The following is a 115,343-nucleotide window of genomic DNA, read 5'->3' on the forward strand; positions in this document are numbered from 1 at the left end:
GGGCACGGGCGCGGACGGCATTTGCCCGGTCGTCATCCAGCAAATCCAGCTTGTTCCACACCTCAAAGCTCCGGGTGTCCTTGGGCACACCCAGCGACGTCAGAATTTCCCGGACATTGCGGGCCTGCTCTTCGCTTTCCGCATGCGAGATATCACGCACGTGGCAAATGATATCGGCGGCCAGCACTTCTTCCAGCGTGGCACGAAATGCCGCAACCAGCTCGGTTGGCAGGTCCGATATGAACCCTACCGTGTCGCTCAGGATGATCTCGGGCCCATCGGGAAGCACCAGGCTGCGCATCGTCGGGTCGAGCGTGGCAAAGAGCATGTCTTTTGCCATGACGTCCGCGCCGGTCAACCGATTGAAAACCGTGGATTTCCCTGCGTTGGTATAGCCGACCAAAGCGACGATCGGATAAGGTACCTTGGCCCGTGCTGCCCGGTGCAAGGCGCGTGTTTTCACGACTTTGTCCAACTGTCGACGCAGGCGCACCAGTTGGTCATCGATGGCACGGCGATCAGATTCGATCTGGGTTTCGCCGGGACCACCGACAAACCCAAGCCCGCCGCGCTGACGTTCAAGGTGGGTCCATGCCCGGACCAATCGGGTCCGTTGATAATTCAGCGCCGCCATTTCAACCTGCAACACACCTTCACGCGTTGCGGCGCGGTCGCTGAAAATCTCGAGGATCAGCCCGGTACGGTCCAGTAGCTTTACGCCCCATTCCTTTTCAAGGTTGCGCTGTTGTACCGGCGTCACCTTGCCGTCGACCAGCACCAGCTCAATTTCAGCATCGTCAAATTCGCGTTTCAGCTCTTCTATCTTGCCAGAGCCGAACAGCATGCCTGCGCTTACGGTGCGCAGCGGGACAATCGTCGCCCCGTTGACTTCCAGATGTGGCAAAGCTTCGGCGAGCGCCACGGCCTCTGCCAGGGCAGGTCCGGGATTACGACGGTCATTGTCAGATTTGATCTCGGGATGCAGCACCCATGCCCGCGTCAGTTTCGGGCCATCGGTGTCGTCTATCTGGAATGATGGGCGGCTCAATTAGCGTCTTCACCCTCGTATAGCGAAATCGGCTGACTTGGCATGATTGTCGATATTGCATGCTTGTAGACAAGCTGCGACTGCCCGTCCCGGCGCAACAGAACACAGAAATTGTCAAACCAAGTAATCACACCCTGGAGTTTCACGCCATTGATCAGAAAAATCGTTACCGGAACCTTGGTTTTTCGCACGTGGTTCAGAAATGCATCCTGAAGGTTCTGTCTGTCAGACGCCATAGTTGGTCTCGCTCTTATTCTTGCTGTTATTCTTATTGATGGCCGCAGACCGGCACACCCTTCGCACAACTATGGAGACCCGTGCACGGAGTTTCCACCCCAAAACTATGTTCAACGTGCATCACAAGGGTGATTACGTGTCACCCACGCCACAAATTCGGGGTGAGCAGCGCAATAATCGCCAATGTTTCGAGCCTGCCAAGCACCATTGCACCGCAAAGGATCACTTTGGCCACATCGCTGAGCTCGATCAGGGTGATCGGGGCATCGGCTGCGAATTCAATCAACGGGCCTGTTGTCGCCAAGGTAGCGACCGACATCACCATCGCATCTTCGAAACTTGCCCCAACCAGGGTCAGCAACAGCGTGACCGCAGCGAGTGAGAGCGCGAAGAGCATGAAAAAGATCCATGCGATAAATGCACCGTTGCTTTGCAACCGCCGACCGACGGCACCGGCACCCGAGACCGAATGCGGGTGCACCAGCCGTTCCAATTCGCGCACCCCGTTGCGATACAGCGCAAACACGCGCAACAGCTTCACCCCGCCCGCGGTCGTGGCAACGCCCCCCCCCACAAGAGCCAGTCCCATCAGGATAAGACCGGGGGTTTCCAGCCCCGACCAGCTTTGCGCCTGGCCCCATGACGAACTGACAAAGCCCGTGGTGGTCAAGAAGGAGGTCACGGTGAACATCGCGCCCCATAACGCGCTGCCGCTCTCATTTGCCTCGGTGCCGGCCTCGACATCGAAGGCCCCCAGAAAATGCCTTGTAAACAGGATCAGCGGTACGCCGATGATCAATGCCAATCCCATGCGAAATTCAGGGTCTGTCCACAGACCGCCCTGCGTTGCGGTCACGGTGTCTTTGGAGAACGTCAAACGCGATAGGGAAAACAGCATGAACAGCATCATCACCGCTTCGCTGCCAAAGCCGACGCCGGTGTCATGGGTCCCACCCAGCGGCGAAATCCCCGAGGTAGCCATGACCGACATCGCATGGCTGACCGCAACCAGCGACCGGTCACCGTTGGCGATCAAAAGCAGCCATAGCAACAGGGTCAGGGCCAGATACGTCGGGGCCAACGCATAGGTGGACCTCAGCAGGCGCGTTCGCGGGTTCACCTGCCCCATGCTGCTGCGTTTTGAAATCGTGTTTCCCGGTTCGGCCTGCGATGTGACTTCGAAGCCGCCAAGGTGTAAGGGTGCCAGGATAGCCGAGGCCGCGATCCACATCATCAGCCCTCCCATCCATGCAACCTGTGCGCGCCACAGATGAAGGGTGTCGCTTAACCGGCCCGGATCGTCGAACAGTGCCGCACCGGTCGTGGTGATCGAACTGACCATATCGAAATAGGCATTGATGAAACGGGTTGTCGGCAACGCTTCGAGGAATGGAATGGCAAGTATGGCCGGCAGAAACACAAAGCTTGAAAATAGCGATAAGAGCGGGCCCAGGGTGCCGTGGCGCGGCGCGCGGCCTGCGTGGGCAACGGCGATCATCGCAAAGACGATCACCCCCAGCAGGCACGCGTAAAAAAACGACCGTGATGCCAGCAGATCGTCGGTCACGACGGCGAATATCGCGGGAATGATCATTGACGCACTGAACAGCCCGAAAATCAGCAAGAACAAGGGCAGCTGTGCGACGTGCTGGCTAATGGATTGCTTGCCTCTCATGCCATCACGCATAACACCATCATCGACCGGACCGCATTAGAAAAAGTCGATCGAGACCTGCATCAACTGTTCGACCTGCGGCACGTCTTTGGCCAGACAGAAAACAGCGATCACATCGCCTTCTTCGATACGGGTGTCGCCCAACGGGCGAATGACCTTGTCACCCTTTCGGACCATCCCCAGCAGCGCCCCTTCGGGAAAATCAATATCTGATACGCGCTTGCCTGCTATGGGGGACGTTGACAATACTTCGGCTTCGATCACCTCGGCTTCGGCATCGCCGATTGAATACACAGACCGTACCCGGCCATGACGGATATGACGCAATATGGAACTGACGGTCGTGGAACGGGGGTTGATGTAGGCATCGATACCCAAAGGTTCCATCAGCGGGACCAACGTCGGGTCGTTGATCAAAGCGATGACATAGGGACATCCTTCGGACTTGGCACGTACGCAGGCCAGCATGTTGGTCTTGTCGTCATCGGTTATCGCCATCATGGCGTCGGCACGGCTGATACCTGCCTCGGCCAGCAACGCGGCGTCAAGCCCGTCCCCGTTTAGAACGATCGTGCGCTCCAGGGCTTCGGCTGCACGTTCCGCAATGGCACGGTTCTTTTCAATCATCTTGGTACGAACACGCTTTTCGCGGCTCTCGAGGTTCTGGGCCACAGCAAGCCCGACATTGCCGCCCCCTACCAGCACGATCCGTTCCAGCTTGCTGGTCTTTTTGCCAAAAATCTCGAGTGTCCGGGGGATGTCATCGCGATGCGAAAACACATAGCAGGCGTCACCCACAAACAACTGATCGTTGGATTCGGGGGCGAATAAGGTGCCTTCGCGACGGACGCCGACCACCACCGCCCGCAAGGTCGAAAACAGGTCTGTCAGCTGCCGCAGGGGCGTGTTGACGACCGGGCACCCTTCGTCGATCTGGATGCCGATCAGGTGCGCCATTCCGTCCATGAAAGTTTCGGTATCAAAGGCCGCGGGTGCGGAAAGTCGTTGAAGCGCGGCTGCCGCTACTTCCTTTTCCGGGCTGATCACGACGTCGATTGGCATGTGGTCACGCCGGTACAGATCCGAATAGATCGCGGTCAAATAGGACTGGCTGCGCAGACGGGCAATCTTGCGATTGATGCCAAATACCGAATGGGCAACCTGACAGGTCACCATGTTCACCTCATCGGAATGGGTGGCGGCGATGATCATCTCGGCGTCACGGGCACCGGCGCGATCCAGTACGTCGGGATAGCTGGCGAAACCCGCGACCCCTTGGACATCCAGCGTATCGGTGGCGCGCCGTACCAGCTCTGCGTCACTGTCGACAATCGTGACGTCGTTGCGTTCTCCGGACAGGTGACGGGCAATTTGCCAACCGACCTGCCCTGCGCCGCAAATAATCACTTTCATGTAGGGTTCCTTTGGCGTTGCGCCCTATATCGTCATCTGGCGGAGCCAAGTCCGCCTGAGCAAGGATTTGAATGACAGATGGCTTTGCAAGGGTCAATTCAAATGTCTAACGTCGCCTTACGCTGAAGGATCGGTTTCATGACACATCGACTTAAGACAATGGTTTCATTTATGGCGGTTCTGGCAGGCTGTGCACCGCTGGATACCTATTACAAGCCCGGCGCGACGGTGGCGAACATGCAACGAACGACCACCGAATGCGCGGTGTCAGCATTGGAGAAGGTCCCGCCATCGACACAGTTGGTACGCGACCCGCCGCAGTTCGTGCCACCTCACCAACGGTGCAACAGTCAGGGCCAATGCCACGTCACGCCGGGGTACTTTGTGCCCGGTGCGGTTTACGAGATTGACCCTAACGCACAGTTGCGCAGACGGGTGGTTGGCCAATGCATGGCAGATGCGGGATTTGACCCTGTTTCGATACCGGCCTGCCCATCCAGTGTCGCCCGAGCGGCCCCTGTAATGTCCACCACCACCCTGCCCGCTCTCAATGCCAAATCCTGCGCGATCCGAAACCGCGACGGCAGTTTTCAGATCGTGACACGGGGCTAATCGATCACGGGTAAGGCGGCGAATCGCGCCGGGTCGATATGTCGGGGCTAGTCCATTGCCTCCGCATCTTCGTCGACATGGGCCACGCGCGTACCGGACTTGGCCGATGTTACAACGCCCAGACTTTTGAGCTTGCGATGCAGTGCCGAACGTTCCATCCCGACGAAATTGGCGGTTCGGCTGATATTGCCACCAAAACGATTGATCTGGGTCAGCAAATATTCGCGTTCAAACGCTTCGCGCGCTTCGCGAAGCGGCAGAGTCGCCAACGCCCCCGACAGAACCACGCGGCCATCTTCATCGGTGTTTTCATCATCTCCGGGCAACTCGCGCGCCTCGATTGGGCCGGATCCGTCGCCAAGGATCAACACCCGCTCTACCAGATTTTTCAGCTGCCGCACGTTGCCGGGCCAGATCATCGTCTGAAGCAACGCGACGGCCTCGTCCGAAAACGTCCGTAGCGGCAAGCCCTGAGTGGCGTTGAATTCGGAAATAAAATGGTCAGCCAGAACGGTGATATCTTCGCGACGATCCTCCAAAGACGGAACGGCGATCGGGACGACGTTCAACCGATGATACAGTTCCTGCCTGAATGTTTCCGCCTTGATCGCGGCGTCCAGATCCTTGTTCGTGCTGGAAATGACGCGCAGGTCGACACGCACCTTGTCGTGCCCGCCGACGCGGGTAAATTGTTGGTCTACCAGAACCCGCAAGATTTTTGACTGCGTTCCCAAAGGAAGATCGGCCACCTCGTCGAAAAATATGATGCCCCCGTGTGCCTGTTCAAGCAGCCCCGGTTCCACGCCGCGTTCGGCGCTTTCTCGACCGAACAGGACCTCCTCCATACGGTCGGGGGCAACACTGGCACAATTCACGGTCACGAACGGCCCCGAGGCCCGTGCCGAGTTGGCGTGAATATAACGGGCGGCGATTTCCTTGCCCGCCCCGGCAGGACCGCGCAGCATCACCCGCCCGTTGGATTTGGTAACCTTTTCGATCTGCCCCATCAGCGTCTTGAACGCGGGCGAGCGTCCGATCATCTCGGTGCTCACGGCTTCGCGTCGCCTCAGGTTCTGATTTTCGCGTCGCAACCGTGATGTTTCCATCGCGCGACGTATGACAACAAGAAGCTGGTCGATGTTGAAGGGCTTTTCGATGAAGTCGTAAGCACCTTGCTTGATCGCCGCGACCGCTATTTCGATATTGCCGTGCCCCGATATGATGACCACCGGCACGTCGGGGTTGTCGCGTTTTACGGCCTTGAGAATGTCGATGCCATCCATCCGGCTGTCTTTCAGCCAAATATCCAGGATCATCAACGCGGGTGGTTCGGAATTTATGGCGGCGATCGCATCATCCGAATTGCCGGCCAGCCGAGTGGCAAAGCCTTCGTCTTCTAGAATATCGGAAATCAGTTCGCGAATGTCGCGTTCGTCGTCAACGATCAGGATGTCACTCATCTTGGGTCTCCAATTCTGGTGTTTCGATGGGGGCGGCAAGGGGTAGTGTTATTACCGCCATTGCGCCGAAATAGGTTTGGCCTTCAAAGACCGGTGCGTTTTCCAGCGTCAGCGTGCCGCCGTGTTCTTCGATGATCTTCTTCACGATGGGAAGCCCGAGGCCGGTTCCTTCGCTGCGATTGGTCACATAGGGTTCAAAAAGCCGCGCTCGGTCTTCGGGCAACCCGATGCCGTTGTCGGCAATGGTGATCTGAACCGTCGTGCCGACACAACGCAGCGCTACTTTGATCATCGGGGTGATGTCGTCGCGTTCAGATTTTTCTTGCAGGGTTTCAATGGCTTCTCCTGCGTTCTTGATCAAGTTTGTCAGGGCTTGCGACAGCATGGATGCATCGACTTCGGCCATAACCGGGCCTTTCGGCAGGTCTACCGTAATCGCGACGCCGGGCTGGCCGGTCTGCTGCAACAATACGGCATCGCGCATCAACTGTGATATATCCTGAAGCTTGGTTTCGGGTTCCGGCATCCTTGCGAATTTCGAGAATTCGTCGACGATGCGACGCAGGTCGGCGGTTTGACGGATAATGACCCCTGTCATCTGTTCAAGGCTTGCCGCGTCGTCTGGCAGCTTTGGCCCGAATTTGCGTTGGATCCGCTCCGCGCTCAGCTGGATCGGGGTAAGCGGGTTTTTGATTTCATGCGCAATACGGCGTGCAACGTCGCCCCATGCCGCCATTCTCTGAGCGCTGACCAGGTCGGTGACATCGTCAAACGCTACAACATACCCCTCAAGTCGGCCGTCTTCGGTGCGCCGGGTCGAGACATGGACCAGAAGATTTTCCAGCTGGCCTTGGCGTGAAACCTTGACTTCTCCTTGTGCCACCTCGCCGTGGCCTGAAACGATGGTGTTGAACAGTGCGCCGAATTCCGGGATCGCCACCGCAATTGCCAGCGACTGCTGATCTTCTTCCCAGTCAAGCAAACGCATCGCCGACTTGTTCACAAATGCGACGCGACCTTCCGGGTCAAGCCCCACCACACCCGATGTTACTGAACTAAGCACTGAATCGAACAATCTACGGCGGCGTTCAATCTGCCGGGTGTTATCCAGCAAGGTTTCGCGCTGCCCTTTCAACCGCTTGGTCATCTGATTGAAGTAGCGCCCCAGCATCGCGATTTCGTCGTCACCGTCCTCTTCGCGCACCTGCACCTCAAGATCGCCGGCACCCACCTGCTGCGCCGCGCCGGTCAGGCGGCCAACCGGGCCAGAGAGACGTTCGGCAAACCACAATCCCAACCAGATGGCGGCCAGTATCAAAATCACCGCAAAGGCCACGTAAAGCAGACCGAATTCGAACAGAAGCCTGCCGCGGTCATTTTCAAGCTGTTGATAAAGATGGACGGTTTCCTTGGTATCGTCGAGCAACGCCAGTATTTTTCCGTCCACATCGCGGCTGATATAAAGATACCGATCAACATAGGATTGCATCAACACCAACGCCCGGTATTCGTTGTTGGCCCAGTCTTCGATAATGAAGGGCACGCCGTTATTCTGGCGGGCTTGCTCGATCTGTTCGGGGGTCGGCGCTTCGAAATCAAACAGGTACGATCTGTCGCCACGGGCACGGATCTGCGCGGTGCCGTCGATCATGTATGCTTCGCGCAGGCCGCGCTGAATCTGGCGCTGCCCTTCCGCCAGAAGCTGGGTGTCGGGGACAGGGACGCCTTGACCGCGTGCATTGTCTATCGCGCGTGCAAGCGATGCGGCATCTTCTTCAAGATCACCGCGTTGCTCGGCCTCGTAAGCTATGGCCGCCGACAATGAGTTTCCCACCACAGATCTTACCCGGTCGGAAAACCAGCCCTCCAGTCCGACGTTGATGGTCAGCCCGGCAAAGATCGCAACGCTGATGGTCGGGATCAGCGCCATCAATGCGAATACGCCGGTCAGACGCAGGTGCAGGCGCGACCCCGCGGATTTGGCGCGGCGTGCGGAAATCAGGGTGGCCACCTGGTTCAGCACCAAGGCAGCCACCAAAAGTATGTAGACCAGATCCGTCAGCAGAATCAGTCGCAGGCTCGCCGCATGTCCGCCCTGCTCCATCGGACCGAGAACAAGATAGGTGGCGAACGCAAGAACCGGCCCCAGGCCCACAAGACCCAAGGTTGCCAGATTACGCACCCGGCGCAAACGCCGCAGACGATCTAGACGCATAAGATAATAGCTGCGTGACCGGGAAAGCACCCGTTATCCTCACCGATGTCGTGATGCATGAATGCATCAACCGCCTATTTATGTGGTCCTGACCGGGGTTTGATACCCGATGGCCACGGTTATGTGGCTCTTTTACATCATTTTACGACCGCGTGTCACCTCAATATCGAGATCGGTGATTTTTTTTCGCAAGGTATTGCGGTTTATGCCCAGCAAATCGGCACATCTAGCCTGATTTCCTGCTGTTGCGGACAGGGCAATTTCGATCAACGGGGCCTCTATTTCGCGTAGAATACGGGCGTATAGGCCCGGCGGCGGCAACATGGAGCCGTGTTGATCGAAATACCGGCGCAAATGGCGCTCGACCGATGCCCCCAGCTTTTCGGTATTCGCATGCGCACGGAGCGGTTCGGGATCGGGTTGGTTTCCCAGGACCAGTTCAGCTTCGGACTGGCTGATCTCGGCCGCCCTGCTGGTCAATGCAAGCTGCCGCATGGCGTGTTCCAACTGACGCACATTTCCGGGCCACTGATAATTCGCGAAAACCTTGGACGCGCCATCCGAAAGGACACGCGGCATGGTGTTTCCCGTTTCGGCCCGTTCAAGAAAGTGGACCGAAAGCAGGTTGATGTCCTCGATACGGTCGCGCAGCGCGGGTACATGCAAGGTGGCCCCGGACAGGCGGTAATACAGATCGCGGCGCAGACCCCCTGATTTCATGGCTGCGGCCAGGTCAGTTTGGCTTGTGGCTAGAAAACGGGGGCCGTTGTCGCCGGGGGTGTCCATCATTCTGGCAATACGGGCCTGAATTTCCTGGGGAATGTCGCCGATTTCGTCAATCAGCAACGTGCCGCCCCGAACCCGCGCCAGTACCCGCGCAGGCCCTTCGATATCCTGGAGCTCCGACGCGGTGACTGTCACAAAGGGCAAGCTGCGCCGGTCGGAAAAGTCGTGAATGGCCTTGGCAATCAGCGATTTTCCCGTGCCGGATTCGCCCCATATCAAGACCGGAAGGTCAGTGTTCATCACCCGTGCAACGACTCGGTACAGTGCCTGCATAACCGGGGTGCGCCCTACCAACGGCAGATCATCGCGTTCGGCGTCGATCTCGGTGGTTTGAACAGGTCGGCGCGCCGTGCCGCTGCGTTCAAGCGCCCGCGCCGTGCGTTTCATGAGATCGGGTAGATCGAACGGTTTGGGCAGGTAATCATAGGCTTCGGCTTCGGCGGCTTTGATGGCGGTCATGATGGTGTTCTGCGCCGAAATCACGATGACCGGCAAACCGGGCCTGTCCTGAGCAATCTTCGGTAACATCTCAAGCCCGTTGCCATCGGGCATCACCACATCCGAGATCACAACGTCGCCCTTGCCTTCGCTTACCCATCTCATCAAGGTCGTCAGGCTTGATGTCGCATGAACCTTGCACCCGGCCCGCGTCAATGCCTGAGTCAGAACGGTGCGGATAGTGCGATCGTCATCAGCAACCAGTACTGTGCCATCCATAATTTAAGTCTCCTGTCCCAGTGCGAGAATATCGGCGTTGGTCTTGTCGGCCCGAGGCAACGACATGCGAAAGACGGTACGACCGGGGACCGAGTTCACCGAAATCCAGCCCCCGTGGTCCGATATGATCTTGCTTACCAGGGCCAGACCCAGCCCGGTGCCGTTGTCGCGGCCCGATACAAAGGGGTCAAATACATCCGCGCGGATCGCATCGGGAAGCCCGGGCCCATCGTCGATGACTTCGATCTGAAGCGGCAGCGACTGGCCGGTCCCGTCAGACCGGCGCATGCGGAATGAATGTTCGTAATAGCTGTGCAGGCGGATCGTACCGCCCTGATCTCCTGCTGCTTCAGCGGCATTTTTGAGCAAATTCAACACCACCTGCAATAGTTGGTCTTTGTCCCCCAAGGCCGGCGGCAGCGACGGATCGTAGTCTTCGATGATTTTCATCCGCGCGCCAAAACCCAAAAGAGCGGACCTGCGGGCACGGTCCAGAACGTCATGCAGGTTCAGCGCCCGGCGTTCCGGTGGCATCAGGTTGCCGAACTGCTCTACCTGTTCAAGAAGTTTTACGATGCGACGCGATTCCGCGACAATCAGATCGGTCAGCTCCAGGTCTTGGGCGTTCAGGTTCATGCTGAGCAGTTGCGCGGCACCGGTGATGCCGGCCAACGGGTTCTTGATTTCGTGCGCCAGCATCTCAGCCATGCCAATCGCCGATTTCGCGGCGGATTTGACCGTATGGTTTTGCGTCATCCGCCCGGCCAGTTCGCGCGGGGTGATCATCAGGATCATCTTTCCCGAACCATCGGAAAGCGGTGCAAGGTGCAGCGCACAGGGCACGGGTGCGCGTTGCCCACTTCCCACATCGGCATCATTCACGAATAACGGCGTACCGGTTTCTCGGGCGCGGGCAAAGGCGTCTTCCAGGGGCGCGTCAACGGCGATGATATCCCAGACCGGTGTGCCCCGTGCCGATTTGGCCGAAGCGTTCAAAAACCCCTCTGCTTCGGGATTGAGATCATTGATCGTTTCGTCGCTGCCGATCAAGACGGTGGGTACCGGCAATGAGGTAAAGAATACGTCAGCATCCATCATGCTGCCTCGGCCTGGTTGTCGGCCGTCATGGCAACAGCAATCAGGCGGTGAACGATCGCGGTGTCTTTGGCGGTAAGCACTCTTCGACGCAAATCGGCCGGGGTACCGCATACGTCCATGTACCAGCCAAGATGTTTGCGGGCGACACGCAGGCCCATCACCTTGCCGTAGAAACTGACAATGGCTTCGTAGTGGTCACCCACCATCTGGGCAAACTGTGCACCTGTCGGGATATCGGGTGCAGGTGTGCCGTAAATTTCGTGGGCAACCCGGGCCAACATCCACGGTCGGCCCTGCGCACCCCGCCCGATCATGACACCATCGGCCCCGGAAGCTTTCAGCGCAGCCCGAGCGGAGGCTGTACCCACGATGTCGCCGTTGGCGATAACGGGAATGGTAACAGCATTCTTGACCGCGGCGATGGCCTCCCAATTGGCGGTACCTTTATAGAACTGGCATCGCGTGCGCCCGTGGATCGTTATCATGGTGATTCCGGCGGCTTCGGCAGCCGTGGCGATCTGGGGGGCATTCAGCATGGCGTCATCCCACCCCAGCCGGGTTTTCAAGGTGACGGGCACGTTAACGGCGTTGACCACTGCCTCGATCAGACGAAGCGCATGATCGGGCGTCTTCATCAGCGCTGAACCGGAATAGCCTTGGGTCACCTTCTTGGCAGGGCATCCCATGTTGATGTCGATGACGCGTGCGCCCTGCGCTTCGACCATGCGGGCCGCTTCGGCCATCGGTGCCGCCTCGCGACCCGCCAATTGCACGGCTGTCCCTTCGATGCCAAGACCCAGCTCCGCCTTTTCCATCGCTCCTGGACGGGCGTTGATCATATCGACGCTTGCCACCATTTCAGAGACGACCAACCCCGCACCAAAGGACGCCACGAGGTTGCGGAACGGCAAATCAGTGATTCCAGCCATAGGTGCCAGCAAAACAGGCGGCTCGAGGGAAAATGGAAGATCAGACAGACCCAAACGCTTAATCCTTGTGCAGTTGCCTTTGGTGTACCCGGCTGCCACGCTGAACTCAATGAAACAGGCACCGAAAGGAGCGGATAAAGCGCACCGGTGCCTAATTTTTAATCATCGACCGCAGAGATTGCACCCGGTGCCTGGGTTGAATAGACCTGAAGCCAGAATTCAAGGGACCGCCGCATGTTATCTCAGCCTAAAATCGCCGCATTGATCGTCGCCGCAGGACGTGGCACGCGGGCGGGCGGATCCACACCCAAACAATGGCAACCGTTGTGCGGCAAGCGGGTGATCGACCATACGCTTGCTGCGTTTCAGGATCACCCCTCTGTCGACAGGCTTATCGTCGTTTTGAACGAAGCCGATATGGCCCACGCACAAGAGCTGACCGACAAGGGATGCATCATAGCCACCGGCGGTGTCGATCGTGCGGCGTCGGTTCGCAACGGTCTTGCGGCGCTCGGGGATGCGGACCAGGTGCTGATCCACGACGCTGCGCGGCCCTGCGTGTCAGCCGAGGTAATTGACCACGTGATCGCCGCGCTGCAATCAGGCCCGGCGGCGGCCCCGGGAATAGCGGTCACCGATGCGCTGTGGGTGGCCGAAAACGGGACCGTCGCAGGAATTCAGGACCGCACGGCGCTGTATGCCGCCCAGACCCCTCAGGGGTTCGATGTCGCGGCAATTCGCGCTGCCCACGCGCGTTACGATGGCGTCGCCGCCGATGATGTCGAAGTGGCACGCGCGGCAGGAATGACCGTTGCCATCACCCCCGGCAGCATTGATAACCTCAAGATCACTTTGCCCGGCGACCTGACCCGCGCCCAACGTATATTGGAACAGACAATGGATATCCGTACCGGCAACGGTTTTGACGTACACGCCTTTGGCCCCGGTGATCATGTGACGCTGTGCGGGGTGGCGATACCGCACTCGCACGGGCTGGTCGGGCATTCGGATGCAGACGTAGGCATGCACACCGTAACCGACGCGATTTACGGAGCGCTTGCCATGGGCGACATCGGCCAGCACTTCCCGCCCTCTGACCCGCAGTGGAAAGGGGCTCAAAGCCACATTTTTCTCAGCCACGCCGTGGGTCTTGCCCGTGCCCAGGGGTTCGAGCTTACACATGTGGATTGCACATTGATCTGCGAGTACCCGAAGGTGGGGCCTCATGCCGCAGAGATGCGGAAGGTGATGGCGTCTATCCTGGCGATCGACCTGGCGCGCGTATCGGTCAAGGCTACCACTTCCGAAAGGCTGGGCTTTACCGGCCGGGGTGAGGGCATTGCCTGCATGGCCACAGCAACATTGGTGAAATCATGAATATCTCGAAACTTGTCGCAACCGTTCTGGGCATTGGCTACATTCGTCCAGGTCCGGGTACCTGGGGTTCATTGGTCGCCCTGCCATGGGGATGGTTGCTGCATGTGATTGGCGGTCTGCCGCTGCTGATTGCGGGCATCGCCGTCGCCTTTGGCGCGGGGTGGTGGGCGACGGCGCGCATGACGGCCGGGCACAGTGACCACGACCCCTCCGAGATCGTCATTGACGAAGTCGTCGGTCAGTGGATCGCGCTGTTACCGTTGAGCTATGCGTCGTGGACGATGGATATGAACATCCTGGTCATGTGGCCGGGCTGGGTGTCGGCATTTCTGCTGTTTCGCCTGTTCGACATCTGGAAACCTCTGCTTGTCGGCTGGGCCGATCGTCGCGGAGACCCGTTGGGGGTGATGCTGGATGACGTGATCGCCGGTGTGTTCGCGCTGCTGGGAGTAATTTTGCTGGCGGTGATATATCATGTCTATCTTTTTGCCTGATGTGCCAGCCCTGCTTGATCGGGCCAGGTCGCGTGGCGTGATGATCGCCTGCGCGGAAAGTTGCACGGGCGGTATGGTGGCCGCAGCATTGACCGACCTCCCCGGTTCCTCGACCATGTTCGACCGCGGTTTCGTGACCTATACGAATGCGGCAAAAATCGACATGCTGGGGGTATCGGCGTCAACGTTGGCCGCATGTGGCGCTGTGTCCGAACCGGTAGCCCGGGAAATGGCGCTAGGCGCATTGTCACGGTCGCAAGCGCAAGTTGCGGTTTCGGTCACCGGTATCGCAGGCCCCGGCGGATCCGAGCACAAACCCGAAGGCCGGGTGTGCTTTGCCATTGCTCAAGGGTCCGAGGCGATCTCGGACACCCAGGAGTTCGGCGCACTGGGGCGCGACAAGGTGCGCAAGGCGGCACGCGATCACGCCATTGCCCTTCTGTTACGCGCAATTTCTTAATGCTTATAAATCCGGCATAGCCCGCGCGAAGCTGCCCAATAATGAGGCACATTCAAAAACGCCTTATAAATAGCCTCACCTGCCTGCATTTTAGCTTTTCCATATGCATTGATTAGGGCTCTACCCGTGTGAACATTTTTCTACCGGAGGAACCAACGATGAATGCTGCCGATACCGCCTGGATCATGACCGCCACAGCGCTGGTCCTGTTTATGACGTTACCCGGCCTGGCGCTGTTCTATGGCGGCCTGGTGCGAAGTCGGAACGTTCTGAGCGTCTTCATGCACTGTTACGCGATCGCTTGCCTGATGAGCGTGCTTTGGTTCCTGGTGGGGTATTCCATCGCCTTTGGGCCTGGCACATCGGGCGTGTGGGGCGGGTTGGACAAGGTCGGGTTGAACGGGGTGAGCATTGACAGTCTTGCCGGTACCCTGCCCGAGATCCTCTTTTTTGCATTCCAGATGACATTCGCGATCATCACGCCGGCCCTGATCGTCGGGGCCTATGTGGAACGCGTCGGTTTCGGTTTCGTGCTGCTGTTTTCGGGGCTGTGGATGCTGTTGTGCTACGCCCCGGTCGTCCATTGGATCTGGGGCGGCGGTTTTCTGTCGGACGGCGGAATTTTTGGCGAAATCGGTGTGCGTGATTTCGCAGGGGGAATCGTGGTTCACGAAACCGCGGGGCTGGCGGCCTTGATCATCGCAGTGTTCCTTGGACCACGCCTTAACCAAACCACGCCGCCGCACAATCCGGGCTATGTGATGATCGGTGCGGCCATGCTGTGGGTCGGCTGGTTCGGCTTTAATGGCGGATCTCAACTTGCCGCGGACGGGGGGGCCGCGATGGCGATAACCGTGACGCATATTTCCGCGGCCACTGCGTCGTTGACCTGGGCATTGTGGGAACGGGTGAAATTCGGCAAATCCTCGATGGTTGGGCTTGTGACCGGAACAATTGCCGGGCTGGCGTCGATCACCCCTGCATCGGGTTTTGTAGGGCCTTGGGCGGCATTGCTGATCGGCGCGGTGGCTGGTGTGCTTTGCCAGGAAGCAGTGATGTTGATCCGGAGCAAAGCCAAGATCGACGATACCCTTGATGTGTTCGCCGTACACGGCGTGGGCGGTATCTTTGGCACGATCATGATCGCAGCGGTCGGGGCCGGCACCTGGACGGCCCAGCTTGGTTCGCTTGCAATCGTTGGGGTCTACACGACCGTGGTCACCGTTGCGATCGTCATGGTCTGCAAGGCATTCACATCCTTGCGCGTGTCTCGAGAAATCGAAGTCGGCGGACTTGATCTGGCGGTCCACGGCGAACGCGCCTATGACCTGAGCAACTAGGCAGGCTTGCGGGGGGCCTCGCCGCAACCGGTGAGGCCCCCCGCCCCAACATCTTACATCTGCGGCCCGTACAATGCTTGGGCACGTTTTTCAAAGGCCTTCACGACACGCTGCATGGCTTCGTTGAACACCACGCCGATGATCTTTTGCAGGACGATATTCCTGAACTCGAAATCGACGAAGAAAAAGACCTTGCACCCGCCCTGCGGAACATCCTCGAAGTGCCAGTTGGACCGCATGTACTTGAACGGACCGTCCAGATATTCAGTGTCAATTTTATGGGTTGCTGGCCAAAGTTCCACGCGGCTGGTGAATCGCTCGCGAAAAACCTTGAAGCTGATGACCAGATCAGCCTCCATCACCTCATGGTCATCCACGACCTCCTGGCTCTTGATCCGCGCGGCGGCAGTCCAAGGCAGGAATTCGGGATAGGATGCCACATCGGCCACCAGATCGTACATCTGTTGGGCGGTATAAGGCAGTGCGCGGGTCTCTGAATGGGTAGGCATTGATTTCCATCTATCTAGAAGCTACGCCCTTATGAAATCTTAAGTGCCCCTGTTTCAAGGTTAAACCCATGACCACCCCGTCTTATGTTATCGACGAAATGATCTCGGCCAAGGCGATTGCCGCCCGGATTGAAACGCTGTGCCGCGAGATACAGTCCGAATTTGAGGGTACCGATAAGCTGATCGTGGTGGGTTTGCTGCGGGGGTCATTTGTGTTCATCGCCGATCTCGTGCGCGAACTTGACCTGCCGATCGAGGTCGATTTTCTGGAGGCTTCCAGCTATGGGGATGGCATGCAAAGCAGCCGTGAGGTCCGTATTCTCAAGGACTTGCGAGGCGTCATTGAAGGGCGTGATGTGCTGGTGGTCGAAGACATCGTCGATACCGGCCACACGTTGCACCATGTCAGAAACCTGTTGCTGTCGCGCGAACCGGCCCGGTTGAAAACCATTGCATTGCTTGACAAGCCAACGCGCCGCGAAGTTGAAATGAAGGCTGATTGGATCGGATTTGAAATACCCGATGAATTTGTTGTCGGCTATGGAATTGATTTTGCCCAACGCAACCGAAACCTGCCATTTATTGGAAAGGTCCGTTTCACATGATGAATATCGTCTGGTTCATGAGAATGAAGCGGTGGGTTCAGAACCCGCCTTCGGCGAAACGGGTAAAATTCGTATTCGCGATCATTCTGGCCGCAGCAGTGATCTTTGGTCTGGAATACGTGGGCTGGTGGCCCGACTGGGCAACCGGCGAACGTATCGGACGACGATTCTAAGCGACGTAATTCATCAACCGTCGCGAACCTGCGCCGTGATTGCCACCGAAATTGGTTCGCGACAACAGCGGCCGCACAGCTATGCAGCCGCCGGGTTGTGACGCGAAGCCTTAGCCAAGCTTGGCCTGGCGTGCGGCCCGCAGCCGCGCAAAGTCATCGCCGGCATGATAGCTGGAACGGGTCAACGGCGACGCCGAAACCATAAGGAACCCTTTGCCGTAGGCTGACTTTTCGTAGGCGGCGAATTCGTCAGGGTGCACAAAGCGATCGACGCGGTGGTGCTTTGGCGTGGGTTGCAGATATTGCCCAATCGTCAAAAAGTCGATGTCGGCGGCGCGCATGTCTTCCATAACCTGCATCACCGACTGACGGTCTTCGCCGAGGCCCACCATGATGCCTGATTTGGTAAACATCATGGGATCAAGCTCTTTCACCCGCTGAAGCAATCGCAACGAATGGAAGTACCGCGCACCCGGGCGTACCTGCGGATATAGACCGGGAACCGTTTCGAGATTGTGATTGAACACATCCGGACGTGCGGCCACGACGATTTCGAGCACTTTTGGATCGCAGCGGATAAAATCGGGGGTCAAGATCTCGATGGTTGTGGCTGGCGACCGTTTTCGGATGGCACGAATGGTCTGGGCAAAATGCTCGGCCCCGCCATCTTCGATGTCGTCGCGATCAACCGATGTTATCACAACGTGATTCAAACCCAGCTTGGCTACCGCATCGGCCACCCTGCCCGGTTCGAACACGTCAAGCGCCTCTGGCGGTTTGCCCGTGGCGATGTTGCAAAAGGTGCAGGCGCGGGTACAAACCTCGCCCATGATCATCATCGTCGCATGACCCTGAGACCAGCATTCACCGACGTTGGGACAGCCCGCTTCTTCGCAGACTGTCACCAATTTGTTATCCCGCATGATCTTGGCGGTATCAGCATAGCCTTTGCCACCCGGTGCCTTTACCCTGATCCAAGCCGGTTTTTTCGGCTGCGGATTGTCCGGCCGCTTGGCTTTTTCTGGATGGCGCTGTTCGGGGATTTTCAGGTCGCGCATGATCAGGCTCCGTTCTACCGTTTTGTCCTATGTAGACGGTTCATGCTTCGCTTAAAAGGGGTTGCAAGGCAAGCGCGGCCAAGTCGGTGGAAAACAGTGGCTAGCCGATCATGGCACCACCCGGGCCAAGGGTCTCGTCGTAATGCTTGCGCAGACGAATAAGCGCGATCCGCAACACGATCTTGGCCGAACGTGCCGACCACCCCAGCCGTTTTTCCGCTGTTTCAAGTCCCTCGAGATAGCAGCAGCACCGCAATACGATGTCCGACAGTCCGGGGCCCAGTTCTTCAAGTGCCGCCCCGACACGCGCGCGCGCCAGCGCCGGGGCACCGCCACCTTGGTTATGTACAGGCGTAGCCCCACCGGGTGTCAGGAAACGTTCCCAATTCATGGTGGTGTTCTCACCCATCTGAGCCAGCTCAAAGTCTTCGCGCAGGCGCTCTCCCGCCTGCACCTGCCGATTTGAAAGAAACCGGGTGCCGTCTTTTTCGCGGCGTCGCGCCAAGGCCGATAACGGGCTTTCCGCCAAGGTCCGCCGCGACTGTCGGCCGGTGTCCGCGAAACCGTCTCTTTGTGGTGATTTCTCTGCAAACGGGGTTTGAGCTTCTGCAAAGCCCGCGTCGTGATGGGGGGCTTCCCGCTGGAGTATTTGTTCCAGAGCGGTACGGCCCGCTGCGGTGATATGATACCGAATAATGCGGCCCGTCCCCTTCGTGGCGATCCAACCCTTAAGCGCCATCGCCTGGGCAATCGGGCGGTCAACGACCGCGGTACGGGTCGTGCAACTGCCCGCGCCGTCCCGCACGACCACCGCTTTTTCCATATCCGCGGCAATGGCCAGCACCGCCCCGGTTTCACACAAACGACGCAGTATTCGCCGTGCTTCGCGGGAAAACGTTACATCGTCAGGCATCATTGTTTCTGTGGTCAAATGCATCTGTTGTTGGTCCTTTGCTGGCGTTACCTTATTGCGGCTCACACGACCCAGTGTTTCCAAGGCGTCGTCGACCAGCGGGTCGTCGCGACGCGTTTCGATCCGACGGATCTGTCGCAAAATCGTCGAAGCGTGACATTCGGCTGACCGTGCAAGTGCCCGGATCGGCTTTCCCAGCTCGACATGAGACAAATAGTGATACGCATCCGGCGGCACCCATTCGGGTATGCCGACGGAGCCGTTTTGCGCCGGAGTGCAATCATTCAACAAAGTCATGGTCCCTCTGTCCTTCTTCTCAAATTTGATAATTTACCCACAGAGTTATCCACAATTACGTTCATGAAGGTTACCTGGGCGTTAACATTAATGCTCTGAGGCCATGATTGTTTCTAATTCGTAAACAGTCGTAACTGCGTCGAACGGCAGCCCTTGGGGGCGCGCAACATGTTGCACTGTCATGAAAGACTTGTCGGATCGTGCCGCGTTCGGGCACTCGAAATTGTCAAGGATATGAATACATGCAAGACATACTCACCCGTCTACACGCTCTCCAGCGCCCTCAAACGTTAATGAGGGCTGCGCGCATGGGGGCTGATAGCTACCGTCGCGGCACACATCTGCGCAGATTGATGGGCTGTTCGACCCTGCCGCGCAGTGGTCCCGCTCTGATCCGGCTGATCGATATGGAGGCAGAGCTGAACGTTCAGCGCAAAAGGGCGGATACAGGGTATAACCTGATCCGCCATATCGAAGTGTTGATCGCAATTGTGTCAGAGGCCCGGATGTTACGCACAGTCCAAGGCCGCCCGGATGCTACATGAAGCTGTCGGGCTCTGCGGCTTTGCGTTCGCGGACGAACGCGTCAAGCGCTTCACGTACCGAAATATCCATCGCTGGCTGCACGTAATCACCCAAAAGCTTTTCAACCCGCAAAGCTGCCAGGGCCTGAGTATCGCGGGCACCCTCGTCAGACCAAGTCTCGAACGGTTTGTAATCCAGTAGATCCGACTTCCAGAAGGCCTGTTTGAAGTTGGCTTGGGTATGGGCACATCCCAGATAATGCCCGCCAGGGCCGACTTCGCGAATTGCATCCATCGCCTGGGCATTCTCGTCGATCTCCACGCCGCGGGCCAAGTGGTGCAAGGTGCCAAGCTGATCGGCATCCATGACGAACTTCTCGAATGAACTTACCAGCCCCCCCTCAAGCCAACCGCAGGCGTGAAGCATGAAGTTCACACCCGATAACAGCCCCATGTTCAAGCTGTTCGAGGTCTCATAGGCAGCCTGGGCATCGGGTAGTTTGGACCCGCAGAAGGACCCCGCAGACCGGAAGGGCAGTTTCATGCGCCGCGCAAGCTGTCCCGCACCATAGGTGATATGTGCGGCTTCGGGCGTCCCAAAGGTCGGGGCTCCCGAATTCATGTCGATGGACGTCACAAAGGCGCCGAAAATCACCGGGGCTCCCTTGCGAACCAGTTGGCTATACGCAATTCCTGCCATCACCTCGGCCAAGACTTGCGTTAATGTGCCTGCAACAGACACAGGGGCCATGGCACCCCCGACAATAAAGGGCGATATGATCGACGCCTGATTGTTTTCAGCGAAAACTTTCAACGCACCCATCATCACGTCATCAAAAGTCATCGGCGAATTGATGTTGATCAGCGACGTCATCACGGTGTTTTGTTGAACAAAGTCGGCACCAAACAGAACCTTGCACATGTCTACCGAATCTTGAGCCCGGCTTGGCTCGGTCACCGACCCCATAAAGGGTTTGTCGCTAAGCGTCATATGAGCATGAAGCATGTCGAGATGGCGCTTGTTGACAGGGATGTCCGTCGGTTCACATACCGTTCCGCCGGAATGATGGAGCCATTTCGACATATAGCCCAACTTCACGAATTTATTGAAATCAGCAATGGTGGCATAGCGCCGCCCGCCAGCCACATCACGTACAAACGGCGGTCCATACACCGGCGCAAGCACCAGATTGCGCCCCCCGATCACGACGTTTCGGTCAGGGTTGCGGGCGTGCTGGGTAAACTCCGCAGGGGCGGCCTTGCACAGTTCACGGGCCAGCCCGCGCGGCATGCGCACGCGGTCCCCGGTGACGTCTGCCCCGGCTTCGCGCCAAAGCGCCAGTGCTTCGGGGTTATCGGGAAAGTTCACGCCGATTTCTTCCAAAACCGTGTCGGCGTTCCGCTCAATAATTTCCAGCGCTTCTTCGGTCAGAATCTCGAAGTTGGGAATATTGCGTTCGATATACTTTGCCGTCTCGAATGACACGGCCGACCGCTCCGCCCGCCGTGCAGCCCCACCGCCGCCGCGCCCACGTCTTGCTGATTCCGCCATGTGATCTTCCTTTTCGCCAAAACTGAGGCCTAGCTACCCCATTCGCCCAGGCCATTTCACGCGGATAACGGCCTTAGGCGTCAAAAACCGACATCGCGACGCGGTCTTGGCTTCATTTTGCCGAATAAACTCCGGGGGTCTGGGGGCTGGCCCCCACTCCACTCTTGCCTCGCAAGCCTTCCACACATAATCAGTCGGCATGACAGATATCTCCCATGACCGCCTTCTCATCATCGACTTCGGCAGCCAGGTCACTCAGCTGATCGCTCGCCGCTTGCGTGAACTCAATGTATTTTGCGAAATCAAACCGTTTAACACGGTCGATGACGCCTACCTCGAGGAGTTCGCCCCCAAGGCAGTCATCTTCTCCGGGGGCCCATCCTCGGTTTTTGCCGAAGGTGCGCCGATGCCACCCCAGTCGGTGTTCGAACTGGGCGTGCCGATACTGGGAATCTGTTACGGCCAGCAGGTGATGATGCATTGCTTGGGTGGTAAAGTAGTGCGCGGTCACGGCACCGCGGAATTCGGTCGTGCCTTCGTGACACCGTCCCAGGAAAAACTGCCCTTGCTCGAGGGCTGGTTCCTCACCGATCGCGAACAGGTTTGGATGAGCCATGGCGACCACGTGAGTGCGATCGCACCCGGGTTCGAGGTATTCGGCACGTCGCCCAATGCGCCTTTCGCCATCACGGGCGACACGAAACGCAACTTCTATGCGGTTCAGTTTCACCCCGAAGTCCACCATACTCCTAACGGTGCGCGCCTGTATGAAAACTTTATCCGACTAGCCGGATTCAAAGGCGACTGGACGATGAGCGCCTACCGCGAAGAAGCCATTGCCAATATTCGTGAACAGGTCGGGGACGCCAAGGTTATTTGCGGCCTTTCCGGCGGCGTGGATTCATCGGTGGCTGCGGTTCTGATACACGAGGCGATCGGTGACCAGCTGACCTGTGTTTTCGTAGACCATGGGCTGCTGCGTAAAGGCGAAGCGGAAGAAGTCGTTACGATGTTCCGCGATAACTATAACATGCCGTTGATCCACGCGGATGAGCGGGACCTGTTTCTGGGAGAGCTCGAAGGCGTCAGCGATCCCGAGACCAAGCGCAAGATCATCGGCAGGCTGTTCATTGATGTTTTCCAGAAACATGCCATCGAAGTAGGTGACGCGACTTTCCTCGCGCAGGGAACCCTTTACCCCGACGTGATCGAATCGGTTTCGTTTTCCGGTGGCCCTTCGGTGACAATCAAATCGCACCACAACGTGGGCGGTTTGCCTGAAAAGATGGGGTTGAAGTTGGTCGAACCATTGCGCGAACTCTTCAAGGACGAAGTGCGCGAGCTTGGCCGCGAGCTGGGTCTGCCGCCGTCGTTTATCGGGCGACACCCTTTCCCCGGCCCCGGCCTCGCCATCCGCTGCCCGGGCGAAATCACCCGCGAGAAGCTGGACATCCTGCGCGAGGCTGATGCGGTATATATCGACCAGATCCGCAAACACGGGCTGTATGATGATATATGGCAAGCTTTCGTGGCGATCCTGCCGGTTCGGACTGTTGGGGTTATGGGCGATGGACGGACCTATGATTTTGCCTGTGCATTGCGCGCGGTAACGTCGGTTGACGGCATGACGGCGGATTATTATCCGTTTACCCATGATTTTCTTGGTGAAACCGCGACGCGGATCATCAACGAAGTCCCGGGGATCAACCGTGTGACCTATGACATAACCTCCAAACCTCCCGGTACGATCGAATGGGAATGATGCGACCAAAAGATACAATGCCTTCGGCGAGGATTTTTTTCCATTTGGAAATAACGGCTTGAGCAAGACCGCCAAGGCTGCCCTTTGGATGATGGGGTCGATTGGGTCTTTCTCGGCTATGGCTGTGGCGGGGCGCGAATTAGGCACCGTCTATGATACGTTCGAGATCATGATGTACCGTTCGGCCGTGGGCGTATTGGTGGTGGTATCGGTAGCCTGTGCCACGGGAGCGTGGCGACAGATCAACACGCGCGATATAGGGCTGCACCTCGGGCGCAATCTGGCGCATTTCATCGGGCAGAATTTGTGGTTTTTTGCGGTGACCGTCATTCCATTGGCGCAGGTTTTTGCCCTGGAGTTCACGTCACCCTTATGGGTAATCGCGCTGTCTCCGCTTATCCTGGGGGAACGGCTGACCGGCGTCCGGGCGGCGGCTGCGCTAATGGGGTTCGTGGGGATACTGTTTGTAGCACGCCCCACCATTGCCGGGATCACGCCGGGGATGTTGGCCGCGGCATCCAGCGCTGTATTTTTTGCGCTGACGATCATGCTGACCAAGAAGTTGACAAGAAGCCAGCCGATTACCAGCATTTTGTTTTATCTCACATGTATGCAACTGTTTTTCGGCCTTGTCATGGTGACGTATGATGGTGATGTAGCGCTGCCGGATCTTTCCCATGGACCGCTGTTGTTATTGATCGGGGTTGCCGGGCTATTGGCGCATTTCTGCTTGACCAATGCGTTGGCGATCGCGCCGGCCACCGTCGTGGTTCCGATTGATTTCATCCGCCTGCCCGTTATCGCTGTTATCGGGATGTTGGTCTATGCCGAGGCCTTGGATATCTGGGTGTTTATCGGCGGAGCCATCATATTTTTGGGCAATTACCTGAGCCTTCGCGCAGAGAGCCGCCAGCCAACGTAGCCGGTTTGCAACATCCGAAAAGATCCGGAGTGGTTGCCGTTTGGTCAGGAATTGACGGGTGAACAAATACTTTGCCCCATACCACCCGGAACACCTGCGTTTTGCGGGTGTTCGGCTTCTGGGGAGGAGTTTTTGTATGACATATAGAGTGATGGCCGTTATCGCGCTTTTGGGAAGTGCTTCAACCGCGCAAGCAGGCGCGATCGACCGGACAGGGCAGCCGATCACGGCGTTGTTCGAAAGCGGTCGTTATGCCGAGTTCAGCTTGGGAACAGTGTCGCCGGATACATCAGGCGTCGGGGTGCAGGCGACACCCGGGGCGCGTAGCGGGGATATGACCGACAGTTTCTTATCGTTCGGGGCCGCCTATAAAGCGGATCTGACAGATCAAATATCGTATGCGATTATCTATGATCAGCCATTTGGTGCTGACGTGGCCTATCCCGTCGGGACCGGGTATTTTGCACAAGGGGCTACCGCGACATTCGACAGCAATGCGCTAACTGGCTTGATGCGGTTTGAAATGCCTAGTAATTTCAGCGTCCATGGCGGTATTCGTGTTCAGACTATCGAAGCCTCGGCGCTGATCCCGTTTGTCACATCCGGCCCCGGACCGGGCATCACCGCCCCCGGTGCGCCCTATTCGGTCAAGGGTGACCGCGATACCGGTGTCGGCTATGTTGCCGGGGTTGCCTTTGAGAAACCCGAAATAGCGCTGCGCGTATCGCTGACCTATAATTCAAAGATAAAATATGACGTGAATACCACTGAAAACTCGGTGATCGGGCAGAATGTACGTTCTTCCACCCATGTCGAGACACCGCAATCGCTTAACCTTGAATTTCAAACGGGCATTGCCGCCGATACACTGCTGTTTGGTGGCGTCCGCTGGACCGACTGGTCATCATTTGAAATTGCACCTGCGCAATACGCGGCGTTGACGGGCGGGTCAAAGCTGCTGAGCTATAACGACGATATCTATACCTACAGCCTGGGCGTCGGGCGCCGGATCACCGAAGCGTGGGCGGTTGCCGCATCTGTTGCGTATGAAAAGCAGGTCGGCGGTTATGCTTCCAACCTTGGGCCGACGGATGGGCAAAAGAGCATCGCCCTGGCGGCGACCTACACCCGCGACAACATGAAGATCACCACAGGTATCCGCTATGTCGATATCGGCGACGCACAGACCCGCGCGGGGGCTGCTGCACCGGCGGCACGGTTTGCCGGCAACGATGCAATCGCTTTTGGCGTGAAGGCTGGCTTTAACTTTTAACGGACCAAACAGGCATCTGGCTCGCGGTAATTGCGCCGCGGGCCTTTTTTGTGGGTGCTCTATGACTGGCCCTTTACCGGTGCCTGAGATATTGATCTGAAAAATTCACAATCCTGGATCCTGTTACATGCTTTATGCTTCTGCTGATGACTGGCGCGCCGCGCCGCGCAAGAAGGTTCTGGTCTTTGGTATGTCGGGATTGGGAAAGACCCATCTGGCCCACCTGCTGCGCAAATCCGGCGACTGGTTTCATTACTCTATCGATTACCGGATCGGCACGCGATATCTGGGCGAAACCATTGCAGACAATGCCAAGGCCGAGGCGATGAAAGTCCCGTTTCTGCGCGATTTGCTCTTGAGCGACAGCATCTACATCGGGTCGAACATTACCTTCGATAACCTGTCGCCGGTCGCTACCTGGCTTGGCAAGCCGGGGGATCCTTCGAAGGGCGGTCTGCCGATGTCGCAATACGCCGTGCGGCAGCAGGCCTTCAAGCGTGCAGAGATCGCGGCGCTGATGGACACGGCGCATTTTTCCGCCCGCGCCGAATCCCTTTACGGCTACCCTCATTTTATCTGCGATACCGGCGGTTCGATCTGTGAATGGATCGATCCCGCCGACGATCACGATCCCCTGATGAAGGCCTTGTCGGATGAATGCTTGCTTGTATGGATCAAGGGCGATGACGCCCATACAAACCAATTGATCAGACGTTTTGACAAAGCGCCGAAACCGATGGCATACCAACCGGAATTCCTGACCAGAAGTTGGCAGGAATATCTAAGTGAAAACAACTGCCAAGAAGGCGAAGTCGACCCAGATGCATTTATCCGGTGGACCTATGCGCGGGCTCTTGCCCACCGCCAGCCCAGATACGAAGCGATGGCGAAATGGGGGGTGACCGTCACCGCCGATCAGGTGGGAGGTTTGACCAGCGAGGATGATTTCGTCAATCTTATCTCCGAGGTAATCAGCGCATAACCCTTGGCACCCCAGCCGCTGAGGCCTATCTATTCCCTTCACCAGTTGTGGAACTACAATACTATGCCGATCAAACTTCCCTCCGACCTGCCCGCCTATCATGTATTGACGCGCGAAGGTGTGATGGTGCTGGACGAGGATCAGGCCGCCACGCAAGACATACGCCCATTGCGTATAGCCTTGCTTAATCTCATGCCAAAAAAGATCCAGACCGAGAATCAGTTCGCACGATTGATCGGAGCGACGCCATTGCAGATCGAGTTCAGTTTGCTGCGCATGTCTGACCACCAGTCGCGCAACACGGCCGCCGATCACCTGGAAAGCTTTTACCGCCCCTTTGAAGATGTCACCGAAGAGAAATTTGACGGGCTTATCATCACCGGAGCGCCCATCGAACATCTGGATTTCGATAATGTGACCTACTGGGATGAACTTACCCGTGTGTTTCAGTGGACCCAAACCAATGTGCATTCAACGTTTGGCGTGTGTTGGGGCGGCATGGCGATGATCAACTATTTCCACGGCATCAAAAAACATTTGTTGCAAGAAAAAGCCTTTGGATGCTTCCGTCACAGCAATCTGGAGCCGTCATCGCCGTATCTACGGGGTTTTTCCGATGATCTGGTCGTCCCGGTAAGCCGCTGGACCGAAATGCGTGCCGCCGAGGTGAATGCAGTACCCGGGTTGAAAACCTTGTTGGGCAGTACGGAGGTTGGTCCTTGTCTGGTTGAGGACCCGGCGCATCGCGCGTTGTATATCTTCAATCACCTCGAATATGACCGCGACACCCTGAAAGATGAATATGACCGCGATGTCGAGGCCGGGACACCGGTCAGGGTCCCTTGCAATTATTACCCCGATGACGACCCTGCGAAAACGCCGTTGAACCGCTGGCGCAGCCACGCCCATCTTTTGTATGGCAATTGGATCAATGAAATTTACCAATCTACCCCCTATGATTTAAATGCTATTGGGACGTAAAACGCTGTTTGTTCTTGGTCTGATACTCATCTTGGTAGGAGTGGTGCAGTGGCGCGCTCGTGCCCATGAAGCGGCGGCAAATGCCGTCTTTCCGCCTATTGGCGAATTGATCAATGTTGGCGGTGTAACCGTACATGCAAAAGTCGTGGGCAGCGGCCCCGACCTTGTGCTTATTCACGGCGCATCGGGTAATCTGCGCGATTTTACGTTCGATATGGCCGATAAGCTAAAGGACAAATACCGCGTCATTATGTTTGACCGGCCGGGAATGGGTTGGACCGACACTCTGCCCAAAGACGCTGGTGCATGGAATACCGCCGCTGCTTCGCCCGCAGAACAAGCGATTTTGTTGCAAAAGGCCGCGGACCGGCTGGGCGTGACCGATCCGATAGTATTGGGGCATTCTTACGGAGGTGCCGTCGCACTGGCATGGGGGCTGGAGCGGCCCAAAAAAACCAAGGCTCTGGTACTGGTATCTGCGGTATCAGAGGAATGGCAGGGTGACCTTGGCTGGCAATACCGCCTGACAGGGTCGCTGTTGGGGTCGACAGTGATTATTCCCGTGGTCACTGCGTTTATTCCGTTCGGGTTCGTGCAAAAGAGCATCGATTTGATTTTCGCGCCGCAACGTGCGCCCGAAGGGTACAACAGCTATATCGGCGCGGCCCTGGCCTTGCGCCGGCCTTCCATGCGCGCCAATGCCCAGCAGGTGAATACCTTGCTGCCGCATATCAAGCAGATGGTCGCGCAATACAGTCAACTGACCATGCCGGTCGAGGTCGTACACGGCACCGCTGATACGATCGTGCCCTTTGATGTTCATGCCAAGGTTTTGATGACCCAGTTGCCCAACGCCGTTCTGACGACACTGCCGGGGATAGGCCATATGCCGCAACATGTGGCCCAACCGCAGGTTTTGTCGGCGATCGACAGTGCGGCTGAACGTGCGGGTTTGCGCTAGGACCAAGAACGTTCCATAACATTGCGGAACACAATGATCAGGAGACCCCTATGGACCTGCCCTTTGATGGTGCGATCAGCGCATTCTTTCACAACGACGCACCGGATCAGATCAGACAGGCTATCAAAGGGGCCGACAAGGACGATATTCTCAATGACACCTATCCTTACCCCGAAAGAATGGGCCGCAAGCAATATGAGACCGAAATGGAGCAGCTTCAAATCGAGCTGGTCAAGCTCCAGTCTTGGGCGCGTGAATCCGATGAGCGCATCGTCATGGTCTTGGAGGGGCGCGATGGTGCCGGCAAAGGTGGGACCATCAAGCGCATGCAGCAGAACCTGAACCCCCGCGCTGCGCGGGTGGTGGCGCTGTCGAAACCCACCGACACCGAAAGCGGGCAATGGTATTTCCAGCGGTATATCTGCCATCTGCCCAGCTTGGGCGAGATGGTCTTTTATGACCGCAGCTGGTATAATCGTGGCGTTGTCGAACCTGTATTCGGATTTTGTACCGATGCGCAGCGCGAACATTTCTTCTCTCAGGTTGTCCCGTTTGAAAAGACGCTGGTTGATGACGGTATCCATCTGTTCAAGTTCTGGCTGAATGTTGGCCGGGCAGAGCAGCTGCGCCGCATGCTGGCGCGTGAAAGTGATCCTCTGAAGCAATGGAAGCTGAGTAAGATCGACGTAATGGGGCTTGGCAAATGGGATGCCTATAGCGCCGCGATCGCAGACACCCTGGGGCGGTCGCACACAAGCACGACGCCATGGACGGTGATCCGGTCTGACGACAAGCGTCGCGCCCGGTTGGCGGCCATCCGCACGGTGTTGCACGCATTCGAGTATCCAAACAAGGATACCGCGGCCATCGGCGCGATTGATGACAAAATATGCGGTGGTCCGGATATCTGGGATGTCTAAACGTGGATATCATCACGGCAATCTGCGTCAGGCCCTGATTGACGCGGCCCTGATGCTGATCAAAGAACGAGGGCCTACGGGGTTCACGTTGTCTGAAGCGGCCAAGCAGGCCGGTGTTACCCCGGCGGCAGTGTACCGCCATTTCGACGGACGAGAGGAGCTGATAGCCGAGGGGGCTTTGCAAGGCTACGAGATTTTTGCCGAGCTGATGGAGGCGGCCTATCAGTCCGGTCAACCCTCGGCCCTCAAGGCGTTCGAGGCAACGGGGCGCGCATATCTGGCGTTTGCCCGTGATTTTCCCGGCCACTACATTTCAATGTTTGAAAGTGGCATTTCGGTAAACCGGTCGCCGGATCTGGCTGCTGCGGCACAGCGGGCCAACGGGATTCTCGAACAAGCCGCCAGCGACCTTAGCCAACATATTCCCGCCGCCAAACGCCCCCCCGCTTCGATGTTTTCCGCACATATCTGGGCGATGAGCCACGGCGTCGTCGAACTGTTCGCGCGAAACTCTCCCGGTCGTGCATCCCCTTTTCCCGCCGATGAATTGCTGGAAAGCGGGATCGGTATCTATCTGCGTGGACTTGGCCTTGTCGCACCGGATGAATAATGACCGATGCGGATGACATGTTCTTTTCGTTGCATTATCACTCTTGATATCTTTGGGGTTATAAGGCGGATGCTTTGAAAATTTATGTGATCAACGTGCCCGTCGCGACCGAACGGCGGGCAATGCAAGAAGCCCAAGCCAGGCGTTTCGGGCTTGATATGCATTTCATCAACGCCATTGATGCCGCAGGATTGGACGACGCTTTTTGCCAACGGGCCGCGAATAACTGGACCCGTTCGGTAAGCAAGAAAGACATAGCATGCTTTTTGTCGCACCGGCATGTCTGGGCGCTGGCCGCCAAAGAAACATCGCCGGTCATGATCATCGAAGACGACGTGGTATTTTCCCCGGCGATCAAGGACGTTCTGTCGGTGCTGGCAGCCAGAACAGATTCTTGGGACGTGATCTACGATCTCGAGTATGCTCCGGGTCGCCATGGCATATCACACCGAGAATACTGGCATACGGAAAACCCCGAGATCAGCGCCCGCTTTATCTATAAGAACAAGATCGGACTGGGGGCATATGTTCTGTCACCCGGGGCGGCAAAACGGCTGCACGACGCCCAAGATCTCTATGCCATGGCCGACGCCTATGTCTGGACGCGCCCGTGGCTTGCCCCGTATCAGATTGAACCGGCCCCGGCGGTACAGATGATTTATCTCGAGAATGTCACGAACCTGGAAAGCAGCGCAGCTCATAACCGTGAAATCCGCTTTGAAAATCAAAGCTACCTCAAGCGCAAGCTGATAAGGCTTGGCATCACCCTGGACGAAGCTCGCCGGTTTATCGGGGGCATGCGTGACATCGACAAGCGGCTGTTGAAGTTTGACCGGCATGCCTTTGATCGAACCCAGGAAACCTCTGAAAGCTAAAGGCCCGTCATGCCCAAACCCAAATCCGGTATCGCCAGATATCTGTCTGAACTTCGCTACCGCCTGATCTGGGCAAAGGAGTCTCGCCACAGCTCTGCCGCCGCTAGATCCGCGCTCGCCCACCCAAACAATCCAACCCTGGAGGACGTAAAAACTTTCCTACGAACCCTCACACCGCGCCAGTGCGGAAAAGATCTTGGGCGCATCGGGCCCGACGAAGACGGTGGTTACCTTTTACCGGATGACCTGGACGGGATCGACGCGTTATTTTCGCCTGGCGTATCCGAAACGCTGGGGTTCGATCTGGAGATCGCGCAACGCCGCATCCAGTGTTTTCTGGCCGATGCGTCGGTGACGAAACCAGACGGGTTACTTTCGAACATGAACTTCATGCAAAAGTTCATCGGGCCGGAGAACCGGGGCGATTTCGTCACGATGCAAAAATGGATCGGGGAAAATACCGCAGACGATACCGACCTTCTGCTTCAGATGGATATCGAGGGGGCGGAATATGACGTTCTACCGGGGATCGCCGCTGAATCGCTGGCGCGGTTCCGGATAATGCTGATTGAATTTCACGACTTTGACCAGATATTCAACGCAGACACATTCAACCGGTTGCAAAGCCTGTTTGCGCGATTGTCAGAGACCCATGTGCTTTGTCATCTGCACGCCAACAACACGGTGGGCTATACCAGCGTGGGCGGTTTTACCATCCCGCCGGTATTCGAAGCAACCTATATCAGACGCGACCGGGTGAGGGGCGACTTGCCCCATGCGCAGATACCGCACCCCTTGGACCAACATAATTCAAACAAGCGTCCCAATGTGCAAACGCCACATTTCTGGGCGCATTAACTTTCAACTTTCGGCCCACACCCCGTATTCGGCCTGGATATATCTGACCAAATACAAATTCAACGCGTGCCGGTCCATGCCATCGATCGTCGCATCATAGAGCGCCTCAACCTCGGCTTCGCGAACGGCGCGCGGCAGATACCCGTTGTTTGCCCATATCTTTGTCCCCGCCTTCGCCGCCATTGCCGACATCCACAGATCGTCATGCATCCACACCTTGTCCGGCAAATCGTAAACAGCGCTATCCAGGAAGCCAGGCTTTATCAACACGCCGCCACACCCTTCGAAAACATCGACATACCCTTGGGGTTTAAAATTCTTCAGTCGGTGGGGTTTACGAAGTTTCTGGGAACGAAACAGGTTGAAAAATTCCTGACGTGCGCGCTGGATCTTGTACCCGACGTCATAAATAGATGGCAATGGCACGGCGCGTTGCTCGGTCTGGTTTCGCATAGGCCGGACACCCGCGATTGTATCCACATCGAAACCCGCATTGCAGATGCACATTTCAGGTCGCGCTGCGCTCGCCGCCAGAATATTGCTTGCCCAGTCGGGGTGCACCACGCGGTCGTCATCCCCGAAAATGATCGGCATCTGAGTACCTGCGTGATCCAGTAACGTGGGAAGCACCTTGGTCGCCGGCCCCAGATCCTCATCCACCACGGCAATTCGCACCCCATCAGGTACATTAGGCATGGAAAAGCTGTCCTGAGGAAACCTGCGATATGCCTTGGGAATGTTCAGGCGAATTTCAGTAAGCGGCGCGGATTGCGCAACCAAAGATCTAAGAACGACGCCCAAAGTGCCAAATCGCGGCGGGATCGAGGAAAGTGAGATTACCGTCATGGATTACAGGCTCCGGTGTGGTCTGGATTGGCTATTGAATTATTCGTTAATTGCAACGTCGGCAATCGGGCGTTGTGCTGGTGCGTATCGGATCTTCCCTAATCACGGCCGGCGCCGATTTCATTCATCACCTCGGCGGCGATCTCAAAAGACCGTACCCGCGCCGCATGATCGTGGATTTGCCCGGTCAAAATCACTTCATCAGGCCGATAGCGGTCGATCATCTTCGTTAATTGCGCCTTGACGGTATTTCGGCTTCCAAACGCGGTGACACGCAACGCCTGATCTACAGCCTGACGCATCTGAATGCCCACTTCAGCGTCGATATCGTCGACGGGACGCGGCAACTTACCCGGCTGGCCAGTCCGCAACCTGACAAAGGCCTGCTGCATCGACGTGCGCAGATATGCACCTTCGTCGTCGGTACCTGCGGCAAATACATTGGCGGCCAACATGAAATGAGGGTTCTCCCACATCGCTGACGGTCTGAAATCACGCCTGTATATCGCCACCGCGTCGTCCAGCGCATCGGGCGCAAAATGAGACGCAAAAGCATAGGGTAACCCGAAATGGGCTGCCAGTTGTGCACCATACAACGATGACCCCAGTATCCAGATCGGAACATGCGTGCCCTGTCCGGGGTGCGCCATGACCCTGGCCCCCGGTTGCGCATCCCCCAGATACCCCATCAGCTCGACAACATCGTCTGGAAACCGATCGCCGCTTTGCATGCCTCTGCGCAGCGCATGATAGACAGACTGATCACCCCCGGGCGCACGCCCCAAACCAAGGTCGATGCGGTCCCCATGGATCGTCGCCAGGGTCCCGAATTGTTCCGCAATGGCGAGCGGGGCGTGGTTTGGCAACATGATGCCCCCTGCCCCAATCCGCATGGTTTTTGTATGATCCGCCACATGACCGATCAACACCGAGGTCGCCGCCGATGCGATGCCGGGCATGTTGTGATGCTCGGCCATCCAATAGCGGTAATATCCGGCTGCTTCCGCGCGCTGCGCAAGATCGACTGAATTTGCGATCGCCTGGCGGGCATCCGACCCTTCCGGTACCGGTGACAAGTCAAGGATGGAATAGCGCATGAATCAGACCCTTTGTTATACTTGCCCTATTTAAGCATGCGCGCCACGAAACTGAACCACACCTTCGGTTTCATTTTGCCTGATAAACTCTCCCCGAAGGGCCGGTTCAAAATGAAAAAGGCCGCTCCCATTGGAACGGCCTCTTCCGGACAACTTGTGAATAAAGCTTAGCGCTTGGAGAACTGGAAGCTCTTACGCGCTTTGGCTTTACCGTATTTCTTGCGTTCCACCACGCGGCTGTCGCGGGTCAGGAAGCCTGCCGCTTTCAACGCCCCACGCAAGGAGGGATCATAAAGCTGGAGCGCTTTGGACACACCGTGTTTGACGGCACCGGCCTGGCCGGACAAGCCGCCGCCCTTTACGGTCGCGACAACGTCAAACTGACCGTCCGTGCCGGTAATGCCGAAAGGTTGTGCCAGGATCATCTGCAAAACCGGACGAGCGAAATACTCGTTTTGCGGCTTGCCGTTGACGATAACCTTACCAGAACCAGGCTTGATCCAAACGCGCGCGACGGCGTCCTTACGCTTGCCAGTGGCATAGGCACGGCCAAGCGCGTCACGGACCGGTTCGCGTGGTGCCATGTCGATGTCGGCACCGCTATTGTTTTCAGTCACGGCCGCTTCCAGACCTTCGAGTGTTTTGATTTCATCAGCCATGCTTATACACTCCGCGTGTTTTTAGAGTTCATGGATTTCACATCCAGAACCTCTGGGCTTTGCGCCTCGTGGGGATGTTCGGAACCAGCATAAACGCGCAGGTTTGTCATGATCTGGCGGCTCAGGCGATTGCCGGGCAGCATGCGCTTGACGGCCATGGTGACCACGCGCTCGGGATGTGCGCCTTCAAGGATCTGTGCCTTGGTGCGCTCTTTGATCCCGCCGGGGTGGCCGGTGTGCCAATAGAATTTCTCCTCGCGCTTTTTGCCGGTCATCTGAATTTTGTCGGCATTGATAACGATGACATTGTCACCGCAATCCATGTGGGGCGTGAAGGATGGCTTGTGCTTGCCGCGCAGCCGCATGGCAATGATCGACGCAAGACGGCCAAGGACAACGCCTTCAGCGTCGACGATGATCCATTTCTTGTCGATATCTGCCGGTGTTGCAGAAAAGGTTTTCATGGAGGGAATTCCCGTTAATTTGGTGAAGGAGCCCGAAACCGAACTCCGCTATCTGATGACGGGGTTATAAACGCACTCCGTGCAGGGTCAAGCACCACTTTTCACATTTTATATAGCAATATCAGATGCTTATGATTTGGGTATAATAATACCCCAAAAAATTCACACGCTCAGCTGCTCCGGTGGGCTGTCCAGAAGCTGACGCAGTCGGGTGATCGCATGTTCGAAACTGGCAAGCGTCACACCGGCATTGATCGCCAGCCGGACCGCATGGGGCGCGCGCGCGTCGCGGCAGACGAAATCTTCGGCTGACCTGATTTGCACCCCTTCCACTTCGGCGGCCTGGCAGAACGCACCGGCCCGCCACCCCACCGGCAGGCGCAACCACAAAAACGGTACATCGGCCCGCCACGCGACGTCAAAACCACCCAGAATATTCACGGCGCTCTGGATATAGGTGTTGAAACCCAAACGGGTGTTTTCAGCCACCGTATCGATATCCGGATCGGTAAGAAGCTTTGCACACAGATCAAGCAAGGGAGTTGCGAGGCCGAAGCAGTTATATTCCGCCACCCGCCTGAGATCCGGGGTGCGCCCGTCCGGAGCGATCGCAAAGCCGATCCGCAACGCCGGGGTCAAGGTTTTGGCCAACGACGATACATACCACCCCCGCTCCGGCGCGAGCATGCGGTAGGTCGGCGCACGATCCACACGCATTCTGTAACAGTCATCCTCGACAATCTGCAGATCATGGCGGCGCGCCACTTGTACCAGCTCTTCGCGCCGCGCCGCCGGGGTAAAACCGGCTGTGGGGTTGTGGACCTCTGGTGACGTGCAGAAAATCTGGGCGTCATAAGCTTTTGCTGCCTCCTCCAACGCTTCTGGAATCACACCGTTCTGATCCATGGCAACGGGGATAACATCCGCTCGCAGCAGTTCGGCAGCCCGGCGGAATCCGGGATAGGAAAGTTCCTCGATCAGGATCGCCGGTCTTCGCCCTTGCAAGATTGATTGAAATACCAGCGATAAACCGTTCTGCCCCCCATGAGACAAGACAACATCGCTTTGCGAAAACGCCCCTAAAGGTGTACCGGTCAGCCAACGCACGACCGCTTCGCGCGCGCCCCGCGCCGCTGACCGGCTTGGATAATGCATCACACCCAGTTTCTGATCGTTCGACACCTCGACCAACAGCCTGCGGATCAATGCCTCCTGGCCTACAGATGGCAGGTGGGGCGAAAACATATTGACCTTGAACTTGTCGGTCTGGCCTTCGATGCCGCCGTGATGCGCTATTACGTCGATCTCGGCCGGTGTTTCAGGGGCGGGGCGTTGCGGTGCCGGCATCACAAAAGTACCGCGCCCCACTTCGGCTTGCAGCACCCCGGCGTCGGTCAAGACCGTGTAGGCCCGCGCGACCGTGCCGGGGGTCACCCCTAGTGTCCAGGCCAATTCGCGTACCGGAGGCAACTTCTGATTGGCGGCCAGGTCACCGTTGGAAATACCATTTCGTATCATTGTAACAACGGTCTTGTATTTAGGCCCCTGCCCGTCAATGAGAGTAGGTTGCCAAATTGTACCCATTACAATGTTTCTCTTTTCAAAATGTACCGAGGTTTGTACCTATGTTTTATGTTATCACGCAACATTGTGTCAATACAATTATGAATAGGAGATTTTCATGACACAGACCCTGACCATTTCACACGAAACGGTGGCGATCCTTAACCAGCGCAACACGCCAGCAGTCGCGGTATTTGCGGTTAAATTTGCGGTCTATGTCACGAAACTTGCATCACGTCGCCGCACACGCAAAGCTTTGGCACGTCTAGAGCCGTGGCAATTGAAAGACGTGGGACTCACATCTGAACAGGCTCATGATGAGTCTATTCGGGTGTTCTGGAAAGCGTAACATCCCTGTGGCGCTTGCCAGACCTCTTCACTCGGGCCGGTTTTGACCGGCCCTTTTTTATTGCGCCTCTGAATAATGGTACAATTATTTAGGTGGAATTGAATAGGTCAATGAGGCGCGCGCGACGGGATCCTCAAGGCCTTCGGAATATACCAGAACGTCGCAGACCGACAAAAGCCGCCCAAGCTTGAGCAATCGGGTCTTGGCAACCAAGTCAACATTGGCGGCAGGCTTGCGCATGAAATCAATCGAGCAATTGGTGGTCACCGCCAGCGCCTTGGGGCCAATACGTGCCAACGTCATCAAGTAGGCGCTGACGTCAGCGAGCGCGAAAATTGACGGACCCGATACTGTACCACCGGGACGCAGGTGCCGATCATGCGTGAGCAATCTTGTCGTCAGATCGGTTTCCCCAACGTGGTCGATCGCAAAATCCTTGGCGACCTGCTTGAACACATCGTTCATAAAAACCGCCAGCGCGTCGGCATCCATCAGAATTGGCATACTTGTCCTCCGTCATATGTCGGGGTTACGCTCTGGGAAAATCGCAAGGGGTGCAAGATGACAATGCTGGAAATAGATCGTGACGGTGCGGTAGTTCACCTGACCATGAATGCACCCGGGCGTCTGAACGCGCTGTCTGACGAAATGCTTGCGGCGTTGACCGATGCGCTGGATGATATCGCGCAGACACCCGAAGCAAGAGTCGTCACCCTTGCAGGGCGTGGCAAAGCCTTTTGCGCGGGGCATGACCTTAAACAAATGACGGCACTGCGCCAATCAGATGATGGCGGGGCGGCCGGTTTCAAGGACCTGTTCGACAGATGCAGCCGTCTGATGGCGCGCATCCAGGCTATGCCGCAGCCGGTAATCGCTTCTGTACATGGCATTGCCACCGCTGCAGGCTGCCAACTGGTGGCGACCTGCGACTTGGCCGTCGCTGCCGAAGGTACCAGGTTCGGGGTCAATGGCGTGAATATCGGCTTGTTCTGTTCAACGCCGATGGTCGCGTTAAGCCGCAACGTTCCTCGTAAGCAAGCTTTTGAAATGCTGACCACCGGGGATTTCATAGAGGCTGACCGAGCACGGGAAATCGGGTTGGTTAATCGTGTTGTACCCGAACATATGCTGGCCATGGAAACGCAAGCGTTAGCCCAGCAGATAGCCTCCAAGCTGGGAGTCGCTGTGAAAATCGGCAAGCAGGCTTTCTATGAACAGCTGCAAATGCCCGTTGATCAGGCTTATATCTATGCAGGGGATGTGATGGTCGAAAACATGCTGCACGAAGACACGCAGGAAGGCATTCAGGCGTTTTTGGAAAAACGAGATCCTGAGTGGCGTCAGTAGCGCGAAATAGATTGTTTCCAGTGTGATGTGGATTGTTCAGTTTTTAATGCTAGCAATCTGGACTTATTTGGGGCACGAATAAGTTAAGACAAACGTCTTAATGATTTTGGGTCGTCGCCCGCGGAAGGTCCCTCCGGGTCAGCTCTCACTGACCGGCCATTCCCGCAGCGACGACCTCAAAAACTTTCTCTTCCGAGAACGCGGTACCCCCAAAATCATCAAGTTGCACACGCGCAGAGCTATTGCGCCGCGTTGCGCCCTGCCCTACATCGCTGGCATGACACACACACTTCACATCATTGGCGGCGGTATGGCCGGGTCCGAAGCTGCTTGGCAGGCAGCGAACGCAGGTATCTCGGTCGTTATCCACGAGATGCGCCCCACTGTCGGAACATTTGCTCATCAAACCGGCTTGCTGGGAGAGATGGTATGCTCAAATTCTTTCCGATCGGACGATAGCGAGCAAAACGCCGTTGGATTGCTGCACTGGGAAATGCGCGCTGCCGACGGTCTGATCATGGCTTGCGCGACCAAACACCGTTTGCCCGCAGGCGGTGCCTTGGCGGTGGACCGTGAACCGTTCGCGCAATCGGTCACCGATGCTCTGAATGCTCACCCGAATATCACTGTTGAATACGGGGAAATAACGGAATTGCCGGGCGATGGTCACTGGATCATTGCGACCGGTCCTTTGACATCGGGCAATCTGGCCGATGCGATCGCCGCGGAAACTGGGGCGGAAGCGCTCGCGTTTTTTGATGCGATTGCTCCGATCATTTATTACGACAGCATCGATATGAGCAAGGCGTGGATGCAATCGCGCTATGATAAAGGCGAGACCGAGCAAGAGCGGACCGCCTATCTGAATTGCCCCATGAACAAGCAGCAGTATGAGGCGTTTATAGACGCCCTGCTGGCCGCGGATAAAACCGAATTTCACGAAGGTGAAACCGCTGGCTATTTCGACGGGTGTCTGCCGATCGAAGTCATGGCAGAGCGCGGCCGCGAAACCTTGCGTTTCGGCCCGATGAAGCCGGTGGGGCTGACCAATGCCAATGATCCTGACAACAAACCCTATGCTGTGGTGCAACTGCGGCGCGACAACAAGCTGGGCACGCTGTATAATATCGTCGGTTTTCAGACCAAGATGAAATACGGCGCACAAGGTACGGTGCTTCGGATGATTCCCGGTTTGGAGAATGCATCTTTCGCGCGGCTTGGCGGGATTCATCGCAATACGTTTCTGAATTCTCCCACGTTGCTGGACAGTCAAATGCGTTTGCGCAGTCGGCCCAACATCCGCTTTGCGGGACAAATCACCGGTGTCGAAGGTTATGTGGAAAGCGCGGCCATGGGGCTGCTTGCAGGCCGCTTGGCGGTGGCAGAGATCAAGGGCGAAGCCGCGGCACCCCCACCACCGACCACCGCAACCGGCGCGCTGATTACCCACATCACCGGCGGTGCCGACGCCAAGACATTTCAGCCCATGAATGTGAATTTCGGGTTATTTCCATCTGTTGAAGGGCTAAAATCCGGTCGGCGCGGACGTAAAGACCGATACAAGGCCTATACCGACCGCGCCAAGCAGGATTGGCAGGCGTGGCTGGATGGCACCTTGATGCCGCGTGATGTTTCGCACTAGGTTCGCGCCGTCGCCCACGGGCCCCTTGCACCTGGGGCATGCGTATTCTGCGATACATGCTCATGACATGGCGATGGCTGCCGGAGGGCAGTTTCTGGTACGCATTGAGGATATCGACACATCGCGCGCCCGCGAACACTGGGAAGCGCAAATTTATGACGATCTGTCCTGGTTAGGGTTGCGGTGGCCCGAACCGGTGATGCGCCAGTCAGATCGAACCGCGGCCTATGCAGAGGCATTGGAGCAGCTTTGGGATATGGGAGTGCTGTACGCCTGCACCTGTTCTCGCCGCGATATTCTTGAGGCGGCAAGCGCCCCGCAAGAAGGGGTGCCGGTTCACGGACCTGACGGGTTGATCTATCCCGGTACCTGTCGTCCGGCGCGAACTGCGGCTCAGCGGGATCGGCCCGTTGCGGCCACCTTGCGTCTTGACGTTCAAGCATCACTAATGCCTGACGATGGGTTTAGCTTTATTGAAACCGGGTCTGGCCCCGAGGGAGAGACCGGAGCCATCCGCTTTTCCGGTCGTCAGGTTATTTCCGACATTGGTGACGTGGTTCTTGCGCGACAATCCATGGCCGCAGCATATCACCTAGCCGTGGTCTTGGACGATGCCGCGCAAGGGATCAGCCACGTGGTGCGCGGGCAAGATCTATTTGAGGCCACAAAAATTCACGTGGTATTGCAGCGCCTGCTGGGTCTGCCGACTCCGATTTATCATCATCATCGGTTGATCCGCGACGAAAGCGGTAAACGGCTGGCCAAACGAGACGACGCTCGTGCGATTTCCGCGTTTCGGAAGGACGGGGTGTCAATGCAAGAATTGCGTGATAAATTAGCTCTTTAGACCGATGATTTAATCAATCACATTCATAGTTACCTTTTCTTCACCGTCTTCGATCAGCGTATAAAAACAGCTGCGCCGTCCAGTGTGGCAGGCAGCACCTGTTTGTTTCACCTGCATCAACAGGCAATCGCGGTCGCAATCAATACGCATCTCGACCAACTCTTGCACGTGGCCGCTTGTGTCGCCCTTGCGCCAAAATGCCTGGCGCGATCTGCTCCAGTATGTGACGCGGGCGGTCGACAGGGTTTGGCCGATTGCTTCCGCGTTCATCCAGGCCATCATCAACACCTCACCTGTCGCGGCATCCTGCGCAATGGCGGGAATTAACCCTGCTTCGTTAAAATTCAATGTGCTGGGATCAAAATCCATGACGTCGCCTTCACTTTATTTTTGCATCATCCGCGTGGAGGTTTATGTAGGTTCTAAGCGCGGAAAGGAACAGCCATGAGTGACGAGACAGACCTGATCAAGCTCTATTCGGCCCGCATTCTGGGGCTTGCGACCGATATCCCGCATCTTGGCAGACTGGATCACCCCGATGCCAGCGTCACGCGGCGATCACCTTTATGTGGTTCGACCGTAACCGTTGACGTCGTTGTGCAGGACGGAAAGCTTGCCGATATGGCGCAGGATGTCAAAGCTTGCGCTTTGGGTCAGGCATCGGCAGCGGTGACCGGATCCGCGGCGATAGGCGCGTCGCTAGAGCAGGTTCAAACCGCTCGGGACCAACTGAAGGCAATGTTGAAAGGGAAAGGCCCCGTCCCAGCGGCACCTTTCGACGGGTTCGAGGTCCTGATGCCCGCCGTGGCCTATAAAAACCGCCATGCGTCTATCCTGCTGGCGATCGAGGCGTTGACCGAAGCGATGCAGCAGACGCAAGCGTTGGCCGACAACCGTTAATTTCCATCTAACTGCTTACCAAAAAAAATGCGCCGCACACCCCAACGGGATGGCGGCGCAAGTATGCGATTATCGTGACGGCACGTGTTGATCACAGCCAGAGGGGACATTCCGGCTGACAGACGAAGGACAAGGAAATTTCGTCAGACGCATAAAGTTTGGGACAGATGCGCAGGTTAGATCAAAACAGCACGATTACGCAGGCAGATGTCACATGAACGCAGGAAGATGCAGCCCGACCACCAACATTACGACCAAGGCAGCCGCCCCTGCGGCATCCTGTAAAAGAGTGTCTTGCGACCGTTTTACAATGGCTTTGACGGTATTGAAGGTTGTCATGTTCTCTCTCCGTTCCTGTTGCTACTTTGTTCTCACTTATGACGGCGTCTGTAAAGAACTTTCTGAGAACATAAGCAAAGAAATTGTCAGGAAACGGTTAACCTACTGTTATTAAACGAATCGCCTCTTCTTGCCGCATCAGCCACAGCAGCACTCGTGCGGCTTTGCCTCGGGGGCTGCTCAAGTCAGGGTCCACTGCCAACAGCTTGCGGGCGTCGGATTGGGCGATTTGCATAAGCCCCGCCTGTTTTTCCAGATCTGCGACCCGAAAACGCGGAACGCCGGATTGCGCGGTCCCGATCAGGTCGCCGGTGCCGCGCATTTTCAGGTCTGTTTCAGCAATGACGAACCCATCTTCGGTGGCACGCAACACCTCGAGCCGCTGACGCCCCGAGGCGGACAACGGTGCCTGATAAAGCAACAGGCAGGTCGACGCTGCCTGCCCGCGCCCCACACGACCCCGCAGCTGGTGTAGCTGTGCCAGACCAAAACTTTCCGCGCGTTCGATGACGATGATGCTGGCATTAGGAACATCAACGCCGACTTCGATGACCGTGGTCGCCACCAAAACCTTTGTCTCGCCCCGTTGAAACGCCTGCATTGCCGCGTCTTTTTCATTCGGGGGCATCTGGCCATGGACCAAGCCGACTACCCCTTCGCCCAACGTCGCGCGCAGCCTTTGAAAGCGCTGTTCAGCGGCGATCAGATCACTGACTTCGCTTTCCTCGACCAACGGACATACCCAATAGGACTGACGCCCTTGCGCCATCGCGGCGCGCAGGCGTTCTATCACTTCGTCAATACGGTCAGTGCTGACAAGCGCGGTGCGGATCGCTTGACGGCCGGGCGGTTTTTCGTCCAACACAGATACGTCCATGTCGCCGTATTGCGCCAATGCAAGCGAGCGGGGAATAGGCGTCGCTGTCATTACCAAAACGTCGACATTTTGCCCTTTCTGCCCCAGTTCAAGACGTTGACGCACACCGAAGCGGTGCTGTTCGTCGACGATGGCCAAACGCAGATCACTGAACGCGACATCTGCTTGGAACACGGCGTGGGTCCCGACCAGTATCTTGATGCCCTGCGTCGCCAAGGCAGCAAGCTTGGCCCTGCGTTCCCCCCCTTTGTCACGCCCGGTGAGTATCTCGAGCATGACCCCCGCTTGGAGCGCCAGCGGGCGGAGCACCTCGAAATGTTGCCGCGCCAGTATCTCTGTTGGGGCCATCAATACCCCCTGCCCGCCGGCCTCGACCGCCGCCAGCAACGCCATGAACGCCACCAAGGTCTTGCCCGCGCCGACATCGCCCTGCAAAAGCCGGTTCATCCGATGCGGGCTGGCCATATCCTTTGTGATCTGGGCAATGGCACGGGTCTGTGCGCCGGTCGGCTGATACGGCAGACCATTCAGCACGCGTTGCCGAAGCCGAGCGTCGCCGATACTGCTTCGGCCCTTCTTGCGGCGTTCCTTGGCACGAGCCAATGCCAGGGTCAGTTGGTGCGCCATAAGTTCATCGTAAGCCAAACGTTCGCGTGCCGGGGCGGTCGCGGCCAAATCAGCGTCGGAATGGGGATGATGGGCTTGAATTACCGCGTCAGCAAAATCCGGCCACCCAGCCTGATCCTTTTGACTTGGATCAATCCATTCCCCCAACTGGGGTACACGGGTCAAGGTCGCGCGGGTGGCCTTGTACATCAATTTCTGGGTGATGCCGTTCGTCAGGGGATAAACCGGTTCATACACTGGGATATCGCTCGCATTTTCTTCGGGAACGATGAAATCCGGGTGAACCATTTGTGCCATATTATCAAAAAGCTCGACCCGGCCGGAAACGATCTTTCGAGACCCTTCGGGAAGCTGGCGCTTCCAGTAATCGCCGCGGGCGTGAAAAAACACCAACTGGAAGGACGTGGCGCTGTCTTCTACGTGAATGCGGTATGCGCCCCCTTTCGCCGCGGGGGGCCGGTGCGTGCCGATTGTGACTGCAACTGTCAAGGTTGCGGGCAGAACAGCAGTCTCGAGCGACGGCAAAAGCCGCCGATCAACACCCGAATAAGGCAATGTAAACAATAGGTCACGTGGGGCGACGACGCCTAGTGGCTCTAGATTTCGCGCAGTTTTCGGGCCGACCCCTTCAAGGGTTTCAAGACCCGCGAACAGCGGGAAAAGTATTTCAGGACGTCCCTTCATGCGTCTGAAATCAGATCAAGCCAACCGTCTTCGTCCAAGATCGTAATCCCCAGTGCGGTGGCCTTGGTAGCCTTTGACCCAGCACCGGGACCGGCGATCAAAATATCTGTCTTGGCACTCACCGATCCCGAAACCTTGGCCCCCAAGCTTTCGGCGCGGGCCTTGGCTTCAGCGCGGGTCATTTTCTCAAGCGTGCCGGTAAAAACCACGGTCTTTCCCGCCACCGGCGAATTGCCGACATCGGGGCGCACAGTCGCTTCAATGTCAAGTTCGGCCACCAACCTGTCAATCGACGCGCGTTCGGCATCTTGCGCGAAAGTGCTGACCAAAGATTGCGCCATCACCTTGCCGATGCCGTCGATGCTAATCAGATCATCCCAAGCCGCACCAACCCCGTCTCGCGCCGCCTCTATCGCCGCTTCGAACGCTGTCCACGTGCCATAGTGGCGGGCCAAAAGTTTGGATGCTGATTCACCTACGTGGCGAATACCCAAAGCGAACAATAGTCTTGATAACGGAATTGTTCTTTTATTCTCAATCGCTTGAAACAGTTTTCTTGCTGACTTGTCGCCCCAGCCTTCGCGATTTTTAAGTTGGTGCATTCCCTTACCGTATCGGGCTTCCAGGGTGAATATCTGTGCCGGTTCAGTAATCCAACCATCGGCATAGAATTGCTCGATTTGTTTTGCACCTAATCCGTCGATGTCAAAAGCGGCACGTGAAACAAAATGCTTCAGTTTTTCAACAGCTTGGGCGGGGCAGATCAAACCTCCTGTGCACCGCCGTACCGCGTCGCCTTCCTCTCGCAGTGCGTAACTGCCGCATTCCGGGCACGTGGTTGGAAAAACAAATGGTTTCGCATCGGAGGGGCGCTGTGACAGGTCTACATCAGCAATTTTGGGTATCACGTCGCCTGCGCGATACACTTGGACCCAATCTCCGATGCGGATGTCTTTTCCATCGCGAATAACGCCACCCTTACTGTCAACGCCCTTGATATAGTCTTCGTTGTGCAGGGTCGCATTCGATACAACCACGCCTCCTACCGTGACCGGTTTCAGTTTCGCAACCGGAGAAAGTGCCCCGGTTCGGCCGACCTGGATGATGATATCGTCAAGCCGCGTCCACGCGAGTTCCGCGGGGAATTTATGCGCGATTGCCCAGCGTGGAGTAGTGGAGCGGAACCCCAGCCTGGCTTGAAGCTCCAGATCATTAACCTTGTAAACGACGCCGTCGATATCATAGCCCAAAGTCGCGCGTTGCTGTTCTATCGTTTGATAATGGGCAATCATGGCTTGGGGAGACGCGCATATCGCCGTAAGTGAATTGGTTGAAAAGCCCAGTTTTTCCAGTCGCTTGATCGCCTCCCACTGAGTTGGTGCCAAAGGTTCGGACAATGCCCCCCAAGCGTATGCAAAAAACTTTAACGGCCGGGCACGAGTGATCTCAGCATCTAGTTGTCTTAGTGACCCCGCCGCCGCGTTGCGTGGATTTGCAAAAACCTTGGCCCCTTGGTCAAGCTGTCTAGCGTTCAGAGCTTCAAAGTCGTCATGGGCCATATACACTTCACCCCGCACCTCCAGCACCTCCGGGGCATCGGTCAGGTGGGCGGGGATCGAAGCGATCGTCAGCGCATTTTCGGTAAGATTCTCACCGATTGAACCATCCCCACGCGTTGCGGCGTATACCAGACTTCCGCGCTCATAGCGCAAGGACAGCGACAACCCGTCAATCTTTGGTTCAGCAGTGTATTTCAGGTCGTCAGCCGGTGCCAGGCCGAGGTACTTTTTGATCCTGATGTCGAAATCGATGATGTCTTCGTCGCTGAAAGCGTTCGACAGCGAAAGCATCGGGACTTCATGTTTGACCTTTGAAAACCCTTCCGCGGGCGCGCTGCCAATCTTGTCGCTCGGGCTGTCGTGGCGCTTCAATGAAGGGAAGCGCGCCTCTATTTCACTGTTGCGTTTTTTTAGACGGTCATATTCCGCGTCGGATATTTCCGGGGCGTCCTTGCCGTGATAGGCATTATTTGCCTTGGCCAAAACTGTCGCAAGCGTTTCAAGCTCTGCTTCGGCTTGTGCGGCGCTCAGGTCTTGGATCGCGATTTCGCTTGTCACGTATTTGCCCCAGCATATGGTTTGTACTGGGGTCTAAATACGCAGCGTTGCCAAGCAGGTCTAGTTATATTGAGGCTATATCCCCACGGCAAGTTTCTGTGGGGCGGGTTGCATGGTGGGTTCGGGATCACGCAGAACATAGCCACGCCCCCACACGGTTTCGATGTAGTTCTCGCCGCCGGTTGCTCTGCTCAGCTTTTTGCGCAATTTGCAGATAAAGACGTCAATGATCTTGAGCTCGGGTTCGTCCATCCCCCCGTACAGGTGGTTCAGAAACATTTCCTTGGTCAGCGTGGTGCCTTTGCGCAGGCTTAGCAGTTCAAACATCTGGTATTCCTTGCCGGTCAGATGAACGAGCTTTTCATCCACCGTAACGACCTTGGCGTCCAGATTTACCGACACCAACCCAGTATGAATGATAGACTGGGAATGACCCTTGGAGCGGCGGATAATCGCATGGATACGCGCGACCAGCTCTTCGCGGTGAAAGGGTTTGGTAAGATAGTCGTCAGCACCAAACCCAAAGCCCTTTATCTTGTTTTCTGCGTCGTCCGCGCCCGACAGTATCAATATCGGCGTTTCAATTCGGCTCAGGCGTAGCTGTCGCAGCACTTCGTGGCCATTCATATCCGGCAGATCCAGATCCAGCAGGATCAAGTCATAGTCATACAATTTCGCAAGATCGATTCCCTCTTCCCCCAAATCGGTAGCGTAGGTATTCAAGTTTGCATGCGTCAGCATCATTTCGATACTCTTCGAGGTGGTCGGGTCATCTTCTACCAGCAGTACACGCATTCTGTCTCTCCGCTCAAATCAATTGGGTACAGCCTGTACCGTGGATAAAATATATTAATCACACGTTAATAATGAGCAACTTAAAACACAAGCAACTTAAAGTTGTCTGTATTTTTGAAGAGCTGTCGTGCGTAACGCAGTTTCCCCGTGCTCGGAGACGGCACGCACCCATTCCGCGAATTCGTCAGCGCTGATATGATACCGCTCTAGCGCATCCTGTTGGGTGATCAGATCATGCATGACCGCCCGTACCACGGCGGCCTTGCGTGATGCGACCCATCTGCTGGTGGATCGGGCAGGCAGATCCGCACAACTGAACGTCGACCCATCCGGAAGGGTGACAAAGCGCGGTCCGGCGACTTTCTTCAAATACACAAGATTTCTCCCATTTAGCTGCTTTGGCTATATGGAAGTACCGGACTTAAAGACGTATGAAGCCCTCTCTTGAGAGTAGGTCGTATTTTCTGATATTATGCCTCAAACTTCCCGGAGACACCACAATGCCGCTTGATCGCACTTTGCCGCTAAACTCACTGGGCTTTGCCAAAGCCCCGGCTGATACCCGGGTGGTCGTTGCCATGTCGGGTGGGGTCGACAGCTCGGTCGTCGCCGCGATGTTGGCTGAAGAAGGCTATGACGTGGTAGGTGTCACCTTGCAGCTATATGATCATGGCGCGGCACTGGCGCGAAAAGGGGCATGCTGTGCCGGGATCGACATTCACGACGCACGTCGCGTCGCTGAAACGATGGGTTTTCCGCACTATGTGCTGGACTATGAAAATGTTTTCAAAGACGCGGTGATCGATGAATTCGCAGACAGCTACCTGGGCGGCGCGACCCCGGTTCCGTGCATAAGGTGCAACGAGCGGGTAAAATTCAAGGATCTGCTGGAAACCGCAAAGGACCTGGAAGCGGACTGCATGGCCACGGGCCATTACATCCAGCGTAAACTGGGCCCCGGCGGGGCCGAGTTGCATTGCGCTGCCGATGCCAATCGCGACCAAAGCTACTTTCTGTTTTCCACCACCGCTGATCAACTCGATTACCTTCGCTTTCCGCTTGGTCATTTGCCCTCCAAAAATGACACCCGTGCTTTGGCCGCCAAATACGGGCTCAATGTTGCCGACAAGCCCGACAGTCAGGATATCTGCTTTGTGCCAAATGGCGATTACGCGTCTGTCATCCGGAAATTACGGCCCGAAGCGGCGCAGCCCGGGGATATTATCGATACCCAGGGCCGTGTCCTCGCGCGACATGACGGCGTGATAAACTATACCATCGGCCAGCGGCGCGGCTTGGGTATCGGTGGGCTCAGTGAGCCGCTCTATGTTGTAAAACTGGATGCAGACAGCGCACGTGTAATCGTGGGGCCGAAATCCATGCTTGCCACGCGCACAGTGCCCGTCCGGGAAATCAACTGGCTCGGAGACGCCCCCCTGACCTCGAAAAGCGAATGGCCCATCTCGGTAAGGGTACGCTCCACACGCCCCCCGACCGACGCGATACTGCGTCCGTTGTCCGATACCACCGCCACCGTCGAATTGCTGACTCCCGAAGAAGGGGTATCGCCAGGCCAGGCCTGCGTTTTCTACGATCCGGACAGCTCCCGCATATTCGGAGGCGGCTGGATTCACAAAGGATGAGGCTTTTCCAAATGGGTTAATATCCCGGGGAGTTTGAGGGGCAGAGCCCCTCATCCCTTCCGTTGCAAACCTCTACGCGGTGCAGATCGCTCCGACAGCTTACAGGTGCTGCAAGATCGCCCGCGCCGCCCTTGCCGATGGCGCTTCGCCCCCCTTGCCCAGCCTCAGCATCGTCAGGGCCATCGCGGTTGTCTGGGCTTGCGGGGCCGCCATCACGTCCCGCAACCCGGCGGCGATCTTCTCGGCCACACAATCGGGACCCAGAAATTCCGGTACCACACGCGTATCAGATACCAGATTGACCAAAGTCACCGTGTCGATCAAGGCCATCGCCTTGATCACTCGAAAGCTCAGCCAGTGCATCCTATAGGCGATAACCATCGGCGTTGCTGACGCCGCAAGCTCAAGAGAAACCGTGCCCGACGCTGCCAAGGCTACGTCAGCGGCACGAAATGCCGCTCGTTTCAGACTTTGCGCCTGGTCATATGAAACCGTTCGCGGGTCAAGAATGACAGGGCGTACCCGCCAGCCCTGCGTCGCGGCAATCACCGCATCCGCAACGGCTCCGGCAGCGGGAATGACGACGCGCAGGTCGCGATGCTCCCGCGCCACCAGTTCGACGGCGTCGCCGAACACCTCCGATAGCCGTGCCACCTCTGACCGACGCGACCCCGGTAACACCAAAGCAAGCGGTGCATCCCCGATCCCGAACTCTTGTCTGAATGCAGCGGCATCGGTCTCGGTGGCCACCGGCTCGGCCACTACCGGATGTCCGACAAAGTCACATGCCATCCCGGCATCCCGCATCAAAGGTGGCTCAAACGGAAACAGCGCCAATACCTGGTCAATATAGCGTGCCATCTTCTTGGCCCGGCCTGGGCGCCATGCCCAGACTGTCGGGGCAACGTAATGCACGGTCCTGATCCTGGATCGGGCTTTGACGCGCTTTGCTACGCGAAGCGAAAAGTCAGGGCTGTCGATGGTGATCATCACATCAGGCGCGGCGGCGATGACTGCTTCGGCGGTTTCTTCGATCCGCGCCATGAGCGACCGGTATTTCGGCAAAATCTCGGCGATTCCCATCACGGACAGTTCTGCCATGTCAAATCGACTGTCGAGCCCCTGCGCGGCCATGACGCTGCCGCCGATACCTTCGAATGCAATGTCAGGGCGCAGGGTTTTCAAACTCGCCATCAATGCGCCGCCCAATCGGTCTCCCGAAGGCTCACCTGCAATGATAAATACCTTCACGAGGCGCTCCGCGACCACAGGACCAGATCCAACTCGTTCGCCAGCGCGATGCAGCGATCGGGGTCAAGCACGATAACCTGCCCGGCGACGATGATCACGCCGGCCAAACCTGCATGATGGGCCGCATTTATCGTCTCGGGTCCAATCGTCGGCATATCGACCAGCCGGGATTGCTGAGGTTTAGGCCCTTTGAACAGGATGGCATTACTGCCGCGAGCTCGCTCCGGCAAAGTCGCCAACATATGATCGGTACCGCCGATGGTCTCGATGCCCATCACCTGGCTCTGGCCCACGACACAACACTGCCCTATATCCAGCGGTGCCATCGCACGGCACACATCCGCTGCGCGTCCTGCATCGACCGACATCTGCTCGTCAGGGTGACGGAGGCTCATCACCCCCGGTTCGGCCGTCAGACCCGGGGTGATATCCTGCGCAGCGACAACATCGAACCCGGCCTTTTCAAAGATATCGACCAAGCTGCGCAATGCACCGTCATCTCCCGCGGCGAGAGCCTTTTGAAACAAGGGGACCAGATGCATTGTATCCGCGTCCAATGCAGCCGGATCAAAGCTTGGCCGTGCTACGGATCCGCAAAAGCTCACCCGAGACACACCGCGCGCTCGGAGAGTGTTGAGCAACGTTCCGAGTGTTTCCAAGCGAAATGTTACGTCCGCGCGGACCCCTTCAAGCGCGACCCCCTCGTATCCGCAGATCAGCGGAAAGGTTGCTTGCGCTTCGGCGACACGACGGGGCAGTCCGCCGCCCCCGGCGATCAGCGCCAGCATCAGCCCGGCGTAAGAAAATGACGGCCGGTATCGGCCATCACGAAATCAACGATTTCGCGTACATAGTCGCTGCCGGTTTCATCGCCCAATCGCTGCGCCCTGTCGTGAAACGTCCCCTCGCCTTGCGCCAGCATCTGGAATGCGGCGCGCAAGGCTGTGATGTCGTTGCGCGCAACGCCCCGGCGCTTGAGCCCGACCAGGTTGAGCCCGTCCAGAACACCGCGAGGGGCCTGCACCAGGCCGTAGGGGATCACATCGTTGGTCACCATCGTCACGGCACCGATGATCGCGCCGCGCCCGATCCGAACAAACTGGTGAATTCCGGCCAACCCGCCGATGATGACATCGTCCTCGATGATACAGTGGCCAGCGACCGCGGCGCTGTTCACGACAATTACCCGGTCGCCCAGAATGGCGTCGTGGGCGATATGGCAGCCGGCCATGAACAACCCGTCGTCCCCGATCCTGGTGACCCCGCCACCGCCTTCGGTGCCGCAGTTCATCGTAACGTGTTCACGAATCCGATTGCGTTTCCCGATCACCAGGCGGCTGGCCTCGCCCTTGAATTTCAGATCCTGGGGAATCTCTCCGATCACCGCAAAGGAAAAGATAACGGTACCTTCGCCAACTTCGGTTTGCCCGGTGATGACGGTATGCGATTTGATGACGACATCAGCGTGCAGAACCACCTGCGATCCGATAACGCAAAACGGCCCGACGACCGCCGACTGGTCAATCTTCGCCCCTTCTTCGATCACCGCACTGGGGTGAATATTGGTCATCAGGACAAATCCATCATCGCGGTGAATTCAACCTCTGCCGCCATTTCACCCTCGACGGATGCGACACCCCCGAACTTCCAGACCTTGCCACCAGCCTTGCCCCGCAAGGTTGAAACTTCCATTCGTACGACATCACCAGGGACAACTTTGCGGCGGAATTTACACTTATCGATCGCCATAAAGTAGACTTTCATTTCCTTATCGGCCATCTCAAGCGTGACCCCGACCATCACGGCAGCCGTTTGTGCCATGGCTTCGATAATCGTGACGCCGGGCATGATCGGCATACCGGGAAAGTGCCCTTGAAAGTGCGGCTCGTTCATGGTGACATTTTTGATACCGACAGCGCTTTGCGTTCCATTGATATCCACGACCTTATCAACCAGTAAAAACGGGTAGCGATGCGGAATGATCCGCTGGATCATTTGAATGTCGGCACTTGGCAGGGGGTCGGTCATAACATGTCCTGTCTATTAAAAAGCTTTGATATGGCTACCTATTTAGACCGCAAAGAGCAACAGCGACACTAGTTCTTGCCACTGCCCAGCGTTGCGTCAAGGCGTTTGATCGCCTCGTCCGTGATGTCGATCGCATTGGCGCTGACAAAAACCGACAGTCTTTCAAGGATTACCGCTGCGCCAGCATCCTGCATCAATTCTTCCAGCACAGGACCGGCGGCGTTAAGAAACAAGGAACGTTCTTGGTCAACCATCTGACTAAGGGAACGCCCCTTGGCAGCTTGAGCAGCGCGGGTCTTTTGCACCTTCTGGTCAAAGGCATCGGCAAGATCGCGAAAGGCCGCGGCATCCAACGTACTGCGTTGCTCTGTAAGACGTTTTTCTTCGGCCTCTAGTTCAGCTTCGATCTTTCGGTTCTCGGCCGCCAAACCGGCGCTTTGAACTTCCACATCACGCGCGACCCGTAATCCAAAGGCGCTTTCGTTGAAAATCCGGTCAGAATCGATGGTGAGGATCGGACTTTGGACCGTCAATCGTTCTCTCTGTGTCATTGAACCTTGCTGTGCCTGTCCCGGCATTGCCCATAAAGACAAAACCGGGACGAGGATTACAGCAAAAAAAATCCAGCGCATCAGCGATTAAAAAGTCGTTCTGAGCCTGACTTCGAACTTTTGTTCTTGGTCATAGGTCTCTTTTTTCAACGCCTTGGATACGTTGAACTGAAGCGGACCAACGGGCGTGTTCCAAAACAGCGATACACCGATCACATGGCGGAACGACCCGGATTCACCGACAATGTTACCGCCGTTATAGTTCACGTTACTAAGGTTCCATAGATTGCCGACGTCGTAAAATACGCCGCCATTGATACCGTATTCTTCGGGCAGGCCCAGAGGAAATTCAGCTTCAAACCGTGCGACAACATACATGTTTCCACCCAGCGGATCGTTGAAACCCGTAGTTACATCGCGTGGTCCAATGCCGCCAGGATCAAAGCCGCGCATGATCGTCGGGCCTAGAATGAAGCGGTCGGCTACCCTGTTATTGCCGCTCCCCCATGACAATGCGCCGCCTTCGACAGTGGCGCGCAAGGTCACTTCTTCGTTGTAGATACTTTTCTCGCCGATCACTTTCGCGGTTGTCTTGATGTATTTCGAATCTCCGCCGACGCCGGCAAAATCCTGTCCGAATTCGAATTGCACACCCGCGGTTGGATCAAGTCCGCGAAGCCGCGTATCGTAGGTATAATTATACCCCAGAGCAGATGCGGCCTGCGACCCGGCGGCGATGTCATCCGCGACAACCGGACCGTTCGCGGTGGTGGAGCGGGCGATCATTTCAAGGTCGTCATAGGTGTAGCTCAACGTAAGGCGACCAAATTCGCTGACCGGGAATGAGAGCGAGGGTTTGATAACGGCCCGCTTGGTATTGAAGCTGCTATACGTTGAACTGGTACTTGCGTAGTTCAGATTGAGCCCAAAGGTCACATCGCGACCCAGGAGGCTCGGCTCGATAAAGCTGAACCCATAGCGTTTGGCAGAGGTCGCGGTGCTGACCGTCAGGTTCAGCTTTTGACCACGCCCAAGAAAGTTCTGCTCAGAAAAGCTGATCGCGACCCCGACACCGTCGTTTACCGAATAGGACCCGCCAAAGTTCAACGCGCCTGTAGGCTTTTCTTCAACATTGACGTCAACGACGACCTGCTCCGGGGACGATCCCTCGCGGGCATTCACCTCGGCGGACTCAAAATAGCCCAATGCGCGAATGCGTTCCGCGCTCTCGCGAATTTCGCGCGGGTTGAACGGGTCACCTTCCACGCTGTCGAACTGGCGGCGGATCACCCGGTCAAGCGTCGTGGTGTTACCTTCGATATCAATGCGTTCCACAAAGATGCGAGGCCCGCGCGTGATACGGTATTCGATGTCAAGCGTCTGTTCACGATCGTTGCGTGTCACCACCGGTTCAACGCGCAAGAAATCGACGCCGTCCCGGATGGCCTGACGTTCCATGCGTGCAATATCGGACTCGACAGAGGTTGGCGTGTAGACACCCCCCGACTTGGTTTTGATTACCTTACGGTAGGTCTCGGCATCGACGCCATTGACTGTCGACGACACGGTCAGCTTTCCAAACCTGAACTGTTGCCCCTCTTGGATGTTGAACTGAACGAAATAGCCATCGCGCTCTTGTGTAAGCTGCGCGTTCGCGGCTGAAATCCTCATATCCACATAGCCGCGCGACAAATAGAAATCACGAAGCAATTTCTGGTCAGCTTCGGCGCGTGGTTCTGCATAGGTGTCACGTTTGACGAGGCGCCGGAACAGTCCCGCTTGTTTCGTGCCCAATACACGGCGCAGGCGGCGGTCCGAATAAACCCTGTTGCCGATAAAGCTGATCCGCTCGACTTCGACATTGTCGCCCTCGAAGATTTCGAAAACGAGGTCAACGCGGTTCTGGCTGCGCTTGATAATCTTGGGCTGTACCCGCGCGGCAATACGGCCGTCGTTGTTATAAGCTTCGGCAATGGCGTTGGCATCGGTTTCAGCTTGGCTTGGGTTGAACACACGACGTTCGTCGGATGAAATCATCTTTGCCAGCACTTCGTCCTTGATGCGGGCATTACCTTCGAAACTGATCCGGTTGATGGTAGGGAATTCCACGACGGTGATGACCAGAGTGTTTCCACGCGGTTCGATCGCAACCGATTCAAACAAACCCGAGGCCTGAAGATTCTGGTAGGCATCGTTAAGTTGACCGCCGCTGATAGCACGGCCGCGGACGATTCCTGCGCGGCTTAGAATGGCGCTGTCACCAACGCGTTCGTTGCCCTCGATCTGGACCGTATTGAATTGATAGCTTTGCGCCTGAGCTTCTTGGCCAGGTACCATCCAAGCCACTGACAGCATTGCACAAAATGATGCATTTCGCAGCGTGCTGGAGAAAGGTGTTTTCTTCACCGTATCGGTGGGTTTGTTCCACCTGTTATTCTGCGCCATATACCCTACCCGCTTTGATGTATTCTCTTTTGTCCTGACTAGAGAGATTAACTGCCTTTGTCAAAACCCAGAGACCATCATACGGCGCTATATAAAGTATATGGCATCTATTTTTGTCACCATCAGGTACATCGACACCGGGTTGCGGGTATTAGAATGGCCCCAACCACGCGCCAAGAGCCAGAGCAACAGCCATGGTCCCCAGATACAAGGCCCGGTCCCAATTCAAATCGACCAAAAGGCTGAGGCCGCGATAACTTGTTTTAATTGTCTGCATAATCTTACCCTCTCGTTCACACAGTAAACTTAACCGGTGAATATGGCAGGGTTTGGACGAATTAAGGCAAAATCAAGACGATTTCATCTTCGTGATTACGGGCAGAAAAGATCGTTCCCCAAAGCAAACACCATCAACGCCAACACCAACGTGAGGCCGATTGTCATCAACACCTTGAGCGCTCCGTCGCTGGGAGGCTTACCAGTTACGGCTTCATACGCGTAAAATACCAGATGACCCCCATCCAACGCGGGAATCGGAAACAGGTTCAGCAACCCTACGGCGGTCGACAGAACCGCAATGAAGTATATGAAGCTTTGCGCGCCCTGCGACGCCATCGCACCCGAGGTCTGTGCGATTCCGATTGGGCCGCTAAGGTTACAGGTGCTGATATTGCCGACGATCATATGCTTGAGGCCCGACAATGATCCTTGGATGATGCGACCGGTATTTTCCACACCGCTCCACATCGCCTCGAGCAGACCGGGTGACGTGGTCGCTGTTTCGAACGCGGCCCCCCCGACAATGCCGATCCGCATCTGGGTCTTGAAACTTCCGTCCGGCTGCGGCTCGTCGGTAATCTTGGGGGTCATGGTAAAGTCGAGCGTTTCCCCGTTCCGCCACACCGTCAATTTCAGGGTCTCGCCTGACGAGGCTTCAACGATATCCTTCAGTTGCTTGAACGCAAATATAGGCGTACCGTTGACCGCGGTAATTACATCGCCCGACGTCAGCCCCGCCTGATACGCGGCAGATTGCGGCATGACCTGATTGATCAACGATGGCATGATGTAGGGGCCGGGTACGGTCAATCTCGACCCATCGCGCAGCACCCCGTATTCAAGCGGTTGTTCTATCGGGACGGCGGAGAACGCATCTGAATATGCCGTAACATCCGAGGCAGGCGGTAGCTGGATGCCACCGATGGCGACCACTTCGTCGCCGGGCTGCAAATCCGACCCTTCAAACGGCAGGTTACGCAGTTCCCCGACGGTCAATGGATCCTTGGGCACACCGACAGACAGCCCAATGGCAGTGAAAACCAGGATGGACAGCACAAAATTGAAGAACGGACCAGCGGCAACTGTCAAGGTGCGTGCCCAAAGCGGTGCACCGTGCATGGTGCTGCGCAGCTTGTCTGGGTTCGCCTCGGCTTGGGCCATCGCCACGACATCCTTGCCCGATGCCGCATCGGCATCGCCCGCGAACTTCACATATCCGCCGAACGGAAGTGCGGCTATCTGCCAACGCGTCCCCCGTTTGTCGTAGCGGCTGTAAAGCACAGGGCCAAACCCAAGCGAAAACACATCAGCATGTATGCCAGACCAGCGACCAACGATGTAGTGACCATATTCGTGAATTGCCACAATCACCGAGAGTGAAATAACGAAGGCCAGCAACGTCCAGATCAGCCCGCCGAACTGCGGAATAAATGCAAATATGTCCAAAACTTCATCCTGCCCTTTTTTTGATCACGGCTTTTGCCGTCTGTCTTGCCAAATGGTCAACTTGGGCGACGTTATCAAGGGTCATGGTGGCATCAATAAGGCCTGTGTCCATAATTAGACCGTCAAGCACCTCTTCGACGACCTCTGCCATCTGAGGAAATTGCAGGCGGCCGTCGATAAAACCGTCCAGCGCTATTTCCTTCGCCGCGTTGAAGACGGCACCCGACATCCCACCGCGCGCCATCACGTCGCGCGCCAGACGCAACGCTGGCCAGCGCACGTCATCGGGGGCGCGAAATTCAAAGTTACCGATCTTGGCCAGGTCTAATCTCTCGACCGGAAGAGACCGCCGGTGGGGATGATGAAGCGCAAAGCCAATGGCGTGGCGCATGTCGGACGGGCCTATATGCGCCATAAGGGCCCCGTCATTGAAACCGACCAGCGCATGTATCATGGATTGCGGGTGTATGAGAACTTCGATTTTCTCGGGTGCGATGCCGAAATATTCGCGGGTTTCGATAACCTCCATCGCCTTGTTGAACATGGAGGCGCTGTCGATCGTAATGCGTTGGCCCATATCCCAATTGGGGTGACTTGAGGCCTGTGCCAACGTCGCATCCGCAAGCTGGTCAAGCGGCCAGTCGCGAAATGCCCCACCGCTGGCTGTGATGATGATACGTTCAACCGCGTCGATATCTTCCCCGATCAAGGCCTGGAAGATGGCGGAGTGTTCACTATCCACCGGCAGGATGTGAGCGTCATTCGCCGCGGCGGTCTCAAGGATCAGCTTGCCCGCACACACCAGCGATTCCTTGTTCGCGAGTGCCAGGGTTGCCCCTTGTTTCAGGATTTCCATACCCGGTGCCAACCCGGCTGCACCGATGATTGCCGACATCGCCCAATCAACGGGACGGCCCGCCGCTTCCTTGATCGCCTGTTCGCCCGCTGCGGCGTCGATGCCCGTACCTGACAGCGCCAAACGCAGATCTTCGAGCAGATGATCGTGCGCGGTCACGGCCACCTGAGCGTTCAGATCGGTTGCGTCCTGGGCAAGTTGCGCGATGTTGCCGGCACCCGTTAGCGCTACAACATCGTAATCGTCGCGGGCACGCGCGATCAGATCAATCGTATTCTGCCCGATAGAGCCTGTGGCCCCAAAGATACTTATCCGCCGCGCCATTCTGCTTATCCGGCTATCGGTGCGATCGAAAGAAACTGCCCGATGATCAACAGGAAGAAAGCCGCCCCCAGCATCCCGTCAAATCGGTCCAACAGACCGCCGTGACCGGGAATCAGATTGGAGCTGTCTTTGACCCCAAGGCGGCGTTTCATGCCGGATTCGGCCATGTCCCCCATCTGCGATGCCATGGACAAGGCGACAGAGATGCCGATCAGTTGCAAACCCACACCGGTGTTGATTGAGAATAACAGCCCCACGAGAGCAGCACCTATCCAACCGGCTACGGTGCCCGACCAGGTTTTCTTGGGGCTGACTCTGGGCCAGAATTTCGGCCCGCCAATCGCGCGACCCGAGAAATATCCGACTACATCGGTGACAACCACGACAACGACCAACCACATCAACCAGCCAAGGCCATAGTCGTCGCGCACTTGCACCAGCCCAAAACCTGCCAAGACAATCAACACGGTGAAGCACATGAATACGGTGCGGTGTTTTTCAAGCAACCCGAACCCGACCAACGCGGGTGCCAGCAGAACCGGCAGGGCAAACCCGATGGGTAGATACACGGCGGCAAACGTCGCCCCTGCCACCAGCAGCCCCATCTGAAGCTTGGCACCGGGCCGCTTGGGCGTCAGCATGCCCACCAGTTCCCATGCCATCAGCCCACAGACGGCCGCGACCAAAATGTGAAACACCCAGCCACCCAGGTAGATCCCGATACCCCCGATGACCACCATCGCCACGCCGGATGAAACACGTGCCGTCAAGTCTGACCATCTTTCCGATGATTGCGTCATTATGCACCTCTTACGCGGATGATCATTTCTTCACCCCGCCAAAACGTCTGTCCCGCCCCCCGAAAGAGGCGCACAGCGCACCAAATTCGGCCTTCGAGAAATCCGGCCACAGCGTGTCGATGAATTCGTACTCCGCATAGGCTGACTGCCACAGTAGAAAATTCGATATCCGTGCCTCTCCGCTGGTGCGAATGACCAGATCCGGGTCCGGCAGCACCCGTGTATCCAGATAACGCGGCAGGGTTTCTTCATCGATTTCGTCGGGATCAAGCAGCCCTGACGCCACATCCTGCGCTAATCGCTGCGTGGCCCGCGCGACCTCGTCACGTCCACCGTAGTTCAGGGCGATGGTCAAGTTCACCCGGCTATTGGTCTCGGTTTCTTGCTCGAGTTCTGTCATGAGCCTGATCAGCTTGGCATCCAATCTGACGCGATCCCCGATAAACCGCACGCGCACGCCCTCGGCTTTCAAAGCGCGAGTTTCCTTGGCGATATACCGGCGAAACAGGCTCATCAAACCGGCAACCTCGACCTGGGTGCGCTTCCAGTTTTCCGTAGAAAAGGCGAATATCGTCAGATATTCGACACCGAAATCCGGACATGCCTCGACGATCTCGCGGACCCGTTTCGCCCCGGCATGATGGCCAAACAGCCTGGGGCGCCCTCTTTGCGTCGCCCAACGACCATTGCCGTCCATGATGATTGCCACATGCCGCGGCGCCCCTGACACCAGTTCTGACGTTGGGGAGGACGCTGCGGACATCAAACTTGCATGATCTCAGCTTGCTTGGATTCAAGCTGCTCATCTATGAGGGCAATAAACCGGTTGGTGAGATCCTGCACTTCGCTTTCCCAGACCTTCTGATCATCCTCGGACATCCCATCGGCCTTGGCCTTCTTGATTTGATCCATGCCGTCGCGTCGGATGTTTCGGATCGAAACGCGCGCATGTTCGGCATACTGACCGGCAACCTTGGTCAGTTGTGTCCGGCGTTCTTCGTTCAGCTCGGGGATGGGCAGCATGATGATTGTGCCATTGAGCTGCGGGTTGATACCAAGACCGGATTCGCGGATCGCCTTTTCAACCTTGCCGACAAGACCCTTGTCCCACACGTTTATCGTAACCATGCGTGGTTCGGGCACGTTTACCGTTCCGACCTGGTTGATCGGCGTTTTGCTACCATAGGCGTCCACCATGATCGGTTCCAGCATCGACGCAGACGCCCGTCCGGTGCGAAGGGACGCGAATTCGGTGCGCAGTGACGATATGGCACCGTCCATGCGTCGCTCAAGATCGTCTGTATCCAGCATAAAATCGTCTGACATGATGTCCTCGGTCGGTTGGTAACTGTGTAAATCTGGGTCGATATAGCGCTATCGGGTCCCAGATGTATAGGGAAACGCGTATATCTTGGGTGGGCGGCTTAACCTTGTACCCGCGTATAAGTGCCCTGCCCCGCTAGTATGCCACGAAACCCGCCTGGCTCGTCGAGCGAAAATACGATGATCGGCAGATTGTTGTCGCGCGCCAGCGCGATCGCCGATGCGTCCATGACACCCAGGCGCTTTTGCAGCACGTCGTCATAACTGACGGTATCGTATCGCTTGGCATCCGCATGTTTCGCAGGGTCCTTATCGTATACGCCGTCAACCTTCGTACCCTTGAAGATCGCTTCGCAGGCCATTTCATTGGCACGCAGGGTCGCGGCGGTATCGGTCGTGAAATACGGGTTGCCGGTACCGGCGGCAAAGATGCAGACCCGCTTTTTTTCCAGATGTCGCACCGCGCGCCGGCGGATGTACGGTTCGGCGACCTCGTTCATGGTGATCGCGGAAATGACGCGGGTGTGAATACCCAGTTCTTCCAGCGCCGACTGCATCGCCAATGCGTTCATCACCGTGGCCAGCATCCCCATGTAGTCTGCCGTTGTTCTCTCCATCCCCTGCGCCGAACCTTGCAAACCACGGAAAATATTTCCGCCGCCAATGACCATGCAGATCTCGACGCCCAAGTCATGAACGGTTTTGACCTCGTTGGCGATACGCTGGACAGTCGGCGGGTGCAGCCCAAACCCCAGATCGCCCATCAATGCTTCTCCCGAAATCTTTAGCATAACGCGCTTGAATGTCACGTTGGGGAGACTGTCGGTCATAGGAGCACCTTTCATCGGTGGCTTGGGGGTTTTCTTTGAGCCGTAAAATGTCGCAAATAGCGAAAAGGTTCAATGCTCCGTCAAAGGTTCGCGTAAAGAAATGCCCAATGCTCTGCTGAACAAGTCATCCGATGTGTTGGATGTTGTCGATCCGAATACACCGGTATTGATCGCAGGACCTACGGCGTCCGGAAAATCGGCACTGGCGCTGGCGATCGCACAGGCTCAGGGCGGGGTGATCGTGAACGCGGACGCCAGCCAAGTCTATGATTGCTGGCGCGTGATCTCGGCCCGTCCGTCGAAACAGGAAGTCGCGCAGGTGCCGCATCTTCTTTACGGGCATGTCGACGCAACATCGATTTATTCTGTGGGGCATTGGTTACGCGAGGTCACACAGATACTGACCCAGGATCAAAGGCCGATCATCGTCGGCGGTACCGGACTGTACTTCAATGCGCTCACCGCAGGACTGGCCGATATCCCACCGGTACCGGATGCGGTGCGCAGCCAGGCCAGTTCCACCCATATCGACGATATGATCGCAGGACTGGACCCGGAGACGGCCGGACGGATTGATCTTAACAACCCCAGACGGGTGCAACGGGCGTGGGAGGTGCTTGCGGCGACGGGGCGCGGGTTGGCTGACTGGCAAGACAGTACCCCCCCGCCGGCACTGGCGTTGAACCGATGCCACGCGATTGCGGTTCACGCCGACAAGGAATGGTTGAACAGAAGGATCATTCGCCGCTTTGACCAGATGCTTGAACAAGGCGCGTTAGACGAAGTTGCCGCTGTGCTCGAGACCTATAATCCGATGTTGCCAGCACATCAGGCAATAGGTGTACCAGAACTGATTTGCTACTTAAGAGGGAAACTTACACTTGACGTGGCGCGCATGGATGCAATCATAGCGACACGGCAATATGCCAAACGGCAAAGAACATGGTTACGAAAAAACACGACTAAGTGGTTAGAGTATTCGCCGCACGGACAGTAGCATGGGTGTAACATACGAGATGGGTATTTTCTTTAAATGTGAATATTTATGAATTTCATTGCGTTTATACGACGAGCTTTCACTTGTGATCCCTGATGCTATCGAAGTTTTGACGCTTGCCCAGCTGTCCCGCGGTCAGGAATGGCGGATACAGTTATGCCATGACCACCCTGCTCACTTGCTGATATGGATTACCCGCGGTCAGGGGTTGCTGCAATTGGACGGCCAAAGGCGCGGATTGGGGACGCATAATGCTGTTTTCGTCCCCGCGCACGCATTGTTTTCTATCGACATCGGGCGGCAGGGTATTGGGCATGCTGTGGTGATACCCGAGGGAACGCCTTTGCGCCTGCCCCAGATGCCCCGGCATCTGCGTATTCGCGACGTTCAGGTGCAAACCGAGCTTACAGGTCTGGTCGAGGCCGCACAGCGCGAACAGCAAGCAAAACGTTCGCTGTCACACGATGCAATCGAAGGCTACGCGGCCCTAATGTCAGTGTGGTTAAGACGCCAGATCATGCAGGATGAGCACATTCCCCCCAGACGCAACGCTGGCGCGCGATTAAGCGCACGATTTTGCCAGATGGTATCGGACCGGTTTGCCACGGGAGCCCCTATGGCCGCCTATGCCCAATCGCTTGATGTCACGCCGACTCACCTGACCCGGGCAGTGAAATCTGCCACTGGCAAAACAGCGGCGGATATACTGACTGAACGCGTTGTGCATGAAGCACGAAATTTGCTGACGACGACGGATCATTCGGCCCAGGACATCGCACGACATCTGGGATTCGGGTCCGCGGCCTATTTCACGCGGTACATCCAGCACCACACCGGTCAGCTTCCCAGCAAGCTGCGCAAACCCAAACCATGATCGAAACCTGCCGGCGCGCGCGCGAAAATGTCGCTTTTCCATCATGAAAGCGCAAAACGCGACATTGACCTTCGCTGCGATCTGGTGCCTCATGGCGGTCACAACAAAAAAAGCGTCCCGCACATACGGGACGACAAGGGAAAGTTGCAGCGCGTTTACCCATGTCCGATCCTGGGTCGCATTGCACCATAAACGAGCCAAGAACGCGACGCGCCCCAGTGCCTGCGGGAGATGCAACGTGTCAACAGCAGGGATATTCCATGGGTGTATTCATACTTCGTCGTTTGGGCGTCATACTTCTAACGGCGTTCTGCCTGACTTTCATCGTGTTCTGGTTGACAAATCTGTACCCGAATTTGGAAAAACTGGCGAAGACCCAAGGTAACTTTCGCATGTCTGACGAAGCGGTCGCCAGCTATCTGGGCAATCGGGGTTATCTGGAACCCACACCGGTGAAGTTCGGGCAATGGTTGGGGGTGGTCCCGGGCTGGGTCACCGAAACCCAGGACGGCAAGGTTTTCGGCCGCTGTTTTCAGGACGGAACTCCGGTGGCAGAGCGCCCGAAATTCTGCGGTATCTTGCAAGGCGACTGGGGTTATTCCACGGTATTCAAGGAAGATGTAGGGCCGACCGTGATCAAGCGATTGGGCTTGACCGGCAAGCTGATGTTCTTTGTTCTGCTTCTGATGGTCCCGTCTGCATTGATTGTCGGGGTTCTGGCTGGCATGCGCGAGGGGACCCGGCTTGATCGGTCCCTGTCGACCTTTTCGATCGCCACCACCGCCACCCCCGAATATGTTTCCGGTGTGATCTTTATCGCGGTTCTCGCGTCATCGAAATTCGGCTTGTCACCCATGCTGGCGGAATGGGGATGGATCGACGGCAAAACCCTGTTCCTCGGCTCTGCGACGAGCGCGATGAAAGACGCGACCTTTTGGAACTTCTTTCTGCCGGTCCTGACGATCTCTTTGTACGGGATGGGATATATCGCACGTATGACACGAGCGTCGATGACCGAAGTCATGACAGCGCAGTATATTCGTACCGCACGGTTAAAGGGCGTCAAGTTCAGCAACATCGTTTTGAAACATGCGCTAAGAAACGCTCTTATCGCTCCGTTCACCGTCATCATGTTGCAGATACCGTGGCTGCTGAACGGGGTGGTCATCGTAGAAACCTTGTTCAACTACAAAGGTTTCGGCTGGCTTTTGGTGCAGGCGGCGTCAAATAACGATATCGAACTGTTGCTGGCGGTTTCTGTCGTGTCGGTTGTGGTGGTGCTGGCGACACAGCTGATCTCGGATATCGGCTATGTTCTTTTGAATCCGCGCATCCGCATCACCTAAGGAAAGGGCAAGGGCATGGAAGCTTTGACATGGACAGGCGCGCTGACTTGGCTGAACCCGATCCTGGGACTGTCCGCTGCGATCATGGTGGCGGCATATACCGCGCAGATCGTGGTGTCGGTCATGCCCCGTGCCGGCCTTCGGTCGGCGGGGGGGGACGTGGCGAGCGTGGACCGAGGCCCAGGGGGTGTGTTCGCCAAAACCGGGAGCTACGCTTTTTGGGCAAGTATCGTGCTGATTTTGATCTACGTGCTGGCAGGTATCTTCGTCGGACCGACGGCAGGCATCGTGGGGGCGATTTCGCGTCAGCTCTTGCCGGTGTGGCTGGCCCTGGTCGTGACGTTTGCGGTCTCGGTGGTTTTCAAGCGCAAGCTGGGTCTTTACGGTAAACTCTTTGACAGCACCGTCGGAATGATCGGCTTTGCCCTGGTCATGTTCTGGGTATTCACGGGAATATTCGGAGGCGTCTTTGATCTTCTGGTGACCCACGACAGCCTAAGCCAGGTGTCGGGGATGAAAAACAAGCTGCCCGGCACGCCCTTGGCACGGGCCGACGCGACCGACTATCCCTGGTTCCTGCTTGGGGGGGATAACCTGGCGCGCGACGTGTTCAGCAGGTTGATCAAGGGATCGTGGGTCGTAATCCAGATCGCGCCGATGGCGACGATTTTTGCCTTTATGGTTGGCATCACGCTTGGCCTGCCGGCGGGATATTACGGCGGAAAGCTCGATGTGTTCCTGAGCTTTCTGGCCAACCTCATCCTGGCGTTTCCGGTGATACTGATCTTTTATCTCCTCGTCACGCCCGAGATCGTGCTGACAGGGTTGCCAAGTTATATGGCCATCGTGCTGTTCATCTTCCCGTTGGTGTTTGTCGCGGTTCTTTTGAATTCGCGCTATTACACCCAGCCGTCCGTCCGCACGCCGGTATTGATTGCGGTGCTGGGATTGTTCGGGTGGCTCTATCTGTCGATGATATCGAACGACGGGGCCCTGGTGAAAACCAGTACTTACGATATCCCCGGTCTGCCCGCATTTCTTGATCTTTTTGACATCGGCCCTGGCCTTCTGGTGGTTTTTGTCGCTGTGGTTTTTGTCAATGCACCCACGGTGTTTCGTATCGTTCGCGGGCTGGCGCTGGACATCAAAACCCGCGACTACGTTGCCGCCGCGCAGACCCGAGGCGAAGGACCTTGGTATATCATGCTATGGGAGATCCTGCCCAATGCGCGGGGACCGCTGATCGTCGATTTCTGCCTGCGCATTGGCTACACGACCATATTATTGGGAACGTTGGGTTTTTTCGGGTTGGGACTGGAATCCGAAAGCCCTGATTGGGGAACGACGATCAACGCGGGGCGGCGGTTGCTGTCGCTGTACCCCCATGCCGCAATCGTGCCGGCCCTGGCATTGTTGAGCCTGGTTCTGGGGCTCAACCTATTGGCCGATGGATTGCGAGAAGAGAGTTTACGGGATTGAGTGAGGCGTTGATCCCGGGGGCCAGCCCCCGGACCCCCGGAGTTTACGGGCAAAATGAAAACAGTCGGTGTGGTTCATTGATGGTGAGGAGCGGTGAAGATGACAAAGCGTACGTATGACGGACCCATTCTCGAGATCGACAATCTGTCGATTTCGTTCTTCACGCGGCTGCGGGAAATTCCGGCGGTGATGGATTTTTCAGTTTCGGTAAAGCCGGGTGAAGCCGTGGGGCTGGTTGGGGAATCGGGGTGCGGCAAGTCGACGGTCGCGCTTGGGGTCATGCAGGATCTGGGTGCCAACGGCCGCGTCGTTGGCGGGTCGATTAAATTCAAGGGTCGCGATTTAAGCGAGATGAGCGCTGAGGAACTGCGTGACATTCGCGGCAGCCAAATCGCGATGATCTATCAGGAACCGATGGCCTCGTTGAACCCGGCGATGCGTATTGGCAAGCAACTGATGGAAGTGCCGATGATTCACGCGGGCATTTCCGAAAAACAGGCCTATGCACGCGCTCTTCAACTTGTGACGGATGTGAAGCTGCCTGATCCTGAACGCATCCTGAAAGCCTATCCGCATCAGCTTTCAGGCGGACAACAGCAGCGCATCGTGATCGCGATGGCTTTGATGTCGGAACCATCCCTGTTGATACTGGATGAACCCACAACCGCGTTGGATGTGACTGTCGAGGCCGCAATTGTCGAACTGGTCAAGGATCTGGGTCGGAAATACGGCACATCAATGCTGTTCATCAGCCATAATCTGGGGTTGGTTCTGGAGACCTGTGACCGGATTTGCGTGATGTATTCGGGAGAGGCCGTGGAGCGCGGGTCGATTGAAGATGTGTTCGACGAAATGCAGCATCCTTATACCCAAGCGCTTTTCCGGTCGATCCCGCTGCCCGGTGCCGATAAGAACGCGCGCCCGCTTATCGCCATTCCCGGCAATTTCCCGTTACCACACGAGCGTCCGCCTGGGTGTAATTTCGGACCACGCTGCGATTATTTTCAGGCCGGCCGCTGCGATCAGGGCCCGATCATGATGCAGGATGTGCCCGGAAATGAGCGCCACGCAACGCGTTGCCTGAGATTTCAGGAAATTGACTGGGCCGCCCCGCCCCAGATGGCGGAGCTGAAGGAAAAGGGCGAGATCGGCAGAGTTGTCTTGAAGATGGACAAGCTGAAGAAATACTATCAGGTCGCCGCAAATTCGATGTTCGGTGGCGTCGCGGCAAAGGTTGTCAAAGCCAACGAAGAACTGAGCTTTGAGGCCCATGAATCTGAAACACTGGCGATTGTTGGCGAATCCGGATGCGGGAAATCCACTTTTGCCAAGGTGCTGATGGGTCTTGAAACCGCGACCGAAGGCCGGATCATGCTGGATGGGCAGGATATCGGGAACATCCCCATCGAAGATCGCAGCACCCAGAATGTCGCTGATATCCAAATGGTTTTCCAAAACCCTTTCGACACGTTGAATCCGTCAATGACTGTGGGCAGGCAGATCATCCGCGCGCTCGAGATATTCAGGGTCGGCGACAACAGCAAGGACCGGCATCGGCGGATGCTTGAACTGCTCGACCTTGTCAAACTACCACGCGAATTTGCAAATCGCATGCCCCGCCAGTTGTCAGGTGGCCAAAAGCAGCGGGTCGGCATTGCGCGGGCCTTTGCAGGAGATGCCCGTATCGTTGTAGCGGATGAACCGGTTTCGGCCCTGGATGTTTCGGTTCAGGCAGCGGTGACCGACCTGCTGATGGAAATCCAACGGGAGCAAAAGACCACCCTGCTTTTCATCAGTCACGATCTTAGCATCGTGCGGTATCTGAGTGACCGGGTGATGGTCATGTATCTGGGCCATGTGGTCGAACTGGGCACAACCGATCAGGTGTTTTCGCCACCCTATCACCCTTATACCGAGGCGCTGTTATCGGCGGTACCGATTGCGGATACCCGCGTCAAGAAAAAGCACATTGTACTGGAAGGCGACGTACCATCGGCGATGAACCCGCCGCCCGGATGCCCGTTTCAAACGCGGTGCCGGTGGAAATCGCAAGTGCCGGGCGATAAATGCGAAACCGTGCTGCCTGCCTTGCGACGCCTCGCAAGCGACCACGAGATTAAATGTCACCTTACCGATGCACAACTGGCCGAAATGGAGCCGGTCATAGAGCTGGACCTCGCTGCGCAATAATAAATTTGTGTAGGGTCGCCGGGGGCGCGTCCCGGCTGGCGCTAACGATTGGGGGCCGGCGTTCGACCGTTCACAAACCAAAGGTGCAGCAACGAGGACAGCTACAGACCGGCGATGACCTTTACGTAATTGCGGGTCTCGGCGTAAGGCGGAATTCCGCCATACTTTATAACGGCCCCGGGGCCAGCATTATACGCGGCAAGCGCAAGCCCCCAATTACCAAACGCGCGGTACTGGGATTTGAGATAGCGCGCGCCCCCGTCAAGATTTTCGTAAGGGTCGGTCGCATCGACCTTAAGGCGCGCGGCCGTTGCCGGCATGAGCTGCGCCAGCCCCACAGCGCCTTTGTGGGATTTGGCCGACGGGTTCCACCCGCTCTCTTGTTGGACAAGGCGCAGAAATAATCCTTCGGGAATACCGTGTCGCTGTGCGGCTTCGCGCGCCATGCCGTGATAAATACCCTTGTACCGGCCGCTATATTTCGGCGTATCCCATTTGGTCGGGGTCACGACCCGCTGTGGCTGCAATTTAACCGAGGCTGCATATTGCTTTGCAGCGCGTGTATCGAGAAGTTTCTTCTGGGATTCGAACAGCTTTGACCTGTCCTTGTTCGAAAACACCTCGGCGGTCAGCGGTGCTGGGGCGAATGCCATGCAACACAGCGCCGTCACGATCAATTTGTTCATAAGGTCCCTGCCCCCTATGGCATAATTCCTGCGGGACCATATCAAACTGACACGTCATCGCCATCATTTATTTACAGACCTGAAAAACCACCCGGATAATGTCACCCTTCCCCTATTTTTCGCACATCCGCGTAGGTATAAGTTCAATCAAACCAGCGACCGCGCGGGATTCGTGCGGCGTCAATTTTTCAGTAGACAGGGGGCATTATGGCCGGCTCAGTAAATAAAGTGATCCTAATCGGGAATCTGGGGCGTGATCCCGAAGTGCGTTCCTTTCAGAATGGCGGCAAGGTGTGCAACCTGCGCATAGCGACGTCTGAAACCTGGAAAGACCGCAATACCGGGGAGCGCCGCGAGAAAACCGAATGGCATTCTGTTGCGATCTTCCAAGAGGGGCTTGTGCGTATTGCCGAACAGTACCTCAAGAAAGGTTCCAAAGTTTACATCGAAGGCCAATTGCAGACACGTAAATGGCAGGACCAGTCCGGTGCCGACCGTTATAGCACCGAAGTCGTGTTGCAGGGTTTTGGCGGGACCTTGACCATGCTGGACGGTCGCGACGGTGGCGGCTCTGGTGGTGGATATGACAGCGGTCCATCGGATCCAGGCGGCTACGGGGGTGGCTATGATTCTGGCCCGTCGGGTGGCAATCAAGGCGGCGGCGGCGGATCCTCGCGCGATCTGGACGACGAGATCCCGTTCTAATTTTCCATCAACTCTAACCGATCAAAGGCGGGCAAATGCCCGCCTTTTTCTGTAATCCGATACATCAGGTTCAGCTTTTAAGTGCTTCTTCCAGAATCGTAATTACCGCTTCCTTTGGAACATCGCCTGTTACAAATGCGTCGCCGATGCCACGCGCGAGTATGAACCGAAGCTCGCCACCGACCACCTTTTTGTCTTGGCCCATCAAGGCCAGCAATGTTTGTGCATCAGGCAGGTCGCCGTCGATCTCGCGCAAGTCGGTTTTCATGCCCATTTGCTTGAGGTGCTGGCGGACACGGCTGGGGTCTTCTTGCGGGCAAAGTCCCAAACGAGCGGATAGTTCAAAGGCAAGTGCACAGCCGATTGCCACGCCTTCGCCATGCATCAATCGATCGGAATACCCTGTTGCGGCTTCCAACGCGTGGCCAAATGTATGGCCAAGATTCAACAGCGCCCGTTCGCCTTGCTCAGTTTCATCGCGCATGACGATGTCGGCTTTCATTTGTACGGACCGCCGGACGGCTTCGATACGTGCGGCCATGTCACCTGACGCCAATGCCGGGCCCTGGGTCTCCAGCCATTCGAAAAATCCCGCATCACCCAACAGCCCGTATTTTACCACCTCTCCGTAGCCGGCCAGAAAATCACGCACCGTCAAAGTGCCCAGAACTGCCGTATCAGCCAGAACCAACGACGGTTGGTGGAATGCGCCGACCAGATTTTTGCCCTGGCTTGCGTTGATGCCGGTTTTGCCGCCGACCGAACTGTCGACCTGCGCCAAAAGCGATGTCGGCACCTGAATGAACCGGACACCGCGTCGCAAAATAGCAGCCGCGAACCCGACGAGATCGCCGATCACGCCACCGCCTAAAGCTATAACCACATCATTTCGTTCGACTTTTTGGTCGAGCAACCAATCGACACAGCGTATCAGCTGTGACCAGCTTTTCGTCGCTTCGCCGGGCGGTAAGCTAAGCGCCTGCATGGTGATGCCGGCGGTCGCCAGACCAAGTCGCAAAGACTCGAGATGCAGTGCTGCTACAGTATCGTCGCTGATGACAACAACTCTTGGGCGGCGCAAAAACGGTGCTACATGCTCGCCTGCCTGGGCCAACAGCCCCGGACCGATCAGAATGTCATATTCGCGTCCCGGCAGTGCTACATGTACGGTTTCAAGCATCATTTCTCTCTAAAACATCCGGGCGATTCAGCAGTGTCTCGATCACCTTTGTAGCCATACTGTCGATGGACAAATGCGGGCAACATCTGGTTGTGAGGTCGGCTTTCTGGTATATCGGCACTCGACTTTCATAAAGCTCGGCCAAAGTTTTGCGAGGGTTGGGTGTGCGCAACAGCGGCCTGGAAGATTTATGCCGCACACGGTTCCACAAAAGGTCGATATCTGCGTCCAACCACAAGGAAACCCCCATATTCGAGATATTTTCCCGATTGACAGGTGCCAGAAATGCCCCGCCTCCCGTCGACAAAACACCCGGTTTTTCAACAAGAAGTCGTGCGATCACTTCGCTTTCGCGTTTACGGAAAAACGCTTCGCCGTCGCGTTCGAAAATTTCCGGCACGCTAAGGTTGGCGGCTGTTTCGATTTCATGATCGCTGTCCAGGAAATTGACGTTAAGCTTGGCTGCAAGCGCGCGTCCCACAGCTGTTTTGCCCGCACCCATCATCCCCACCATTACCACCGTCTTTTTAAGATGGTATGATGCTGCGTTACGGGCCATATCGGCTGGGGTTTGCTCAAATCCGCTCATTTTTAACTGAATGACGTGATATTAGGGAAAAGGCCATATATAGAAGAGCAAAATTTGCGAAAGAAAGCAGGCAGAATTTATGGGCAAGCTGATCAAGTTTCTGATTTACCTCATGATCCTAGGGTTTATTGGACTTGCTATTTACGCGTATGTCGGTCCATTTTTCGGGGCTGAATTCGCGCCGCCTCAGGTGGAAATCCGCGAACCCGTAACGTTGGAAGGCCAATAATGCAGGCAATCAGGCGTCTTTGCGTGATTTTTTTGATCACGCTGCCTGAGATACTTGTTGCCCAGGCCACGCAGCCGCCCGCTGACGGCGGGCCGTTGTCAGTCATCGACTGGTTGGGGGAGAGGCCGAAACCTCCCTCAAAACGTTCGCGCCCGCCGCTTAAACCGGCTGAGGCCCCGGTCGCTAAATCCGCTCTGCCTCCGCCGGTGTCGGTCAATGAACTTGCGCAAGGGTCCCCCCGCGCCATCGGATTGGTACCCGCCAAGGTAACCGGATTACCCCAGAATATATGGTCAGGCAGCAGTGCCGCGCAGATTGCCCATCAGCTTGACCGCCTTCCCGAATTGCATCTTCCTGCCGCGCATACGTTGTTGTTTACGTTGCTGTTGGCCGAAGCAACCGCCCCTGAGGGTGATGCAAAGCAAGGCGATGCATTGGCCCTGGCACGGGTTCGAAAGCTCATGGATGCAGGTGCGCTTGACCCGGCGCTGTCACTGATTGAACAGGCCGGCGTTGCCACGTCGCAAGACCACTTCAAATTGTGGATGGATATCAGCCTTTTGCTGGGTACCGAAGACCGCGCGTGCGAACTGCTTCAGGACAAACCTTACCTGTCTTCCGATTACGGCGTGCGCATTTTATGTGCGGTCCGGTCCGGCGATTGGGAAAACGCCGCGCTGACACTGGGCGCAATCCAGGCGTTGCAGTTGTTGCCGCCCGATGATCTGGCCTTGCTGGACCGGTTCTTGAATCCCGACATCTACGATGGGGCCGCGCCTTTGCACACGCCGCGGTCGATCAGCCCGCTGTCTTTCCGCCTGTTCGAAGCGATCGGGGAAGCGAAATCAACACGCAATCTGCCCCCTGCATTCGCGGTATCGGATCTTCGTGACATCGCAGGCTGGAAGGCCCAACTGGATGCCGCCGAAAGACTGACCCGCATTGGGGCCCTGCCCGACAACCGTTTCCTGGGGATTTTCACCAGCCGTGAACCGGCTGCATCAGGTGGCGTGTGGGATCGGGTCGAAGCATTGCAGCGTTTTGATACCGCTCTATATTCCGGAAGCGCGGAGGCCGTGGCCAAGACCCTGACCGAAGCGTGGCAAGCCATGACCGAGGCCGAGGTCGAGATAAGCTTTGCGGCACTTTATGCTGAACGGTTGCGCAGCGTCTCGCTGGAAGGACAAAGCAAAATGCTTCGCGATCATATCGTTTTGCTTTCTCCGTTGTATGAAACCGTCCAGAATGCACACAACGCAAGCGTTGAAATGGCGTTTTTGACATCAATCGCACGGGGTGAGCCGCCTCAGGCGATACCTGATATGCGGCCCGCCGCCGCTATCGCCAGCGCTTTCACTGACCCGAGCCCCCGAAGCGATTGGATCGACGAAGCCAGAAACGGGCAACTCGGTAGCGCCATCCTGCATACCATCGGCCTTCTGGAAGATGGCGCGCGCGGGGATACCTTTGCTCTGCGTGATGCCTTGTCAACATTACGCGCCCTGGGGCTGGAAGATACCGCACGGCGTGCCAGCCTTCAGATTTTACTGCTGGAGCGTGAATGATGCAGAGCGCGACGTTTCACTGGATTTCGGCGTTTCTGGAAGCCCAGGCTGCCGAACTCGGGGCTGCGACCAATACGTTGTTGGCCTATGGTCGCGATCTGAAAGATTTCGACGCTTATCTTGCGGCAAAGGCACTCGATTTCAACTTGGCTGCACGCAACGACGTGGAAGCGTACCTCGTCTGGTGTGATGCGCAAGGACTGGCCAAATCCACCCTTGCACGACGGCTTTCAGCGATTAAGCAGCTGTACCGGTTTGCCTTTGAAGAAGGATTGCGAAGCGATAACCCCGCGATTCAGATTACCGGACCGGGGAAAAGCAAACGCCTGCCGAAAGTGCTTTCAGAGCAAGAAGTGGACCGTTTGCTGGAAGCCGCCCGCAGCTCAGGGCGAAACCAACAGGAAAAGCTGCGCAACATCTGCCTGATGGAATTGCTGTACGCGACCGGGATGCGCGTCAGCGAACTGGTCAGCCTGCCGGTCAGTGCCACCCGTGGTGATCCTCGTCTATTGTTGATCATGGGCAAAGGCGGCAAGGAGCGACTGGTACCGTTATCGGCACCTTCGCGTGCCGCGTTATCATCCTGGCTGGGGATGCGCGATGAGATTGATGCAGCATCTCAGGCGCAAAAAATACCGGCATCTCGGTTCCTGTTCCCCTCAAGAGGCGCGTCGGGGCACCTGACCCGGCACCGATTTTACCTGATGATCAAGGAATTCGCCGTGGCGGGTGGTGTCGACCCGTCCAAGGTCACACCTCATACGCTGCGCCATGCGTTCGCGACCCATTTGCTTGCCCATGGTGCCGACTTGCGGGCCATTCAAACCATGCTTGGCCACGCTGACGTCGCCACCACCGAGATATATACCCATGTCCTGGAGGCGCGATTGTCAGAACTGGTTCTGGAAAATCATCCGCTTGCGAAAACTGCCCTTCGTAAATCGCAAGGCAGCACATCTTCTGACGGCCAATAGCCGGTTTCCAAAGCGTGGTGATACCCTTGCGTCAGACCCGCCTCGGTCATTGCTGAAACCGCCGATTTCACATCATACGACAGCCGATGCAGCGTCAGTTCCCTGCCATCGAGCACCATATACCGCGTTTCCACGCAACCATCATGCGGCGGCATTCCGATTACTCCGGCATTGATCCATCGCCCCCGCGATGTTTCCCTGACAAATGGCAAGCCGCTGTGACCGGCGACGATACCGTCAACGGGTCCAATCGCGGCCTCGATTGCCTGCCATTCTTCATCAAACACCTGCTCCTTGGAGGTGGGCCAAATAAATCGCGCGATGTCGTTGTATCCGCCGTGCACGACCGCGTATCTCGACCCGGCGTGGCGGAAGCTCAGGATATCGGGTAACGCCGCCATCCATTCGCGTTGGTTGTCGGAAACATGACGATGCGCATATCCAAACCAACCGGCTGACAAGATATCGCAGGCTGTGCCCTGATCAAAGCCGCACCCGCAATTCATTGCACCCGCAGCGAGCTGTTTTTCACAATTTCCCGCGATCATGGCAATTTTCGCATCGCGCATACGTTCGGTTGTCGCCGATGGATTGCCACAATATGCCACGATGTCACCGGTGCAGATCATCCGAGAGCTATCTATCCCCAGCTTTGAAGCTTGAGTTAACAAGCCATCCATGGCTTGCAGGTTCGAATAAGGTCCGCCGAATAGCAACACCGGCCCATCCAAATTGCCCATATCTTGATGTTTCACCATGGTCATCCCTTGAATGAAACTGCGCACGCGCCCATAACCTAGAAAGCAAATGCAAAAGGTATATTCTCAGATGGACACGGCCCCCGCAATGCTTGACGGCGCATTTTGGTTCAGCATCGGCATAATATTGTTTCTATTGGTGCTGTCGGGATTCTTCTCCGGATCGGAAACTGCATTGACAGCAGCGTCACGTGGCAAGCTGCGCGGTCAGGCGGACAAAGGGTCACGTGGTGCAGAACGGGCCCTGAAGATCACCGAAGACAACGAACGGCTGATCGGCTCTGTGCTATTGGGCAACAACCTTGTGAATATACTTGCGGCATCAATGGCGACCGCCTTGTTTACGCGGCTGTTTGGCGAATCCGGGGTGGCGCTTGCCACGTTGATCATGACCTTTCTGGTTCTTATCTTTGCGGAGGTGCTTCCAAAAACCTATGCAATCACCAATGCCGAAACCGCTGCGGCTGCGGTGTCGCGGCCAATCGCGATCGTCGTCCTGATCTTCAGCCCCATCGTGACCGCGGTTCGGTTTCTGGTTCGCGGGATCCTGCGACTGTTCGGTGTGACCATTGACCCCGACAGTAACATTCTTGCGGTTAGAGAAGAAATCGCGGGTGCCTTGCAGCTGGGCCGATCCGAAGGCGTTGTCGAAAAGGAAGACCGCGATCGTATACTTGGTGCGCTTGATCTGCGTGAACGTATGGTCGAGGAAATCATGCTGCATCGCTCTGGCATTGAAATGATCGATGCTGCCGTCGAACCGGCCGAGATATTGGAGCAGATCCTCCAATCCAACCACACACGACTGCCGATTTATCGCGACGATCCTGAAAATATCATCGGGGTTATCCACGCCAAGGATTTGTTGCGTGCGATGTACAAGCGTATCAATGATGCAGAGGACGCCAGCAGCCCGTTCAAGGATTTCAAAATTGCCGACGTTGCGATGAAACCTTATTTTGTCCCGGAAACATCGACGCTGGACGAACAGATGCGCCAGTTTCTGCGCCGGCGCACCCATTTCGCGCTGGTGGTAGACGAATATGGGACGCTTCAGGGGCTGATCACCCTGGAGGATATTCTCGAAGAGATCGTCGGGGAAATTACTGATGAATTTGACCCGGACGCCGATCATGGTGTCAAAAAGTCCGATGATGGTCAGTTTTTCGTTGATGGGGCCATGACGATCCGCGACCTCAATCGGACGACTGAATGGGACTTGCCGGATGACGAAGCAAACACTGTCGCCGGGTTGGTCATACACGAGGCCCAGATGATACCCACCCCCGGTCAGGTTTTTTCATTCCACGGCTTCCGCTTTGAAGTCATCGCCAAAGATGGCAACCGTATCACACAGCTTAAAATCCGGCCTTTGTGAGGTATAGTGTTCACCGAGGGATGATCGGGTAAATGCCGCGTCGGGCCGCACTCTGGTCAGGCATTGGTAATCGTACGATCAGATTTCTCTGACTTGAGATCATCAAGAGCCTTCTTGACCACATCGCATACCGCATCATCGGCACTGGCCAGCATCTGATCCTGATCGGCCGTGTATTCAGTATGCATGAGCGCGCGCTGCAAGTGCAGTTCTGCTGCGGCACGTGCGGCTTTGCGTAACCCTTCGTCGGGGTGTCGCATCAACCCGGAAAGCGTTTTTTGCAACCGTTGCTGCACTTCGACAACGGTGCTGCCATCACGGGCAAGCGCGCCGAAAGCGTCTTCGATCAGATCAGCCGGGTCCAGGGGCCGTACGTAAATATTATCAAGCACTTCATTTTCACGGTCGCGGGCAACTTCGTCTTCGTAATCCGACAATATCCGCCCCATCCGGGTGATCACGTCAATCGCTGTACCGGGGTCGTTGACACCTGGTGACAGCGCTTTTGAAGCGACCTCGCCCATTACGATCAATCCGAAACGCGGGTCTTGATCATACGTGCGCAGATCACCCATGCGTATGCTGCTTTCGATCCCGTCACGCAGGCTCTTTTCGGTGTGATGTTCATCCAGCGGGTTGCCTACATGGTCGATCTTCAACAGAGGTTCGTTGTCGAAAATGAAGCTTCCGATGTTGCGTATCATATAGATCTTCACACCGTGGTTCATTGCAACGGTGTTCAGCGCTTCGGGATAGATATGCTGGATATATCCCCCTTCCTTCACGCAGAATACCTCTGCGCTATCTGGAATTTCATCGACAAGCGGGTTCGCCCCAAGGCAAGGGTTTGTAAGGCGCTCTTTAAAGGTTTCCCGGGCTTGCTTTTCGATCTGGCGTGACGTGTCAATCAGGCTTCCGAACGTCTGAAGGTGCAGCACCCAACGGATCAGGTAAAAAACGATGATGGCTAAAACCAGGACCGTCATGACAAACAAAACAAACGCGCGTTTGTCGTCGAAAACCTCAAGTTCGCGCAAAATTATAGCGATCAACGCGTAAACATATGCACCGATGAACACCGCCAAGGTGTTTTGGGTCGTCAAGTCCTGAACGATCAACCTGTGCACGCGCGGTGTCCACTGGGTCGACGTGCTGCGGTACACTGTTACCATCACGCTGAGTGAAAAGGTCGTCACTGCAAGCATTGCGTTGGCGATAATCGACAACAGGCGGTCTGCTGCGCTTCCCGTCAGATAGGTCGCAAGCGAATCCGGTATCCACCTTTCTATCAAAGTGCTGAGCCCGAGTGATAAAACCGCAAGGCATCCGATAATCAGGACCCTGATCCAAAGCTTTTTGCTGTATTCCTTGGTCTTCCGCAGAATGGTCGACGGAAGAAGAAAATCAAAATTCATGCGTGGTTTTCCATCGGGAGCATTCAGGCCTTCCAGCTTCGGTGATCATGGGTGTGGGATCATGGGTGTCGGTGTTTAGCGTTCCTCTTTGACAACGCGCAAGCAAGCGAAATCGTTCACCGCGTAATGGGTTAAAATCGACAATTGATGTCGGAAAGTAACATGCCTCGGGCTTTTCACCTTGCAACGATCAAGGTTCACCGACCTGACAAAAGGACCGCGCCATGAAAACCACCACACGTGCTGTCATTATCGGGGGCGGCGTTGTCGGCGCTTCGGTCCTGTACCATCTCACAAAACTGGGCTGGAAGGACGTCATGCTGGTCGAAAGGTCCGAACTGACCTCGGGCAGTACCTGGCACGCTGCGGGGGGATTCCACACCTTGAACGGCGACACCAACATGGCGGCGCTTCAAGGGTACACGATCCGGCTGTACAAAGAGCTGGAAGAGATAACCGGCATGTCATGCGGGCTGCATCACGTGGGCGGTGTCACATTGGCGGACAGTCGTGAACGTTTTGACATGTTGCTGGCCGAACGGGCCAAGCATCGGTTCATGGGGCTGGATACCGAAATCGTCAGCCCCGAGGAGATCGCCCAGATCGCACCTATCACAAATCTCGAGGGTATCATCGGCGGGCTATATGACCCATTGGACGGGCACCTGGACCCCTCGGGGACGACGCACGCATATGCAAAGGCCGCCCGTATGGGTGGGGCGACGATCGAAACGCATTGCATGGTTCTCGAGACCAACCAGCGTACCGACGGTACATGGGACGTGGTGACGGACAAGGGTACGATACACGCCGAACACGTCGTCAACGCAGGTGGGCTGTGGGCACGTGAGGTAGGTGCGATGGCAGGGATTTATTTCCCGCTTCACCCGATGGAACACCAATATATTGTCACCGATGATATACCTGAAATTTATGAGCGTGACACCGAACATGCGCATGTGATGGATCCCGCCGGAGAAAGCTATCTGCGCCAAGAAGGGCGCGGCCTGTGCATTGGCTTTTACGAGCAGCGCGCGCGACCCTGGGCGGTGCACGGAACCCCTTGGGGATTTGGTCATGAACTGTTACCAAATGACTTTAACAAAATAGAGGAAAGCGTTGATTTTGCTTACAGACGGTTCCCCGTACTTGCGACTGCCGGGGTGAAATCTGTTATTCATGGGCCGTTTACCTTTGCACCGGACGGCAACCCTTTGGTCGGGCCGGTTCCGGGTGTGCGCAACTACTGGTCGGCGTGTGGGGTTATGGCCGGCTTTTCCCAGGGCGGTGGCGTGGGACTTACACTTGCACAATGGATGGTCGACGGAACCCCGGAACGTGATGTCATGGCGATGGACGTTGCGCGTTTCGGAGATTGGATAAGCCCGGGCTACACATTGCCGAAAGTCATCGAAAACTACCAAAAACGTTTTTCAGTGTCCTACCCCAACGAAGAGCTTCCCGCCGCACGACCGCTGCGCACCACGCCGATGTATGATATATTTAGCCAGATGGGCGCGGTCTGGGGCCAGCAATACGGGCTCGAGGTCGCCAACTATTTCGCTCAAGGTGATGAACCGACATACGAGACGCCGACCTTTCGCCGCTCAAACGCGTTTGACGCGGTGGCGCGCGAAGTTGCCGGGGTCAGAGGTGGCGTTGGTATCAACGAAGTGCAAAATTTCGGTAAATATCTGGTCACGGGCGAACAGGCGCGTTCCTGGCTGGACCGGATAATGGCTGGCCGCATCCCGCCTGTGGGGCGACTGGCCCTGACGCCAATGCTATCGGAAACCGGCAAGCTTATCGGCGATTTCACCATTTCTTGTCTGGATGATCAGACATTCCAGTTAACGGCTTCGTATGGCGCTCAGGCTTTTCACATGCGCTGGTTCGCGCAACATGCTTTAAATACGGTTCGGATTGATAACATATCGGATACGCGCACAGGTTTTCAGGTTGCCGGCCCGCTGGCCAAAGAAGTGTTGAAAGCCTGCACATTGCACGACGTCGACAGCTTGCGGTTTCTGGACGTGCGCCAAATGACCGTCGGAATGGTGAACTGCATCGTCCAGCGCGTCAGTTATACCGGCGATCTGGGCTATGAGATTTACTGCGATAGCCTGGATCAACGACACCTTTGGCACACGTTGTGGGCGGCGGGGAAAAAGCACGATATGGCACCGTTCGGCATGCGGGCGATGATGTCACTGCGTCTGGACAAATTCTTCGGCAGTTGGATGTCCGAATACTCTCCGGACTACACCGCGGCCGAAACCGGGTTGGAAAGGTTTATCGACTTTAAGAAAGACGCCGATTTTATTGGCCGCGCCGCCGCCGAAGCCGAACGGGACAAGGGCCCTGGCCGGAAACTATGTGCGTTTGAGGTCGATAGTATCGACGCGGATGTGCACGGCTACGAACCGATCTGGCACGATGGAAACGTCGTCGGATTTTGCACCTCCGGAGGGTATTCGCATTTTGCTGGGAAATCCGTTGCTTTGGGTTTCGTTCCAACAGCGAGAGACCGCAAGGGGCTGCGGGTCGAGATAGAGATTTTGGGCAAGATGTGCCCTGCCAGATTGATCAAGGAGCCATTGTTTGACGCCGATGGGGCCCGGATGCGAGGACGCTCTTAAACATCGCAAGATCTGGGGGTACGTTAGTCAAATGAAATCGAACATACCCATTATTCTTCTGGCGGCGGGCCAATCCTCTCGAATGCGGGGGCGCGACAAGCTGCTGGAGCGTGTCGACAACCAACCTTTGTTGCGTCGTCAGGCGTGCTTGGCCCTGGCGGTGACGGGCGGCCCGGTGTTCATTACCCTGCCCCCTGCGCCGCATCCGCGCTACGATGTTTTGGCGGGGTTGACCACACCAACCTTGGTACCGGTTCCCGATGCCGCCGAGGGTATCAACGCATCCCTCAAGCGTGGGTTCGCGATGCTGCCACACACTTGCAAAGCAGTTATGGTGCTGTTGTCCGACCTGCCGGAGCTAAACGAAAGCGACCTTAAAAAGGTTCTCCAAGCCGTTGATCTGGAAAGCGGAAATACCATCTGGCGCGGTGCCACATCGGCGGGAAAACCGGGCCATCCCACCGTTTTTGCAGCATGCCATTTCGCACGGTTCGCAGCCTTGTCGGGCGATGTCGGAGGGCGCGACATAGTCGCAGCCGCCGCGGATTCCACCGTCCTGGTTCCGTTACCCGACAACCACGCCCTTCTGGATCTTGACACCCCCGAAGAATGGGAAGCATGGCGCAGGACCAACACCTGACGACCCCTATGCGACCAAGCCCGTTTCACCCGCATTCGTCACGATTCCGGTGCGTCAGCCCGCTTGCTTCCTGGCCGCATGCGCAACGCAAAAAGACGGGATAGTCACCTACCCCGCCCTTCCTTGGTTTAAACCGCCACTTTGTACGCGACCCATAGAACCGGGCCAACTGCGGTCGTTTGTGAATGCAATGTTACCGTGTCAGCAACTTTGCTTCGTGCTTTTTCAGCGTCCGGCGGGCGGCCATATAGCCATCCACGCCTTCGCGGGTCGCGAGTTCCGGGAAGATCTCCAGGATTTCGTTGCGCTGTGCATTCCCGACCCCGGCCAAGCTCATGTCACCAGGTTGGAAGCTTTCCGTCCAGGTGCCATCAGACAGGACAACCTCGTGCTGATCAAACATCACATGGATATAGGTCGTACCCGAAACCTCTACGATATCAACGCCTTCCAGGCCGGTCAGATGCTTGGCAGCGACAAGGACCTCGCGCTCTTCAAAGTACAGAGCGGTCTTGTCATTGGCAACCAGAACCCGGTGGTTGGGGCTGACCATCATATCGCGTTCGGGCAGGTTCTTACCCAAGGCACCCTGACGGATCAGAACCGGCCGCAGGTGTTCACTGCGGGCGAATTCGTCGCCGGACATTGCACGGGACCCTATCCAGCGAATTTCCTGAATACCGTTGTCGCGGGTAATGACACGATCACCAACCTCAAGATCTTCGACCTTACGCTCGCCCTTCGGGGTCGCGATCAAGGTTCCCGGCGTGAAGCAAGGGATGATTTTCTCGATGTTGGTAAAGTCCAGACGCCCAGTTTCGGTACCTGATGCATCCGTGAACACGATGGTACCATCGATACCGTCGTTGGGGCTGTCGCCATCAATCGTGTCACCCGGATCGTTATCGGGTCTCACGTTATCAAGGTAATAACCCCCGCCGTTCAAAGACCCGGTCAGGTCGATCACATCATAATCGCTGGCGTCGGTACCCGAACCACCGTCGATCGTATCGCCACCGTTGACATCACGGAACGTGTCCTGCCCGTCGTCGCCGCGCATACTGTCGTTGCCGGCACCGCCGAGGATGGTGTCGTTGTTGCCGCCGCCAGAAATGATATCGTCACCGTCGCCGCCGACAATACTGTCGTCGCCGAAGCCACCCATCAGGCTGTCATCGCCCGCATCGCCTTTCAGCGTGTCGTTATCTTCGCCACCGTCGATGGTATCGTTACCGGCACCGCCGACCAGCAGATCGTCGCCACGGACACCGCTGATGGAGTCGTCACCATCCCCACCGTCTACGGTGTCGTTGTCCCCCGCAGCAAAGATCGTGTCGTTCCCGGCACCACCCATAATGCTGTCTTCGCCGAAGCCCCCGGCGATAGAGTCGTCGCCATCACCGCCGTCGATGGTGTCATTGCCTTGGCCACCGTCGATTGTGTCGTTGCCGGCACCGCCCTTGACGCTGTCATTATCATTGCCAGCTAAGATAGAGTCGTTTCCATCACCGCCATCAATAACGTCATCGCCCTGTGCGCCAATAATTATGTCATCGCCCTGGCCGCCGAAAATAGAGTCGTTGCCCTGGCCACCATCGAGGCTGTCATTGTCAACACCGCCATAAATGGCGTCGTTGCCGGAACCGCCAAAGATCGTGTCGTCGTCATCTTCACCATAAAGGACATCGTCGCCCGCGCCGCCGTCGATCAGATCTTTGCCGTTGTTGGGCTGAACGTCGGTGGCATCGGGTTCCTCGGATGCATAGCCAGGAACAAATTCGGCACCGAAACCGCCATAGATGGTATCGTTTCCGTCATTGCCCTTGAGAGTATCCGACCCATGGCTGCCGACTATGTAGTCATTGCCATCGCCACCTTCTACATAGTCGTCGTCTATTCCGGCGTTGATGTAGTCATTTCCAGTCCCGCCATAAACGGTATCGGCGTCGTCGCCGGTACGGATCGTGTCATTGCCGGCCCCCCCGTCAACGAAATCACGTCCATCGTCCTGGTTGGGATCGCCGGTGCGGTAATATGGGTTTGCTTCGTAACGTCCCGTCAGCGGGTTGAAATATGTTGGTTGGTCGTCGGGATAATCCGAGAACGTATCGACACCTGCCACGATTAAATCATCGCCGTCGCCGCCGCTGATACTGTCCGCGCCCTGGATATCGGTAATGGTATCGTTTCCATCACCGCCCTGAATGGTGTCATTGTCGATACCGCCTTCGATGACATCGTCACCAATGCCCCCGTCGATCAAATCCGCATCGTCGCCACCATCGATGGTGTCATTGCCGGCCCCGCCAAAGATCGTGTCTTTGTCGTTGTTTGGATCGGTGTCTTGATCGAAGGGACGGTTGATTAATGGTACGTCGGCATCCGGCACGCCCTTGGAACCCGGGTTATTGCCATAGATCACATCATCGCCGTCACCGCCCCCAAGGACATCGCGACCGTCGCCGCCGGTGATGCTGTCGTCACCACCGCCGCCGGAGATGCTGTCGTCACCACCGCCGCCGGAGATGGTATCGTCACCGCCTTGGCCATCCACTGTGTCGTCGCCACCGTTGGCCTGAACACTGTCGTTACCCCCACCGGTGCTTACGTTTTCGCCACCTTCAGAGCCGGTGACTGTATCGTCACCGCCACCCAGACGTGCCGCTTCGATTTCCTCGAATGATGTTGTGTTGGTTCCATCAGACAAGGTGCCCTTTTCAGGCGCTGTGAAATTCAGCGTCAAATCGTCATTGATAGTCGAGCTGTCCAGAGAATCGCCGTTTGTTTCGCCGGTTTCACCGCCCACAATGACGTCATTATCGATCTTGTCGGTAAGCGCGAACGTGTCGTCGCCGGACCCGCCATAGACGGTATCATCACCAAGGCCGCTATCGATGGTGTCATCGCCGCCGTTGCCAAAGATCGTGTCGTTGATACCGTCGGTACCGTCAATCTGATCGCCTTGCAGATCGGTGTAACCCGGCCCCATGTTTTCGCCAGAGTCCAGCCCGTCAACGGGGCCAGGCGCAGGGGTGCCCAGGATTTTTTCGATTTCGGCAAATTCAAAACGACCGGTCTCGGTGATACCATCGGTATCGTACAGCACCACAGTGCCGTTGAAACCGTTGCCGTTGCTGTCCGCGACCTTGTCGATGATCCGGAAATTTCCGACGCCGGTAAGGTCCAGCGTGTCGTCGTCGGTGTTCAGCGCATCGTCTGCGTTGTATCCACCGGCCCCACCGTCGATATAGTCGCCATCGGTACCGCCGACGATCGTATCTTGATCATCACCGCCCATGATGCTGTCGGCACCCGCGCCGCCGTCCAGGCTGTCGCGCCCTGTGCCGCCATCGAGCGTGTCGCTGTCCGCGCCGCCCAGAAGGGTATCGTTACCGGCACCGCCGTTGATGACGTCGTCACCTTCGTCGCCCATCAGCAGGTCGTTCCCGGCACCGGCCCCGATCGCACCACCGTCAACCGGCGCGTCGAAGTATACATCGGTAATATTGATGCCCGCATGATTGCCCGGGGATAGGGCTTGCACCTTGATATGGGTGATTTCCAGATAATCCACCGGACCGGCGATATTCACCAAAGCCGAATAATCAGGTGTGGTGTCCGGACCGTCTCCGCCTTTGCTGATCAGCGTTTCGTTGCCGCCGACACCATCGTTGTTCTGGGCTGTGATGCCCGAACCTGTCGAAACATCTATCGGCGTCCGCGACCCGTCAGGCCCGACAGCAACAACCACCACCTTGGACGCGTTGTCGATATCGTTGATCCTGAAACTGACATTGGTCACGTCCTTGGAGAAATCGAGCTTGTATGTCGCGCGTTCTCCGTCCTCGTCCGCAAGAGATGCGAGCGAGCTATAGGCGTTGACCGGATCGGAATCCGCGGTGATCGAGTGGACTTTTTGCTTGTCGGTCGAGAACGTTGTTTCCGGTGTTTTGGTGACATCCTTGACAGAGAAGGTTACATCGACATTTCCGGTGTTCTGGACAAACCCGCCAGCCAGATTGTCGTTGTTGTCAACCGACGTGCTGTCATGGGGATCCGGAGCTTTATCCCATTCAAAGCTTTCGCGTTCAGTTCCGCCAGTGACTGGCCCGGACGCGTCGGCGTTTGTGTCGCCATAGATCGTGTCATTGCCGGTGCCGCCTGAAATTGTATCGTCGCCGGCGTTGCCTTCAAGCGAGTCGTTCCCCGATCCGCCATCGATGCTGTCGTCACCACCTTCGCCAAAGATGGTATCGTTACCGCTACCGCCTGCCAAAACGTCATCGCCACCCTCAAGCATGACACCGCGTGGAGCGTCAAAATACATATCGGTAATGTTTATACCGGAGTTGGACCCACCGTCTTGCGAATGTTCAACGATGATCTTGCTGACAGGACCGGCAATGCTGACATTAAGCGTGTAGGCCTCGGAATTCGCTTCCTCGCTGCCCCCGTTGCTATCGGCTGTATCATTCCCTGCGACGCCGTCGGTATCCTTCAGAACGATCTGCGAACCTCCGGTCAGATCGACCTTGATAGGCTGACCATTGGCGTCGAACGCGGTGATCTTGACGATAGCATCGTGATCCACGTCATTGATATTGAAAGAAACATCGGAAACCGGTGCAGAGAAATCCCAGCTAAACGCACCTTTGTCATTCGTACCGGTGTTGAGCGAATACAAAGAGCTGTCGGAATCCACGGTCTCACCGCCGGAATCGATGCCCTTGGTGTTCAGATCGCGTGAACTCAACCGAGATTGGTGACCACCCGCATCGACGATGCGATCGTAGGTGACAGTCACGCTACCCGTATCCTGGGTGAAGCCGTTATCAATCTGGGAATCGCTGGCGCCTTCCCAATTAAAGCTTTCACGCACCGATGCATGCTGGCCAGCACCATCGCCAAAGATAAGGTCGTCGCCTTCACCGCCGTTTATTGTGTCATCGCCGTTTGGCCCGGAATCTTCCAGGCTCACGGTTGCAGGGTTGTCAAAATACACATCGGAAACATGCACGCCAGAGGTGCCCGAGGTCGACGTGTGAATGACTTCGATCCGCGACACCGGCCCGTCGATCCCGACAGTTACAGAATAATCTGATCCATCGGGGTGTTGGTCGCCGCCCTTGCTTGTGGCCGTGTCATTACCGAATTTACCGTCTGAATCGCTGAGCTGAACGTACTTTGCACCTTGCAGATCAACGTCGATCATCTGACCGCTGCTGTTGTAGGCAAAAACCTGAACCTGGCCTGTGTTGTCAATGTCATTGATATTGAACGATACTTTCGAAACCGCGCTGTCGAATTGCAGCTCGAACGAAGTTTCACCCTTCGAATTCGCCAGCGATCTCAGCGAACTATCGTCGTTTACGGTTTCTCCACCAGAATCAATCCGTGAGGTGTTGATATCGTCGTCGGAATACTCTTGCTTTGCATGGCTGTCAGAGACCGAGTTCACTTTGAATGTGACGTTAACCGAGCCGGTATTTTGGGTAAACCCGCCTTGCAAGTTGTCGCCATCGTCGATCTCAGAGCCCGGCTTGTCAGGGTCCGGCGCTTTGGACCATTCAAAGCTTTCGCGCTCTGCCTTGCCCGACCCGGCCACCGCACCGTCGCCGATCAGGACATCATTGCCACTTTGGCCATCAATCGAATCGTTGCCGGATCCACCGACGACGGTGTCGTTCCCCAGCCCCGCCAGCACCGTGTCATTGCCACCGCGTGCAAGAATGATGTCATCATTAGATCCGACATTTCCCATGGTGGCGTCATTTCCATCCACCACATCACCCTGAGGATCGCCCCGATACGCTGGATCGATACGATTTGCAGTATTATCGCCATCCACGACGCCATTCTTACCCGACGCTGCGCCAGAAGTTTTTCCGTACTGCCACATCTTATTAATGTAAAATGTCATATCAATCGTCTCCAAAGTAGGTTCAGGCGCGTCAGGACAAAGCTGTCCGCCTCAAATGAATGCGCCCCGGATCGGGCAAAGCTGTGTTGTTCAATTTTCACAATGTGGCACCCTCGCTGTGAGGGTCTGATTTGAAATAGTTTCGTATTACGGCAAGCACGGTCACGTTCAGTCCAAGAGTCTTGAACCACGACCGCAGGCGTCCCCGAGGGTCAGGTTCTCTATGGCGAGTACAGAGGGTTTGTGCCCGCAGTTTGGTAAAAAGGTGACGTTGGCGCGGAGAAATATGGGCAGCACCATGCAAAGCAGCATTCGTCGTCGAGACGAAGGGCGTCATGGGCCCTTTGGTTAAATCGCGTGACCGATCCATGTATTTCTCCTCTTACGCCAACATGGCAGGACTCTGAAGGCCGCTAACCAATCACCCCGCTATCATCCGTTCATCACATGGCGACGCACGCTCAGACTTAACCGTTCTGAAGGAAAGATAGACCGCAAGCGATCCTGCCACGACGAGAGGTCTCGCCGATGAAAGTGTTCGACAGCGCCTACAAGCCTTGCGAACACATCTTACCCGTACCAAACAGTACGCGTTGAACGCGATCGCCCCCGTAACCTACAGAATTGCCCCCCAGTTGGACCCTTTTTTAATACCCAGAGCGTGGCACTCCAGAAAGAAAAAAATTTTAAAAGAACAAAGATGATCAACGGCACATTTCGCTTTTGACGGTTAATTTCCCGCCTAACGCGCATGTTAGCGGGGGTAATTGTTTCCGTAATTGTCTAGTTTCGGCACGCAACGCGCCGCTATACTATTAAAAACTGGTTAAAAAATACATTTATTTCGTAGACCCGCAGGCACTGTTTCCACTGATGCAACAAACCGAAAAACTCAAGCTGCTCTGAAACGCACCGACCCATGCTGCGCGCGTTTTTTCTGCCAACTGGAACCAATAGCCTAAAATTTCAGCCATTTTTTCAAGATTTAAGGTTATTCGCCTCATTCTCGCCGAATCAAAGTGACGGGCATTTGGACAAAATGCGACGAGAATGGGGAAGCCCCCATGCTCAGGGCACCATACACCAAAACGGCGTTATGAACACCTGTGACAGTATTTGCCACACATTGGAAAGATATCGAGTCCCGTGAATCTGAGGCATTGAGCGCCCTTGACCGACACAAGATCGACGGTTCAGGGTCTGAACATGTCTATGGTGGCTAGGTGGGGGGCGATCAAGGCGGGGCGTATTCCAGGGGTGGGAAATACAATTCCTTGTATCATCCCACCACCTGACAATGCGATTGGTACCCAAGGCCGGACTCGAACCGGCACGCCTCGCGGCGGGGGATTTTGAATCCCCTGCGTCTACCATTCCGCCACTTGGGCATGCGGGTCTGTTACCGCGCCAAAGCAGGCTGAGCAAGAGCATTTTTTCGCTTTAGCTTGACCCCGGGCGTTTGCCGTGGTGTTCCGGTGTCAAAGATAGTTCGTGGCGGAGCAAGGCACATGATCAAACGGCTGTACGACTGGGTTTTCGGTTTGGCTTCGCACCCTCATGCCCTATGGGTCCTTGCCTTCATCGCCTTCATAGAAAGCTCGGTTTTTCCAATTCCACCTGATGTGCTGATGATCCCGATGATCTTGGCGCGGCCCAATCGCGCTTGGCTTATCGCAGGTATTGCTCTCGTCGCCTCTGTTCTGGGCGGCATTCTGGGCTATGCGATCGGTGCATTGGCGTTCGAGGCCATCGGCCAACCGATTCTGGCGGCCTTGGGCAAAGCCGATGCAATGGCCGAGTTTTCCACACGCTTCAACGACATGGGATTCTGGGCGGTTCTGGGCGCCGGGGTTACGCCCTTTCCGTTCAAGGTCATCACGATCATGTCGGGGTGGACCGGCATGCCGTTGTTCACGTTTGTCGCGACGTCGATCCTGGCGCGTGCCTTGCGGTTCTTTATCGTCGCGGGCTTGCTTTGGAAATTCGGTGCTCCGATACGGAATTTTATTGAACGACAACTGCCGCTCGTCTTTACCGTTTGCGTGATTCTTCTATTCGGCGGTTTCTTTATGGTGAGGTATCTTTGATGTCCCGAAATACTTATGTGTTACTTGCAACCCTGGGGTCGGCGGCCTTGCTTTTGGGGGCGTTTGCGTTTCAGCATCTGGGTGGTTTGGCCCCGTGCAAGCTTTGCCTGTGGCAAAGATGGCCGCATGCAGCGGCGATCATCATTGGTATAATCGTGCTGTTTGGGGCACCCAGGGCATTGATCTGGTTTGGAGCCCTGGCGGTGACTGCTACCGGCGCGATCGGCGTCTATCACGCGGGGGTGGAGTGGAAGTTCTGGCCTGGCCCTACGTCTTGCACCGGTGGAGGACTGGACCTTGGCGCGCTCAGCGGCAGCGATCTTTTGTCGATGGACGCCCCTTCGGGTTTGGTCATGTGCGACGAGATCGTCTGGCAGATGTTCGGGCTGTCGATGGCGGGATGGAACGCCGTCATCAGCGTTGTCTTACTTGGCCTGTGGGTCGCGGCTGCGCGTGCAAGACGCTAGGCTCACCGGCCCTAAGCCGTAGTATGGACGGTTTTTCGTGTCTTCAACAGCAAGCTGGTTTCGCTGGCAACCACGCCTTCCAGCTTGCGAATGCGCGCCAAAACCTCGTCGAATTCTTCCAGGGTGCGGGTGCCTATTTCGACAATGACATCCCACCGACCATTGGTGGAATGAACAGCGCGTAGCTGCGCGAACCCGGCCAGGGTGCGGGTGATGCGCTCTGTGCCGCGCCCTTCAATTTCGATCATCATCAGACCGCGAACCGGGTCCGCCGCGACATCCGCGCGGGTGACGACGGTAAAACCGACGATGTCGCCGTCATCGCGCAATCGCGCCAGCCGGTTGCGCACGGTTGCACGCGACACCCCTAACGTGGCTGCAAGATCAGACAATGACGCTCTGGCATCTTCGCGCAACGCCACGATCAATGCCTCGTCCAAACTGTGCATAGGTGCTATCCAAAATGGGCAGTAATTTATCGTTTTGATCGATTTAACTGATTGTCGCTGACCATACCAGTCAGATATCACAAGTAAACAGCAACCAAATGAGGTGCCGAATGGTCCAACAGAACTGCATATTATTGGGCGCCCCGCTGGACAGCGGCAAACGTCGTCTTGGCTGCCTTATGGGCCCCGATGCTTACCGCACCGCCGGTCTGGTACGCGCCTTGACCGATCTGGGGCACACGGTAACCGATCGGGGCAACGTCGCCCCTGCCCCTTATACACCCGGCGAGCATCCAAAGCTGCATGCGCTTGAGGAAACCGTTGCCTGGACCCAGAGCCTTGCCGCCGCCGCCGAGGCCGCATTGAAGGACGGCACGCCGATATTCATGGGCGGCGATCATGCTTTGGCATCGGGTACTGTATTGGGGGCCATGCGACACGCGCAGACACTTGGGCGTCCATTGTTTGTCCTGTGGCTGGATGCGCATAGCGACTTTCACACCCCCGAAAGTACCGATAGCGGCAATCTGCACGGTACGCCCCTGGGCTATGTCACCGGCCGCGAAGGCTTTGGTGCCTTTCCGGAACTGCCTTACGCGCTGGCGCATGACAATATCGCCATAATCGGCTTGCGGTCCGTTGACGCTGCCGAACGAGCCGCGTTGCAAGAGACCACAATCCAGAGGGTCGACATGCGCGAGATCGACGAAACCGGCATTGCCACGCCATTGAACAGCTTTCTCGAGAAAGTCGCGGCGGTAAACGGGATGCTGCATGTCTCGCTCGATGTGGATTTTCTTGATCCGTCCGTTGCGCCTGCCGTGGGTACGACCGTACCCGGCGGTGCCACCGTCCGCGAAGGTCATCTGGTCATGGAGATGCTGCACGACAGCGGATTGATGACATCGCTTGATCTGGTCGAACTGAACCCGTTCCTGGACGAACGCGGTCGTACGGCGCAGTTGATGGTTGACCTGGCCGCTTCCGCATTTGGCCGCCGCGTCTTCGACCGGCCCACCCGCGCATATTCCTCTTAACGAAAGCCTCGACCCATGACCAATCTTGACCCCTCGGCAAAGGCTCTTGTGCCGTTTGTATCAGTCGACAACATGATGAAGCTGATACACCATATCGGGCTTGAAACGATGCTGGTCGGGCTTAGTGATTACATAGAAGCCGATTTTCGCCGCTGGGAACTGTTTGACAAGACTCCCCGCGTGGCCAGCCATTCAGAGAAGGGTGTGATTGAATTGATGCCGACCTCTGATGGGGATGTCTATGGCTTCAAGTACGTAAACGGCCACCCGTCGAACACCGCCGAAGGCTTGCAGACCGTGACTGCCTTCGGGCTGCTGGCGGATGTCGCGAACGGCTATCCGGTATTGCTGTCCGAGATGACGATCCTTACGGCACTGCGAACGGCAGCGACGTCGGCCATGGTCGCGCGGTTGCTGGCACCCAAGGACGCGCATGTGATGGCGATGATCGGCAACGGGGCGCAGTCGGAGTTTCAGACGCTGGCGATGAAGGCCATTGTCGGTATAGACGAGGTGCGGCTTTACGACATCGACCCGGCAGCGACGGCCAAATGCGCGGCAAACCTTGCCGGTCAGGGCATAAAGGTAGTGGTTTGTGACGCGGCCGAAGACGCGATGCTGGGTGCGCAGATCGTCACCACCTGCACCGCGGACAAGCAATATGCGACGATCCTGACCGACAATATGGTTGGCAGCGGCATTCACATCAACGCCATTGGCGGCGACTGCCCCGGCAAGACGGAACTGGCACCTGCAATCCTGCGCCGTGCAGGTATCTTTGTGGAATATCCAGAACAAACACGGATTGAAGGAGAAATTCAGCAGCTTCCAGCAGACCACCCGGTGACCGAAATCTGGCAGGTGTTGACCGGGCTGGCCAAGGGGCGCACCGACGCCAAGCAAATCACGCTGTTTGACAGTGTCGGTTTCGCGATCGAAGATTTTTCGGCATTGCGATATGTACGTGACCAAATAAAGGCCACCGGCCTGTTTGCCCCGCTGGATCTGTTGGCCGACCCCGAAGATCCGCGTGACCTTTTCGGCATGTTGCAACGCGCCCGCTAGGCGTTTCGGGCGGCGGTCACATCATGCAGGTAGAGCCAGTTAAAGGCGCTGATCATGGTGCCTGGCGCGACTGTGCTTGCAACACGCAACCCAAGATGAGCCGCGCTGCGGGCAATGCCCGGATGCAGGTGATAACGCTTTGCATTTCCCGCCGCGGTCTTGATCACGCGGGACACTCGGGCGTGACGGGCGGACTGATATTTGCGCAAGGCTTGATCAGCAGGCAGGGTATCAACCAATTTTGCCAGAACCCATGCATCCTCCAGCGCGAGGTTTGCCCCCTGCGCCAGGAATGGCAGCGTCGGGTGGGCTGCATCGCCCAACAGGACCACACCGTTTTCATGCCATACGTCGGCGACGGGGTGCAGGTGCAACCCCCACAAGGTGCAACGATCAACCGCGTTGATCATGTCGCCCGCCCGCCCGCCGAACGACGAAAATGCCGCGCGCAGGTTGGCGGGGTCATCGGCGATGCTCCAGCCTTCTGGGGCCCACGCGGCGCGTTCTTCAACGGCAACCAAATTGATCAGCCGGCCCGCCCGCAAAGGGTAACTGACCAAATGGCGGCCTGGTCCCATCGTCACGTGCGCCTCTTTGGGGTGGCTGATCTCATTGGGGATGACGGCCCGCCACGCCACCTGCCCGGCAAACTGTCCCACGCTGTCAGGGTTCAATAGCAAACGGGTTTTTGAATGCAATCCGCTGGCATCCACGATCAGTTCTGCGCGGCGCAAGGACCCGTCCGCAAGACGAAGCTGCGCCGGTGAACCAGGCGTCACTGCAACGACTTCCGCACCCAGTTCGATCGACACATTGTTGCGTCTTGCGGCATCATACAGCGTGTCGATCAGATCGGCACGATGCACGAAATAATAAGGACGATCCGCGGATCCCCGCAGCAAATCGATTCGCGCCACCTGGCGACCCGCCTTGTAGTCCTGAAGCACGACCGCCTGACCCCGCACAGCGGCCCGTTCGGTCAACTTCGCTTCAAGGCCCAAGGCTTGCAGCACGGCCAGGCCGTTGGGGCTTATTTGAAGACCCGCACCGATATCGGTTATTTCAGCGGCTTTTTCAACCAATGTGACGGCAATACCGCGTTTTGCCAATGCAGCGGCAACGGACAGACCCCCTATCCCGGCACCTATAACAATGGCGTTGCTGATTGACATTGTGTCTCCGAATGCACCCGACAAACGCGGGCCTCCAGCAAAAAACGTCATGGCTTTCACCATGACGTTTCGAATTTTTCTAGCTGACTGAACGCTTAGTCATCGCGGTGAACTTTTTCGCGCCGTTCATGACGCTCTTGCGCCTCAAGGCTCATCGTAGCGATAGGACGTGCATCCAGACGCTTGAGCGAAATGGGGTCGCCAGTAACCGAGCAATATCCGAATTCGCCATCGTCGATCCGACGCAAAGCAGCTTCGATCTTGCTGACCAGCTTGCGTGCGCGATCACGGGTCCGCAATTCAAGTGCACGGTCGGTTTCTTCCGAGGCGCGGTCGTTCACGTCGGGGATGTTGCGGGTACCGTCCTGTAGGCCTTCGATGGTGTCGCGGCTGCCCGCCAGCAGCTCGGCCTTCCAGTTAAGCAACTTGCGTCTAAAATATTCAACCTGCCGTTCGTTCATGAACGGCTCGTCTTCGGCGGGACGATATTCGTCCGTTACAAAAACTTCCTGCTTCATAGTGTTCCCCATAGCGGTCTTCAATCCAGTCGTTGAGGCCCGTCTTACGACTGCTCTCCCTGTGCAGGCATCTAACGCAGCGTTCAAAGATTGTCACTACACAATGCTAAGGAATGTTGCTTTAACGGCTCGAAAGAGCGCGTTGAAAAAGGTTGATAACAAGATGAAATTCCAAAGTACTGATAATTATGTCGCGACCGATGACCTCATTATAGCCGTGAATGCGGCGGTCACGCTGGAACGACCTCTGCTTGTAAAGGGTGAACCGGGCACAGGTAAAACGGAACTTGCACGACAAATATCAGCAGCGCTCGGTTTGCCGATGATCGAATGGAATATCAAATCGACCACCCGCGCCCAGCAAGGGCTGTATGAATACGACGCGGTCAGCCGATTGCGTGACAGCCAGTTGGGCGAAGAACGGGTGCACGACGTCAAGAACTATATTCGCAAGGGCAAGATGTGGCAGGCGTTCGAGGCGGAAGGCAAGACCGTCTTGCTGATTGACGAAATCGACAAGGCCGACATCGAATTTCCCAACGATCTTTTGCAAGAGCTCGATAAGATGGAGTTTTTCGTCTACGAGACCGGCGAAACGATCAAGGCCGTCAATCGCCCTATCGTGATCATTACCTCCAACAATGAAAAAGAACTGCCCGACGCTTTCCTGCGCCGGTGTTTTTTCCACTATATCCAGTTCCCCGACATGGAAACCCTTCGCAAGATTGTCGAGGTTCATCATCCGGGCATCAAGGAATCCCTGTTGTCCACAGCGCTGACACAGTTTTACGAAATTCGCGATCAACAGGGTCTGAAAAAGAAACCCTCAACCTCCGAGGTGCTCGATTGGTTGAAATTGCTGTTGGCCGAAGACATGGATGCGGCAGATCTGAAGAAAGACGGCAAAAGCGCGTTACCAAAGCTGCACGGCGCATTGTTGAAAAACGAGCAGGACGTGCACCTGTTCGAACGCCTGGCGTTCATGGCCCGTGCTCAAAAGTGACTGCGCCCTAACCTTTGCGCCACAATATTCATGTACTGAAAACCAGCTCAACCTCGCTTGCAGTTCACGGCATTTCTATTGTGGCGTACGCGTCACGCGGAACACATGCATGCCTTATTCGTTAATATTTTTCTCTCTTTTGACATTGTTGCTCCCTAGAATGACCGTGATGAGAGGCGACAACCAGCCTGTAATCAGCTCAAAAGGGCAGTCAGGCAGATGATGAACACGATTTGGGCACTGTTTGTGCGTAGAGCACCTCATAAATATTCGAAACTGTGCCAAACTCCATCTCGACTGCATGTCAGGGCCGGATCATGAAAGGGAGCTTTCTTTTTCCGCTGATCTTGGCTGTAAATGCCTGTGTGCCTGCTTCCCAGCCCGGGGTTGTCACCCGGGCGGCGATGGAACCCTCGATTTCGTCGCTTCCCCCGATGAAAAGTTTCGGCGCACACAGCCCCACGACAGTACCAAAATCCAACAACGATCTGTCGCTTGATTTCATCGAACTGGCGTTCCGGATGGAAAGCGGCAAGGATCTGAGCGTGCTCACCCGCTTTGAAGGGCCGGTCAGCATCAGGGTTACCGGTGCCCCGCCGCCGACTCTCAGGCCGGACCTTTCCCGTCTTATCAACCGGTTGCGGACCGAAGCTGGTGTAGATATCAGCCCGACCGACGCGCCCGGTGCGAATATTACCGTCGAAGCGGTGAGCCGGTCGAAAATCCGCAACGTGTTGCCACAAGCCGCCTGCTTTGTCGCCCCCAACGTCGGAAGCCTGGATGAATATAAAAGAGCGCGACGCTCGCCGCAAACCAACTGGTCATTGATGACCACGCGAACGCGAGTGGCGATTTTTGTGCCAAATGACGCCAGCCCCCAAGAAGTTCGAGACTGCCTTCACGAAGAAATCGCCCAAGCGCTCGGACCGCTCAACGACCTGTACCGGTTACCGGATTCCGTGTTCAATGACGACAATGTCCACACTGTCTTGACCGGTTTCGACATGATGATTTTGCGCGCCTTTTACGACCCCGCGCTCAAGTCGGGGATGTCACGCGGCCAGGTCGCCAACGCGTTGCCCGGAATTTTCGCCCGAATCAATCCCGGCGGAACATCGACACGGCCGCGTTTCGCAACCCGCACCCCGCGTGAATGGAACGCTGCGGTCCAAGGCGCGTTGGGGCCGGGGCGCACAGATGGGCAACGCCAGGACGCCGCCTATAGCGCCATCAAGATTGCGCAAAGCCTGGGCTGGCAGGATCACCGTCGCGCCTTTGCGCATTACGCGATGGGTCGTGCCCTCCAAAGCGGGGACGCCGAAGCGGCACACAAGCAATACCTTATGGCTGACCTGTTTTATTCCCGCAATCCCGGTACCGATTTGCACCGCGCGTACGTTGCCACCCAACTTGCGGCATATGCTATCTCCAAGGCCGACGGGGCCGAAGCGTTGCGCATTATCGGCCCGCACATCGAAACCGCACGCTACCGCGAAAACGCGGCTCTGCTCAGCACACTGTTACTGCTGCGCGCCGAAGCGCTTGAACTGGAAAATCGCGCGGCGGAAGCTAAATTGGTGAGGGTGGACAGTCTTGGCTGGGCACGATACGGATTTGGTTCTGATTGGGCTGTGCGGGCCAAAATGCGCGAGATCGCGTCACTGAACCCGCTGAAATAGCAAGTAAAGCGGGCTAAAATGATTGTACTACTCTTCGCTATCGTCGGTGCATTGCTGGGGGGATATACCGCCCGCAAAAGAAACGGTAACCGCAAGGATATTGCGCAATATGCGGCAGGATATGCGATGGCATTTATCATCGTCGGTATGATCCTCACGGTAATCGTACACCGAACCCTCGCCGGGGCCTGATCGATGTTCCTACCGTTCTTTGAACAGCTGCGTCGTCACAAAGTGCCCGTTAGCATGCGCGAATTTCTCGCCTTTCTTGACGGAATGGCGGCCGGATTGGCAACCTATGATATCGATGCATTCTATTATCTCGCGCGCATCAGCATGGTCAAAGACGAACGCAATATCGATAAGTTCGATCAGGCCTTCGCGGCGGCGTTCAAGGGGCTGGAAAATATTTCCGTCGATGATGTCCTCGAAGCGGTTGATATCCCGCACGACTGGCTCGAGAAAATGGCGGAAAAACACCTCAGCCCCGAAGAAAAAGCCGAAATCGAAGCCGCCGGCGGCTTTGACAAGCTGATGGATACCTTGCGAAAACGTCTTGAAGAACAGAAAAAACGCCACCAGGGCGGGAACAAATGGATCGGGACAGCAGGCACGTCACCCTTCGGTGCCTACGGGTACAACCCCGAAGGGGTGCGCGTCGGCCAAGATAAGTCGCGCCACCAACGGGCCGTCAAGGTGTGGGACAAGCGCGAATTCAAGAACCTTGATGACACGGTCGAACTTGGCACGCGCAATATCAAGGTTGCCTTGAAACGCCTGCGCCGTTGGGCGCGCGATGGCGCAGATGACGAACTTGACCTAAGCGGTACCATCCGGGCAACCGCTGAACACGGGTATCTCGATGTCAAGACCCGCCCCGAGCGCCGCAATGCGGTGAAAGTGCTGTTGTTCCTTGACGTTGGCGGATCAATGGACCCCCACATCAAGACCGTCGAAGAGCTTTTCAGCGCAGCAAAAGCTGAATTCAAACACCTTGAATATTTCTATTTTCATAATTGCCTCTACGAAGGCGTTTGGCGCGACAACCGCAGACGCTGGGCCGAACAACAAAGTACGCTGGACGTGCTGCGCACCTATGGCCCTGATTACAAATGCATTTTTGTGGGGGATGCGTCCATGTCTCCCTACGAGATCGCCTACCCCGGCGGGGCCAGTGAACATTGGAACCCCGAAGCGGGGTCGGTCTGGTTGACCCGTGCCCGCGAACAGTGGAACAGCAGCCTGTGGATCAATCCAATCCCCGAAAAATATTGGCCCTACACCCAATCCATCAAAATGGTTCAGGAAATCTTCGGTAACGACGCGATGGTGCCGATGACCCTCGAAGGTTTAAGCCGCGGAATGAAGGCTCTTACCCGCTAGCCATAACAGGTACCCCGTCTGACACCGCCGTTCCACGCATGCCTACACCGTCTTGCGCCACTTCTTTCGTGACGGCATTCACCCTTTTTCAAATACTCATCTTCCCTTGTCCTCAGGCCGGTCACCCCCGATATTGATGTGATGATACGTTTCCTCCCCATCCTGCTCGCCGTGTTATATGGGCTTGCAATGTATCGGTTTTCCGCATGGCGAACCGCCAAGGAGCTCGACCGCAAATCCACCGAACTGATAGACCCTGCCCTGCGGGAGATGAGCATGCGCATGGCGCGGGCGCTCGATATTCCCCGTATCAAGGTGCATATCTACGAGGTCGCCCCGGTCAACGGTCTGGCCGCGCCGGATGGACGGATTTTCATAACCCGTGGGTTTTATAACCAGTTCAAGGCTGGTGCGGTCACCGCCGAAGAGCTCGCCAGTGTCATCGCGCACGAGCTTGGACATGTCGCTTTGGGTCATTCTCGACGGCGGATGATAGACTTCTCGGGTCAGAATGCGATGCGCGCGGCACTGGGGATGGTGTTGGGCAGATTGATCCCCGGTATTGGCATATGGTTGGCGAACATGGTCACCACGATGCTTGCGGCGCGGCTTTCACGGGGCGACGAATACGAGGCAGACGCCTACGCCGCCGCACTGCTGACCAAGGCGGGGATCGGGGTCAGACCGCAGATATCGCTGTTCGAAAAGCTCGAAGCGCTGACCCAAAGCAACCATGGGACCGTGCCAGCATGGCTGATGAGCCATCCGAAGACCCAAGATCGGATCACCGCCCTGAAAGTATTGCAGAACCGCTGGGACAGCTAAGACAGCGCCTTTGCCAATCTGGGCATCCGCGCCTTTTTCAGCAGCGCGCGCGGGGTCCAGTCCTCGCCTGACAGTCGGTGCGCTTGGGCCGTGACGTCATTTGCCACCTGTTCGACGATTGTGCGATCTTTCAACCACAACGCATAGAGGTATCCGTCGGGGTCAATACGTTCCAATCCCTCTTCCGCCAGGGTATGTCTTGGAAAATCTTTTTTGTTCAGGGTCATGATCATATCGGCGCTGCCGCTTATCGCCGCCGCCAGCACATGAATGTCGTTTTCGTCCGGCAGGTACAGTCGCTGTTCCAGACCACTCCGAGGTTGAATTTCAGACTTTGGCCAGCCAGAACGAAGCAACGCGATTTCGGCACGGGCCCAGGTCTCTCCCTCGGGGCCGATCTTGATCGCGGCACGGGCCCATTCTTCTAAAATGCGGGGCGACCACAATGGGGTGAATGCGCCTTTGCCAGCCACCCCGATCAACATTTCGCGCATGACGGTCGGGTATAGCACACACGCATCAAGCAGAATGCGCCCCGGCATCAGAGACGAAAGAACAACGACTTGAGGTATCCGGTCTCGGCAAGCTGTGGAAGCTGTGGGTGATCGGGACCGGCAAACCCGGTGTGAAGCATCGCGGCGCGACGGCCTGCCCGACCTATGCCGCGCACCGAAGCGGTCCGAAACTGGGTCAGATCCACCGCATGCGAACAAGAGCACAACGCAAGAATGCCGTTTTCCGCGACCAACGGCGCAGCAAGTCGCGCGACCCTTTCATAGGCCCTCAGACCCGCGTCCAGGGCTGGCTTGCCCGGTGCAAACGCGGGAGGGTCGCAGATCACGACATCAAATTCGGCCCCTTCGGACCGCAACGCGGTCAGAACATCGAAGGCGTCGCCTTGGCGGGTGTCAAACCGGTCGCCGACCCCCATGGCATCGGCACCCTGCTGGGCCAACTCCAGCGCCGGAGCCGATCCATCCACAGCCAGTGCGGATGCCGCATCGTTTGCCAGGGCGGCCAGGGAAAAGCCGCCGACATGGGCGAAAACGTCCAGGACGCGTTTGCCTTTGGAAAGCTGCGCGGCGAACGCGTGGTTCGGGCGTTGGTCATAGAAGATTCCGGTTTTCTGCCCCCCGGTCAGATCAGCCATGTAGATAGCGCCGTTCATGCGCACCGGGACCGCCACCTTGGGTGCTTCTCCATGCAAGACGCCGCTTACATCGTCCAACCCTTCCAGCGCCCGGGTGCGACCGGCGGCATTTTTCAGTACGTTTTTCACGCCGGTCTGTTCAATCAGCGCTGCCGTCAGCGTATCAAGATGAACGTCGGCCCAGGCTGCGTTTGCCTGAATCACTGCCGTATCTCCGAACCGGTCAATCACCACTCCAGGCAATCCATCGGCTTCAGCGTGGATCAACCGATAATACGGCGCATCATACAGTTGATCACGAAGCTGGAAAGCCCGGTTGATATGGCCTTCAAACCAGCTCTGGTTCACCTCAGCCTCGGCGTTCTGGTCGAGCATCCGACAAAATATCTTTGAAAGCGGGTTAACCGCGACGATACCCATCACCTGGCGTGCGCTATCTTCCAGTACCGCAAGAGTACCGGGGGCCAATGCCTTGGTGCGTCGATCGACAACCATCTCATTGGCATAGACCCAAGGGAACCCATGACGGATGGCGCGCGCATTGGCTTTGGGCAGCAGGCGAACCACTGGCAAGTTATTCGGATCGGGTGAGGCGGTGGGGGAAAGAGGCGTTGTCATACTGACCCTGTAGTGGGTTCCGCTGTCTGGGGAAAGCTCAGAGTGTGACTTTTTCAAAAACCCGCCCTGACTGGCGGATAGCTGCTTTGCGGTCCGACTTTGCGTTACCGGCTCCGTTCGCAAGCGTGGGCTTGCTTACCTGCCTTCGACCCAAGTCTCGTGCTGGTCTGCGATCCCGGGTATCGCCCAACGACCCCGCATCGCTACCAGGCGTCAGGTCAGGAGAGTTCACCGGGCCAAGTTCGCGCCGACCGGCGAAAGGTTCGGAGCGTCCTCGAAACCGAACGCCACCATACTGAAGCTTGATCGATCGACCAGACCGTTATCATTGTTGAATTCTGCCGCGGCGCAGCCAGAAGCCAATGCGCCCAAGACCAAAACAAAAATTAGTTTAGATGTTTTCATCGTTCTCTCCCTGTGCAGGATTGTCAGCGTTTGATTAACAATACCGGTTTTGACGCAAGATTAAGGCGGCATTTGGGCAAGAGAGTTTCACCGCCAAGGCATCATCAGGGAAATTTTGCACGCTATGGTCATAATTCAGTTTCTTTGACGGCTTTTCCAGCCGCCACGCCTGCGGGGAGCGGCGATGCTGACCAGCCCTTCTTCCAGAACCTCTGTCATCGGGTGATCGGGTGCGTTCGTACCATACTGCGCCAACATGTGACGGATGGTGCGGCCGGTTTCGGTCTCGAGCGGCAGGCTCAACGCCCAATCCAGAAATATCGTGCGGCATTCAGATTTGGTGATGCCTTCGATTTGATAGGATTCAAAGATCAGCCCTTTCGGGTCGTGCGCGTCGCCCTTGTTCATTGCTCGCTCTTTTCAGGATCAACCGCATAGGCTGCCAAACTGCTGTTTATGATATCGGCGGCTTGGCTATAGGTCTGTTCCAGATCCGCCTCCAACACGTCGAGATCGTTACAATTCAGCGCACGTGCCAGAAACGCAGCCCCCGCTTGCCCCAATGCATCACGTTGCAAGATCGCAGGCGACAACAGCCGTGTGGCCGACAGCAGGGACCAATAGGTGGCGTAAGCGTTTTTTAGCGTTTCTGCTTGTTGTACCGTTATCACACCGTTGGCGGCAGCGGCGTCCAGACCCTGCGTGAGGTTCCACGCGCCGATCCCCGACAACAGCGCCCCACCCTGTGCCAAAAGTTCGATATCCTGCATGCCGCCGGGTCCGTTCTTTGCATCCCAGATCCCACCTGCCCCCTTGGCTGCCGCAAGCCGCGTGCGCATATCCGCGACTTGGTGCAAAACCTGAAATCGGTCACGCGGCTGGCGCAGTATCTGTTCGCACAAAGCGCTGACGTCCTGCATCAAATCCTCGGGGCCCACAACGGGGTCGGCACGGGTCAACGCCAGGTGTTCCCAAACCCACGCCTGTTCCTTCTGGTAGGTTTCAAAGCTTGCCAGACTGGTTGCGACCGGCCCCTGATTGCCGGACGGGCGCAGGCGCATATCGACTTCGTAAAGCTTCCCATGCGCCATCGGCGCTTTCATCGCGGTGATCATTGCTTGCGTTAGTCGCGCGTAATACTGACGCGTTGCCAACGGGCGTTTTCCGTCAGAATTTTCCACGCCGTCCGGATCATATATCACGATCATGTCAAGATCCGACGTCGCGGTCAGCCTGCGTGCACCAAGCGACCCCATACCAAGCAGAACCGCACCGCGCCCCGGAGGCGGTCCGTGGCGGCCCGAGAATTCCGCGATCACGATCGGCCACAATGCGCGCAGCACTGCCCTTGCAAGATCTGCATATTGTGTGCCGGTCGTGGGAGCACCGATCAACCCACGCAGATGGTGCACGCCGACCCTGAAATGCCATTCTCGCGCCCATCTGCGGCAGGTATCAAGGCGGGCTTCGTAATCGCCTTCGGCCTCCAGCACCTCGGACAGGTTTTGCGCCAGTGCCTCCTCTCCGGGCCAATCGCTGAAGAAGTCGCCGCCGATCACCGCATCGAAGACGCCGGCGTTACGTGACAGATGCGCCGCCAAAGCGGGCGATGTACTTACGATGTCGATCAGCAGGTCAGCCAGTTGCGGGTTGATCTTGAGCAGGGAAAACAACTGAACCCCGGCGGGCAAGCCGCCCAGGAAACCATCGAAAGCCAGCAAGGCCTCGGCCGGTTTGGTCGCCTGCGACAGCCGCGACAACAAGCCGGGCTTCAGTTCGGCAAAAAGTTCGGCCGCGCGGGGGCTACGCAGTGCGGGATAGCTAAGCCAACGGTCAAGAACCGCGCTATCAAAGGTCGATTCGTCCGGTTTTACCTTTGGTGTGTGCTGGCCCGAACCGGCGAAAAAGCCTTCGGTCAGATGGTGTACTTCGCTTAGTCTGCTGTGCAGATCGCTGCGCAGATCAGACACATCCATGTCCATCATCGCCGCCAATCGGCCAAAGCCTTCGTCGGTCTGCGGCAATGTATGGGTCTGCGCATCACGTACCATCTGGACACGGTGTTCGACGGTTCGATGGGCCCGATAGTGATCGGTCAAGGTGGCGGCCACATCATCCGGGACCCAGTTTTTTTGCGCCAGAATAGCCATGCTTTCACAGGTTCCGCGCAGTCTGAGTTCCGGGTCGCGCCCCCCCGATATCAATTGACGGGTTTGCGTGAAAAATTCGATCTCGCGGATGCCGCCACGGCCCAGCTTCATATTGTGTCCGGCCAGCGTTATGGGACCGCCAAGCCCCTTGTGTTCGCGAATGGCAAGCCGCATGTCATGGGCATCCTGAATCGCCGCGAAGTCCAGATGTCGCCGCCATACGAAAGGACGCAATGCCGTCAGAAACCGGTCTCCGGCATCGATATCGCCGGCCGCGGGGCGCGCCTTGATATAGGCCGCTCTCTCCCACGTGCGCCCGAGACTTTCATAATAACGCTCTGCCGCTTCCATCGCCATGCAAACCGGCGTGACCGCAGGATCGGGACGCAGCCGAAGATCGGTGCGGAACACATAACCGTCCCCGGTCAGGTCATTCAGCAGCCCGCTCATCGCGCGGGTCGCACGGACAAAGGCGGTGCGGGCATCATGAAAGTCGGATGGATCAAACCGGCTTTCATCGAACAGGCAAATCAGGTCGATATCAGAAGAGTAGTTCAGCTCTGCCGCGCCCATCTTGCCCATTGCCAGCACCGTCATGCCTGCCCCGCTTTCGGCATCAATCTCTGACATGCCCGGCAGTTTTCCGCGTTTGATCTGGGTGCGAAGCGCCGAGGTCAGCGCCGCACTGCAAGCAGCATCTGCAAGCCTTGTCAAAATACCGGTAACCTGTTCAAGCGGCCACGCGCCGGCGAGATCGGCCAGGCCCGTCATCAATGCCACGCGCCGCTTGGCTTGGCGCAACTGCTGCGCCAGCTGGTCCGGGGGGACTTCTGCCAGGCGGGAAATCACTGTATGAACCGCCGCTTCAGGGTCGGTGAAGGCCGCCGCACACCAGTCGGTTTCCTTTTGCATGAGACCAAGCAGGTACGGGGACGTCGACCCGGCCCCCGCGACCAGTTCAGACACTTCCGGTGCCAGATCCGGGAACAGGGCCCGCGCATCCTGGGCCTGTTCAGACTGAAAGATGCGCGGCGTACGGGTCAGCTGGCTGGCGAGTGTTGTCATATCCCTAGCATTCGCTGGTAATAATGGGCAGGTCAATGGGGCTGTATGGGTGCGCGAACCCGTCCCGTAGCGAAAAACGCCTTTGTATGTAAAAAAGATTCACATAGGGCCTTGCAAAGCGTGTGACGAGTGATGATCTAGTTCAATGTGAAAGGCATTCACATTGCCACACACCGGACCGGCCCGCAGTGTTCTGGGCCATCACACTTTGACCGAAAGGTAACTTGATGTCACAAACCTATGCACCTGCTTTCGCCACTGGCCGCAACTGGCTGGGTCGCGCCGAAGACTTTCTGGACGCCCGCGGTAAAGCCGCTTGGATCGCCGCCATGGTCGTCGGTTTTATCGCCTTCTGGCCTGTTGGCCTCGCCCTTCTCGCTTACATGATCTGGAGCAAACGCATGTTTAAATCTTCATCCTGTGCCAAACGCAGCACCGCCCGCAACTTTGGCAGCCGTTCGACAGGCAACGCGGCGTTTGACGCCTACAAAGCCGACACCCTGGCGCGCCTGGAAGAGGAACAAAGCAACTTTGAAGCGTTTCTAGCCCGGCTGCGCGAAGCCAAGGACAAAGCCGAGTTTGACCAGTTCATGGCCGAACGCACACCAAAAGAACAGGACGCGCAAACATCCTGAACGACCTGAACAGCCTTCGCCCCCCGACTATCCGGGGGGCGCAACCAACCTATGATGCAGGAAACAAGATGACACTGACGCCAGATCCTGACAGCCAGCCGGAATTTTACAGTGGCATCCCTACCAAGCGTTTGCTGGCTTGGGTGGTCGATGCTGTGTTGATACTGGTGGCAAGCCTTGTCGTGCTACCGTTCACAGCCTTCACCGCTCTTTTTTACTTCCCGGTCCTTCTTCTTATGATCGGTTTTTTGTATCGTTTCATCACCCTGTCGAGAGGTTCCGCCACCTGGGGCATGCGCCTGATGGGGATGGAGCTTCGTACTTCGAGAGACGAGAAATTCGACACCGCAACCGCGTTCGCCCATACACTGGGCTACACAGTAAGCGTAGGAATGATGCCGCTTCAGCTTATTTCGGTGGTTTTGATGGGTACCACCGCGCGGAACCAAGGGTTAAGTGACCTGATCCTGGGAACTGTCCCCTTGAACTGTCGCCGCGAAAACTAACTAAAGTCAAAAGTTGGGCTTGGCGTATTTTTCCGCTATTGTTAGTCTTGCCCAAGCAACGACGGATCATCATGCGCCATACTCTTCCCATAGCCCCACAATTCTATGTGACAGCCCCCCAACCCTGCCCCTATCTCGAGGGGCGGATGGAGAGAAAGCTGTTTACGGCTTTGCAGGGCGAAGCTGCCACAAGATTGAACGACAGCCTGTCAGGCCAGGGCTTTAGACGATCGCAAAATGTGCTGTATCGCCCGTCCTGCGCCGATTGTTCGGCGTGTTTGTCTGCGCGCATAAACGTGGCTGACTTTGTCGCCAGCAAAAGCCAGAAACGTACGATCAAGCGCAATAGTGGTCTGTTGCGCCGGGCGACGTCGCCCTGGGCCACCGAAGACCAATATGAACTGTTCCGGCGCTATCTGGATAGCCGTCACGCCGATGGCGGCATGGCAGACATGGATGTCTTCGAATTCGCCGCGATGATCGAAGAAACCCCGATCCGCAGTCGCGTCATCGAATATTCAGATGCCAAAACCAAAGATCTGATAGGCGTTTGCCTTACGGACGTGTTGGGCGACGGTGTTAGTATGGTTTATTCATTCTACACCCCCGACCGCCCGCAAAATGGCCTGGGGAATTATATCATCCTCGACCATATCGAAATCGCCCGAAACGCGGGGTTACCGTATGTCTATCTTGGCTATTGGGTGCCGGGCAGCCAGAAAATGGGATACAAGGCCAAATTCTCGGGGCTTGAGGTGTATATTGGTGGATCTTGGCAAAAGGTTCGCAGCCCAAACGCGTTTTCGACGGACGATCATCCCTTGAACACGGCGCCCATTGCCGAACAGGTGGCCAACATCGCACTGCCTGATCTAAGTCAAAGCAACCACTGACCCTGTGTAGGTCGCTCCAGCGCTGGCTGGCTGGCTTTCCGAGAGGCCAGCCGCGTGGCGATCACAACTCTTTATTTTGATCCATGAACGTAACAAGGGCACCCCCAGGGGTGCCCTTGTGCATGATACGTGTCGAACCGTGCCGGAAGCTAGTTGGGGATCAGGTCCGGCACAATCGTGACGATGGCCGGAAACATCCACAGCAGGGCCAGCGCACCGACCTGGATCAACACAAACGGGATGATACCACGGTAAATATGCGCGGTGGTCACGCTCGCCGGGGCCACCCCGCGCAGGTAGAACAGCGCAAAGCCAAACGGCGGTGTCAGGAAAGACGTCTGCAAGTTCACCGCGATCATGATGGTTACCCATTTGGGGTCGAATGTTCCGCCATAGATCACCGGTCCGACAATCGGAATGACGATGTAGATGATCTCGAGGAAGTCCAGAACAAAACCCAGAACAAAGAGCACCAGCATCACGATCAAGAAGACTGTCAGCTCGTTATCAAAACTTTTCAGCCACTGCTGGATGTAGTGTTCGCCGCCAAACGAGATCACCACCAGGTTCAGCAACTGCGAGCCGATCAGGATGGTGAACACCATCGACGTAACCTTGGCAGTTTCGCGGACCACCGGGCTAAGCACGCCGGACGTGTACAATATCCAGCACGAGAACAGCAGTCCGAACACGGCGTAGAGATATGCCCCATAGGCCACAAAGAATGCGAACCAGCTTTCAAAGCTCACACCTTCCTGGTTGATCCGAAGGTCAAAGTTGACCCCGACCAGGATGCTTATCAGGATCGCCAGGGTCGACCAGATGATGATCTTGGGCGAACGGTCCATGTCTTTCAACTTGCGATAGGCCGCCAGCATGATCGCCCCACCGGCACCAAGAGCCGCCGCCGGGGTCGGGTTGGTGATCCCACCCAAGATGGAACCAAGCACCGCAACGATGAGCACAAGCGGCGGGAACACCACCCGGATCAGTTCGTTGGTCGCGCAGCGTTTAAGGCCGTAAACCACACCATACATGATCGCCACAAACGGAAGCAGCATCAGCAAGACCAAAGTACCCGATGATGTCGTCGGACTGATCAGCACAATGTCTACCAAGACCGCAAGGACCAGTCCGATTGCACCAATAATCAGTGGCCGCGCGTCCGACGACGGCGATACGCCGCGCGCTGTCGTCAACACCAGTGCCAGCATCACCAGGATGATCGCCATACCCGTACCGATCGGGGCGGCTGCGGCGACCTTGTCGGCTTGCTTTTGTTCCAGCGCGGCTTCGGAAAGCTTTTCGCTGGCCTGCTGGCCACCCGCGGCCTCAATCGCGGCCTGCTCTGCTACTGCCGTGTCCCACGCGTCTTGCCCGTGCAGGTCAATCATCGCAGCCTTGCATTCATCACCGACATTCGTGCGCAGGCTCGCACCGGCACCGATGTCGCTAAAGCTTGAAACGACGGTGGATTGACTGCCGACAATGTTCAGGTTGCCCAGAACAATTGTCCCCACGATCAACAGGATCGGCAGGCCAAGCAACCAGGTAAAGCCTTCCCCGCGCGTGATGGGTTCGGCGTTCGTTGCCCCCATCGGAACAGCAGGCGCCTTTTCCGGATTCATCAAAGCATAGACAAAAGCGTAAAGTGCATAAAGCAGAGCCAGCATGATCCCAGGCAGCAATGCCGCTTGGAACAATGTCCCGACTGACACCACGGCTGGTTGACCAAGATACGTCAAAGCATCGGTACAACCCACTGAACTTGCTCGGGCTTCTTGCGCGGCGGAATAGAGATCGCCCGCCAATGTTCCAAGCAAAACGATCACGATCGATGGTGGAATGATCTGACCCAACGTGCCGGACGCCGCGATAACACCCGTCGCGATTTCAGGAGAGTAGTTATTGCGCAGCATCGTCGGCAGCGCCAGCAAACCCATTGTCACGACTGTTGCGCCGACAATCCCGGTCGAGGCGGCGAGAAACGCACCGACTACAACGATCGAAACGGCCAATCCGCCGGGCAGCGGCCCGAACACCCGCGCCATGGTGGTCAGCAGGTCATTCGCAATTTTCGACCGCTCCAGGGTAATGCCCATTAGCACGAACATCAAAACGGCCAGCAATGTCTCAATGGATTGGCCGGCAAGTACCCGTTCGTTCATCCTGTTGACGATAAAGCTTACGTTTCGATCCAACGCGACTTCCCACCCTTGTGGGAATACCGATTCAGCGATGCGTGGCAAGTCGGGATAGCGGAACACCGATACCGCATCATTTGGAACACCCGAATTCACCAAATCACGGTAAGCCTGTGATGACTGATCAATCGCCTGGTGCACCAACAAACCGGCGCTATCGAGCGCGGCGATGATACCGAAGGAAATGATACCAGCCCCGCCGATGGCAAAAGCCACCGGGAAGCCAGAAAGAATGCCGCCGAACAGACAGGCAAAAACAATTATCAGGCCAATTTCGACCCCGTCCAGACCAAGTAGCATGGGACGCCCCTTAAATTAGTGTGTGCCCTCATAGGCTTCTTCGCCCTCGCCCAACGTATCGCGGTCGAGATATTTATCTTCGCTTTCCGGCCCTTCACGGAACTCTAACAAAGCGCGGTAAAATGTTGATATCGCTTGCAGAATTACCATGACACAGAATGCGCAAAGCAGGATTTTGAACAAGAAATACCCATTGAACCCATTCGGAGAAAACCCGATGGTTTCCACATTCCATTTCAACAGCCGTGATTTGCGCAACAGCAGGTCAAGCCGATCAGACGCAGACGGGTTCGGCGTTACCAAATGGCGCCAGAGGAAAAACCAGCCATATAACCACGTCACAATGGCGAACGGGATCATGAAGAACATCGCGCCCAGCATGTCTATTACCCGCTTGGTGCGGAACCTTGCCCCGGCATAAAACAAGTCAACGCGGACATGCCCGCCCTGGACAAATGTATATGCCACACAAAGAGTGACCACCAACGCATTGAAAAGTTTCAATTCTTCGGCGAACCAGCTGATATCGAACTGGAGAGGGATGCCGAAACCGACCGATATGTCGGGGCGGGTAAAGATACGTTGCATGAAGACGATGATGATCTGCTGCAAGACCATCAGCAAACCGGCCCAGGCAAAGAACCGGCCAGTCGCATTGGCAAACCCTTCCAGTCCCCGAACGCACCCCCACATGAACCGCCGGCTCCAGATGCCGAAGGCTGTAACGATCAGCAATCCGATTAGGAGCACGAAAAACAGTTCGACTGACGCCCCGTAATAGATGAACCGCATCAAGGATTCTTTGTTCGACCAATCCAGCCACATTCCCGGGTTCAGGAGAGCGGCAAAGAAGTTGTAAAACGCCTCGAGAACGTTGCCGAAAAAGAAGTTCACAAGATTTCCATCTTGAAACTGATCCAAACAGCTTATCTTTGCGCCTTCCGCCGCGCGGAAAAATCCTGCGCAAACTGCATCTTCTGCCATTAATCCCCCCTCTCACATGCCCTGCTGTTCACGCGGGCTTAATGCGAAAAATCATTCAAAGCCCCCGGCGCGCCAAGGGACGAAGTCGCAAACAGGGGCCACCCGAAAGCGGCCCCTGTTCAAGGTCTGTTCTAAACTTATGCTTTGCCCAAAACGCGCTGGCGCTGTTCGACGTAATAGGCATCCGATTTCGACAGCCATTCAGCCGAGGACGCCAACGATGCTTCGAAGCTGTTGCGGATGTCGGCAAACAGCGTGTCATCCATGTTTTCGTCCATGACCTCTTTCGAAGCGGCACCGAACGCATCCCAAACATCATCGGGGAACTGCATGGTTTTCACACCCTGCTGCTGCAGACGGGCCAAGGCGGCACCGTTGTTGGCCAGTGTTTCGGCCAGACCGGTGTGCGTGGTGGCCATTGACGCGTATTCGATGATCTTTTGCTGCGCCGGTGTCAGGTCGTTGAACACGTCGAGGTTGACCGAAGCGGTCAGGCCCGAACCTGGCTCGTGGAAACCAGCGGTGTAGTAGATCTTCGCGACTTCCTGGAAACCCGCGCGTTCATCCGCGAACGGACCAACCCACTCCAGCCCGTCGAGCGCACCCGAGGACAGCGCCTGGTACAGTTCGCCACCTGGGATGTTCTGAACGGACGCGCCCAGTTTACCCAGAACCTTGCCGCCCAGACCGGGCATGCGGAATTTCAAGCCGTTGAAGTCAGCGGCAGAGTTGATTTCCTTGCGGAACCAGCCGCCCGATTGCGAACCGGAGTTGCCAGCCAGGAACATCTTCATGTTGAAGATTTCACCGATCTGGTTGTGCAGGTCATGACCACCGCCGTGCAGGTACCAGTTTGTCAGCTCTTGCGCTGTGCCACCGAATGGAACGGCGGTGAAATAGGCCAGCCCGGGGTGCTGACCGATGAAATAGTAATCAGCCGCGTGATACATATCAGCCTGACCCGAAGAAACCGCGTCAAACACTTCGAAGGCGCCAACCAGTTCACCGGGGGCCTTTTTTTCAATGGTCAGGCTACCGTCGGACATCTCGTTGACCATGTTGTTCAGGTAGGTCGCTGCGTCATCAAGCACCGCAAAACCGCGGGGCCAAGCGGTAACCATGGTCAACGTGCGCTTACCTTGCGCGTAGAGCGGTGCGGCGAGTGTGGTCGCGGCAGCGGCTGTACCGCCTAGTGCGGATGTCTTCAGAAATGAACGACGGTCCATATGGATACTCCTCCCGAGTATAGAGTGCCCGTACGTCAACCGCGCACGGGTCGTTTCAAGTGTGGGGGACATTATCGTATACTGATGACATGGAAATACCCATAACTGCGTAGTGGTCGCGATTAGGCTGATAAAAAAGCACGGTTAAACGCCAAATAGTACAACCATTTAGGGAAATTTGTTACCACAAGTAGAAAGACCGGCGTCCCTGTCCTTTGACTTGTCGTCAAATCAGACTAAGAGAATCGGATGCAGAACTTGCGCGCACGATTTGCCCTTACCTATGCCCAAAAGCTGACGTTGCTGGCGGCGGTACCCTTGGTATTGGCTGTTGCTGCCATCGCCTTTGTAGTCGCGTTACAGGCCAAGGCGCTTGCCCTTCGGGAGATCACAACGCTTGAAACGGAATTGTTGAATGCCAAGAAGGTCGAGCTGCGTAACTACGTTACTCAGGCGCGTAACGGTTTCTATTTTGTTTACGGTTCCGCTTCACCTGATGACACGGCCGCCAAGGCAAGGGTCGCACAAATACTCGCTGCCATGATTTATGGGGAGGAAGGCCAGTTTTTCGTCTATGATTATGACGGGACGGCTTTGGTCAGCCCCAGAGAGACAGACAGGATCAATGGAAACTTTGCCGGTGAGAAGGACAGCCGCGGTACCGCCGTGGTGGATGAGTTGATCGAGATCGCGCGCCAAGGTGGCGGATATCATACATATCTGTGGCCCAAGCCATCCACTGGGGAAGAGGCGCAGATGATTACCTATGTAACGTCGTTTCCCAGCTGGCAATGGGCAGTGGGCACAGGGGTGTTCATAGACGATGTGCTTGCCAGTGTGGCAACCGCGCGGTCGGATGTGCTGGCGCGGGTTCAGCGGACGTTCCTGTATATTGGTGTCATCACTGTCGCTGCTTTGTTGCTGGTGTTCGGCACCGGGATGTTCGTCAACCTTCGGGAACGCCGCCTTGCCGATGCGAAGCTCAAAGAGCTTACCCAGAGAGTTTTTGATGCTCAGGAAGAAGAACGCGGTCGCGTCGCCCGGGAATTGCATGATGGGATCAGCCAGATACTTGTCGGCGTCCGCTACGCGCTTGAAAACACCCGGCGCAGATTGGAACGCGGGGACCCCCGCGCAGCCGAACCGTTGGCCAAAGGCATCGATAGTCTGGGGCAAGCGGTGTCAGAGGTTCGCAGGATCAGCCGCGATCTGCGCCCGGGCATTCTGGATGATCTTGGGTTGGGTCCGGCTTTGAAAACGCTTGTTGAACAACACTCCAGCCGGACCGGCGTCAAATGCAGTTTCAACACGGTGGTGTTTCGCAACAGATTGGACGACGACGCCAAAATCGCGCTGTACCGTATTGCCCAGGAAGCGTTGACCAATATCGAACGCCATGCCTGCGCCACCGAAGTCAAGGTAGACCTGCGCGGGCACCGCCAAGGTGCGACGCTGGTGATTTCCGATAACGGATTGGGAATCGCGAAAAACAACACATCGGGTGGCTTGGGCTTGCGCAATATGCAAGAACGGGTAGAGCAGCTCGGCGGGACGTTGCAGCTTCAGGCTTCGGCCCGCACCGGCACACAAATTACCGCAACGGTACCGCTTAGCCATATGCTGCCACCCGAATCCAAACGCCCTGCCCTGACCTGACCTGAGGACCAACGATAAAATGTCTGATGCCATCGAAACCAAAACGATTAATGTCATGATCGTGGACGACCACCCAATGGTCGCGGAGGGTATCCAGTCAATTTTGGAAAGCTATGACGATATTCACGTTGTGGGCTGCCTGAGCAACGGGCGCGCGGCCATAGACTCGTTCGAGAGCCTGAAAGCTGACGTGATATTGATGGATCTCAACATGCCTGAGCTTGGCGGGCTATCCGCAACCGAAATCATGCTGGAACGGTGCCCCGGTACCCGTATCGTCATCCTGTCGATGCACGATAACCCCGAATACATCTCCATGGCGCTGAGCCACGGCGCGATGGGGTATATTCTCAAGGACGTGCCCACCGACGAGATCAAGCTTGCAATCGACACAGTGATGAGAGGCGAAAAATACCTCTGCACCGGGGCAAAAGGTTCGCTGGATCCTAAGCCCGGCACCCGCGAAACCCTGACAGAACGCGAACAGACGATCCTTTTGCAACTGGCACAGGGAAAATCCAACAAGGCCGTTGCACGAGATTTGGACATTTCGGTCCGTACGGTCGAAACCCACCGAAAGAACATCAAACACAAGCTTGGAATCTCGTCCACGGCCGGCTTGACGCGCTATGCGTTGGAACATGGCGTGTTGCAGGGAACCGGGGTGCGACTCTAGCCGCTGATACCGCAAACGCGCGGTAATTTCGAGAATGCTCCAAAACCCGGACGGCTTGCGCAATAAATGGAAAGAAAATACCGCGGCCACGATACTTTTTTATAAAATTGGGCATTGACGCCCCTTTGCCCCCCTCATAATGTCCCCAGACGTAAGAAGGAGCCTTGGGCTATGACTGGACTAGTCGTCATTCTAGGATATACGCGCATGGGCCGGTAACGGCAGACCATATCAGTCACCATGCGCCCCCGTCAAAACCGGGGGCTTTTTTTTGCGCTACGATAAAATTTGACTTTGACCTAAACCACCGCCTGACGGAGCACCAAGATGACACGTAAAATGACCGGAGCGAAGATGATCGTTCAAGCCCTGATTGATCAGGGTGTCGATACCGTATTTGGCTATCCCGGCGGCGCGGTGCTACCGATCTATGACGAGGTGTTTCAGCAAAACAGTATCAAACACGTGTTGGTTCGTCACGAACAGGGCGCGGTGCATGCCGCCGAAGGCTATGCGCGCTCGACCGGAAAACCGGGCGTTGTTCTTGTAACCTCGGGCCCGGGTGCCACCAATGCGGTGACCGGCCTGACGGATGCCTTGCTCGACTCCATTCCGCTGGTTGTTCTGACGGGCCAGGTGCCGACCTTCATGATCGGCTCTGACGCGTTTCAAGAGGCCGATACCGTGGGCATCACCCGCCCCTGCACCAAGCACAACTGGCTTGTCAAAGATACCGACAAGCTGGGCGGCGTCCTGCACGAAGCGTTTCACGTGGCCACCAGCGGTCGCCCCGGCCCGGTTCTGGTAGACATCCCCAAAGACGTGCAGTTCGCGACCGGCACCTATACCCCTAAGAAACCATCGACGTCGCATTATCAGCCGCCGGTAAAAGGCGACATGGAAGAGATCACCGAATTGGTTTCGGCGATCGAAAATGCCAAACGCCCGGTTTTTTACACCGGCGGCGGCGTCATCAACTCCGGCCCTGCGGCTTCGCAGCTTTTGCGTGAACTGGTCGATGGAACGGGCTTTCCGATCACCTCTACCCTGATGGGGCTTGGCGCTTATCCGGCGTCGGGTGACAAATGGCTGGGAATGCTGGGGATGCACGGGCTTTACGAGGCGAACATGGCGATGCACGACTGCGATCTGATGATCAACATCGGCGCACGTTTCGACGACCGGATCACCGGCGTTGTCGACATGTTCAGCCCGAAATCGAAGAAAGCGCATATCGACATCGACCCGTCGTCGATCAACAAGATCATCCGCGTCGATATCCCCATCGTTGGCGACGTAGGCCATGTGCTTGAAGACCTGCTGAAGGTCTGGAAATCGCGCGGCCGCAAGACGAATTCGGAAGCCGTTGGAAAATGGTGGAAGCAAATCGAACAATGGCGTGCGGTAGATTGTCTGAAGTTCGAGCAAAGCGGCAAGATCATCAAACCGCAATACGCGCTCTCTCGGCTTGAGGCGCTGACCAAGAAATACGACCGTTACATTACAACCGAAGTCGGCCAGCACCAGATGTGGGCGGCGCAATACCTCGGGTTTGAAGATCCGAACCGCTGGATGACCTCTGGTGGGCTGGGGACCATGGGCTATGGCTTCCCTGCGTCCATCGGCGTGCAAATGGCGCATCCTGACGCGTTGGTCATCAACGTTGCCGGCGAAGCATCCTGGCTGATGAACATGCAGGAGATGGGCACCGCGATGCAGTACGGCCTGCCGGTGAAACAGTTCATTCTGAACAACGAACGCCTCGGCATGGTCCGCCAGTGGCAAGAGCTGCTGCACGGCGAACGCTATTCCCAAAGCTGGTCTGAATCCCTGCCCGATTTCGTCAAGCTTGCCGAAGCCTTCGGGGCCAAGGGTATCATCTGTTCGGACCCCGACGATCTGGACGACGCGATCATGGAGATGCTGGAGTATGACGGGCCGGTGATCTTTGACTGTCTGGTGGAAAAACACGAAAACTGCTTCCCGATGATCCCGTCGGGCAAAGCGCATAACGACATGATGCTGGCCGGTGTCGATACACAGGGTGTGATCGACGCCAAGGGATCGGTCTTGGTCTAAGCCGCGAACGGCACAAGGAAACACATCGGCGCGGGGTCGCGCGCCGAGATTGAACAAATCTAAAAAGGACAGTGTCATGTCAGCCCTAAAGATCAAAAAAGGCTCCAACAGCCATTCCGCCTATAACCTACGTCCCAATTTCTCGGATGTGATCGAACGTCACACGCTGGCCGTACTGGTCGAAAACGAACCCGGTGTGCTGGCGCGCGTCATCGGTCTTTTTTCGGGCCGTGGATACAACATCGACAGCCTTACCGTGGCAGAGGTCGACCACACCGGTCACCTCAGCCGCATCACCATCGTTACCTCGGGCACGCCGCAGGTGATCGAGCAGATCAAGGCGCAGCTGGGGCGGATTGTGCCGGTGCACGAGGTCCATGACCTTACCGTCGAAGGTCCTTCGGTTGAACGTGAACTGGCGATGTTCAAGGTAAATGGTACAGGCGACAAGCGGGTCGAAGCATTGCGTCTTGCCGACATTTTTCGCGCCAACGTCGTTGACAGCACTTTGGAAACGTTCGTTTTTGAAATCACCGGTGCGCCGGATAAAATTGACGCTTTTGCCGATTTGATGCGCCCCTTGGGGTTAACCGATGTCGCGCGTACGGGGGTCGCGGCGCTGTCACGCGGGAATTAGGCCGCTTAGGCGTGCTTTATCTGGGCAGAGAGCGTCGGTACCGGAGGCTGGGCCGAGAAGTGAAGAACCTGGCCGCGTCTTTCAACAGCGCGTGACAGAGTGCCGTGATGGCGCAGCTTCTCGGTCAATTCCAGATTGGCTTTTTCACGGATCAACTTAGGATTGCGTGCTTTGCGCACTTTGGCATCAAGATACACGTCGAACTGAACAAGGTCCCCCGCGCCAAACATGGGTTCGGCATTTTCATCCACAGCCTCTTGGTTGTGAAAAAAGACAAGATCGCCGTGATCTTCACACCAGAAAACCGCTTTCTTTTCTTTGACGCTACTCCAAATAACCACTCCG

Annotated in this window: 108 protein-coding genes and 1 tRNA gene (2 of these 109 running past the window's edge); 52 read left to right on the forward strand and 57 right to left on the reverse strand. The window is 56.6% G+C overall.

The features are described 5' to 3' along the window. The 4 genes from hflX to trkA all read right to left on the reverse strand — a co-directional run. Positions 1-1,048, reverse strand: the 5' portion of a protein-coding gene (gene hflX / locus AC13DE_RS19460) for a GTPase HflX (protein ID WP_446298391.1). 251 nt of this gene lie to the left of the window's left edge; the window shows 1,048 of its 1,299 coding nt (coding positions 1-1,048); its start codon is at positions 1,046-1,048; its stop codon lies off the left edge, out of view. Continuing rightward, positions 1,045-1,284, reverse strand: coding sequence for an RNA chaperone Hfq (gene hfq / locus AC13DE_RS19465; protein ID WP_093915014.1), 240 nt, complete (start codon positions 1,282-1,284; stop codon positions 1,045-1,047). The genes hflX and hfq overlap by 4 nt, the downstream gene beginning before the upstream one ends. Before the next feature lie 140 nt (positions 1,285-1,424). After that, on the reverse strand, positions 1,425-2,972 hold the full coding sequence (locus AC13DE_RS19470) for a TrkH family potassium uptake protein (protein ID WP_446298390.1): 1,548 nt from the start codon (positions 2,970-2,972) through the stop codon (positions 1,425-1,427). 24 nt (positions 2,973-2,996) lie between these two features. After that, positions 2,997-4,373, reverse strand: coding sequence for a Trk system potassium transporter TrkA (trkA, locus tag AC13DE_RS19475; protein WP_446298389.1), 1,377 nt, complete (start codon positions 4,371-4,373; stop codon positions 2,997-2,999). Between the two features lie 138 nt (positions 4,374-4,511). On the opposite strand from trkA, the gene AC13DE_RS19480 reads away from it, so the two are divergent. Further along, on the forward strand, positions 4,512-4,985 hold the full coding sequence (locus AC13DE_RS19480) for a hypothetical protein (protein ID WP_483048754.1): 474 nt from the start codon (positions 4,512-4,514) through the stop codon (positions 4,983-4,985). Positions 4,986-5,032: 47 nt separating this feature from the next. On the opposite strand, the gene ntrX is transcribed toward AC13DE_RS19480, so the two are convergent. The 5 genes from ntrX to dusB form a co-directional block, all read right to left on the reverse strand. Continuing rightward, positions 5,033-6,445: a nitrogen assimilation response regulator NtrX gene (gene ntrX / locus AC13DE_RS19485; protein ID WP_483048755.1), complete on the reverse strand. Its 1,413-nt coding sequence runs from the start codon at positions 6,443-6,445 to the stop codon at positions 5,033-5,035. After that, the gene (locus AC13DE_RS19490) at positions 6,438-8,660 is read right to left on the reverse strand and encodes a sensor histidine kinase NtrY-like (protein WP_446298397.1); all 2,223 of its coding nucleotides are present in this window, start codon (positions 8,658-8,660) and stop codon (positions 6,438-6,440) included. Before AC13DE_RS19490 ends, ntrX begins: the two co-directional genes overlap by 8 nt. A gap of 132 nt (positions 8,661-8,792) precedes the next feature. Continuing rightward, a complete protein-coding gene (locus AC13DE_RS19495) occupies positions 8,793-10,163 on the reverse strand; it encodes a response regulator (protein WP_446312413.1) in 1,371 nt (456 codons plus the stop codon). A 3-nt stretch (positions 10,164-10,166) separates the two neighbouring features. Continuing rightward, positions 10,167-11,261 carry a two-component system sensor histidine kinase NtrB gene (locus tag AC13DE_RS19500; RefSeq protein WP_483048756.1) on the reverse strand — a complete coding sequence of 365 codons (1,095 nt, stop codon included), beginning with the start codon at positions 11,259-11,261 and terminating at the stop codon, positions 10,167-10,169. Further along, entirely contained in the window at positions 11,258-12,244 is a 987-nt protein-coding gene (gene dusB, locus AC13DE_RS19505) for a tRNA dihydrouridine synthase DusB (RefSeq protein WP_483048757.1), read from the reverse strand. Before dusB ends, AC13DE_RS19500 begins: the two co-directional genes overlap by 4 nt. A gap of 180 nt (positions 12,245-12,424) precedes the next feature. On the opposite strand from dusB, the gene AC13DE_RS19510 reads away from it, so the two are divergent. The 4 genes from AC13DE_RS19510 (at position 12,425) to AC13DE_RS19525 (ending at position 15,861) form a co-directional block, all read left to right on the forward strand. Continuing rightward, a complete protein-coding gene (locus AC13DE_RS19510; protein WP_483048758.1) occupies positions 12,425-13,567 on the forward strand; it encodes a bifunctional 2-C-methyl-D-erythritol 4-phosphate cytidylyltransferase/2-C-methyl-D-erythritol 2,4-cyclodiphosphate synthase in 1,143 nt (380 codons plus the stop codon). Then, a complete protein-coding gene (locus AC13DE_RS19515) occupies positions 13,564-14,061 on the forward strand; it encodes a phosphatidylglycerophosphatase A family protein (RefSeq protein ID WP_483048759.1) in 498 nt (165 codons plus the stop codon). The genes AC13DE_RS19510 and AC13DE_RS19515 overlap by 4 nt, the downstream gene beginning before the upstream one ends. Next, positions 14,042-14,521: a CinA family protein gene (locus tag AC13DE_RS19520; RefSeq protein WP_446312409.1), complete on the forward strand. Its 480-nt coding sequence runs from the start codon at positions 14,042-14,044 to the stop codon at positions 14,519-14,521. The genes AC13DE_RS19515 and AC13DE_RS19520 overlap by 20 nt, the downstream gene beginning before the upstream one ends. 158 nt (positions 14,522-14,679) lie before the next feature. Beyond that, positions 14,680-15,861 (forward strand): ammonium transporter, encoded by a 1,182-nt coding sequence (locus AC13DE_RS19525; protein ID WP_483048760.1) that lies wholly within the window; start codon positions 14,680-14,682, stop codon positions 15,859-15,861. Between the two features lie 53 nt (positions 15,862-15,914). Here AC13DE_RS19525 and AC13DE_RS19530 read toward each other — a convergent pair whose 3' ends face one another. After that, positions 15,915-16,370: a type II toxin-antitoxin system RatA family toxin gene (locus AC13DE_RS19530; RefSeq protein ID WP_446298379.1), complete on the reverse strand. Its 456-nt coding sequence runs from the start codon at positions 16,368-16,370 to the stop codon at positions 15,915-15,917. Between the two features lie 68 nt (positions 16,371-16,438). Between AC13DE_RS19530 and hpt the strand changes: the two genes are divergently transcribed. Continuing rightward, positions 16,439-16,975, forward strand: a complete 537-nt coding sequence (gene hpt / locus AC13DE_RS19535; protein ID WP_446298378.1) for a hypoxanthine phosphoribosyltransferase — start codon at positions 16,439-16,441, stop codon at positions 16,973-16,975. Then, complete coding sequence (locus tag AC13DE_RS19540; RefSeq protein ID WP_483048761.1) at positions 16,972-17,148, forward strand: hypothetical protein; 177 nt, start codon at positions 16,972-16,974, stop codon at positions 17,146-17,148. Before hpt ends, AC13DE_RS19540 begins: the two co-directional genes overlap by 4 nt. A gap of 110 nt (positions 17,149-17,258) precedes the next feature. Here the strand turns inward: AC13DE_RS19540 and lipA are convergent, their stop codons facing one another. After that, entirely contained in the window at positions 17,259-18,206 is a 948-nt protein-coding gene (lipA, locus tag AC13DE_RS19545; RefSeq protein ID WP_446312405.1) for a lipoyl synthase, read from the reverse strand. 100 nt (positions 18,207-18,306) lie between these two features. Continuing rightward, a complete protein-coding gene (locus AC13DE_RS19550) occupies positions 18,307-19,416 on the reverse strand; it encodes a DUF6456 domain-containing protein (protein ID WP_483048762.1) in 1,110 nt (369 codons plus the stop codon). Between the two features lie 242 nt (positions 19,417-19,658). On the opposite strand from AC13DE_RS19550, the gene AC13DE_RS19555 reads away from it, so the two are divergent. Further along, positions 19,659-19,961, forward strand: coding sequence for a DUF6477 family protein (locus tag AC13DE_RS19555; RefSeq protein ID WP_446312403.1), 303 nt, complete (start codon positions 19,659-19,661; stop codon positions 19,959-19,961). On the opposite strand, the gene AC13DE_RS19560 is transcribed toward AC13DE_RS19555, so the two are convergent. Next, complete coding sequence (locus tag AC13DE_RS19560) at positions 19,954-21,492, reverse strand: trimethylamine methyltransferase family protein (RefSeq protein ID WP_483048763.1); 1,539 nt, start codon at positions 21,490-21,492, stop codon at positions 19,954-19,956. The genes AC13DE_RS19555 and AC13DE_RS19560 overlap by 8 nt on opposite strands. A gap of 199 nt (positions 21,493-21,691) precedes the next feature. On the opposite strand from AC13DE_RS19560, the gene guaA reads away from it, so the two are divergent. The 10 genes from guaA (at position 21,692) to AC13DE_RS19610 (ending at position 31,636) form a co-directional block, all read left to right on the forward strand. After that, positions 21,692-23,254: a glutamine-hydrolyzing GMP synthase gene (gene guaA / locus AC13DE_RS19565; RefSeq protein ID WP_446298372.1), complete on the forward strand. Its 1,563-nt coding sequence runs from the start codon at positions 21,692-21,694 to the stop codon at positions 23,252-23,254. A 58-nt stretch (positions 23,255-23,312) separates the two neighbouring features. Next, positions 23,313-24,176 carry a DMT family transporter gene (locus AC13DE_RS19570; RefSeq protein WP_483048764.1) on the forward strand — a complete coding sequence of 288 codons (864 nt, stop codon included), beginning with the start codon at positions 23,313-23,315 and terminating at the stop codon, positions 24,174-24,176. A 136-nt stretch (positions 24,177-24,312) separates the two neighbouring features. Beyond that, positions 24,313-25,449 (forward strand): outer membrane protein transport protein, encoded by a 1,137-nt coding sequence (locus AC13DE_RS19575; protein WP_483048765.1) that lies wholly within the window; start codon positions 24,313-24,315, stop codon positions 25,447-25,449. A gap of 127 nt (positions 25,450-25,576) precedes the next feature. After that, positions 25,577-26,431 (forward strand): ATPase, encoded by an 855-nt coding sequence (locus AC13DE_RS19580; RefSeq protein ID WP_483048766.1) that lies wholly within the window; start codon positions 25,577-25,579, stop codon positions 26,429-26,431. Positions 26,432-26,494: 63 nt separating this feature from the next. Then, a complete protein-coding gene (gene metA / locus AC13DE_RS19585) occupies positions 26,495-27,412 on the forward strand; it encodes a homoserine O-acetyltransferase MetA (RefSeq protein WP_446298368.1) in 918 nt (305 codons plus the stop codon). Then, positions 27,396-28,373 carry an alpha/beta fold hydrolase gene (locus AC13DE_RS19590; protein ID WP_483048767.1) on the forward strand — a complete coding sequence of 326 codons (978 nt, stop codon included), beginning with the start codon at positions 27,396-27,398 and terminating at the stop codon, positions 28,371-28,373. Before metA ends, AC13DE_RS19590 begins: the two co-directional genes overlap by 17 nt. A gap of 50 nt (positions 28,374-28,423) precedes the next feature. Then, positions 28,424-29,293 (forward strand): polyphosphate kinase 2, encoded by an 870-nt coding sequence (gene ppk2 / locus AC13DE_RS19595; RefSeq protein WP_483048768.1) that lies wholly within the window; start codon positions 28,424-28,426, stop codon positions 29,291-29,293. Further along, positions 29,286-29,903 carry a TetR/AcrR family transcriptional regulator gene (locus AC13DE_RS19600; protein WP_446298365.1) on the forward strand — a complete coding sequence of 206 codons (618 nt, stop codon included), beginning with the start codon at positions 29,286-29,288 and terminating at the stop codon, positions 29,901-29,903. The genes ppk2 and AC13DE_RS19600 overlap by 8 nt, the downstream gene beginning before the upstream one ends. A 74-nt stretch (positions 29,904-29,977) precedes the next feature. Then, on the forward strand, positions 29,978-30,778 hold the full coding sequence (locus tag AC13DE_RS19605) for a glycosyltransferase family 25 protein (RefSeq protein WP_446312587.1): 801 nt from the start codon (positions 29,978-29,980) through the stop codon (positions 30,776-30,778). Between the two features lie 9 nt (positions 30,779-30,787). Next, positions 30,788-31,636, forward strand: a complete 849-nt coding sequence (locus AC13DE_RS19610) for an FkbM family methyltransferase (RefSeq protein ID WP_483048769.1) — start codon at positions 30,788-30,790, stop codon at positions 31,634-31,636. 3 nt (positions 31,637-31,639) lie between these two features. Here the strand turns inward: AC13DE_RS19610 and AC13DE_RS19615 are convergent, their stop codons facing one another. The 5 genes from AC13DE_RS19615 to AC13DE_RS19635 form a co-directional block, all read right to left on the reverse strand. Beyond that, positions 31,640-32,482 (reverse strand): hypothetical protein, encoded by an 843-nt coding sequence (locus tag AC13DE_RS19615; RefSeq protein ID WP_483048770.1) that lies wholly within the window; start codon positions 32,480-32,482, stop codon positions 31,640-31,642. Between the two features lie 98 nt (positions 32,483-32,580). Next, positions 32,581-33,579, reverse strand: a complete 999-nt coding sequence (locus AC13DE_RS19620; RefSeq protein ID WP_483048771.1) for an LLM class flavin-dependent oxidoreductase — start codon at positions 33,577-33,579, stop codon at positions 32,581-32,583. 167 nt (positions 33,580-33,746) lie between these two features. Continuing rightward, positions 33,747-34,238, reverse strand: coding sequence for a 30S ribosomal protein S9 (rpsI, locus tag AC13DE_RS19625; protein ID WP_446298360.1), 492 nt, complete (start codon positions 34,236-34,238; stop codon positions 33,747-33,749). Positions 34,239-34,240: 2 nt separating this feature from the next. Then, the gene (gene rplM, locus AC13DE_RS19630; RefSeq protein WP_446298359.1) at positions 34,241-34,702 is read right to left on the reverse strand and encodes a 50S ribosomal protein L13; all 462 of its coding nucleotides are present in this window, start codon (positions 34,700-34,702) and stop codon (positions 34,241-34,243) included. A 162-nt stretch (positions 34,703-34,864) separates the two neighbouring features. After that, the gene (locus AC13DE_RS19635; RefSeq protein ID WP_483048772.1) at positions 34,865-36,286 is read right to left on the reverse strand and encodes an aminotransferase-like domain-containing protein; all 1,422 of its coding nucleotides are present in this window, start codon (positions 36,284-36,286) and stop codon (positions 34,865-34,867) included. Positions 36,287-36,383: 97 nt separating this feature from the next. Here AC13DE_RS19635 and AC13DE_RS19640 point away from each other — a divergent pair, with 97 nt between their 5' ends. After that, complete coding sequence (locus tag AC13DE_RS19640; protein WP_446312581.1) at positions 36,384-36,614, forward strand: DUF1127 domain-containing protein; 231 nt, start codon at positions 36,384-36,386, stop codon at positions 36,612-36,614. Between the two features lie 84 nt (positions 36,615-36,698). Here the strand turns inward: AC13DE_RS19640 and AC13DE_RS19645 are convergent, their stop codons facing one another. After that, positions 36,699-37,118 carry a PaaI family thioesterase gene (locus AC13DE_RS19645; protein ID WP_446298356.1) on the reverse strand — a complete coding sequence of 140 codons (420 nt, stop codon included), beginning with the start codon at positions 37,116-37,118 and terminating at the stop codon, positions 36,699-36,701. Positions 37,119-37,175: 57 nt separating this feature from the next. Here AC13DE_RS19645 and AC13DE_RS19650 point away from each other — a divergent pair, with 57 nt between their 5' ends. From AC13DE_RS19650 to gluQRS, 3 genes are all read left to right on the forward strand, one after another. After that, positions 37,176-37,961 (forward strand): enoyl-CoA hydratase, encoded by a 786-nt coding sequence (locus tag AC13DE_RS19650; protein WP_446306145.1) that lies wholly within the window; start codon positions 37,176-37,178, stop codon positions 37,959-37,961. 277 nt (positions 37,962-38,238) lie between these two features. Then, positions 38,239-39,603 (forward strand): methylenetetrahydrofolate--tRNA-(uracil(54)-C(5))-methyltransferase (FADH(2)-oxidizing) TrmFO, encoded by a 1,365-nt coding sequence (trmFO, locus tag AC13DE_RS19655; RefSeq protein WP_446312580.1) that lies wholly within the window; start codon positions 38,239-38,241, stop codon positions 39,601-39,603. After that, positions 39,590-40,450: a tRNA glutamyl-Q(34) synthetase GluQRS gene (gluQRS, locus tag AC13DE_RS19660; RefSeq protein WP_483048773.1), complete on the forward strand. Its 861-nt coding sequence runs from the start codon at positions 39,590-39,592 to the stop codon at positions 40,448-40,450. The genes trmFO and gluQRS overlap by 14 nt, the downstream gene beginning before the upstream one ends. 9 nt (positions 40,451-40,459) lie before the next feature. Here gluQRS and hisI read toward each other — a convergent pair whose 3' ends face one another. Continuing rightward, the gene (hisI, locus tag AC13DE_RS19665) at positions 40,460-40,819 is read right to left on the reverse strand and encodes a phosphoribosyl-AMP cyclohydrolase (protein ID WP_446312578.1); all 360 of its coding nucleotides are present in this window, start codon (positions 40,817-40,819) and stop codon (positions 40,460-40,462) included. A 75-nt stretch (positions 40,820-40,894) separates the two neighbouring features. Between hisI and AC13DE_RS19670 the strand changes: the two genes are divergently transcribed. After that, the gene (locus AC13DE_RS19670; protein WP_446298352.1) at positions 40,895-41,350 is read left to right on the forward strand and encodes an iron-sulfur cluster assembly scaffold protein; all 456 of its coding nucleotides are present in this window, start codon (positions 40,895-40,897) and stop codon (positions 41,348-41,350) included. 210 nt (positions 41,351-41,560) lie between these two features. Here AC13DE_RS19670 and AC13DE_RS19675 read toward each other — a convergent pair whose 3' ends face one another. The 5 genes from AC13DE_RS19675 to sciP all read right to left on the reverse strand — a co-directional run bounded on the left by AC13DE_RS19675 (position 41,561) and on the right by sciP (position 47,164). Beyond that, positions 41,561-41,689, reverse strand: a complete 129-nt coding sequence (locus tag AC13DE_RS19675) for a hypothetical protein (protein WP_446298351.1) — start codon at positions 41,687-41,689, stop codon at positions 41,561-41,563. A gap of 97 nt (positions 41,690-41,786) precedes the next feature. Beyond that, positions 41,787-43,877, reverse strand: a complete 2,091-nt coding sequence (gene recG, locus AC13DE_RS19680) for an ATP-dependent DNA helicase RecG (protein WP_483048774.1) — start codon at positions 43,875-43,877, stop codon at positions 41,787-41,789. After that, positions 43,874-45,994 (reverse strand): NAD-dependent DNA ligase LigA, encoded by a 2,121-nt coding sequence (ligA, locus tag AC13DE_RS19685; RefSeq protein ID WP_483048775.1) that lies wholly within the window; start codon positions 45,992-45,994, stop codon positions 43,874-43,876. The genes recG and ligA overlap by 4 nt, the downstream gene beginning before the upstream one ends. 75 nt (positions 45,995-46,069) lie before the next feature. Beyond that, positions 46,070-46,789 carry a response regulator transcription factor CtrA gene (ctrA, locus tag AC13DE_RS19690; RefSeq protein ID WP_446298348.1) on the reverse strand — a complete coding sequence of 240 codons (720 nt, stop codon included), beginning with the start codon at positions 46,787-46,789 and terminating at the stop codon, positions 46,070-46,072. 96 nt (positions 46,790-46,885) lie between these two features. After that, positions 46,886-47,164: a CtrA inhibitor SciP gene (gene sciP, locus AC13DE_RS19695; protein ID WP_446298347.1), complete on the reverse strand. Its 279-nt coding sequence runs from the start codon at positions 47,162-47,164 to the stop codon at positions 46,886-46,888. Between the two features lie 125 nt (positions 47,165-47,289). Between sciP and mnmA the strand changes: the two genes are divergently transcribed. Further along, positions 47,290-48,432: a tRNA 2-thiouridine(34) synthase MnmA gene (gene mnmA / locus AC13DE_RS19700; RefSeq protein ID WP_483048776.1), complete on the forward strand. Its 1,143-nt coding sequence runs from the start codon at positions 47,290-47,292 to the stop codon at positions 48,430-48,432. 99 nt (positions 48,433-48,531) lie between these two features. Here mnmA and lpxB read toward each other — a convergent pair whose 3' ends face one another. The 13 genes from lpxB to pyrH form a co-directional block, all read right to left on the reverse strand. Continuing rightward, complete coding sequence (gene lpxB, locus AC13DE_RS19705) at positions 48,532-49,683, reverse strand: lipid-A-disaccharide synthase (protein ID WP_483048777.1); 1,152 nt, start codon at positions 49,681-49,683, stop codon at positions 48,532-48,534. Next, positions 49,680-50,471, reverse strand: a complete 792-nt coding sequence (locus AC13DE_RS19710) for an LpxI family protein (protein WP_483048778.1) — start codon at positions 50,469-50,471, stop codon at positions 49,680-49,682. The genes lpxB and AC13DE_RS19710 overlap by 4 nt, the downstream gene beginning before the upstream one ends. Next, a complete protein-coding gene (lpxA, locus tag AC13DE_RS19715; RefSeq protein ID WP_446306390.1) occupies positions 50,471-51,253 on the reverse strand; it encodes an acyl-ACP--UDP-N-acetylglucosamine O-acyltransferase in 783 nt (260 codons plus the stop codon). The genes AC13DE_RS19710 and lpxA overlap by 1 nt, the downstream gene beginning before the upstream one ends. Further along, the gene (gene fabZ / locus AC13DE_RS19720; protein WP_446298342.1) at positions 51,253-51,711 is read right to left on the reverse strand and encodes a 3-hydroxyacyl-ACP dehydratase FabZ; all 459 of its coding nucleotides are present in this window, start codon (positions 51,709-51,711) and stop codon (positions 51,253-51,255) included. Before fabZ ends, lpxA begins: the two co-directional genes overlap by 1 nt. A 68-nt stretch (positions 51,712-51,779) precedes the next feature. After that, entirely contained in the window at positions 51,780-52,262 is a 483-nt protein-coding gene (locus AC13DE_RS19725; protein WP_446298341.1) for an OmpH/Skp family outer membrane protein, read from the reverse strand. Positions 52,263-52,349: 87 nt separating this feature from the next. Further along, the gene (gene bamA, locus AC13DE_RS19730; protein ID WP_446312571.1) at positions 52,350-54,707 is read right to left on the reverse strand and encodes an outer membrane protein assembly factor BamA; all 2,358 of its coding nucleotides are present in this window, start codon (positions 54,705-54,707) and stop codon (positions 52,350-52,352) included. Positions 54,708-54,858: 151 nt separating this feature from the next. Next, entirely contained in the window at positions 54,859-54,984 is a 126-nt protein-coding gene (locus tag AC13DE_RS19735) for a hypothetical protein (RefSeq protein ID WP_446298339.1), read from the reverse strand. 95 nt (positions 54,985-55,079) lie between these two features. Further along, positions 55,080-56,432, reverse strand: a complete 1,353-nt coding sequence (gene rseP / locus AC13DE_RS19740; protein WP_483048779.1) for an RIP metalloprotease RseP — start codon at positions 56,430-56,432, stop codon at positions 55,080-55,082. Between the two features lie 4 nt (positions 56,433-56,436). After that, entirely contained in the window at positions 56,437-57,612 is a 1,176-nt protein-coding gene (gene dxr, locus AC13DE_RS19745) for a 1-deoxy-D-xylulose-5-phosphate reductoisomerase (protein ID WP_483048780.1), read from the reverse strand. 5 nt (positions 57,613-57,617) lie between these two features. Then, positions 57,618-58,412: a phosphatidate cytidylyltransferase gene (locus AC13DE_RS19750; protein WP_483048781.1), complete on the reverse strand. Its 795-nt coding sequence runs from the start codon at positions 58,410-58,412 to the stop codon at positions 57,618-57,620. Positions 58,413-58,434: 22 nt separating this feature from the next. Then, complete coding sequence (gene uppS, locus AC13DE_RS19755; protein ID WP_446298335.1) at positions 58,435-59,175, reverse strand: polyprenyl diphosphate synthase; 741 nt, start codon at positions 59,173-59,175, stop codon at positions 58,435-58,437. Beyond that, positions 59,175-59,738, reverse strand: a complete 564-nt coding sequence (gene frr / locus AC13DE_RS19760) for a ribosome recycling factor (protein WP_446298334.1) — start codon at positions 59,736-59,738, stop codon at positions 59,175-59,177. The genes uppS and frr overlap by 1 nt, the downstream gene beginning before the upstream one ends. A gap of 98 nt (positions 59,739-59,836) precedes the next feature. Continuing rightward, positions 59,837-60,565 (reverse strand): UMP kinase, encoded by a 729-nt coding sequence (gene pyrH, locus AC13DE_RS19765; RefSeq protein ID WP_446298333.1) that lies wholly within the window; start codon positions 60,563-60,565, stop codon positions 59,837-59,839. 100 nt (positions 60,566-60,665) lie between these two features. On the opposite strand from pyrH, the gene miaA reads away from it, so the two are divergent. The 5 genes from miaA to AC13DE_RS19790 all read left to right on the forward strand — a co-directional run bounded on the left by miaA (position 60,666) and on the right by AC13DE_RS19790 (position 67,451). Then, positions 60,666-61,562 (forward strand): tRNA (adenosine(37)-N6)-dimethylallyltransferase MiaA, encoded by an 897-nt coding sequence (gene miaA / locus AC13DE_RS19770; protein ID WP_483048782.1) that lies wholly within the window; start codon positions 60,666-60,668, stop codon positions 61,560-61,562. Positions 61,563-61,620: 58 nt separating this feature from the next. Then, positions 61,621-62,436 (forward strand): AraC family transcriptional regulator, encoded by an 816-nt coding sequence (locus tag AC13DE_RS19775; RefSeq protein ID WP_446298331.1) that lies wholly within the window; start codon positions 61,621-61,623, stop codon positions 62,434-62,436. A gap of 260 nt (positions 62,437-62,696) precedes the next feature. Beyond that, positions 62,697-63,782, forward strand: a complete 1,086-nt coding sequence (locus AC13DE_RS19780; protein ID WP_483048783.1) for an ABC transporter permease — start codon at positions 62,697-62,699, stop codon at positions 63,780-63,782. A 15-nt stretch (positions 63,783-63,797) separates the two neighbouring features. Next, positions 63,798-65,261, forward strand: coding sequence for an ABC transporter permease (locus AC13DE_RS19785; RefSeq protein WP_483048784.1), 1,464 nt, complete (start codon positions 63,798-63,800; stop codon positions 65,259-65,261). 99 nt (positions 65,262-65,360) lie between these two features. Beyond that, on the forward strand, positions 65,361-67,451 hold the full coding sequence (locus AC13DE_RS19790; protein WP_446298328.1) for a dipeptide ABC transporter ATP-binding protein: 2,091 nt from the start codon (positions 65,361-65,363) through the stop codon (positions 67,449-67,451). Between the two features lie 101 nt (positions 67,452-67,552). Here the strand turns inward: AC13DE_RS19790 and AC13DE_RS19795 are convergent, their stop codons facing one another. After that, positions 67,553-68,137: a lytic transglycosylase domain-containing protein gene (locus tag AC13DE_RS19795; protein WP_446298327.1), complete on the reverse strand. Its 585-nt coding sequence runs from the start codon at positions 68,135-68,137 to the stop codon at positions 67,553-67,555. A gap of 207 nt (positions 68,138-68,344) precedes the next feature. Between AC13DE_RS19795 and AC13DE_RS19800 the strand changes: the two genes are divergently transcribed. Further along, positions 68,345-68,842, forward strand: a complete 498-nt coding sequence (locus tag AC13DE_RS19800; protein WP_446298326.1) for a single-stranded DNA-binding protein — start codon at positions 68,345-68,347, stop codon at positions 68,840-68,842. 70 nt (positions 68,843-68,912) lie between these two features. Here AC13DE_RS19800 and aroB read toward each other — a convergent pair whose 3' ends face one another. Then, positions 68,913-70,022 carry a 3-dehydroquinate synthase gene (aroB, locus tag AC13DE_RS19805; RefSeq protein ID WP_483048859.1) on the reverse strand — a complete coding sequence of 370 codons (1,110 nt, stop codon included), beginning with the start codon at positions 70,020-70,022 and terminating at the stop codon, positions 68,913-68,915. Then, positions 70,015-70,611, reverse strand: coding sequence for a shikimate kinase (locus tag AC13DE_RS19810; protein ID WP_483048785.1), 597 nt, complete (start codon positions 70,609-70,611; stop codon positions 70,015-70,017). Before AC13DE_RS19810 ends, aroB begins: the two co-directional genes overlap by 8 nt. A 79-nt stretch (positions 70,612-70,690) precedes the next feature. Between AC13DE_RS19810 and AC13DE_RS19815 the strand changes: the two genes are divergently transcribed. Genes AC13DE_RS19815 through AC13DE_RS19825 form a run of 3 tightly spaced genes read left to right on the forward strand, consistent with a single transcriptional unit; the run spans position 70,691 to position 73,379 of the window. Beyond that, a complete protein-coding gene (locus AC13DE_RS19815; RefSeq protein WP_446298323.1) occupies positions 70,691-70,840 on the forward strand; it encodes a hypothetical protein in 150 nt (49 codons plus the stop codon). A gap of 23 nt (positions 70,841-70,863) precedes the next feature. Further along, the gene (locus AC13DE_RS19820; protein ID WP_483048786.1) at positions 70,864-72,405 is read left to right on the forward strand and encodes a hypothetical protein; all 1,542 of its coding nucleotides are present in this window, start codon (positions 70,864-70,866) and stop codon (positions 72,403-72,405) included. After that, on the forward strand, positions 72,405-73,379 hold the full coding sequence (locus tag AC13DE_RS19825; RefSeq protein ID WP_483048860.1) for a site-specific tyrosine recombinase XerD: 975 nt from the start codon (positions 72,405-72,407) through the stop codon (positions 73,377-73,379). The genes AC13DE_RS19820 and AC13DE_RS19825 overlap by 1 nt, the downstream gene beginning before the upstream one ends. Here the strand turns inward: AC13DE_RS19825 and AC13DE_RS19830 are convergent. After that, on the reverse strand, positions 73,316-74,137 hold the full coding sequence (locus AC13DE_RS19830; RefSeq protein WP_483048787.1) for a metallophosphoesterase family protein: 822 nt from the start codon (positions 74,135-74,137) through the stop codon (positions 73,316-73,318). The genes AC13DE_RS19825 and AC13DE_RS19830 overlap by 64 nt on opposite strands. A 70-nt stretch (positions 74,138-74,207) precedes the next feature. Between AC13DE_RS19830 and AC13DE_RS19835 the strand changes: the two genes are divergently transcribed. After that, positions 74,208-75,515 (forward strand): HlyC/CorC family transporter, encoded by a 1,308-nt coding sequence (locus tag AC13DE_RS19835; protein WP_446298321.1) that lies wholly within the window; start codon positions 74,208-74,210, stop codon positions 75,513-75,515. Positions 75,516-75,571: 56 nt separating this feature from the next. Here AC13DE_RS19835 and AC13DE_RS19840 read toward each other — a convergent pair whose 3' ends face one another. Further along, positions 75,572-76,930: a DUF2254 domain-containing protein gene (locus AC13DE_RS19840; RefSeq protein WP_483048788.1), complete on the reverse strand. Its 1,359-nt coding sequence runs from the start codon at positions 76,928-76,930 to the stop codon at positions 75,572-75,574. 224 nt (positions 76,931-77,154) lie between these two features. On the opposite strand from AC13DE_RS19840, the gene AC13DE_RS19845 reads away from it, so the two are divergent. Continuing rightward, positions 77,155-79,569: a GcvT family protein gene (locus AC13DE_RS19845; protein WP_483048789.1), complete on the forward strand. Its 2,415-nt coding sequence runs from the start codon at positions 77,155-77,157 to the stop codon at positions 79,567-79,569. 31 nt (positions 79,570-79,600) lie between these two features. Then, entirely contained in the window at positions 79,601-80,209 is a 609-nt protein-coding gene (locus tag AC13DE_RS19850; protein ID WP_483048790.1) for a nucleotidyltransferase family protein, read from the forward strand. A gap of 193 nt (positions 80,210-80,402) precedes the next feature. Here the strand turns inward: AC13DE_RS19850 and AC13DE_RS19855 are convergent, their stop codons facing one another. Together AC13DE_RS19855 and AC13DE_RS19860 are read right to left on the reverse strand one after the other, a co-directional pair. Further along, entirely contained in the window at positions 80,403-86,129 is a 5,727-nt protein-coding gene (locus AC13DE_RS19855; protein WP_483048791.1) for a Hint domain-containing protein, read from the reverse strand. A gap of 1,304 nt (positions 86,130-87,433) precedes the next feature. Beyond that, positions 87,434-87,517, reverse strand: a tRNA-Leu gene (locus AC13DE_RS19860). Positions 87,518-87,637: 120 nt separating this feature from the next. Between AC13DE_RS19860 and AC13DE_RS19865 the strand changes: the two genes are divergently transcribed. Beyond that, a complete protein-coding gene (locus AC13DE_RS19865; RefSeq protein WP_446298316.1) occupies positions 87,638-88,216 on the forward strand; it encodes a YqaA family protein in 579 nt (192 codons plus the stop codon). Further along, a complete protein-coding gene (locus AC13DE_RS19870) occupies positions 88,216-88,683 on the forward strand; it encodes a disulfide bond formation protein B (RefSeq protein ID WP_446298315.1) in 468 nt (155 codons plus the stop codon). Before AC13DE_RS19865 ends, AC13DE_RS19870 begins: the two co-directional genes overlap by 1 nt. An 11-nt stretch (positions 88,684-88,694) precedes the next feature. On the opposite strand, the gene AC13DE_RS19875 is transcribed toward AC13DE_RS19870, so the two are convergent. Beyond that, positions 88,695-89,132 (reverse strand): Lrp/AsnC family transcriptional regulator, encoded by a 438-nt coding sequence (locus tag AC13DE_RS19875; RefSeq protein WP_483048792.1) that lies wholly within the window; start codon positions 89,130-89,132, stop codon positions 88,695-88,697. Positions 89,133-89,242: 110 nt separating this feature from the next. On the opposite strand from AC13DE_RS19875, the gene rocF reads away from it, so the two are divergent. Beyond that, entirely contained in the window at positions 89,243-90,169 is a 927-nt protein-coding gene (gene rocF / locus AC13DE_RS19880; protein ID WP_483048793.1) for an arginase, read from the forward strand. Between the two features lie 15 nt (positions 90,170-90,184). After that, a complete protein-coding gene (locus AC13DE_RS19885; RefSeq protein ID WP_483048794.1) occupies positions 90,185-91,234 on the forward strand; it encodes an ornithine cyclodeaminase in 1,050 nt (349 codons plus the stop codon). On the opposite strand, the gene AC13DE_RS19890 is transcribed toward AC13DE_RS19885, so the two are convergent. Beyond that, complete coding sequence (locus tag AC13DE_RS19890; RefSeq protein WP_483048861.1) at positions 91,231-92,406, reverse strand: FAD-dependent monooxygenase; 1,176 nt, start codon at positions 92,404-92,406, stop codon at positions 91,231-91,233. The two genes, AC13DE_RS19885 and AC13DE_RS19890, sit on opposite strands and share 4 nt — an antisense overlap. Before the next feature lie 95 nt (positions 92,407-92,501). Further along, complete coding sequence (gene dksA / locus AC13DE_RS19895) at positions 92,502-92,924, reverse strand: RNA polymerase-binding protein DksA (protein ID WP_446298311.1); 423 nt, start codon at positions 92,922-92,924, stop codon at positions 92,502-92,504. 163 nt (positions 92,925-93,087) lie between these two features. On the opposite strand from dksA, the gene AC13DE_RS19900 reads away from it, so the two are divergent. From AC13DE_RS19900 to AC13DE_RS19920, 5 genes are all read left to right on the forward strand, one after another. Continuing rightward, complete coding sequence (locus tag AC13DE_RS19900) at positions 93,088-93,927, forward strand: AAA family ATPase (protein ID WP_446314060.1); 840 nt, start codon at positions 93,088-93,090, stop codon at positions 93,925-93,927. A 317-nt stretch (positions 93,928-94,244) separates the two neighbouring features. Next, on the forward strand, positions 94,245-95,606 hold the full coding sequence (locus AC13DE_RS19905) for a DUF2927 domain-containing protein (RefSeq protein ID WP_446298309.1): 1,362 nt from the start codon (positions 94,245-94,247) through the stop codon (positions 95,604-95,606). An 18-nt stretch (positions 95,607-95,624) separates the two neighbouring features. Continuing rightward, complete coding sequence (locus tag AC13DE_RS19910; protein WP_446298308.1) at positions 95,625-95,798, forward strand: apolipoprotein acyltransferase; 174 nt, start codon at positions 95,625-95,627, stop codon at positions 95,796-95,798. A 3-nt stretch (positions 95,799-95,801) separates the two neighbouring features. Next, the gene (locus AC13DE_RS19915) at positions 95,802-96,989 is read left to right on the forward strand and encodes a vWA domain-containing protein (protein WP_446314059.1); all 1,188 of its coding nucleotides are present in this window, start codon (positions 95,802-95,804) and stop codon (positions 96,987-96,989) included. A gap of 141 nt (positions 96,990-97,130) precedes the next feature. Further along, positions 97,131-97,814, forward strand: coding sequence for a M48 family metalloprotease (locus AC13DE_RS19920; RefSeq protein ID WP_446298306.1), 684 nt, complete (start codon positions 97,131-97,133; stop codon positions 97,812-97,814). On the opposite strand, the gene AC13DE_RS19925 is transcribed toward AC13DE_RS19920, so the two are convergent. The 5 genes from AC13DE_RS19925 to AC13DE_RS19945 form a co-directional block, all read right to left on the reverse strand. Then, positions 97,811-98,356, reverse strand: a complete 546-nt coding sequence (locus tag AC13DE_RS19925; protein WP_446314058.1) for an RSP_2648 family PIN domain-containing protein — start codon at positions 98,354-98,356, stop codon at positions 97,811-97,813. The genes AC13DE_RS19920 and AC13DE_RS19925 overlap by 4 nt on opposite strands. Further along, positions 98,356-99,582, reverse strand: coding sequence for an RSP_2647 family RNA methyltransferase (locus AC13DE_RS19930; protein WP_483048795.1), 1,227 nt, complete (start codon positions 99,580-99,582; stop codon positions 98,356-98,358). The genes AC13DE_RS19925 and AC13DE_RS19930 overlap by 1 nt, the downstream gene beginning before the upstream one ends. Before the next feature lie 228 nt (positions 99,583-99,810). Beyond that, positions 99,811-99,987, reverse strand: a complete 177-nt coding sequence (locus AC13DE_RS19935; protein WP_483048796.1) for a hypothetical protein — start codon at positions 99,985-99,987, stop codon at positions 99,811-99,813. A gap of 135 nt (positions 99,988-100,122) precedes the next feature. Next, entirely contained in the window at positions 100,123-100,395 is a 273-nt protein-coding gene (locus tag AC13DE_RS19940; RefSeq protein ID WP_446298302.1) for a hypothetical protein, read from the reverse strand. Beyond that, positions 100,392-103,202, reverse strand: a complete 2,811-nt coding sequence (locus AC13DE_RS19945) for a bifunctional [glutamine synthetase] adenylyltransferase/[glutamine synthetase]-adenylyl-L-tyrosine phosphorylase (RefSeq protein ID WP_483048797.1) — start codon at positions 103,200-103,202, stop codon at positions 100,392-100,394. The genes AC13DE_RS19940 and AC13DE_RS19945 overlap by 4 nt, the downstream gene beginning before the upstream one ends. Before the next feature lie 227 nt (positions 103,203-103,429). Between AC13DE_RS19945 and AC13DE_RS19950 the strand changes: the two genes are divergently transcribed. The 3 genes from AC13DE_RS19950 to AC13DE_RS19960 all read left to right on the forward strand — a co-directional run bounded on the left by AC13DE_RS19950 (position 103,430) and on the right by AC13DE_RS19960 (position 105,236). Then, positions 103,430-103,837, forward strand: a complete 408-nt coding sequence (locus AC13DE_RS19950) for a DUF2852 domain-containing protein (protein ID WP_483048798.1) — start codon at positions 103,430-103,432, stop codon at positions 103,835-103,837. 68 nt (positions 103,838-103,905) lie between these two features. Next, positions 103,906-104,343: an RDD family protein gene (locus tag AC13DE_RS19955; protein WP_446298299.1), complete on the forward strand. Its 438-nt coding sequence runs from the start codon at positions 103,906-103,908 to the stop codon at positions 104,341-104,343. A 71-nt stretch (positions 104,344-104,414) separates the two neighbouring features. Next, a complete protein-coding gene (locus AC13DE_RS19960; RefSeq protein WP_446298298.1) occupies positions 104,415-105,236 on the forward strand; it encodes an arginyltransferase in 822 nt (273 codons plus the stop codon). A 149-nt stretch (positions 105,237-105,385) separates the two neighbouring features. On the opposite strand, the gene AC13DE_RS19965 is transcribed toward AC13DE_RS19960, so the two are convergent. The 3 genes from AC13DE_RS19965 to AC13DE_RS19975 all read right to left on the reverse strand — a co-directional run bounded on the left by AC13DE_RS19965 (position 105,386) and on the right by AC13DE_RS19975 (position 109,950). Beyond that, complete coding sequence (locus AC13DE_RS19965; RefSeq protein WP_483048799.1) at positions 105,386-107,740, reverse strand: TRAP transporter large permease; 2,355 nt, start codon at positions 107,738-107,740, stop codon at positions 105,386-105,388. 15 nt (positions 107,741-107,755) lie between these two features. Next, on the reverse strand, positions 107,756-108,724 hold the full coding sequence (locus AC13DE_RS19970) for a TRAP transporter small permease subunit (protein WP_483048800.1): 969 nt from the start codon (positions 108,722-108,724) through the stop codon (positions 107,756-107,758). A 137-nt stretch (positions 108,725-108,861) separates the two neighbouring features. Next, positions 108,862-109,950 (reverse strand): TRAP transporter substrate-binding protein, encoded by a 1,089-nt coding sequence (locus AC13DE_RS19975; protein WP_446298295.1) that lies wholly within the window; start codon positions 109,948-109,950, stop codon positions 108,862-108,864. 249 nt (positions 109,951-110,199) lie between these two features. Between AC13DE_RS19975 and AC13DE_RS19980 the strand changes: the two genes are divergently transcribed. The 4 genes from AC13DE_RS19980 (at position 110,200) to ilvN (ending at position 114,998) form a co-directional block, all read left to right on the forward strand. Beyond that, complete coding sequence (locus AC13DE_RS19980; RefSeq protein ID WP_483048801.1) at positions 110,200-111,606, forward strand: cache domain-containing protein; 1,407 nt, start codon at positions 110,200-110,202, stop codon at positions 111,604-111,606. A 19-nt stretch (positions 111,607-111,625) separates the two neighbouring features. After that, positions 111,626-112,282: a response regulator transcription factor gene (locus AC13DE_RS19985; RefSeq protein ID WP_446313972.1), complete on the forward strand. Its 657-nt coding sequence runs from the start codon at positions 111,626-111,628 to the stop codon at positions 112,280-112,282. A 327-nt stretch (positions 112,283-112,609) separates the two neighbouring features. Then, positions 112,610-114,361, forward strand: a complete 1,752-nt coding sequence (locus AC13DE_RS19990; RefSeq protein WP_483048802.1) for an acetolactate synthase 3 large subunit — start codon at positions 112,610-112,612, stop codon at positions 114,359-114,361. Positions 114,362-114,437: 76 nt separating this feature from the next. Then, on the forward strand, positions 114,438-114,998 hold the full coding sequence (gene ilvN, locus AC13DE_RS19995) for an acetolactate synthase small subunit (RefSeq protein WP_446298291.1): 561 nt from the start codon (positions 114,438-114,440) through the stop codon (positions 114,996-114,998). A 5-nt stretch (positions 114,999-115,003) separates the two neighbouring features. Here the strand turns inward: ilvN and AC13DE_RS20000 are convergent, their stop codons facing one another. Further along, positions 115,004-115,343 carry the 3' portion of a hypothetical protein gene (locus tag AC13DE_RS20000; protein ID WP_483048803.1) on the reverse strand. Its footprint extends 5 nt past the window's final position, so only the last 340 of its 345 coding nucleotides appear in the window; its start codon lies off the right edge, out of view; it ends in the stop codon at positions 115,004-115,006.

This window comes from Sulfitobacter sp. L-8, from assembly GCF_056859255.1.

What these genes read in the sequence shown, in the direction of transcription:
- hfq (WP_093915014.1), bottom strand. Translation starts at nt 1,284, where the DNA reads ATGGCGTCTGACAGACAGAACCTTCAGGATGCATTTCTGAACCACGTG.
- AC13DE_RS19470 (WP_446298390.1), bottom strand. Translation starts at nt 2,972, where the DNA reads ATGCGTGATGGCATGAGAGGCAAGCAATCCATTAGCCAGCACGTCGCA.
- trkA (WP_446298389.1), bottom strand. Translation starts at nt 4,373, where the DNA reads ATGAAAGTGATTATTTGCGGCGCAGGGCAGGTCGGTTGGCAAATTGCC.
- AC13DE_RS19480 (WP_483048754.1), top strand. Translation starts at nt 4,512, where the DNA reads ATGACACATCGACTTAAGACAATGGTTTCATTTATGGCGGTTCTGGCA.
- ntrX (WP_483048755.1), bottom strand. Translation starts at nt 6,445, where the DNA reads ATGAGTGACATCCTGATCGTTGACGACGAACGCGACATTCGCGAACTG.
- AC13DE_RS19490 (WP_446298397.1), bottom strand. Translation starts at nt 8,660, where the DNA reads ATGCGTCTAGATCGTCTGCGGCGTTTGCGCCGGGTGCGTAATCTGGCA.
- AC13DE_RS19495 (WP_446312413.1), bottom strand. Translation starts at nt 10,163, where the DNA reads ATGGATGGCACAGTACTGGTTGCTGATGACGATCGCACTATCCGCACC.
- AC13DE_RS19500 (WP_483048756.1), bottom strand. Translation starts at nt 11,261, where the DNA reads ATGATGGATGCTGACGTATTCTTTACCTCATTGCCGGTACCCACCGTC.
- AC13DE_RS19510 (WP_483048758.1), top strand. Translation starts at nt 12,425, where the DNA reads ATGTTATCTCAGCCTAAAATCGCCGCATTGATCGTCGCCGCAGGACGT.
- AC13DE_RS19515 (WP_483048759.1), top strand. Translation starts at nt 13,564, where the DNA reads ATGAATATCTCGAAACTTGTCGCAACCGTTCTGGGCATTGGCTACATT.
- AC13DE_RS19520 (WP_446312409.1), top strand. Translation starts at nt 14,042, where the DNA reads ATGTCTATCTTTTTGCCTGATGTGCCAGCCCTGCTTGATCGGGCCAGG.
- AC13DE_RS19525 (WP_483048760.1), top strand. Translation starts at nt 14,680, where the DNA reads ATGAATGCTGCCGATACCGCCTGGATCATGACCGCCACAGCGCTGGTC.
- AC13DE_RS19530 (WP_446298379.1), bottom strand. Translation starts at nt 16,370, where the DNA reads ATGCCTACCCATTCAGAGACCCGCGCACTGCCTTATACCGCCCAACAG.
- hpt (WP_446298378.1), top strand. Translation starts at nt 16,439, where the DNA reads ATGACCACCCCGTCTTATGTTATCGACGAAATGATCTCGGCCAAGGCG.
- AC13DE_RS19540 (WP_483048761.1), top strand. Translation starts at nt 16,972, where the DNA reads ATGATGAATATCGTCTGGTTCATGAGAATGAAGCGGTGGGTTCAGAAC.
- lipA (WP_446312405.1), bottom strand. Translation starts at nt 18,206, where the DNA reads ATGCGCGACCTGAAAATCCCCGAACAGCGCCATCCAGAAAAAGCCAAG.
- AC13DE_RS19550 (WP_483048762.1), bottom strand. Translation starts at nt 19,416, where the DNA reads ATGACTTTGTTGAATGATTGCACTCCGGCGCAAAACGGCTCCGTCGGC.
- AC13DE_RS19555 (WP_446312403.1), top strand. Translation starts at nt 19,659, where the DNA reads ATGCAAGACATACTCACCCGTCTACACGCTCTCCAGCGCCCTCAAACG.
- AC13DE_RS19560 (WP_483048763.1), bottom strand. Translation starts at nt 21,492, where the DNA reads ATGGCGGAATCAGCAAGACGTGGGCGCGGCGGCGGTGGGGCTGCACGG.
- guaA (WP_446298372.1), top strand. Translation starts at nt 21,692, where the DNA reads ATGACAGATATCTCCCATGACCGCCTTCTCATCATCGACTTCGGCAGC.
- AC13DE_RS19575 (WP_483048765.1), top strand. Translation starts at nt 24,313, where the DNA reads ATGACATATAGAGTGATGGCCGTTATCGCGCTTTTGGGAAGTGCTTCA.
- AC13DE_RS19580 (WP_483048766.1), top strand. Translation starts at nt 25,577, where the DNA reads ATGCTTTATGCTTCTGCTGATGACTGGCGCGCCGCGCCGCGCAAGAAG.
- metA (WP_446298368.1), top strand. Translation starts at nt 26,495, where the DNA reads ATGCCGATCAAACTTCCCTCCGACCTGCCCGCCTATCATGTATTGACG.
- AC13DE_RS19590 (WP_483048767.1), top strand. Translation starts at nt 27,396, where the DNA reads ATGCTATTGGGACGTAAAACGCTGTTTGTTCTTGGTCTGATACTCATC.
- ppk2 (WP_483048768.1), top strand. Translation starts at nt 28,424, where the DNA reads ATGGACCTGCCCTTTGATGGTGCGATCAGCGCATTCTTTCACAACGAC.
- AC13DE_RS19600 (WP_446298365.1), top strand. Translation starts at nt 29,286, where the DNA reads ATGTCTAAACGTGGATATCATCACGGCAATCTGCGTCAGGCCCTGATT.
- AC13DE_RS19610 (WP_483048769.1), top strand. Translation starts at nt 30,788, where the DNA reads ATGCCCAAACCCAAATCCGGTATCGCCAGATATCTGTCTGAACTTCGC.
- AC13DE_RS19615 (WP_483048770.1), bottom strand. Translation starts at nt 32,482, where the DNA reads ATGACGGTAATCTCACTTTCCTCGATCCCGCCGCGATTTGGCACTTTG.
- AC13DE_RS19620 (WP_483048771.1), bottom strand. Translation starts at nt 33,579, where the DNA reads ATGCGCTATTCCATCCTTGACTTGTCACCGGTACCGGAAGGGTCGGAT.
- rpsI (WP_446298360.1), bottom strand. Translation starts at nt 34,238, where the DNA reads ATGGCTGATGAAATCAAAACACTCGAAGGTCTGGAAGCGGCCGTGACT.
- rplM (WP_446298359.1), bottom strand. Translation starts at nt 34,702, where the DNA reads ATGAAAACCTTTTCTGCAACACCGGCAGATATCGACAAGAAATGGATC.
- AC13DE_RS19635 (WP_483048772.1), bottom strand. Translation starts at nt 36,286, where the DNA reads ATGGGTACAATTTGGCAACCTACTCTCATTGACGGGCAGGGGCCTAAA.
- AC13DE_RS19640 (WP_446312581.1), top strand. Translation starts at nt 36,384, where the DNA reads ATGACACAGACCCTGACCATTTCACACGAAACGGTGGCGATCCTTAAC.
- AC13DE_RS19645 (WP_446298356.1), bottom strand. Translation starts at nt 37,118, where the DNA reads ATGCCAATTCTGATGGATGCCGACGCGCTGGCGGTTTTTATGAACGAT.
- AC13DE_RS19650 (WP_446306145.1), top strand. Translation starts at nt 37,176, where the DNA reads ATGACAATGCTGGAAATAGATCGTGACGGTGCGGTAGTTCACCTGACC.
- trmFO (WP_446312580.1), top strand. Translation starts at nt 38,239, where the DNA reads ATGACACACACACTTCACATCATTGGCGGCGGTATGGCCGGGTCCGAA.
- gluQRS (WP_483048773.1), top strand. Translation starts at nt 39,590, where the DNA reads ATGTTTCGCACTAGGTTCGCGCCGTCGCCCACGGGCCCCTTGCACCTG.
- hisI (WP_446312578.1), bottom strand. Translation starts at nt 40,819, where the DNA reads ATGGATTTTGATCCCAGCACATTGAATTTTAACGAAGCAGGGTTAATT.
- AC13DE_RS19670 (WP_446298352.1), top strand. Translation starts at nt 40,895, where the DNA reads ATGAGTGACGAGACAGACCTGATCAAGCTCTATTCGGCCCGCATTCTG.
- AC13DE_RS19675 (WP_446298351.1), bottom strand. Translation starts at nt 41,689, where the DNA reads ATGACAACCTTCAATACCGTCAAAGCCATTGTAAAACGGTCGCAAGAC.
- recG (WP_483048774.1), bottom strand. Translation starts at nt 43,877, where the DNA reads ATGAAGGGACGTCCTGAAATACTTTTCCCGCTGTTCGCGGGTCTTGAA.
- ctrA (WP_446298348.1), bottom strand. Translation starts at nt 46,789, where the DNA reads ATGCGTGTACTGCTGGTAGAAGATGACCCGACCACCTCGAAGAGTATC.
- mnmA (WP_483048776.1), top strand. Translation starts at nt 47,290, where the DNA reads ATGCCGCTTGATCGCACTTTGCCGCTAAACTCACTGGGCTTTGCCAAA.
- AC13DE_RS19710 (WP_483048778.1), bottom strand. Translation starts at nt 50,471, where the DNA reads ATGCTGGCGCTGATCGCCGGGGGCGGCGGACTGCCCCGTCGTGTCGCC.
- lpxA (WP_446306390.1), bottom strand. Translation starts at nt 51,253, where the DNA reads ATGACCAATATTCACCCCAGTGCGGTGATCGAAGAAGGGGCGAAGATT.
- fabZ (WP_446298342.1), bottom strand. Translation starts at nt 51,711, where the DNA reads ATGACCGACCCCCTGCCAAGTGCCGACATTCAAATGATCCAGCGGATC.
- AC13DE_RS19725 (WP_446298341.1), bottom strand. Translation starts at nt 52,262, where the DNA reads ATGACACAGAGAGAACGATTGACGGTCCAAAGTCCGATCCTCACCATC.
- bamA (WP_446312571.1), bottom strand. Translation starts at nt 54,707, where the DNA reads ATGGCGCAGAATAACAGGTGGAACAAACCCACCGATACGGTGAAGAAA.
- AC13DE_RS19735 (WP_446298339.1), bottom strand. Translation starts at nt 54,984, where the DNA reads ATGCAGACAATTAAAACAAGTTATCGCGGCCTCAGCCTTTTGGTCGAT.
- dxr (WP_483048780.1), bottom strand. Translation starts at nt 57,612, where the DNA reads ATGGCGCGGCGGATAAGTATCTTTGGGGCCACAGGCTCTATCGGGCAG.
- AC13DE_RS19750 (WP_483048781.1), bottom strand. Translation starts at nt 58,412, where the DNA reads ATGACGCAATCATCGGAAAGATGGTCAGACTTGACGGCACGTGTTTCA.
- uppS (WP_446298335.1), bottom strand. Translation starts at nt 59,175, where the DNA reads ATGTCCGCAGCGTCCTCCCCAACGTCAGAACTGGTGTCAGGGGCGCCG.
- frr (WP_446298334.1), bottom strand. Translation starts at nt 59,738, where the DNA reads ATGTCAGACGATTTTATGCTGGATACAGACGATCTTGAGCGACGCATG.
- pyrH (WP_446298333.1), bottom strand. Translation starts at nt 60,565, where the DNA reads ATGACCGACAGTCTCCCCAACGTGACATTCAAGCGCGTTATGCTAAAG.
- miaA (WP_483048782.1), top strand. Translation starts at nt 60,666, where the DNA reads ATGCCCAATGCTCTGCTGAACAAGTCATCCGATGTGTTGGATGTTGTC.
- AC13DE_RS19780 (WP_483048783.1), top strand. Translation starts at nt 62,697, where the DNA reads ATGGGTGTATTCATACTTCGTCGTTTGGGCGTCATACTTCTAACGGCG.
- AC13DE_RS19785 (WP_483048784.1), top strand. Translation starts at nt 63,798, where the DNA reads ATGGAAGCTTTGACATGGACAGGCGCGCTGACTTGGCTGAACCCGATC.
- AC13DE_RS19790 (WP_446298328.1), top strand. Translation starts at nt 65,361, where the DNA reads ATGACAAAGCGTACGTATGACGGACCCATTCTCGAGATCGACAATCTG.
- AC13DE_RS19795 (WP_446298327.1), bottom strand. Translation starts at nt 68,137, where the DNA reads ATGAACAAATTGATCGTGACGGCGCTGTGTTGCATGGCATTCGCCCCA.
- AC13DE_RS19800 (WP_446298326.1), top strand. Translation starts at nt 68,345, where the DNA reads ATGGCCGGCTCAGTAAATAAAGTGATCCTAATCGGGAATCTGGGGCGT.
- aroB (WP_483048859.1), bottom strand. Translation starts at nt 70,022, where the DNA reads ATGCTTGAAACCGTACATGTAGCACTGCCGGGACGCGAATATGACATT.
- AC13DE_RS19810 (WP_483048785.1), bottom strand. Translation starts at nt 70,611, where the DNA reads ATGAGCGGATTTGAGCAAACCCCAGCCGATATGGCCCGTAACGCAGCA.
- AC13DE_RS19815 (WP_446298323.1), top strand. Translation starts at nt 70,691, where the DNA reads ATGGGCAAGCTGATCAAGTTTCTGATTTACCTCATGATCCTAGGGTTT.
- AC13DE_RS19825 (WP_483048860.1), top strand. Translation starts at nt 72,405, where the DNA reads ATGCAGAGCGCGACGTTTCACTGGATTTCGGCGTTTCTGGAAGCCCAG.
- AC13DE_RS19830 (WP_483048787.1), bottom strand. Translation starts at nt 74,137, where the DNA reads ATGGTGAAACATCAAGATATGGGCAATTTGGATGGGCCGGTGTTGCTA.
- AC13DE_RS19835 (WP_446298321.1), top strand. Translation starts at nt 74,208, where the DNA reads ATGGACACGGCCCCCGCAATGCTTGACGGCGCATTTTGGTTCAGCATC.
- AC13DE_RS19840 (WP_483048788.1), bottom strand. Translation starts at nt 76,930, where the DNA reads ATGAATTTTGATTTTCTTCTTCCGTCGACCATTCTGCGGAAGACCAAG.
- AC13DE_RS19845 (WP_483048789.1), top strand. Translation starts at nt 77,155, where the DNA reads ATGAAAACCACCACACGTGCTGTCATTATCGGGGGCGGCGTTGTCGGC.
- AC13DE_RS19850 (WP_483048790.1), top strand. Translation starts at nt 79,601, where the DNA reads ATGAAATCGAACATACCCATTATTCTTCTGGCGGCGGGCCAATCCTCT.
- AC13DE_RS19855 (WP_483048791.1), bottom strand. Translation starts at nt 86,129, where the DNA reads ATGACATTTTACATTAATAAGATGTGGCAGTACGGAAAAACTTCTGGC.
- AC13DE_RS19865 (WP_446298316.1), top strand. Translation starts at nt 87,638, where the DNA reads ATGATCAAACGGCTGTACGACTGGGTTTTCGGTTTGGCTTCGCACCCT.
- AC13DE_RS19870 (WP_446298315.1), top strand. Translation starts at nt 88,216, where the DNA reads ATGTCCCGAAATACTTATGTGTTACTTGCAACCCTGGGGTCGGCGGCC.
- AC13DE_RS19875 (WP_483048792.1), bottom strand. Translation starts at nt 89,132, where the DNA reads ATGCACAGTTTGGACGAGGCATTGATCGTGGCGTTGCGCGAAGATGCC.
- rocF (WP_483048793.1), top strand. Translation starts at nt 89,243, where the DNA reads ATGGTCCAACAGAACTGCATATTATTGGGCGCCCCGCTGGACAGCGGC.
- AC13DE_RS19885 (WP_483048794.1), top strand. Translation starts at nt 90,185, where the DNA reads ATGACCAATCTTGACCCCTCGGCAAAGGCTCTTGTGCCGTTTGTATCA.
- AC13DE_RS19890 (WP_483048861.1), bottom strand. Translation starts at nt 92,406, where the DNA reads ATGTCAATCAGCAACGCCATTGTTATAGGTGCCGGGATAGGGGGTCTG.
- dksA (WP_446298311.1), bottom strand. Translation starts at nt 92,924, where the DNA reads ATGAAGCAGGAAGTTTTTGTAACGGACGAATATCGTCCCGCCGAAGAC.
- AC13DE_RS19900 (WP_446314060.1), top strand. Translation starts at nt 93,088, where the DNA reads ATGAAATTCCAAAGTACTGATAATTATGTCGCGACCGATGACCTCATT.
- AC13DE_RS19905 (WP_446298309.1), top strand. Translation starts at nt 94,245, where the DNA reads ATGAAAGGGAGCTTTCTTTTTCCGCTGATCTTGGCTGTAAATGCCTGT.
- AC13DE_RS19910 (WP_446298308.1), top strand. Translation starts at nt 95,625, where the DNA reads ATGATTGTACTACTCTTCGCTATCGTCGGTGCATTGCTGGGGGGATAT.
- AC13DE_RS19915 (WP_446314059.1), top strand. Translation starts at nt 95,802, where the DNA reads ATGTTCCTACCGTTCTTTGAACAGCTGCGTCGTCACAAAGTGCCCGTT.
- AC13DE_RS19920 (WP_446298306.1), top strand. Translation starts at nt 97,131, where the DNA reads ATGATACGTTTCCTCCCCATCCTGCTCGCCGTGTTATATGGGCTTGCA.
- AC13DE_RS19925 (WP_446314058.1), bottom strand. Translation starts at nt 98,356, where the DNA reads ATGCCGGGGCGCATTCTGCTTGATGCGTGTGTGCTATACCCGACCGTC.
- AC13DE_RS19930 (WP_483048795.1), bottom strand. Translation starts at nt 99,582, where the DNA reads ATGACAACGCCTCTTTCCCCCACCGCCTCACCCGATCCGAATAACTTG.
- AC13DE_RS19935 (WP_483048796.1), bottom strand. Translation starts at nt 99,987, where the DNA reads ATGAAAACATCTAAACTAATTTTTGTTTTGGTCTTGGGCGCATTGGCT.
- AC13DE_RS19940 (WP_446298302.1), bottom strand. Translation starts at nt 100,395, where the DNA reads ATGAACAAGGGCGACGCGCACGACCCGAAAGGGCTGATCTTTGAATCC.
- AC13DE_RS19945 (WP_483048797.1), bottom strand. Translation starts at nt 103,202, where the DNA reads ATGACAACACTCGCCAGCCAGCTGACCCGTACGCCGCGCATCTTTCAG.
- AC13DE_RS19950 (WP_483048798.1), top strand. Translation starts at nt 103,430, where the DNA reads ATGTCACAAACCTATGCACCTGCTTTCGCCACTGGCCGCAACTGGCTG.
- AC13DE_RS19955 (WP_446298299.1), top strand. Translation starts at nt 103,906, where the DNA reads ATGACACTGACGCCAGATCCTGACAGCCAGCCGGAATTTTACAGTGGC.
- AC13DE_RS19960 (WP_446298298.1), top strand. Translation starts at nt 104,415, where the DNA reads ATGCGCCATACTCTTCCCATAGCCCCACAATTCTATGTGACAGCCCCC.
- AC13DE_RS19965 (WP_483048799.1), bottom strand. Translation starts at nt 107,740, where the DNA reads ATGCTACTTGGTCTGGACGGGGTCGAAATTGGCCTGATAATTGTTTTT.
- AC13DE_RS19970 (WP_483048800.1), bottom strand. Translation starts at nt 108,724, where the DNA reads ATGGCAGAAGATGCAGTTTGCGCAGGATTTTTCCGCGCGGCGGAAGGC.
- AC13DE_RS19975 (WP_446298295.1), bottom strand. Translation starts at nt 109,950, where the DNA reads ATGGACCGTCGTTCATTTCTGAAGACATCCGCACTAGGCGGTACAGCC.
- AC13DE_RS19980 (WP_483048801.1), top strand. Translation starts at nt 110,200, where the DNA reads ATGCAGAACTTGCGCGCACGATTTGCCCTTACCTATGCCCAAAAGCTG.
- AC13DE_RS19985 (WP_446313972.1), top strand. Translation starts at nt 111,626, where the DNA reads ATGTCTGATGCCATCGAAACCAAAACGATTAATGTCATGATCGTGGAC.
- AC13DE_RS19990 (WP_483048802.1), top strand. Translation starts at nt 112,610, where the DNA reads ATGACACGTAAAATGACCGGAGCGAAGATGATCGTTCAAGCCCTGATT.
- ilvN (WP_446298291.1), top strand. Translation starts at nt 114,438, where the DNA reads ATGTCAGCCCTAAAGATCAAAAAAGGCTCCAACAGCCATTCCGCCTAT.